Source organism: Rhizobium sp. AN5, assembly GCF_900215255.1.
Classification (GTDB): Bacteria; Pseudomonadota; Alphaproteobacteria; order Rhizobiales; family Rhizobiaceae; genus Agrobacterium; species Agrobacterium tumefaciens.
The window spans coordinates 2,387,672-2,501,595 of record NZ_OCMJ01000004.1; the positions used below are offsets into that span (position 1 = coordinate 2,387,672).

The following is a 113,924-nucleotide window of genomic DNA, read 5'->3' on the forward strand; positions in this document are numbered from 1 at the left end:
AAAACCCTTTTCCCGAAACAGACGTCGCCCGCCACTCCATCTGGGACATGCTGGTAACGCGGGATATCGACGCCTTCCTCACCGCCGACTGGTCGAAAGTCGCGGATGATTTCGTAAAGGACGGCTTTCTCGGCATCAATGCCAACCGGGATGCAAACCCGGACAACTGGCGCCTGTCCTTCCCCTCGCTTCACGCCTATCGCGACGAATGGCTGCGACAGGCGCAGGATTTCCAGACCCAGCAATTCGCTGAAGACCCGCGCAATGCGATCTTCACCACCACCACGCTGGAAGAAATCGAAGTGGAAGGGGAGACCGCGCTGGTTCGCAAGAAGTTCGACGGCGGGCTTCGCAAGGCCGACGGCAGCTTCGACGTCATGAAATGGCAGACGCTCTATTATTGCCGACTGCATGAGGGCCGCTGGAAAATCAGCGGTTTCACCGGATACATGCCCAATCCCATGCCGTGATCCAGCGGACCTGCCAGATCGTGTTGAACGCCGGGCCGAAAGCCCGGCGTTGTTTTTTCGTCTGGAAGACGAAGACCGCTGAAAACCGATAGCGTCACAGAAAACCGGGCATGGTGAGACAGATTTCATGGCCCGGTTCCCGCCCTTTATTGTATCAGTTTGAGGACAGAAAGATCGACACGCCGTTCGAGCGATGTGCCGCTTTCATCGAACAGATGGCAATCCGACGCCTTGATACCGGTGACGATGGTTTCATCGACGACAACAGGCGCAGAACCGGAAAGAAGCGCGCAATAATTTTCACCCGTGGGCGCGACGCCATAAGCGATCGTATTCACACCCAGCCGCTCGATAACGCTGGGCGCGACCTTGATATTCAGGTCGGCCGTTTCGAGACCGGTGTGTTCCGGGCGAATGCCGAGCGTCAGTTGCGTGCCTTCAAGACCGGCGCGCGGCTCCACCGGCACGGTGATTGTCTGGCCCTCATACTCCACGGTCACACCATCGGCGCTGACGGATTTACAGGTGACCTTCAGGAAATTCATTTTCGGATTGCCGATGAAACCGGCGACGAACAGGTTTGCGGGCTTGTGGTAAAGTTCCAGCGGCGCGCCGACCTGGGAGATTTCACCCGCATTCAGCACCACGATGCGGTCGGCCATGGTCATGGCTTCCACCTGGTCATGCGTTACGTAGATCATCGTCGCCTTCAGCGTCCGATGCAGATTGGTGAGCTCAATACGCATGTCGGCGCGAAGTGCAGCGTCAAGGTTGGAGAGCGGCTCGTCGAACAGGAAGATCTTCGGCTCGCGAACGATGGCGCGGCCGATCGCTACACGCTGGCGCTGGCCACCGGACAACATGCCGGGACGCTGCTGCAGGCGCTGGTCGAGTTGCAGGATCTTGGCGACGGCCTCGACCTTTTCCTTGATCTTGCCCTCTTCCATCTTTTCGACGCGGAGGGGAAAAGCGATGTTTTCAAAAACCGTCATATGCGGATAGAGCGCATAGGACTGGAACACCATGGCGATGCCGCGTCTAACCGGCGGCAAGTCATTGACCTTCACGCCGTTGATGACGATGTCGCCGGCGGAAATATCCTCAAGGCCGGCGATCATGCGCAGCAATGTGGATTTACCGCATCCCGAGGGGCCGACAAAAACGACGAACTCGCCATCCCTGATGTCGAGCTGAACGCCCTTGATGACTTCGAAATGTCCATAGTTCTTGCGGACGTTGTTGAGATAAAGCTGACCCAAAACTTGCCTCTCCCGTCACCAGCCGACATCAGGCTGCGTTCAGAGACGTTCCGCGACACGGGAAAATCGCGCCTTATCGGAACCGTTGAAACACACGAGAAGCTCCTGCCGTCATAGCGGCGGGTATTCTCGCAACGAATTATGAGGTTGCGGGCGACCTGCGCCCGCAACCGTATAAATGTGGATTACTTGTACTGCTCGAGAGCGGCAGAGGCCTTCTTTGCGGCATCTTCCGGTGTCGCCTTGCCGGTAACGACAGACTGCACCATCTCAATCATCGTGTCCTGGAAGCCCTTGTAGTCAGTGAAGAGCGGCTCGGGACCGCCATAGGCGATACCGTCGATCAGCGGCTTCCAGAAGGGGTCCTTGGCGATGAACTCATCAACCTTCGGCGACGGACGAAGCGGGGTCAGGCCAGCACCGCCCTGCAGTTCGTATTCGCCCTGCGGGCCGGGAGAAGTGATGAACTTGGCGAATTCGGTCGCCTTTTCTTCGACACCGGTTCCCTTGAAGATCGCGAGGCTGTCGGTGATGAGCAGCGTGCCGGGACCCTTGGCTTCAGGGCCGAGCGGCAGGGTTGCGATACCCCAGTTGATCTTGGTTTCCTGCAGGCGGGTTGCAGCACCCGATCCCGCCTGGATCATGCCAACCTTGCCATCGAGGAAGATGGCGCGGATTTCGTTCTGCTCGTAGGCCGTCGGACCTTCGACGGAGTAAGGCGTGATGTCCTTGTAGGCCTTCAGAGCTGCAAGAACCTGCGGGCTGTCGACGGTGATCTTGTCGCCGTCGATGACCTTGCCGTTATTGGTGTAAACCCAGTGCATGAACTGGTGCATGGTGTTGTCGAAGGTCTTGGCGGGCAGACCATAACCGGCGACGCCGGTCTTTTCCTTGATCTGCTTGGCAAAGGCGATCTCTTCAGCCCAGGTCTTCGGCGGCACTTCGGGATCGAGACCGGCCTGCTTGAAGAGGTCCTTGTTCCAATAGAGCGCCTTGGTCGAGAAGGCGACCGGCACGCCCCACTGCGTATCCTCGAAGGTAACCGTGTCGACGATGTTAGGGTAATAGGTCTTCTTCTCGTCTTCCGTCATCGGCACCGGAACGATGAGGTCGTTCTGGGCGAACTGCTTCAGCGTGCGCGAACCGACATAGGCCATGGCGACCGGAGTGCCGGCGGCAGCGAGCGTGGTTGCCTTGTCCTGGCACTGCGCCCAGCCGACGACTTCAGGAACGACCTTGTATCCGGCATTCTTGCCTTCCCATTCCTTGATGTATTTTTCATGGATGGGGTCCATCTTGTCGCCGCAATAGATCCAGCTGATCTCCTTGTCGGCGGCGTGTGCCGCCACCGTGCCAAGGGCAGTGGAACCGGCAAATGCGAAGGCGCAAAGCGCCAATCCGTAATGTTTCAGTGCCATAGATAGTCTCCCGTTTTCTGGTGGTCGTTCCTATTGTTGATTATTTCACCGCGCCGGCGGTAAGCCCGCTGACGAGATAGCGTTGCATGAAGAAGATGACGACCATGGCCGGCGCAATGCCGACGAAGCTGGCCGCCATCAACTCATTCCAGACGACTTCCTGACGACCGAAATAGGCAAACAGGCCGATGGGCAGCGGCATATATTCGGTCTTGGAATTGAAGGTGAGCGCGAAGATGAACTGCTGCGCATAAGCACCGATGAAGGTGGTGATGGACACGACGGCGACGCCAGGCATCGCAAGCGGCAGGATCACCCGGCGGAAGGTATAGAAATAGCTCGCGCCATCAACATAGGCCGCCTCTTCCAGTTCGCGCGGAATACGCAGCATGTAGGTCCGCAAAAGCCAGATGGCGGTGGGGATCAAAAAGGCGGCGCCGGGAATGATCATCGCCAGATAGGTGTTCAGCACGCCCATATTGCGCATCAGCCGGTAAAGCGGGATCAGAAGCACCGCACCGGAGAACATGTTGATCGCCAGAAACGCGCCGAGCAATTGCCCGCGACCGCGAAACTGGAAACGCGCAAAAGCATAGGACGCCGGCACAACCAGAAGCAGAACGATGATCGTCGATATCGTTGAGATGAAGAAGGAGTTGAAGACGTAGCGGGCAAAGCCGGGAACGCTGACCCACATTGTCCGATAAGCTTCGAAGGAGCCGTTTTCCGGCCAAAACTTATACGGTGACGAAAAAAGCAGGCTGAGCGGTTTCAGCGAAACAAGAAACCCTTCCACAAACGGCGCCAGCACGAAGGTCAGGAATACGGCGATGCCGCAATAAATCCCGACGATCTCATACCACCTGTAACGGTTGATCATCGCATTTTTGTCGGTCATCGGCTGGTCTCCTGCGAGATACGGCTGGTGATGCGGAAGTAGAAGTAGGTGAATATGGACAGGAAGATGCAGATCAGCACCGCACGCGCTGCGCCCTCACCGTATTTGTAGGAACCGATCGCCGTCTTGTAGGTGTCGATGATCATGGTCGTCGTCTGGCCCGTCGGTCCGCCCTGTGTCAGGATCCAGATGATGTCGAAGGAATTGAAGGTCGAAATCAGCGAGATCATCGACATGGTGATCATGGCCGGCAGCATCAGCGGCAACGTGATGCGGCGGAAGCGGTAGGTGCGGCTGGCGCCGTCGGTCCAGGCTGCCTCGTAAAGATCCTGCGGAATGGCCTGAATTGCCGCCAGCAGATAAAGCGTCACCATCGGCACGCCGATCCATACGTCGGTGATGATGGTCGCCCAGAAAGCCGTGCTGCCATAGGCGAGGAAAGCGACTGGACCATCCACCAGGCCAAGATTCTGGAGAACACCGGAAATCATGCCGAACTGGCCGTTATACATCCAGCCCCACATGAAGATGCCGATAGCCATCGGCACGATCCATGGCGGCATCGTCAGGATGCGAAACAGGGCCCGACCGGGAACGGCCGAATTCAGCAACACCGCACCGAAGGTGCCGATGATCATCTTTATCGAGACGGAAAAGAACGTCCAGATAAAGGTCCGCGTGATGACCCCGGCGAAAGTCTCGTTGAAGATCTTCTCGTAATTGATGAAACCCACCCAGTTCGTCGTCTTTTTCAACGACGCGTCCGTGAAGGACAGGATGAATGTATCGACGAGCGGATAAGCAACAATAACAGTGATGTATAGAAGCGCCGGCAAAAGAAGAAGCCAGGCAAAGATGACCGCGCTGCGTTTCGCATCCATCGCAGCGCCCCCTTAAGCCGATTTCACAGCGGGCGACTTCAACTGCCCGTGGAGCGCCAGATCATATTCCTCCCACACCGGCTTGAGATCGACCACCTTGCGGCCATGGCGCGCTTCGTCCATGGCGAGCGCCAGAATACCGGCCTCGATCGCATCGAGCGCGGAAACCGGCAGGGGCGTCCCCTTGACGACATGGTTGATCACGTCCTCGGCCATCTGCTCATCCGCGCCATAATGCTGGGAGAGCACGGTTGCCGCCGAATAGGTCTTGGCAACGGTCTTTTCGTTGGTGCGGGCATTGTGCACGTTCAGGAAGCCGCGCACGAAATCGCCCTCCGCCATGCCCTTGGCGCCGATGACGCAGAAACGGCGGAAATCGTCGGGAACGTTCAGATTGGTATGGAAGGCGAGCGATGCGCCATTTTCATATTCGACGATCGCGGTCTGGTAGTCGATGATATCGCCGTCGCTGTCGAAAACCTTGTCGGAACCCATCCAGCCGCTCGGCTTGCGATGGTAGACTTCCATGTCGTTGATGCCGTCATTATGCGGAGCATTTGCAGGCGTGAAGCTCTTGCGCCCGCCAAAGCTCGACACGAAACGCGGCCGGGCACCTACCACGCCATTATAGAGATCGAGGTCGTGGCAGCATTTTTCCAGCATGAAGGAGCCGGAATAGTTCTCGTAACGCCGCCAGTCGCGCATGAAGAACGCGCCATGATAGGGCGGGATATGTTCCGAAGCCTCGATGGAGACGACGTCACCCAGCTTGCCTTCGGCCTGCGCGGCACGCAGATCGCGGTAAAGCGGCGAGTAACGCAGGACCAGACCGACCAGCAGCCGCTCATGTCCATGCTTGTTGAGCAACCGGGCGAGTTCGAGGCTTTCCTCGATGCTGACGACGATGGGTTTTTCGGAGAAGATGGTGCAACCGGCTTCAAGCCCGATGCGGATATGCTCCAGATGCATATGGTTCGGTGAGCCAATCATCAAAAGGTCGAATGTCTCGCCGGCGATCAGCGCCTCGGGGCTTTCATAGGCCTTGCCAGCCGAAATGCCCTTTTCCTCAAGACCCGGCAGACCGGCCGGGGCAGGATCGACATAACCGACGATCTCGAAATCCTTGTCGATCTCGTGAAAAACGTAGCCCAGATAACCGAGACGGAATCCGAGTCCGATAATTCCCACCTTCATGAACTTTGTTCCCTGTTCACTCGTAATTCATTTTCGCAGAAGCAACCATTTCTGTGCTGGTTATTCTGATATCTGCGATAATTTTCCGCCACGATGAAATTAATTTTCATAACGGTCAAGTTAAATTCGATCTCGCAAATCCTCGTGAGGACCGGAGACCGATTTCCCCAGCGGAGACAGGCGCAAGATAGAGCGCCGCCAGCCACCGATACAAAAACAATACCAAAAAAATGCCAATCGTCTATAGCAATTCCAATTGCCGGAAATTTTTTTTGGTTAATGCGAAAATTTCAAGCAAGAGGCCTTATTATTCGGCAAATGATCGAAAAAACCACCGATCAATCGTACAAATCCACTAATGGTTCTATTTTGGTATTGCCGATTGTGACGCATATGGTATAGCCGGAATTCGCCACATCGATTGTGACAGAGGTTATGGATGAACGGGGCAGCGCTTAATCTGGACGACCTGCAATCGGGAGGCGGCGGCCCGCTTTACCTGAAACTGCGTCAGACGATTGAAGACGCCATCAATGGCGGCCGCCTCAAACATGGCGATGCCCTGCCGCCCGAGCGCGACATTGCCGAAAGTGCCTGCGTCAGCCGCGTCACGGTGCGCAAGGCTGTGGACGATCTCGTGCGCGACGGACTTCTCGTCCGCAGGCATGGCTCGGGCACCTTTGTCGTCAAACCCATCACCCGTATGCAGCAGCCGTTGACCAAGCTTACCTCGTTTACGGAGGATATGCGCCGCCGGGGAATGGTGGCGAGCACGCGCTGGCTTGAGAGAGGCCTGTTTTACCCCACCGGTGACGAGATGATGGCTCTCGGCCTTTCCCAATCCGCCATGGTTGCCCGGTTGACGCGACTGCGCCTTGCCAACGACCAGCCGATCGCGCTCGAAGTCACGAGCCTGCCGGGCGATATTCTGCCGGACCCGCAGCTGGTGGAAAACTCGCTTTATCAGGAGCTTGCGAAAAGCGATATTCGCCCCGTTCGCGCTATCCAGCGCATCTCCGCGCGCAACCTTACGGATGAGGAGACGCTGCTGCTTGGGGTTCCACCGGGGTCTGCTGCACTTTCCGTGCAGCGCATGGCCTATCTCGAAAGCGGGCGCCTCATGGAAATATCGCGTGCCCTTTATCGCAGCGACGCCTACGACCTCGTCGCCGAACTGACGATGACCTCCGACTGAAACACATCGACCAAGGACAGAAAACGATGACAACCCTGATGCGCCAGGAAATCAACGAGATTCCCGATGCCGTCGCCCGTCTGCTGGACAATACCAGTGCCGACTTCCGGCAGGCCGGAGACAAGCTGAAAGCCCGTGACCCGGCCGTTATCGTCACCATTGCGCGCGGATCGTCCGATCACGCCGCGCATTTCCTGAAATATGCGATCGAGTTACAGACGGGGCTTCCAGTCGCCTCGCTCGGCCCTTCGCTCGCCTCGATCTACCAGACGAAACTGCGGCTGGAACGGGCGGCAGCCTTCGCCGTATCGCAATCGGGCAAAAGCCCTGACATCGTCGCGTTGGCGGAGAGCGCCCGCAAGGGCGGAGCGCTTACCTTCTCCCTCGTGAACACCCTGCCCTCCCCCCTTGGAGACGCAGCCAATCACGCCATCGACATCCAGGCGGGACCGGAAAAGGCGGTTGCCGCAACCAAGTCCTTCGTCAACTCCATTGTCGCCGGTCTGGCCATCCTTGCCGAATGGACGGAAGACAGCCTGCTCGCGAAGGCCGTCAGCACCCTGCCGCAGAACTTCGCCAAAGCGATCGCACTTGACTGGAGCCATATTGGCGAGGCTGTGAAGGGTGAGGATTCACTTTATATGCTGGGCCGAGGGCCCGCCCTTGCGATTGCTGCGGAAGCCGCACTTAAGTGCAAGGAAACCTGCGAGCTGCACGCGGAGGCCTATTCGTCTGCAGAAGTCATGCACGGTCCGGTTTCGCTGGTCGCACCGAAATTTCCGGTGATCGCCTTTGCCGCGCGCGACCGCGCCGAGACCTCCGTTACGGATATTGCCGCAAGCCTTGCCCATAAAGGCGCCAATGTTTTCGTCACATCCGCCAAGGGTAGCCCGGCCAAGCCCTTGCCCTTCGTGGAAACCAACCATCCCCTGACCGATGCATTGCTGCTTATCGCGCCGTTTTACGGCTTCATCGAGCAATTGTCGCGCGCAAGAGGCTTCAACCCGGATGCTCCCGTGGCATTGAAGAAGGTGACTGAAACCCAATGAGCGGCATAAAGGCATTTGTCGGCGCCCGCATTTTCGATGGCGCCGAATGGCATGATGACAAGGTGCTCCTGATCCGCGACGGGCGCGTTGCCGCTGTCCTGGACAGCGTGCCCGCCGACGCCGAAGTGATCGATGTGGAGGGGTTGTTGATCGCGCCGGGCTTCATCGACCTTCAGGTCAATGGCGGTGGCGGCGTCATGTTCAACAACCAGCCGGATGTGGCTGGCATTGCCCGCATCTGCTCCGCCCACGCCCAGTTCGGCACGACGGCTTTGATGGTTACGCTCATCACCGACCGGTCGGACGTGACTTCCAGGGCGGCGCAGGCGGGCATTGCCGCGGGCAAGGAGCATGTGCCCGGTTTCCTCGGCCTGCATTTTGAGGGGCCGCATCTTTCCGTCGCCCGCAAGGGCACGCATGATCCGGCGCTGATCCGCAAGATGGAGACAGACGACCTCGCGGTCCTGACCGGCTGCAAGGCGGAACTCCCCTTCGTGCTGACAACCATTGCCCCGGAAAATGTTACTGTCGAGCAGGTTGCAGCACTCAGCGACGCCGGCATCGTCGTCAGCCTCGGCCATACCGACACCGGTCTCGATGTTGCGACGGCCTATGCTGATGCAGGTGCATCCATGGTGACGCATCTCTTCAATGCCATGAGCCCGCTTGGCCACCGCGAGCCGGGGCTGGTTGGGGCCGCACTTTCGAACGGCAAGCTGCATTGCGGGCTTATAGCCGACGGATTCCATGTCGATCCGGCCGCAATCGGCATTGCGCTGCGCGCCAAGAATGGCCCGGCCCGCATCTTCCTTGTCACCGACGCCATGTCCACCATCGGCACGGATGATGACGGTTTCGAACTGAACGGCCGGCGCGTCTATCGCAACGGTGGACGGCTAACGCTGGCCGACGGCACGCTGGCGGGAGCGGATATAGACATGCTCTCCTGCATCCGCTTCATGCGTGAGAAGATGGAAATGCCGCTGGAAGAAGCTTTGCGAATGGCATCCGCCTATCCGGCGCAGGCAATCGGCGCCGCCGGCAAGGGAAAACTCCTGCCCGGTTTCGATGCTGATTTCGTGATGCTGACACCAGACCTCCAGATGCATTCAACATGGATTGGTGGAGAAAAAATCTACGATGCCACACGTTCCGGAGTCTGAACCATGATCGTTTGTTTCGATATTGGCGGAACGACCATCAAGGGCGCGATTGCTCATGCCCCGGACGATATTCGCCCCGTCCCACGCATACCAACGCCCAAAACCAGCTTCGAAGACTTCGCCGCCGGCCTGAAATCCGTCATCGACAACAGCGGCGGCACACCCGACTGCGTATCACTGTCGATCGCGGGCGTCATCGATCTTGATACGGGAAAGGCGACAGTCGCCAATATTCCAAGCATTCACCGCAGAACGTTAAAAGACGACCTGGAAAAAGCCCTGAACCTTCCCGTTATCGTTTCGAACGATGCGGATTGTTTCGTGATCGCCGAATCGGAAATCGGCTCCGGACAAGGACATCGCGTCGTCTTCGGCGTTATCCTTGGAACAGGTGTCGGCGGCGGGCTGGTGATTGACGGCAAGCTCATCAACAGCGACGGCGGTTTTGCCGGCGAATGGGGACATGGGCCAGTGGCCGCGACGTTGGCCGGCAATCCACCGGTATCGCTGCCGCGATTCGAATGCGGCTGCGGCCTTACCGGCTGTGTCGACGCGATCGGCAGCGCGCGCGGCATGGAAAAGTTGCATCTACATCTTCACGGGCAGGATATGACCAGTGAGGATATTATTGCCGCCTGGCAGGCAGGTGATGCGCAAGCCGCAAGAACCATCGATGTACTCATTGATATTCTCGCCTCGCCGCTGGCGATGGTGATCAATGTCACCGGCGCAACCATCGTGCCCGTCGGCGGCGGGCTTTCGAATTCAAGGGAACTTGTGACAGCTCTGGACGAGGCCGTCAGGGGCCGCATTCTCAGGCGCTTCGACAGGCCCCTCGTCGTGCCTGCCATTTGCCGGATCGAGCCGGGTCTGATCGGTTCCGCCGTTATCGGGCTGAAATATGCCAAGGAAATCGTGAACGCGGCTTAAGCCGCGTCACACCGTCTCGATCTTTTCCCGACGAAAGCCCAAACCCACCAGCCGGCCGGTCAGATGGGCAAAAAGTGGAAACCGCATGATCGCCCGAACGATGGCGGGTGGGCCTTTCGGCTTTTCCGCCGTTTCCGTCTGCTCTTTCTTGCGACCGACACGCATCATCCGCTGCAAGAACTGCGTGGCCTTGGTTGGAAAGGATCGCCGTTTCTCTATGGCGGCAAGGTCGTCATCGGCAATGGCCCGGCCGGATGTGAATACCGGCACCAGAACATTGGCCGCAGCAACCGCATCCTGAATGGCAAGATTGATGCCGACACCGCCAACGGGCGACATGGCATGGGCCGCATCGCCGATGCAGATCAGGCCGGGTTTCCACCAGCGCTTCAACCGGTCGATACGGACGGTGAGCAGATGCACGTTATCCCAGCTCGTAATTTCGTCGAGCCTCTCGCGCGGGAAAGGGCAGATCTCCGCAACCCGGTTCCTGAAGGCTTCAAGTCCCTCAATCTTCATGTCAGCAAAAAAGCCCTTGCGCACCACGTACCCGCATTGCCAGTAGTCACCGCGGTTGATCATCACGAAACCCTGCCGCGAACCCGCATGGCCCATGGTGTCGGCCGGATCACCCGGCTGTTTCGAAAGGCGCATCCACAGCACCTCGGTCGGGATGCCGAAGCGCTGTACTTCAAGCCCCGCCGCCTCGCGGACGATGGAGTTGCGGCCATCCGCGCCCACCACAAGATCAGCGGCGATCTCGATTGCGCCTTCCGGCGTATTGACCATGAGGCCACCAACACGCCCGTCGCGCTCGATCAGGCCGGTTACCGGCGCATTCATCAGCAGCCGGAAATTCTCATATTGCCCGGCCTTGCCGACGATGAAATTGAGAAAATCCCATTGCGGCATGAAGGCAATGAAACGATGATGGACCGGCAGCCGCGAAAAATCCGCGATCGTGATACGCTCGCCGCCGATGACTGCGTTCAGCCGTGGCGCACGCGTATGCGGGAGGCTCAGGAACTCCTCGGCGAAACCCAACTGCTCCATCAGTTCAAGCGTGGAGGGGTGGATGGTGTCGCCGCGAAAATCGCGCAGAAAATCTCCGTGTTTCTCGACAACCGTTACGTCTATACCGCTGCGGGCAAGCAAAAGGCCGAGCATCAGGCCGGCCGGCCCGCCACCGGCCACGACGACGGACGTGCGGATGTGCTGAACGGCCCTGCCGTCATTCTCCGGCACGACTTTCGCTTCTTCCATCACCGTCTCCCTGTCCGTTAAACGTCTCTATCGTGCATCCGCCGCCGGCAGGTTCGCATTTTTCGGCTGTGGCCAGCCATGTGCATCGAAACGGAAAAGCATTTCGGAGCGGGCAAAGATAAAGGCGAAGGCCATGGCCGTCCACATGCCAAGCAACAGCCCGGCGGCCACATCGCTTGGATAATGCGCGCCGACGATGACGCGCGAAACACCAATGACAAGCGCAAGCAGCAGGAACGCCCAGCGGAAGCGCGGCATCAGCATGGCGAAAACACCGAAAAACGCCCCGGCAGCCGTCGAATGGCCTGACGGAAAGCTCTCATAAAGATTGTCACCGGTAAAAGGCGTGAGGCTGTAGGCACCCATTTCCAGAAAAAGCTCCGGCCGCGCCCGCCCGATCAGGAATTTCAGCGTGTGGACCAATACGCTCGCCGTTCCGATCGTCAGAAAGAAGTAAGCGAGAAGCCGCCATGCCGTTCTCAGCCGGCCGGCATAGGTCCGCGCCTGCAGGACCCGCGCGCCGACATAGGCGAGTATGGCAAGAGCGCCGGTGGAATAAAGCATCCAGCTGAACGTACCGAAATCGGTAATGGAGCGATTGAAGGAAACTATCCTTCCCGGCAGGGCCTGAGCATGTTCCGAAAGGCGTGGGTCTAAAGGAATAAAGACCAGAACCAGCACAAGGCTTGCCGCAAAAATCCAACCGCTGGAAACCAGAAAACGTCGCATCAATATTCTCTCATCGTTTTTCTTGCATATGGCTTTGCCATCCGCAAAAACAATAGCCCGGCTGTGTCCTTGTTATGACGGGTTTTCACGAGTAGAGGCTAGTGCATGTCGCCAGAAACCATGCATCGGTTTCGGGCAACCGGAAACGACCGACGGACGGAAGATGACAGATACCAGTGAAATGCCACGCAGGCTGACGATATTAGGTTCGACGGGTTCGATCGGTACGAACACACTGGATGTCGTCCGTCAGCTGGGTGGTCGCAGACAATTCGAGATTATGGCGCTCACCGGCGCTGGGAACATCGATCTTCTGGCGCAACAGGCGCGTGAGTTCGGCGCGCAGCTTGCGGTAACCGCCGAGGATGGCAAATACGAAGCGCTGAAAGCGGCCCTTGCCGGCACCGGCATTGATGTTGCGGCGGGCAAATCCGGCCTCGAAGAAGCGGCCTCGATGGAGGCCGGCTGGGTAATGGCAGCGATTGCCGGAACACCTGGTCTTGCCCCGACACTGACAGCCGCACGGCGCGGCGCAGACATAGCGCTTGCCAACAAGGAATGCCTTGTTTCGGCAGGCGATGTTTTCCTGCGCACGGTCAAACAGGGCGGCGGCAGGTTGATCCCGGTCGATAGCGAACATAGCGCGATCTTCCAGTGCCTGACGGGCGATCACAAACAGGCCGTGGAGCGCATCGTACTCACCGCATCCGGCGGACCGTTCCGCACCTGGTCGCGTGAGCAGATGGCCAATGTCACGGCAGATATCGCCCGTGCCCATCCCAACTGGTCGATGGGGTTGAAGGTATCGATCGGCAGCGCCTCCATGTTCAACAAGGGTCTGGAAATGATCGAGGCGAAATATCTCTTCGATCTCAGGCCCGAGCAGGTCGAAGTGATCGTTCATCCGCAATCGATCATACATTCGATGGTTGGTTATACCGATGGCTCCTACATCGCTCAGCTCGGCTCGCCCGATATGCGAACCGCCATCTCCTATGCCCTCACCTACCCTGAGCGCGGCAATCTTAATGTCGAACGCCTGGATTTTGCCAAGCTGGCGCAACTCGATTTCGAAGCGCCTGATGAAACCCGGTTTCCAGCACTCCGACTGGCGCGCGCGGCGCTGGAGCGCGGAGGCTTGCAGGGCGCGGCCCTGAATGCCGCCGAAGAAACCGCCTTTCACGCCTTCGTCGAAGGCGGCATCGGTTTTCTCGATATGGCCGAAATCGTCGAAACGGTCATGGACCGCATGCATGACGGCCGATCAGCCAACAGCATCGAAGACGTATTTTCGGCGGACGGGGAAGCCCGCAATCACGCGCGGGAACTGATCGCCAGCAAAGAAAAGGCCGCGTAAACGCGGCCTGATTTTCTCTTGTTTGAACTGCGGCCTTAAGCCACCGCGCGCGCCAGCGCACAATGCGACCAGAGCTGGTGCAACGCGCCAACGAGCTGTTCGATGTCGGCATCGGTGTGCAGCGGTGTCGGCGTGATGCGCAGACGCTCGGTCTTGCGCGGCACGGTTGGATAATTGATCGGCTGCACATAGACGCCGTGATTGTCGAGCAGGATATCCGAAATCCATTTGCACTTGGCGGCATCGCCCACCATGACCGGTACGATATGGCTGGGATTGTCCATATGCGGAATGCCGCGTGCATCCAGAAGCCCCCGCAGCTTGCGCACCCGGTCCTGATGGCGGGCGCGCTCAAAGGGGCTTGCCTTCAAATGCTGGATCGAGGCGATTGCGCCGGCAGCGAGCGACGGCGGCAGGGCCGTCGTGAAGATGAAACCGGAGGCGAAAGAACGGATAAAATCACAGACCGCCGTGGACCCGGCAATATAACCGCCCATCACGCCGAAAGCCTTGCCGAGTGTTCCCTCGATGATCGTCAGGCGATCCATCAGGCCTTCGCGCTCGGCAATGCCGCCGCCGCGCGGTCCGTACATGCCAACAGCGTGGACTTCGTCGAGATAGGTCATGGCGCCATAACGATCGGCAAGATCGCAGATTTCCTTGATAGGCGCGATATCGCCATCCATCGAATAGACGGATTCAAAGGCGATGAGCTTCGGCGCGCTTGGATCGGCTGCCTTGAGCTTTGCCTCGAGATCTTCGAGATCATTGTGCTTCCAGATCACCCGCTCGCAACGGCCGTAACGGATGCCTTCGATCATCGAGGCATGGTTGAGCGCATCGGAGAAAATGATGAGGCCCGGAATTTTCTGGCCAAGTGTGCCAAGTGTCGCCCAGTTGGAAACGTAACCCGACGTGAAGATCAGCGCCGATTCCTTGCCGTGCAGATCGGCAAGTTCCTGTTCCAGCAGGACGTGATGATGGTTGGTCCCAGAAATGTTCCGGGTGCCTCCCGCACCCGCGCCACAGTGATCAATGGCGGCTTTCATGGCTTCGATGACTTTAGGGTTCTGGCCCATGCCCAGATAATCGTTGGAACACCAGACGGTTACGTCCTTGCGCTCGCCATTGGCGTTGTACCGTGTCGCGCGGGGAAAATTGCCCTGCTGGCGTTCGATATCCGCAAAAACGCGATAGCGTCCCTCAGAATGCAGGCTCTGCAGTTCCGTCGTAAAAAATGCCTCGAAGTCCATGCCATGCTCCAGAATTGACCAGATCGTTTTCTGCCTCGACACCGGGACCGTCAACCCTTGCGAGCTGCTTTAACCACGTCTGCGTCAATTCGCCGTTGTTTTGAACCATTCCAATAAACCGTTTATAGACGCCGATGAAAAGTACAAAATTGATTCACATCAAAAAACCCGGAAATTTGGAACCTTTTTCAAACGGCGCCGTTGTTTGGGACGCAATCGATTTACGCGCGGAAGAACGCCTGAAAGAGGAGGCTTCCCTAAACGGTATCGAATTGTTAGTTATCTGTGGCGGTCGGAGGTAGCAGTCGCCGCAGATAAATATGGGACGCCTACCGAGCCGAAGAGCTCATTGTAACGTTGGAGAGAGTTTCATGAAAAAGGCAATCATATTTGCGCTGGTCGGCCTGTCGCTTGCAAGCTGCACGCAGACTGAAAAGGGTGCTTCGATCGGTGCCGTTTCCGGTGCGGTCCTGGGCGGCGCTATCACGGGCAACGTTCGTGGCGCGGCAGTGGGCGCGGCGATCGGTGGCGTTGGCGGCGCATTGATCGGCAATGCATCCGAACCGGGCTATTGCTATTATCGCGACCAGTACGGTCAGCGTTACACGGCGCGTTGCCGTTAATAGCTGCACGAGATACCGTTGCACAGAAGCCCCGGTCATCCGGGGCTTTTTGCGTTAAGGCGGGCAAAACACAGTCCGAAGGGTCCTCAACGCCGTTTATTTATGATTAAACTGCACTGTTAACGGACAGGAAACGGGTCAGAGCCATAATAAATGCTCAACCATAAAGCAGCTTATGCGAAGAACACGGACTAACCCGAAGACAGGTATTGCGTATCGGAAAGCTGGCACCGCTCTTGCGGTTGCCCTTACGTTCGCCCTGTACCCGGCGTTTACTCGCGATGCCTTTGCTTTCAAGCTGTTCGGCGTGCGTCTCTGGGGTTCGGAAGAACCGGAGATCGAAGTTATAAATCCCGTCAAATATGCCGTGACGCTGAATGCCGCCGACGCAGACAAATCTCTAAAGGGCAGCCTGGAAAACAGCTCGCTTCTTCTGGCTGACAAGGACAAACCGGCCTCCGGCGATCTCGGCCTTCTGATCAAGGCGCGTGATGACAGGGACAGGCTGATCGCAGCGCTTTACGAAAACGCCCGATATGGCGGCATCGTCAAGGTCATGGTCGCTGGCAAGGATGTGGACGATCTGCCGCCCAATCCGGTGTTCGATCACTCCGCTCCGGTGCCCGTGGTCATCACCGTCACCCCCGGCCCGGTCTTCACGCTCGGCAATATCAGGCTCGAGGGCGATGTGACGGGCCGCAACCTTGAAGAATACGGTCTGGTCACCGGCGGCGATGCCGGATCTCTGGCAATCATCCGCGCCGGCAACAAGCTGATCGATGATCTGAAAGCCGAAGGCCGCCCGCTTGCGAAGCTGACGAAACGCGAGGCCGTTGCAAACCACGCGACGAACACGGTCGACATTACCATGGCTGCCGAAGGTGGCCCCGTGGCACCCCTCGGCGCGGTTACCGTCACCGGCGAAAAAACCGTCGACGGCGACTTCATCCGCCGTTATTCGCGCCTCAATGGCGGCGAACCCTACTCCCCGGAAAAACTGCGCAAGGCCGCAGACCGGCTGCGCCAACTCGGCGTCTTTTCCAGCCTGACAATCAAGGAAGCAGGAACGCTGTCACGCGATGGCTCCATTCCGCTCACCATCGAGGTGTCAGAGGGAAAGCACCGTTATTTCGGCGTCGGCGCACAATATTCCACCACGGAAGGCATTGGCCTCCAGGGGTATTGGGGCCACAGGAACCTGTTCGGGCAGGCGGAATCGCTGCGGATCGAGGGTTCGGTTTCACGCATCGCCGAAGCATCGAGCGTCGAAGGCATGGACTATTCGGCGGGCATCACCTTCACAAAGCCCGGCATGTTCAACCCGCGCACAACATTCAAGACGAGCCTGATCGCCAAGACCGAACATCCCGATACCTATGAGGCGAAGACCATAACGGGAGCCGCCGGTTTCAGTTATGAGCTGAACGACACCGATACCGCAGCAGCCGGTCTCGAGGTGCAATGGGCCGATACCGAAGACGCATTCGGCAAGAACAAATATCTGACCACCTCCATACCGCTGGAATTCGTTCGCGATACGCGCGACGACAAGCTCAATCCCACGGAAGGCTTTCGTGCATCGGTGGCCGCCAAGCCCAGCTATGAAGCGCTGAACGGCACTTTCTTTTCCTCCTTTGAAGGCTCAATTTCGGGTTATAAAGGGCTCGGCGCCGAAGATCGCTTGATCATGGCCGGAAAGCTCTCCGGCGGCGTGCTCGTCGGCGGCAGCAATCTGCAGGACATACCGACCACAAGGCGCTTTTATGCCGGCGGCGGCGGATCGGTGCGCGGCTATAGCTACCAGGAAATATCGCCCTATAATGCAGCCGGTGATGCAACTGGCGGCCGCTCTTACGTGGTTGGCTCCATCGAAGCCCGTATCAAGGTCACCGATACGATCGGCATCGTGCCCTTCATCGATGCGGGTGTGGTATCCGACAGCGTGACCCCTGATTTCTCCGATATCCGGGCTGGCGCCGGTATTGGTTTGCGTTACGCAACGCCCTTCGGGCCTTTGCGTCTTGATGTCGCCATGCCGCTTGAAAAATATGATGGTGGCAACAATTTCGGCATTTATGCTGGCATCGGCCAGTCTTTTTAAACGCCGCCATCGAACACCCTAGCAACAGAGTGTAGATTACGCTTGATGAAAACGTTGATTCGATTGCTGAAATGGCTGGGCTACGCTGCTCTTTGCGGCGTGGTGCTGGTGTTGCTTGCGGTTCTGTTCGTCGGTCTTACCCCGATGGGCGCAAAAATTGCCGCAAAGCAGATTTCATCGCTCGTTTCCACGCCCGACCAGACAATCGAAATCTCTCCACCCAGCGGTCTTTTGACCGGTCGCCTGCGGCTCGACAATGTCACCCTTTCGGATCGGCAGGGACCTTACGCCCGCGTGAACCAGATCGCCGTTGACTGGTCGCCGCTCTCGCTTCTTGCCGGAACCTTCCACGCCGACCGGGTGTCGGCCGGATCGATTGATGTCGATCGCAAACCGCTTCCCGCTGAGCAAACATCGACCAAAAGCTCCGGCAGTTCGTCCCTGCCGATTGAAATCGGCATCGACAGTTTCAATTTCCCCGATATTAGCCTCGGACAATCCCTTCTTGGCCGCGACTTCGAACTGACCGCCGAGGGCAATCTCAAGGCCGCGCAGGACGATATCAGGCTATCGCTGACCGCCCACCGGCAGAGCACTCCGGACGCTGCCATCAATGCAGACATCGCGTTTCTGCCGAATGAAAATGTCTTGAAGCTGAAAGCGGAGATGAAAGAGCCCGAGGGCGGGCTTCTCGCCACGCTGCTCTCGCTTCCGGGCACACCCGCCGTGGCGATCGATGTGAACGGTGAAGGTCCGCTTTCTGACTGGACCGGCACTCTGCGCGGCAACGTCGCCGGCAACCCCGTGCTCAACGTTACCGGCCACCATCTACTTGCAGACGACGGCACGCGGCGTATCGAGGTCGCAGGCGGCGGCCAGCCCGATCTGCTTCTGCCCCCCGCTTTCCGACAGCTTTTTGCCGGCGAGACGAAACTTGATGCAAACGCCACGCTCTCACCACAGGGCCGCATCGAAATCGGCAGCAGCACGCTGGAAACCGGCACATTGCTGCTGACGGCCTCGGGCACCGTGGATCCGAACGGCCAGAACGATCTTAGCGCCAACCTCATCGGCACCGCCGGGCCAGTGGATTTCCGCTGGCCGCTGAACAATGGCGAGATCCAGGCCCTCATCAATGGCCTTGATCTTTCCCTGAAAGGCAACGCTGATGCCGCTCATCTCAACACCACGGCATCGTTACGCAGCCTTTCCCTGCCGCAGGGTAGGCTTGATGATGTCAAGCTGACGGCCAGGAGCGGCAATCTCAACATTGCCGATCGCAGCGGCACCATCGACACCGTTCTCTCCGTCGCACAATCGTCCTTCGTCAGCCCGGATATCGACCGGCTGGTGCGTGCGCCGGTCACCATCAAGGCACCGCTCAGCCTGACCTCGTCGGCTATCGGTTTTGACGGCGCGACGCTGGAGAGCGCCAGTGTCGGCGGAACGCTAAACGGCAGTTTCGACCTCGCCAACAATCGCCTGACATCCAGCGTGCAGCTCTTCGCGTTGCCCGCCACCCTGCCGCCAGCGCTGGCGGAAAAATTCGATACCACCATCGCTTTGCAGGGCGATATCGACGTGATCATTGGCGGGCGCACAAGCGTTCAGAACCTCGTGGTCAAATCCGGAACAATTGAAGCGACAGGTGATGTCAGTCTCGAAAACGATGCGTTGAGCGCCAATCTGACGGGCAAGTTTCCCGCTCTCGAAAAACTGACGCCACAGGCAAAGGGCGTTGCCGATTTTGCAATTGAAGCCAGCGGCGCGCTTGCCGCGCCCGACTTCAATGTCACCTTAAGCTCCGAAAGTGCCACTCTTGCCGGACGGAAGCTTGAAGCCCTGAAGGTCAATGCCGCAGGCAAGGCCGATCCGGCCGCACCGCAGGCAAAACTGACCGCCAGCGGCAGCCTCGACCGGCAGAAGATCGACGCCAACGCCAATGTGGTGCAGACAGAAAACGGCACGGCAATACCCGAGCTTCATGTGGCAGTGGGTCGCAACATCTTGAACGGCAAGCTGCAATTCTCGCAACAATTCCTGCCATCTGGCAATCTGTCGTTCAATTTCCCGGACTTGGCCCTGCTGGCGGCACTTGCCGCGCAACAGGCAGATGGCGATATTGCCGGCGACATCGTACTCAGTAACGATAACGGCCGGATTGCCGCGACGATAAAGGCGAATGGCGGCAGTATCCGCCAGGGCACAACAGTTATTTCGAAGCTCGCTGCCGATATCTCCATTGACGACCTTCAGGCGCTCGCCATCAACGGCAAGGTCAGCGCCGACAGCGTCAATGCCGGCACCGCGGCGATTTCGGGGCTGAATGCGACCATTGGCCATTCCGGCACGACCACCAACTTCGATGTCAACGGACGCTACGACAATGCGCCGCTCGTGGTAAAAGGCAGTGCCAATACCGCAGGATCGCCGATGACCGTGCGGCTCGATGCCTTCTCGGCCGCCCCCAAGGGCATTGCCGTACGGCTCGAAAAGCCGAGTACAATTGCGATCGAGAACGGCACGGCCCGCATCTCCGATCTGACTATCATCACCGGCGACGGGCGCGTCGAGGTAAACGGCACGGCGGGTTCGACACTCGACATCAACGCCAATATCCGCTCGCTTCCCGCGAACCTCGCAAATGCCTTCGCCACCGGGCTGGATGCGGCGGGGAGTATATCCGGGACAGTGAGCGCCAAGGGCACGGCTTCGGACCCGGCGGTCGATTACAATCTGAACTGGACGAATGCCGAGGTTGCCCAGACGCGTGCGGCAGGGCTTGCAGCGCTCGGCATCAAGGCAAACGGCCGTTTCGCCGGCGGCACCCTGCAGATCGATACGAATGTAACCGGTCAGGGCGGCATGTCGCTTTCGGGCGGCGGCTCCCTCGGCATTGCCGGTAACCGTCCGCTTTCCATGGCCTTTTCCGGGAGGTTGCCCTTCTCCGCCGTTGCCGCACAAACCGCAGCACAAGGCCTCGATGTGGACGGCACCGCCGCCATCGATGTGAAGATTTCCGGCAGCGCTTCCGCGCCTGTCGTTACCGGTAGCATCACCACCGATAGTACGCGCCTGACCGATGTGCGCCGTAACCTCACGGTCAACGGGCTGGCAGCAACTGTTACCTTCGATCGTGATCGCGCCGTTATCTCCCGGCTGACGGGAAAGCTTGCGGGCGGCGGAACGATCTCAGGAACCGGTAGCGTCGGTATAACGGGAGGTTCGGGCTTTCCAGCCGACATCACGATCACGCTGGACCGCGCCGGTTACAATGATGGCACGCTGGTGACGACCGTCGTGAGCGGCACGCTGACGCTGAAAGGTCCACTTCTGAATTCGCCCGTGCTTGGGGGCAGGCTGACACTGGACAGAAGCGCCATTACCATTCCGGAGAAGCTTCCGGCCTCGCTGACGGAAATCGATGTCAAGCATAAGAACGCCCCACCACAGGTGCGCGCGCAGGCAAAGGCGCTGGGCGGTGATCAGGGTGGCAGCGGCAGTTCATCCACTATCAATCTTGATCTTCAGGTGAACGCACCAAGCGGCATCTTCGTGCGCGGACGCGGCATCGACGCAGAACTGACCGGCAATCTGACCATTCGCGGTACGGCAGCTGTTCCCGTCATCTCCGGCGGCTTTGAAATGCGCCGTGGACGGCTCGAAATTCTCACCCGCCGTCTCGATTTCAATACGGGCAAGATAACCTTCGGCGGCGGCCTCGTGCCGGTTCTGGATATGGAGGCGCAGTCCACCGCTGGTTCCGCCACCATCACGGTTGCGGTTTCCGGCAATGCCAACGACCCGACATTCGCCTTCTCCTCAACCCCGGCTCTGCCGCAGGATGAGGTTATGGCACAGCTGATCTTCGGCCAATCCATGTCCAAGCTCTCTGCCTTGCAGATCGCGCGGCTGGCGGATGCGGCAGCCCAGCTTGCCGGCGGGCGCTCCACCTCGTTGTTCGACAAGCTCCGAAGCAATCTCGGTGTCGACGATCTCGACATCTCGACGGATTCCGAAGGCCAGGCCCGCGTTTCCGCCGGCAAATATCTCAACGAGCGAACCTATCTCGAACTGCAGCAAAGCGGCGATTCCGGCGCAAAGGCCATCATCAACCTCGATGTCGGGCGCGGCGTGAAGCTGCGCGGTGAAGCGGGCGGTAATGGCGAAGGTGCAGCCGGTATATTTTACGAGAAAGAATATTGAAGTCTTCGCATTTAGGTTTGCGAAACCATCTCATGCTACGAATCTTCCATTGAAGGCGGAAAATATTGTTTCCGGCTGTTCAGGCACCAGGCAGAACGCCAAATTCGCATATGCAAGTGTCGGTGCACTTGCGCTGGCCTCCACAGCGAGCATTGGGAAGAATTCTGATGGCAATGATAAACTCTACCAACTTTGGCGGCGAGACGCTCGAAATCATCGCATTCCGCCTGCATGATCAGGAATTCTGCGTGAAGACGACGACTATCCGCGAAATTCGCGGCTGGGCGCCTTCAACGCCCATTCCCCACGCGCCGAAAGACGTCATCGGCGTCATGAACCTGCGCGGTTCGGTAATTCCGATCATCGATCTCGCACACAAACTCGGAATGAAAAGCACCGTCGCAAATGAAAGAAGCGCCATCGTGGTGGCCGAAGTGCACAACATGGTCATCGGCATGCTCGTCGACCGCGTTTCGGACATTCTGACGATCCCGGCAAATCAGGTCCAGCCGGTTCCGGAAATCTCGGCCTCTTTCGACAAGTCCTATTCCGAAGGCATCATTGCCAACGAACATGGCATGATCTGCTTCCTGAACCTTGCAAAGATGTTCAAGGGAACCGAAGCGGAAGATCTCGCCGCCTGATCGTTGCAATTCCTTTGCATGACGGCCGGTTCGCGTTCTGAGGCACCCTAAGAACAAAGGCTCAAATACGAGACTATTGACCATTGAACCAAACCGCCGGAGCACCTGCCCGGCGGTTTTTGTTTTCATGACCGTCTCTTTTATTAAATAAGAACATTTTAATATTATAGATATCTAATATTAAAAGCCGACGAACAGTACCGCGCCTACATCACATCACGCGGGGTCCGATACCTGAGGCTGACAAGTCGCAAGTGCCTGCATTGCTGCCTTTGGCGGCAGAACCTGTTCGTTGTTCAACATGATACGGCGCCGACCACACCTCCTGTGCGGCAGCGCGCGCCGAGGCCGCTATTTGGGGGACGTTAATGCTGGGGTTAGGGAAAAGCGCAGACAATCGAAATATGCTCGATGCGATATCCAGATCGCAGGCGGTCATAGAATTCGATCTTAAAGGCAATATTCTTACGGCAAACAGCAATTTCTGCGTGACGCTGGGCTATGATCTCACAGAGATCGTCGGCAAGCATCATCGTATCTTCTGCGACCGGGAATTTGTCGCATCGCACGCATACCAGGAATTCTGGGAATCTCTTGCGCGCGGCGAATTTCAGGGCAAGGAATATCGCCGTATCCGCAAGGATGGATCGACCATATGGATCGAGGCCTCCTACAACCCCGTCTTCCGGTCGGGCAAACCTTATAAGGTCATCAAGATAGCGACCGACATCACAGCCAAGAAGATCAAGGCCGTAGAAGATGCTGGCAAACTCGAGGCGCTTTCACGCTCCCAGGCCACCATCGAATTTTTGCCGGATGGCACGATCATTACCGCCAATCCGAATTTCTGCGCCACTGTCAACTACGACCTCAAGGAAATCGAAGGCCGGCACCACCGTATGTTCTGCGATCCGGCCTATGCCGCATCGCCAGCCTATGCCAATTTCTGGCCGCGGCTGGCATCCGGAGAATTCATCTCGGACGAATTTGTTCGTTATGGAAAGAACGGCAAGGAGATATGGATCCAGGCCGCTTACAACCCGGTACTGGATGAGACAGGCAAGGTGGTGAAGGTTGTGAAATTCGCAACCGACGTGACGCCGCGCATGAGCGCCATCACCCTTCTCGCCGATGCCTTGCAGGCACTGGCCGAGGGTGATCTGGTGCAGCGCCTCGATAGCAGCTTCGTGCCCAGCATGGAGAAATTGCGCCAGGACTTCAACGACGTGGTCGGCAAACTTCAGTCCACCATGCAGACGATCGCTCACAATGCCTCGACAATCGCATCCGGCTCGGGTGAAATCCGCATAGCCGCCGATCAACTCTCGCAGCGAACCGAACAGCAGGCGGCCTCGCTGGAAGAAACCGCAGCGGCGCTGGAGCAAATCACCACCACCGTGACCGATGCCAGCCAGCGCGCCGGCGAGGCCGGGAAACTGGTGTTGCGCACCAGAGAACATGCCGAACATTCCGGTGAAGTCGTTCAGCAGGCAATTTCCGCCATGGACGCGATTTCGCGCTCCTCCGGTGAAATCACCAACATCATCGGCGTCATTGACGACATCGCATTCCAGACCAATCTTCTGGCGCTGAATGCGGGCGTGGAAGCTGCCCGTGCCGGCGAAGCGGGCAAGGGTTTCGCGGTGGTCGCCCAAGAGGTGCGGGAACTCGCGCAACGATCCGCCGTTGCTGCCAAGGAAATCAAGTCCCTCATTAACACCTCCCGCGAACAGGTTGCCAATGGCGTCGATCTGGTTGGCAGAACAGGCGGCGCGCTGCGGGATATTCAATCGCAAATGGGCGAAATCGATGCCAACGTCTCGGCCATCGTCGAAGCCTCGCGCGAACAGGCCAACGGTCTGAGAGAAATCAACCAGGCCGTCAACGTCATGGATCAGGCGACCCAGAAAAACGCCGCCATGGTGGAAGAAACCACTGCCGCCAGCCACGGCCTCGCCAATGAAGCGGACAACCTGCACGAATTGCTACGGCAGTTCAGAATATCGCGCGAAGGACAGATATCATCCGCCCAGCCGATCGATAAAAGACCCGCTGCAATAACGAGGCTGACAGCACCACAGCCGCGATACGCAACGGTGAGGTCTCACGGAAATGCTGCGCCCGAATGGGCGGAGTTTTAGTATGCTTCGAAGCCCGGATGCCAATGCCGGCCGGCAGCCGGCATTATAAAATAACGCGGTCCGCACGGGTGAAGATTTCGAAGTCTTCACCCCGCACCAGCGCAACAAGCGTGATGCCCGCACTCTCGGCGGTTTCGATGGCAAGCGCGGTAGGAGCCGAAATTGCTGCCATAACCGGACTACCAAGGATCGCTGTCTTCTGAACCATCTCCACCGACAGGCGACTGGTGACAGCAACAATGCCTGTCTTGGCGGAAATACCGGCATTCACAACAGCACCGGCCAACTTGTCGAGCGCATTGTGGCGACCGACATCTTCTCGCACCGCAAGCAAACCATCTTGAGGACTATAAAAACCCGCACCGTGAACGGCTCTCGTTTCGCGGTTGAGGCTTTGTGCGTCGCTCAGTGCTTTCACCGCGGCAACGATATCATCACCGTGGATCGACATTCTCACGCCGCTCAGATCGGGGACGACGCGAACCGCCTGTTCTATGGATTCGATCCCGCACAGACCGCAACCGACCGGACCTGCCATATGCCGCCGTCTCGCCCGCAGGGCATCGGCCTCGGCATCCATCAAATCCACCTGAACATCATAGCCCTGCCCGGCTTCAATGACCTCTATCGCCCGAATTTCGGTGCGTGACGATATGATGCCCTCTGTCAGGCTGAAGCCGACGGCAAAATCGATAAGATCAGCTGGGCTGGCCATCATCACGGCATGGGTGCTGCCACCGTAAGAAAAGGCAACCGGCACCTCCTCCGGCACGGCGCGCTCACCCGTGCTGAGGGCGCCCTGCCGCAGCGCGGATCTTGCGACCCTTCGATAACTTGCTTCTATCGACACGGCGATCATCCCTCCATGACAAGAAACATGCCTTCTCGCCTTCTCCCGACCGGCAACAACGATGTTCCTTTTCACCCTCATGTCTAGCCTATCGCCCTGAAAATCGGAATCGATTTCCGCAAACGTAATGAGCGGACCGAGACGCTTTTACTGGAACGAGAACTCAGCTTTTTCTGCGTGCTTAAGAAAACAGGCAGTGGCCAAAAACAAAAAAGCGACCGAAACGGCCGCTTTCTGTTTTGGGTATTGTGTGGACAGTCATTCTTTCGAACCCGCCCGGTGCTTTCAAGCGGCGACGAGAACCTCATGCAGGTTCGTCAGTTCGTAGAGATGCTTTTCAAGCTTGGTCAGATGCTCGTGGTGATGATTGCCTTCCTGGATTTCGGCCTTGGCCAAATCGATGCGCTTCTGCAGCGTGTCAGGGGACATATCGTCAGCCGAAACAGCGGATTCGGCGAGAAGCGTGCAACCTGTCGGAAGAATATCGGCAAAACCACCGAAAACGACGTATTTATGGGTTTCGCCAGAGGCGAATTTCACCGTCACCAAGCCCGGCTTGATCGTCGTCATGGTGGGCGCGTGATTGGCCAGAACCGTCATCTCACCCAGCGTAGCCGGAATGACGACTTCCGTAACCGTTTCGGAAACGAGCAGACGTTCCGGGGAAACGAGATCGAATTTGAAACTGTCAGCCATGGCTATTCACTTCTTTTTAATTACGCGGGCGTCACGGACTTGTTTATTAAAACGCCGGCAAAGCCGTTCCGGTTTCACCGTCATCGTGGGCAAGGCGCGTGGTCGAACCACGCGCCCGCCAATTCATAATCAGGCAGCTTCAGCAGTCAGCTTCTTTGCCTTTTCGATGGCTTCTTCCATCGAACCGACCATGTAGAAAGCTGCTTCCGGCAGGCTGTCGTATTCGCCGTTGACCAGGCCCTTGAAGCCCTTGATCGTATCTTCGAGCGCGACGAGCTTGCCCGGAGAACCGGTGAAGACTTCAGCAACGAAGAACGGCTGCGACAGGAAGCGCTCGATCTTACGGGCGCGGGCGACCGTCAGCTTGTCTTCTTCCGACAGTTCGTCCATGCCGAGGATGGCGATGATGTCCTGAAGGGACTTGTAGCGCTGCAGGGTCGACTGAACCTTACGGGCAACCTCGTAGTGTTCTTCACCGACGATCATCGGGTCGAGCATACGCGAGGTGGAGTCGAGCGGGTCAACAGCCGGGTAAATACCCTTTTCTGCGATCGAACGCGACAGAACCGTCGTTGCGTCAAGGTGCGCGAACGAAGTGGCCGGCGCAGGGTCGGTCAAGTCGTCGGCGGGAACGTAAATCGCCTGAACCGAGGTGATCGAACCCTTGTTCGTGGTGGTGATGCGTTCCTGCATCTGACCCATGTCGGTTGCGAGCGTTGGCTGATAGCCCACAGCCGAAGGAATACGGCCGAGAAGAGCCGACACTTCCGAACCAGCCTGCGTGAAGCGGAAGATGTTGTCCACGAAGAACAGAACGTCCTGGCCTTCGTCGCGGAAGTTTTCAGCGATCGTCAGACCGGTCAGAGCGACGCGAGCGCGGGCGCCCGGCGGTTCGTTCATCTGGCCGTAAACGAGAGCTGCCTTGGAACCTTCACCGCCGCCAAGCTTGTTGACGTTCGACTCGATCATTTCGTGATAAAGGTCGTTACCTTCGCGGGTACGCTCACCCACGCCGGCGAATACCGAGTAACCACCGTGCGCCTTGGCAACGTTGTTGATCAGTTCCATGATGAGAACCGTCTTGCCAACGCCAGCGCCGCCGAACAGGCCGATCTTGCCGCCCTTGGCGTAAGGAGCCAGAAGGTCAACGACCTTGATGCCGGTAACGAGGATCTGGCCTTCCGTCGACTGCTCGACGTAAGACGGCGCGTCCTGGTGGATGGCGCGCTTCTTGGCCGTTACGATCGGACCGGCTTCGTCAACCGGCTCGCCGATGACGTTCATGATGCGGCCGAGCGTTTCCAGACCGACCGGAACCTCGATCGGAGCGCCCGTATCAGCGACGACCTGACCACGGACGAGACCTTCGGTCGAGTCCATGGCGATCGTGCGTACGACGTTTTCGCCGAGATGCTGAGCGACTTCGAGAACGAGGCGGTTGCCGTTGTTATCGGTTTCGAGCGCGTTGAGGATCGGAGGCAGTTCGCCTTCGAACGCCACGTCGACAACAGCGCCGATAACCTGGGTAACCTTGCCCGCGCCGTTCACCGCTGCGGTTTTCTTGGGGGTAGCTGCCTTAGCCATTATCCTTACCCTCTTTCCTTACCTCAGAGCGCTTCCGCGCCCGAAATGATTTCAATGAGTTCCTTGGTGATCTGAGCCTGACGCTGACGGTTGTAGGAAAGCGTCAGCTTGTTGATCATATCACCGGCATTGCGCGTTGCGTTGTCCATCGCGCTCATCTTGGCGCCCATTTCACCGGCAACGTTTTCGAGCAGAGCCCGGAAAACCTGAACCGAAATGTTGCGCGGAATAAGGTCTTCCAGAATAGAAGCCGCATCAGGCTCATATTCGTAGACGGCGCTCTGCGTTGCCTCAACCTCTTCCACAACAGGGACTGCGGCAGGAATAAGCTGCAGACCGGTCGGGATCTGGCTGATGACGGACTTGAATTCCGAGTAGATCAGCGTGCAGACGTCAAATTCACCGGCATTGAACAGGGAGATCACCTTCTTGGCGATCTGGTCGGCGTTTTCGAAACCGACCTTCTTCACTTCGCGCAGTTCGATACGCTCGATGATATTAGCTGCGAATTCGCGACGAAGGCTGTCGTAACCCTTCTTGCCGACCGTGATGATCTTGACCGTTTTGCCTTCGGAAATCAGCTTGCGGGCTTGATCGCGGGCAAAACGGGAAATCTGCGAGTTGAAACCGCCGCAAAGACCACGTTCAGCCGTGCAGACAACGAGCAGATGCACGTTGTCCTTGCCGGTGCCGGTCATCAGCGCCGGAGCGACGTCCGCCTCGACCGCCTTGGCGATGTTGGCAAGAACGGCGCCCATGCGCTGCGAATAAGGCCGGGCGGCCTCCGCAGCTTCCTGGGCGCGCCGAAGCTTCGCCGCGGCGACCATTTTCATCGCCTTGGTAATCTTCTGCGTCGCCTTTACGGAGGCAATGCGGTTTTTCAGATCCTTTAGTGAAGGCATCCGTTATCCGTCCGAGTAAAAGAGCCCTAATTACGAGAAAGACTTCGCGAAGCTATCAAGAGCGCCCTTGAGCTTGCTCTTGGTATCGTCGCTGATTGCCTTTTCCGTGCGGATGGTGTCGAGGATCGCCTTGCCTTCCGAGCGGAGGTAGGAGAGCAGACCCTGCTCGAACTTGCCGACCTGTGCGACCGGGATCTTGTCGAGATAACCGTTGACACCGGCGAAGATCACCGCGACCTGCTCTTCCGTCTTGAGCGGAGAGAACTGCGGCTGCTTCAGAAGCTCGGTCAGGCGGGCACCGCGGTTAAGCAGGCGCTGCGTGGAAGCGTCAAGGTCCGAGCCGAACTGGGCGAAGGCGGCCATTTCGCGATACTGGGCAAGTTCACCCTTGATCGAACCGGCGACCTGCTTCATCGCCTTGATCTGGGCGGCGGAGCCAACGCGCGAAACCGACAGACCGACGTTAACGGCCGGACGGATACCCTGGTAGAACAGGTCGGTTTCAAGGAAGATCTGGCCGTCGGTGATCGAGATCACGTTGGTCGGAATGAAGGCCGAAACGTCGTTACCCTGGGTTTCGATGACAGGCAGAGCCGTCAGAGAACCGGCACCCATTTCGTCGGAGAGCTTTGCAGCGCGCTCCAGAAGACGGGAGTGAAGGTAGAAAACGTCGCCCGGATAAGCTTCGCGGCCCGGAGGACGGCGCAGCAGAAGCGACATCTGACGGTAAGCAACGGCCTGCTTGGAAAGGTCGTCATAACCGATGAGGGCGTGCTTGCCGTTATCACGGAAGTATTCGCCCATGGCGCAACCGGCAAACGGTGCCAGGTACTGCATCGGAGCCGGGTCGGAAGCCGTGGCAGCAACGATGATCGAATACTGCAGGGCGCCGCGCTCTTCCAGAACCTTTACGAACTGGGCAACGGTCGAACGCTTCTGGCCGATAGCAACGTAGACGCAATAAAGCTTGTCACCTTCCGGACCATTGTCGTGAATGGCCTTCTGGTTCAGGATCGCGTCGAGAATGATCGCGGTCTTGCCGGTCTGGCGGTCGCCGATGACGAGCTCGCGCTGGCCGCGACCAACCGGGATGAGGGCGTCGATAGCCTTGAGGCCGGTCGACATCGGCTCATGGACCGACTTACGCGGAATGATGCCGGGAGCCTTGACGTCCACGCGCGAACGCTTGGCGGCGTTGATCGGGCCTTTACCGTCGATCGGGTTGCCAAGGGCGTCAACGACGCGGCCCAGCAGTTCAGGGCCGACCGGAACGTCAACGATAGCGCCAGTCCGCTTTACGGTGTCGCCTTCCTTGATGGCACGGTCAGAACCGAAGATAACCACACCGACGTTGTCGGCTTCGAGGTTGAGCGCCATGCCGCGAACGCCGCCAGGAAACTCGACCATTTCGCCGGCCTGAACATTGTCGAGACCATAGACGCGGGCGATACCGTCACCGACGGAAAGCACCTGACCGACTTCCGAGACTTCCGCCTCGTTGCCGAAATTTTTGATTTGATCTTTCAGAATTGCGGAAATTTCCGCGGCGCGGATATCCATCAGCCAACCTCTTTCAGTGCAAGCTTAAGGGTGGAAAGTTTGGTGCGAAGAGACGTATCGATCTGGCGAGAACCAACCTTGACGATCAGACCACCGAGGATCGACGGATCAACGGTAACGGAAACCGTCACATCCTTGCCGGTAACGCTCTTCAGCGCCGCCTTCAGTTCAGTTTCTTGCGCTTCGTCGAGCGCATGTGCCGAGGTGACCTCGGCGGTAATTTCGCCGCGATGGGCAGCAGCAATGGAGCGATAGGCGCGGATCATGCCGGGAACGGCAAACAGACGGCGGTTATTCGCAACGACCTTGAGGAAATTGACAGCAAGACCGGCAATACCGGCCTTCTCGCAGATTGCGGTGATTGCCTTGAACTGATCCTCGGCGGAAAACACCGGGCTCGCAACCAGACGCTTCAAATCGTCACTTTCATCGAGAAGTGCGCCGAACCTGTCCAGATCGGCTCCAACTGCCTCGACCGCACCCGCTTCCAAAGCAAGCTCGAAAAGCGACGATGCATACCTTTCGGCTACACCGGATGTTCCATGGGAGGTATCTGCCACGGGCACTTTTTCCCTGCTAATCGTCCAAGAACATCAGCGAGGGGGATCCTCCGCATCAAATTCTTGAAATCGTTTCAATTTCCCCGAAAAAGACCGGAATTCCCCCCTGCCTTTTCCCAATTTCGCGGTCCGTCTAGCATAGGACGCCGGGACTCGCAACACGCGTAATAGCGGAAAGCGCCGTTTGGGCAAGGGGGAATGCGTTTAAATTTTCCGATTCCGCCCAGGATGCGCCGCAGGTGCGGCACAAAAGCCAAAAAGCCCGTCTCAGACCAGTCCGAACACGTAGCTCAACGACAGTGCAGACAACAGAAGGTGTACAACCAGAAGTATGAAATTCCGCACTGTTGCGCCTCCATCCGAGAGAATGGAGAGAATGCCGCCGAACACGCTGAGACCGAAAGCCGCACCGAAGGCGAGATAGACCATGGGCTGCGCCAGAAGCAGGGCGGAAGCACCGAGGCCGAGATAAAAACCGGCAAGTGACGACCGCACAAGCGCGTAACCATCCCGGCGCTCGCCGATCGCCTGCAGACCGAAGGCACGCAGGGTAACGCCTGGTGCAAACATGAAAAAGAGGCCGATCACGACCGACACCACCGCAGCGCCGAAGGCCAGCTGCTCGCCGAATTCGCCGGGAAAATAAAACTCCATCTTGTTCCCCAAATCATTTTTGCCTGCTGCGTTATGACACGGTCATGACAGCGGGAAAACGTCCCCATTGATAAAGTTCAAAGGAAACTTTGCGGATCGATATCGAGCTGCACATGCACGCTGCCCCGTTCCTTCGGGCCATTGGCCAGAAGCGTTCGAAGGAAGGATTGCATGTCGGAATTGCGCCGCCCATGCACCAACAGGCGAAAACGGTGCCGGCCACGGATCAGCGCCAGCGGCGCTTCCGCCGGGCCGAGCAGCATGATGCCCGTAACCTGCGGTGCTGCCGCCCTTAAACCCCGCGCATGGGTTTCTGCCTCCGCACGCGTATCGGCGGAAACGATGATTGAGGCAAGCCGTCCGAAAGGCGGCAGAACGGCTTTTTCCCGCTCCACGATCTCCCTTTCGTAAAAGGCAGATGCATCGCCGGACACGATTGCCTGCATGACAGGGTGTTGCGGCTGGTAGGTTTGCAACAGGCCGTGGCTTTTCAGCCCGGTTCGCCCGGCGCGACCGGTCACCTGCGAGAGCAGCTGGAACGTTCGCTCCGCCGCGCGCGGATCGCCATTGGCAAGCCCGAGATCGGCGTCGACAATACCGACAAGCGTCATAAGGGGGAAGTTGTGCCCCTTGGCAACCAGCTGCGTGCCGATGACGATGTCCGCCTCTCCCTTGACGATCGCCTCCAGCTCCAGACGCAGCCGCTTGACGCCCATCAGGTCGGAGGAGAGCACGATGGTGCGGGCCTCGGGGAAATGTTTCTCCACCTCCTCGGCGATCCGCTCCACCCCCGGGCCGCAGGCCACCAGATGATCGAAGGTACCGCATTCCGGGCAATGGTCCGGCGTCGGCTCGTTGTGACCGCACTGGTGGCATTGCAGTTGATTGCGGAACCGGTGCTCCACCAGCCAGCTCGAACATTGCGGGCACTGGAAACGGTGACCGCAGACCCGGCAGAGCGTTAGCGGCGCGTAACCGCGACGATTGAGAAAAAGCAGGGACTGCTCGCCCTTTTCGATGGTTTTGCCGATGCCACGCAGGAGAACCGGCGAAAGGAACCCTCCCCTTTCCGGCGGATGGCGACGCATATCGACCAGATGCAGATCGGGCATCGCCGCATCGCCGAAGCGCGTATGTAGATGGATGGTGTTATAGCGGCCAGAACTGCCGTTGACCTGGCTTTCCACTGACGGCGTGGCGGAGACCAGCACCACCGGGAATTCCGCGATCCGGGCTCTGACGACCGCCATGTCGCGGGCATTGTAAAAGACGCGGTCTTCCTGCTTGTAGGCCGGGTCATGCTCCTCATCGACGATGATGAGGCCGAGATTATCGAAGGGCAGGAACAGCGCCGAGCGCGCGCCGGCCACCACCTTCACCTCACCCGTCACTGCCTGTCGCCAGACCTTTTCGCGCATGCGCGGCGACAGGTCAGAATGCCATTCCGCCGGCTTAGCGCCGAAGCGGTCGTGAAAGCGATCCAGGAAGGCCGCCGTCAGCGCGATTTCCGGCAACAGGATGAGGACCTGCTTGCCTTGTCTCAGCGTTTCCGCCACCGCCTCGAAATAGACCTCGGTTTTGCCGGAGCCGGTCACACCATCAATCAGTGAAACATGGAAACCACCCTTGCGCACATCCTCGAGAATTTCCGATGCCGCCTGTTTCTGCGGGCCTTCCAGTCTCGGCTCCGCATAGTCAGGATCAGGCTCGGCCACAACAGGCGGCGCGGGCAGAAAAACCGTCTCGAATACGCCCTGCTTGACCAGACCATCGACAACGCTGGTAGAAACACCGGCGGCGTGGGCAAGGCCGCTCTTCGTCCAGCCATGGCCCTCGGCCGCCAGTTCCATCACTCTCTCGCGGGCGGGAGTAAGCCGCTCCGGCCTGCCTTCGGTCAGCCGCAACCCCTCGATCATCGGTTCGGGATCGAAGGCGGCGGGCGCTCGAAGCGCCATGCGCGCCACAAGGCCGGGCGGAGAAAGCGTGTAGGCGGCAACCCAGTCGATGAAGCGCCGCATTTCCGCTTTCAGCGGCGGGCACTCGAAACTCCTGGTGATGGGCCGCAGCTTCTTCGGATCGACGCTCTTCTCTCCCGCATCGTCCCACACCACGCCGAAGACCTGCCGTGGTCCAAGCGGCACCTGAACGATGGAGCCGGTTTCCACCACCATATCGTCAGGCACGGCATAACTGTAGGGTCCCGGCGCCGGCATCGGCACGAGAACGGGCACCGTGCGCGTGAGCGACGGCGGGTCGAACAGAGCCCCAAACAGATCGGACGAATCTTTTGCCATGATGTGGCGAACATGCCCCGGCGGAATGAAAAAGGAAACCGCCCGGATGTAATGGCTGACCCCGGCAAAGTCCACGCCAGATGCAAAGCCCAGGCGCAAGCCTTAACCAAATACTGACCATAAGGGCATAGCGTTGGGAGAGGAATGGAGCGCCCCGTGACCGAAATTCTGACTTTTGCCACACCCGATCTCTTGAACGAGCGCCAGTCCTGGCTTGCCGCGATTGCCGGTGAACGCCGCCTTGCGGACAATACCGTCGAGGCCTATGAGCGCGACACTCGCCAGTTTTTGACATTCCTCACCGGTTACATCGGCAAGTCAGCTTCGATCACCGATATCGCCGATCTGCGCCCGGTCGATCTTCGCGCCTTTCTGGCCAGCCGTCGCAGGGAAGGCGCCGGCGCACGCTCGCTGGGGCGGCATCTGGCTGGCCTGCGCTCCTTTCTGCACTATCTGCAAAAGAAAGGTCTGGTGAATGCGGCCGGCGCCACCGCCATGCGCTCGCCGAAACAGCCGAAATCTCTGCCGAAACCGCTGACGGACCGGCAGGCGCTGAAAATCACCACCACCGAGGCGCAATTGAATGAAGAGCCGTGGATTGCCGCCCGTAACGCTGCGGTTCTCTCGCTTCTTTATGGCTGCGGTCTTCGCATCTCCGAGGCGCTCGGGCTGGCTCCGGCCGATTTCACGCCCGGCGCCCGCAGCCTGCGCATCACCGGCAAAGGCAACAAGACCCGGATGGTGCCCTTGCTGGCGGTGGTAACGGAAGCGGTTGAGGCCTACAAAAAGCTCTGCCCCTATCATCTGGCTGCCGACCAGCCGCTATTCCTCGGCGCGCGCGGCGGCAAGCTGCAACCTGCCATTATCCAGCGCGAGATGCAGAAGTTGCGTGGCGCTTTCGGCCTGCCGGAAAACGCGACACCGCATGCGCTGCGCCACTCCTTCGCCACCCATCTACTGGCCGGCGGCGGCGACCTGCGCACCATTCAGGAACTGCTCGGCCATGCCAGCCTCTCCACCACGCAGATCTACACCGGCGTCGATACCGCAAGATTGCTGGAAATCTACGATAATGCCCACCCGCGCGCATGAAGCAGGAAATGCTTAACCATAGTCATTAATCAGACGTCCAAGCCGCCGTTCTATAAGTGGACTAGAACCGGATGGTACCTATGCAAAGCCTGATAAAGCCACAAAATCTAACCGCCACCCTGATGGGAAAGACCGGCGACACCCTGCTCTGGTTGCTCGCCGCGCTGCACGTCACTGCTGTCGCAATCCTCTTCGCGACGTTGCTATCGTTGGGTGAGGCGCAAGCCGCCGAACAGGAGATAAGCTGCACGGGCAGCGATATTCTCGTGGAGATGCGCAAGAGCGACCCGCAGGGCTTCGCGAAGATCGAACAGGAAGCGGCAGCTATCCCGAACGGCAAGGGCAACTTCTGGCGCATCGAAAAAGCTGGAACGGCACCGTCCTTTCTTCTCGGCACCATGCATGTCACCGATCCACGTGTTCTTGGCATGCCAGCCGCCGCAACACCCGCGTTTGAAAAAGCCGCGACGGTCATCGTGGAATCGGACGAAATCGTCGATGACAAGAAAATTGCGGCATCGCTGCTGACAAGACCCGACCTCACCATGTTTCTGGACGGCAAGTCGATCACAGACATCCTGTCACCCGAAAATGTCGCACGCCTTGAAAAGGGTCTTAAGGAGCGCGGCATTCCGCTGAGTGCCGTTTCGCGCATGAAGCCATGGATGCTGTCGAGTTTCGTCGCCCTTCCCGCCTGCGAATTTGCCCGCAAGGCCACTGGCCTGTCTTTCCTGGATAAGAAGCTCGCTGAAGATGCGGTCGCGGACGGAAAGCATCTTGTCGGGCTGGAGACGATGGTGGAGCAGCTTGCGGCCATGTCTGAGCTGCCAATGGAATTTCATCTGCAGGCGCTGATCGAAACGCTCGAATTGGGCGACCGCATGGACGACATCATGACGACAATGACCGATCTTTATGTAAGCGGTGATATTGGCATGACCATGCCCATGCTGAAGAGCATCGACCCCAAGAAAGCGTCTGAAAATGACCAGGGCTATGCCGCCTTCGAGCAACGCATCATCACCGATCGCAACCACGTCATGGCGGAGCGATCGGCCCCTGAGCTTGCCAAAGGCAATGTCTTCATGGCCGTCGGCGCTTTGCACCTGCCGGGCGAAGAAGGCGTAATTGAACTCCTGCGTGCGCAGGGCTTTACCCTCACACGGGTCGACTGATCCACTCGTCTCCGGTCTTGACGGGGCGGACATTGGCGCAAAACGGCCGCATCGTCGCCGGCACGATGCGACGATGAAACGGCCCGACGACGAAAAGATAGAGACGCCCGAACAGGTTCTTGCGCCGGACGATAGTAGTGACCTTCACGATCTGCCGACCAGGCTCCTGTTCCAGATCGACGACGATACGGAAATCGAGATGGTTGTCGTCAAAGCCGAGCACGGTCCGGTCCGCAGTAGACGACAGCACGGGAAATCCGCCCGCCGAAGTACCCGCCGCCAGTTCGACCGTTCTGAGACCGAAAAGCGATACGAGACGGTTTCGAAGCGCCATAAGGCCGCTAATCCATGCCGGAGGATGATCGAGGAGAAGTCTGCTCACATCGAGTGAACTCGATGCGGCCGTCACCATCTCTCCTTCAAAGCAATCCCGCCAGTCCGCGCCCGGCAATATGTCTTCGCTATCCCGCATCCCAGAACCCATTGCCGCCTTGTGTGGCGAGGCTCATCATCATTTATTTCCAATCATCCGGGAACGTGACAAACCGCCGCTTATGGCAGTTCGAGCGGGTTTCGCTTCAGAAAATACGAAGAGACAGAGAGATAGAGCGTCTTCGCTTTTGGAAAAGCAGGAATGCTTTAGCCGTGCGTCATACGCTTCAGAACATTGGTGCGCCAGTAGAACTGGTGAACCAGAACTGCGGCGACGTGGCCGGCGATCAACACCCACATCAGCCCCTTGAACGGACCGGAATGCAATTCTCCTGCTACTCGCGCGCCGAAATAATAGGCCGCAATGCCCGACAATGGCAGGGCAAAAAACAGCGCGTAAAAGGTGAAATGCGCGACCTTCGCGGCGATTTGAGAAGCGCGCGGTTCATTGGCGGGATGCGGCGGCACCCCCTGGAAAAACCGCAGACAGAGGCGCAGAACCGCAAGGGACAGGACGGCAAAGCCGACATACGCGTGAATATTGGCAGAAGAGATCTGGTCCGGCGTCAGCGTTTCACCCCGGCGCATTAAACGATAGGCATGGGCCATGCCATCTGGAAACAGAAGGTTGAAAAAGATCAGAAGCGCCATCGTCCAGTGAAGGATACGCTGTGGAACGGAGAAGGAAACTTGAGTGGAGGACGCCATTTTATTGCCTTTTATCAAAAGGTTAGACAGGCTATGGCGCAACTATGCTGAACCCCGGCCTGCATTGCAAGCCGGGGTTCGCTTTATGGCTGAAATTTAATATTGGCTACAATCACATATGGATCGGCTTGAAGAAAGTCGCCAGCGCCGCTTCCTTCACCGCTTCCGACATGGTTGGATGCGCATGGCAGGTGCGGCCGAGATCTTCCGAGGAACCACCGAATTCCATCAGCACGGTGATCTCGTGGATCATTTCGCCAGCGCCGAAACCAACGATATGGCCGCCGAGAACCCGGTCGGTTTCCTTGTCAGCGAGGATCTTCACGAAACCATCAGTCACCTGCATGGCGCGGGCGCGGCCATTGGCGGTGAAGGGGAACTTGCCGACCTTGTAGGCGACGCCAGCGGCCTTCAGTTCTTCTTCCGTCTTGCCGACGGAAGCGACTTCCGGCTGCGTATAGACCACGGCCGGAATGACATCGTAGTTCACATGGCCGCGCTGGCCGGCGAGAATTTCCGCAAGAGCGACGCCCTCGTCTTCCGCCTTATGTGCCAGCATCGGCCCCTTCACCACGTCGCCGATGGCGTAGATGCCATCGACATTGGTCTTGAAGTGGCCGTCGATTTCGACACGGCCGCGGCTGTCGAGGACGACGCCGGCTTCCGCAAGGCCGAGACCCTCGGTGTAGGGCTTGCGGCCGGTGGAGATCAGCACAACGTTGGCTTCCAGCGTTTCAGCCGCGCCACCCTTGACCGGCTCGAACACCACCTTTGCGCCGGTTCCCGTCTTTTCAACGCCCGTCACCTTGGCACCGAGCTTGAAATCGAGACCCTGCTTGGCGAGCAGACGCTGAGCCTGCTTGGAGACTTCGCTGTCCATGCCGCCGAGAATGGTGTCGAGATATTCGACGACGGTGACCTTCGCGCCAAGACGCGACCAGACCGAACCAAGCTCGAGGCCGATAACACCGCCGCCCACAACGATGAGCTTTTCCGGAACCTTGGAGAGCGCAATCGCGCCGGTGGAGGAAACGATGACGCTTTCATCGATATCGACCTGGACGCCGGGGATGCCCGCAACATCAGAACCGGTGGCAATGACGATGTTCTTGGCTTCGATTTCTTGGCTCTCGCCCTTGTCGTTGGTGACGGAGACCTTGCCGGCGGATACAACCTTGCCCGTGCCCTGGAAGGCATCGATCTTGTTCTTCTTGAACAGGAAGGCAACGCCGTCGACATTGGCTTTCACCACGCTGTCCTTGTGCCCCATCATCTTCTCGAGGTTCAGCTTCGGAGCGGCGACTTCGATACCAAGCGTATCAACGCCATGGGCCACATGCGCGAAGGTTTCGGAAGCGTGAAGCAATGCCTTGGAAGGAATGCAGCCGACATTGAGGCAGGTGCCGCCATAGGTCGCGCGCTTTTCGATCACTGCGACCTTCAAGCCAAGCTGTGCCGCCTTGACCGCGCAAACATAACCGCCGGGACCCGTACCGATTACAACTACATCATATGCCATGTTTCTGTTCCTGATTGATTGCGGGCAGGATTTTGAACCGCCCTGCTTCCGTTTGACCTGAAACTCAGGCCGCTTTTTCCGTTGCGAGTTTTATACCGAGAGCGATGAAGACCACGCCACTGGTGCGGTCGATCCATTGGCTGGCGCGCTGAAAAGCTGCGCGCATGCGAGGCGTCGTCATGAACAGGCTGACGCCGACAAACCACAGGATAAGGCAGCTTGCCATGACGAGCCCATATCCGAACTTGATGCCAACAGGCGTATGCGCGTGAACCACCGCCGAAAAGATCGACAGGAAGAAAAACACCGGTTTGGGGTTGAGCGCGTTAGCGGCAAAACCGAGCGTGAAGGCCTTCAAGGCAGTCTGGCCGTTTCTGGCCCGAACGCCATCTTCGCCTTCCGCAGCCGGCAATTCGGTCTTGCCAGCGCGCAGCGCCTTGATGCCGATATAAATCAGATAGGCGACACCCAACCACTTGACGATGTTAAAGAGATAGATCGACTGGGAAATGATGAGACCAAGTCCAAGGATCGTATAGGTGACGTGGAACATCAGGGATGTGCCAACACCGAAGCTGGTGATGATGGCCTGCTTGCGCCCATGCACCATGGCCTGACGCATGACCATCGCCAGATCGGCGCCGGGAGAAACGATCGCGAAAAAGAAGATCGCCATCAGAGATGCAAGTTCGATCAGATACTGATGCATGGGAAAATCAACCTCTAAAACATCAACACGAAAAGCATCAGCCCAAGACCGAGCATCGAACCGAGCCAGACCAGCGAGCGGATATAGGGCACACCAGCGAGATAAAGTGGAATATAGACCACCCGGCAGATCAGCCAGATCAAAGCGCCGGTGAAGGCCAGCCCGGACGGATCGCCGGCCATGATGACACCGAAGGCGAGCGCAATGAAAGCGGGATAGGTCTCACGAAAATTCGCCGAGGCACGCGCGGCGCGTCCGGCAACCCTGCCCTCCGGCTTCTTTTCAGCATCCCGCGGACCGGCATTCCAGTCCAGCCCGAATTCCCGCGTTGCCGTCATTCCCTGCAGCGCAATGTGAACGGCCAGCAGCAGAACGCTGAGCCCGATCAGCGGCAAAAAGGGTGACGCGGCAAGAAATGTCGGCTGCACTTTCGCTCTCCTGATGGCATTTCAGCGGGATCGACTTGAAACCCCGCTGAAACGAAAAGCAAGACCGATCAGAGATCGAGAACCAGACGTTCCGGATCTTCGAGGCTTTCCTTGACGCGAACGAGGAAGGTCACGGCTTCCTTGCCGTCAACGATACGGTGATCGTAGGAGAGCGCAAGATACATCATCGGACGGATGACGACCTGACCGCCGATGGCGACCGGACGCTCCTGGATCTTGTGCATGCCGAGGATGCCCGACTGCGGCGCATTGAGGATCGGCGAGGACATCAGCGAGCCGTACACGCCGCCATTGGTGATGGTGAAGGTGCCGCCCTGCATGTCGGCCATGCCGAGCGAACCGTCGCGCGCTGCCTTGGCGAGGCGGCCGAGTTCCTTTTCGACACCAGCGATGGAGAGCTGGTCGGCATCGCGTATGACCGGAACGACGAGACCCTTGTCGGTGCCGACAGCCATGCCGACGTGACAATAGTTCTTGTAGATGATGTCCGTGCCGTCGATTTCAGCGTTGACGGCAGGCAGTTCCTTCAGCGCGTGGGTCACGGCCTTGGTGAAGAAGCCCATGAAGCCCAGCTTGACGCCGTGCTTCTTCTCGAAAACGTCCTTGTAGCGATTGCGCAGATCCATGACGGCGCTCATGTCCACCTCGTTATAGGTGGTCAGCATGGCGGCCGTGTTCTGTGCATCCTTGAGGCGACGTGCGATCGTCTGGCGCAGGCGGGTCATCTTGACGCGCTCTTCGCGAACCTGATCCTGCTCGGCCGAAACCGGACGGGGAGCAGCAGCAGCGACCGGAGCGGCGGCAGGTGCCGAAACACCCTTGGCAACAGCGGCGAGAACGTCGCCCTTCAGAACCTGGCCACGCTTGCCCGAACCGTCGACCTGATCGGCGGAAAGGTTGTTTTCAGCAAGCAGCTTGCCGGCGGCCGGTGCCGGCGGCATGGCGCTTCCAGCCGGAGCGGCGGCCACGGCTGCGGCAGGCGCCGGTGCAGCAGCAGGCGCAGCAGGCTTTGCCGCGGGTGCAGAAGTTGCAGCGCCGGCAGCACCTTCGGCGATCTGGCCGAGAAGGGCGTCGAGACCGACGGTTTCGCCGTTCTGCACGACGATTTCGGTCAGCACGCCGGAGGCGGGCGCCGGAACTTCGACGGTAACCTTGTCGGTTTCGAGTTCAACGAGAGGTTCGTCGGCCTTGACGGTATCGCCGACCTTCTTGAACCAGGTGCCGACGGTCGCTTCGCTGACGGATTCGCCGAGGGTTGGTACGCGGATTTCAGTGGCCATGATCTAGTTCCGTTATTCGGGTGTCTTTTTTGCGGGGCGATGCGGGAGAGTTCTCACTCTCCCAGCGCGTCTTCCAGGAACGCAGCAAGCTGCGCCAGATGCTTGGACATCAGGCCGGTCGCCGGAGAGGCGGCAGCCGGACGGCCCGTGTAACGGACCTTCTGGTACTTGGCGTCGATATGCGCCAGAACCCATTCAAGGTAAGGATCGATGAACGACCACGCACCCATGTTCTTCGGCTCTTCCTGGCACCAGACCATTTCCGCGTTACGGAAACGGGAAAGCTCGTTGATGAGCGCCTTGGCCGGGAACGGATAGAGCTGTTCGACACGCAGCAGGTAAATGTCGTCGATACCGCGCTTTTCACGCTCCTCCAGCAGATCGTAATAGACCTTGCCCGTGCACATAACGACGCGGCGGATCTTCGAATCCTTCTGCAGCTTGATCGGACCATCCTTGATGACCTCCGCATCGTCCCACAGGAGACGGTGGAAGGAGGATTCGCCTGCAAGCTCCGCGAGCGACGAGGTGGCACGCTTGTGACGCAGCAGGGACTTCGGCGTCATCAGGATCAGCGGCTTGCGGAAGTCACGCTTCATCTGGCGGCGCAGGATATGGAAGTAGTTAGCCGGCGTCGTGACGTTGGCAACCTGCATGTTGTCCTCGGCGCACATCTGCAACCAGCGTTCCAGACGGGCGGACGAATGTTCCGGACCCTGACCTTCATAACCATGCGGCAGAAGGCAGACGAGACCGGACATGCGCAGCCACTTGCGTTCACCCGAAGAGATGAACTGGTCGAACACCACCTGGGCGCCGTTGGCGAAGTCGCCAAACTGGGCTTCCCAGAGCGTCAGGGCGTTCGGGCGGGCAAGCGAATAGCCATATTCGAAACCGAGAACGGCTTCTTCCGAAAGCATCGAGTTGATGACTTCGTAGCGGGCCTGCGTCGGCGAAAGATTGGCAAGCGGGATGTAACGCTCTTCGGTTTCCTGATCATAGAGAACCGAGTGGCGCTGCGAGAAGGTGCCGCGTTCGCAATCCTGACCGGACAGACGGATCTTGTGGCCGTCTACGACCAGCGAACCGAAGGCCAGAGCCTCTGCCATCGCCCAGTCCAGCCCCTCGCCGGTCTCGACCATCTGAGCACGGTTTTCCATGAAGCGCTGGATTGTGCGGTGTGCGCTGAAGCCTCCCGGAATGGTCGACAGCTTCTTGCCGATTTCCTTCAACTGCTTCATCGGCACGCCGGTCTTGCCACGACGCTGCTCATCGGCATTGTCGGCAGCGCGAAGACCGGACCACTGACCATCCAGCCAGTCGGCCTTGTTCGGCTTGTAGGACTGGCCTGCCTCGAACTCCTGCTCGAGATGGGCGCGCCAATCGGCCTTGATCTTCTCGAAATCGCCTTCGGTGATCAGACCTTCCGCAATCAGGCGGTCGGCATAGATGCGGGCGACAGTCTTGTGGCCACGGATGACCTTGTACATCTTCGGCTGCGTGAACGCAGGCTCGTCGCCTTCGTTATGGCCGAAGCGACGGTAACAGAACATGTCGATGACGACAGGCTTGTGGAACTTCATGCGGTATTCGGTTGCAACCTTTGCCGCATAGACCACCGCTTCCGGATCATCACCGTTAACGTGGAAGATCGGCGCCTCGATCATCTTGGCAACGTCGGACGGATAGGGCGACGAGCGCGAGAAGGCCGGGTTCGTCGTGAAGCCGATCTGGTTGTTGATGATGAAGTGCATGGTACCGGCAACGCGGTGACCGCGCAGGCCGGAGAGGCCGAGAATTTCGGCAACCACGCCCTGACCCGCAAAAGCGGCATCGCCGTGCAACAGGAGCGGCAGCACCTTGGCGCGTTCCGACAGCGGAATGATGTCGCCGTCCCATGTCTTGGCAAGCTGGTCCTGCTTGGCGCGGGCCTTGCCCATGACGACAGGGTTGACGATTTCAAGGTGCGACGGGTTGGCCGTCAGCGAGAGGTGAACCTTGTTGCCGTCGAATTCGCGGTCAGAGGAGGCACCGAGATGGTACTTCACGTCACCGGAACCTTCGACGTCATCAGGCTTGAACGAACCGCCCTTGAACTCGTGGAACACGGCGCGGTGCGGCTTGCCCATCACGTTGGTCAGAACGTTCAGACGGCCGCGGTGAGCCATACCGAGCACGACTTCTTCCAGACCGTCCTGGCCGCCGCGCTTGATGATCTGCTCAAGTGCAGGGATCAGCGATTCACCGCCATCGAGGCCGAAACGCTTGGTGCCCTTGAAACGCACGTCGAGGAACTGCTCGTAGCCTTCGGCTTCGACGAGCTTGGACAGAATGGCCTTCTTGCCTTCCGGCGTGAAGTCCACACCCTTGTCCGGGCCTTCGATGCGTTCCTGGATCCAGCCCTTTTCTTCCGGGTTGGACATATGCATGAATTCGACGCCGAGCGTCGAGCAATAGGTGCGCTCGAGAATATCGACCATTTCGCGCACGGTCGCATATTCGAGACCGAGGACGTTATCGATGAAAATCTTGCGGTCGTAGTCGCTTTCCTCGAAGCCATAGGACTTCGGCGAAAGCTCGTTATAGTCCTCAACGGCGCTGGCAATGCCGAGCGGGTCGAGCTTGGCGTGCAGATGGCCACGCATGCGGTAGGCGCGGATCATCATGATGGCGCGGACGCTGTCACGAGTCGCCTGAAGCACTTCGGCCGGGCTGACAGCCTTGCCGGTATCGGCGCTCTTGGCCTCGGCTTTCGCCTGAACCTTCTTCTCGATGGCCTTCTCGACCGTAGCCCAGTTGCCATCAAGCGCGGATACCAGGTCGCCGTTTGCCGGGATCGGCCAGTTGGCGCGTTTCCAGGAGGCGCCCTTGGCTGCCTTCTTCACGTCTTCCGGATTGTCGGACAACGCCTTGAAGAAGCTCTGCCACTCCGGCGACACGGAAGAGGGATCCTCTTCGTACCGGGCATAGAGCTGCTCGATATAGGCTGCATTCGCGCCGTCCAGAAACGACGTGATCTGAAACTGCTCGTTCGCTTCTTGCCTTGCCATTGTGTTCTTGCGGACTTGTCCGTCCGCCTCCTCGATGCCGTTAGGGCCGTTTATCGGCCTGCCGCTTGATTATTGCTGTCTGCCGCCGGAGCGGTATGCCGTCTGTCTGTCGTTCTTTGCGGCTTCGGGCAGCGTGGCGTTAAAGCCGCACCGCCCGTTACCGGTCTCATGTGGTCTCAGCCCTTGAGGACTTCAACCAGCGTCTTGCCGAGGCGCGCCGGGGAAGGCGATACCTTGATGCCTGCAGCTTCCATTGCCGCGATCTTCGATTCCGCATCGCCCTTGCCGCCGGAAACGACAGCGCCGGCGTGGCCCATGGTGCGGCCCTTCGGAGCCGTACGGCCCGCGATAAAGCCAGCCATTGGCTTGCTGCGGCCCTTCTTGGCTTCGTCGATCAGGAACTGTGCCGCATCTTCTTCAGCCGAACCGCCGATTTCGCCGATCATGATGATCGACTGCGTGGCTTCGTCGGCCAGGAACATTTCCAGGACGTCGATGAACTCGGTGCCCTTGACCGGGTCGCCGCCGATGCCGACAGCCGTCGTCTGGCCGAGGCCTTCGTTGGATGTCTGGAATACGGCTTCATAGGTCAGCGTGCCGGAGCGCGAAACGATACCGACCGAACCCTTGCGGAAGATGGAGCCCGGCATGATGCCGATCTTGCATTCCTCAGGCGTCATGATGCCCGGGCAGTTGGGGCCGAGCAGGCGCGAGTTCGAACGGTCGAGGCGAGCCTTGACGCGCACCATGTCCATCACCGGAATACCTTCGGTGATGCAGGTGATGAACGGGATCTCAGCCTCGATGGCTTCGATGATGGCGTCGGCTGCACCTGCCGGCGGAACATAGATCACGGATGCGTCTGCACCGGTCTTTTCCTTGGCTTCGGCAACCGTTGCAAAGATCGGCAGGCTTTCGCCCTTGGAACCGGTCCAGGTTTCTCCACCCTTCTTCGGGTGAATACCACCGACCATCTGCGTGCCGTAATAAGCAAGCGCCTGTTCGGTGTGGAAGGTACCGGTCTTGCCGGTCAGACCCTGAACGAGGATCTTGGTGTCTTTATTAACGAGAATAGACATTATTTCCGGTCCCTCAATTAGCCGTTGATCGCCGCGACGATCTTCTTGGCTGCGTCGTCCAGGTCGTCAGCAGCCGTAATCGCAAGGCCCGATTCGTTCAGGAGCTTCTTGCCAAGTTCGACGTTGGTGCCTTCGAGGCGAACAACGAGCGGAACCTGCAAACCGACTTCCTTCACCGCGGCGATAACACCTTCGGCGATGACGTCGCACTTCATGATGCCGCCGAAGATGTTGACGAGGATGCCCTCGACCTTCGGGTCGGCCGTGATGATCTTGAAAGCTGCAGCAACCTTCTCCTTGCCGGCGCCGCCGCCGACGTCACAGAAGTTTGCCGGCTCCTTGCCGTAAAGCTTGATGATGTCCATCGTCGCCATGGCGAGACCGGCACCATTGACCATGCAGCCGATGTTACCATCGAGCGCAACGTAAGCGAGGTCCCACTTGGAGGCTTCGATTTCCTTGGCGTCTTCTTCGGTCTCGTCGCGCAGCGCCTTGACGTCGTCATGGCGGAACAGCGCGTTGCCGTCGAAGGACATCTTGGCGTCGAGAACGCGCAGATGACCATTTTCCATGACGATCAGCGGGTTAACCTCGAGGAGAGCCATGTCCTTCTCGTTGAAGGCCTTGTAGAGGATCGGGAACAGCGCCTTGGCGTCTTCCGCAGCAACACCCTCGAGCTCGAGCGCCTTGGAGATCGCGGCAACGTCGGCGTCGCTCACACCCGTTTCCGGGTCGATGGCGATGGTGTGGATCTTCTCGGGCGTGTCGTGGGCAACAGCTTCGATATCCATGCCGCCTTCGGTGGAAACCACGAAAGCAACGCGACCGACCGAGCGATCCACCAGCAGCGAGCAGTAAAGCTCGCGGGCGATATCCGCACCGTCTTCGATGTAAAGGCGGTTGACCTGCTTGCCGGCATCGCCCGTCTGCGCCGTTACCAGCGTGTTGCCGAGCATATCCTTGGAATGGGAAACGACTTCTTCGATCGTCTTTGCGAGACGAACGCCGCCCTTGGCGTCGGGGCCGAGTTCCTTGAATTTGCCCTTGCCGCGGCCGCCAGCGTGAATCTGGCTCTTGACGACATAGAGCGGGCCGGGAAGCTGCTTTGCGGCGGCTTCGGCTTCTTCAACCTTGAGGATGGCGACGCCTTCAGCGACCGGCGCACCATAGCCCTTCAGAAGAGCCTTGGCCTGATATTCGTGAATATTCATGGAATAATCCCTGTTTGGAGCCGCTTGAAGCGCCCTGCATCCTTATCTGACGCAGGGCGCTTCAAGCTGTTGAATCTACGCATCGTGCCTTGCTAAAATCCAATCCGGTTTTGCGCCGATGCGTCAGGCTATTACTTCAGCGACGGAGCGATGTTGATGCAGGCTTCGCAAAGACCGGCGACAGCGCCGACGGACTTCTGGAAGGCGGCTTCTTCGTCCTTGTTCAGCTCGATCTCGATGATGCGCTCGATACCACCGGCACCGATGATCGTGGGCACGCCGACATACATATCGTCTACACCGTACTGGCCCGACAGATGGGCAGCGGCGGGCAGAACGCGCTTCTTGTCCTTGAGGTAGGATTCAGCCATTTCGATCGCCGAAGCGGCTGGCGCGTAATAGGCCGAGCCGGTCTTCAGCAGGCCGACGATTTCCGCACCGCCGTCGCGGGTGCGCTGGATGATCTCTTCGAGACGCTCGGCGGTGAGCCAGCCCATCTTGACAAGATCGGTCAGCGGAATGCCGCCAACGGTGGAGTAACGCGCCAAAGGCACCATCGTATCGCCATGGCCGCCGAGAACGAATGCCGTTACGTCCTGAACCGAAACGTTGAACTCTTCGGCGAGGAACAGGCGGAAGCGAGCGCTGTCGAGAACGCCGGCCATGCCGACGACCTTGTTCTTCGGAAGACCGGAGAACTTCTGAAGCGCCCAGACCATGGCGTCCAGCGGGTTGGTGATGCAGATGACGAAAGCGTTCGGGGCATATTTCTTGATGCCGGCGCCGACCTGTTCCATGACCTTGAGATTGATGCCGAGAAGATCGTCGCGGCTCATGCCGGGCTTGCGGGCGACGCCTGCGGTGACGATGCAGACATCAGCACCTTCGATGGCAGCGTAGTCGGACGCGCCAGTGAGCTTGGCATTGAAACCTTCAACCGGGCCGGACTGGGCAATATCCAGACCTTTGCCCTGCGGGATGCCGTCGGCAATATCGAAGAGGACGATATCGCCCAGTTCCTTCAGGCTGGCGAGATGCGCCAGCGTGCCGCCGATCATGCCAGAACCAATAAGTGCAATCTTTTTGCGAGCCATCGAATGCTTCCTCTAGAGCTTCAATTCAATTTCACCACGCCACCGGCAGCCAAATTGTCGCACTTCGATTAGCCCCATTGGCCAAAATTGGCAACAGATTCTTTTGGTGTGAATATTTTCAATCGTTTAGATCATTATTTTCTTACGTAAACGTAAGAGAATGCGTCACGAAAGTGTCAAACTTTCTGCCGCTTTTCGTGGTGGAGCGCCAGATAATCTGCACTGCGCATCTCAAACAGGCGCGAGGCGGTGCGATCGAACTCGAAACCTTCGGTACCCTTGCGCTTGCCCAGCAGGTCTTCGGGCATGGCCGCAGCGGAGGCGAACAGGCGGACGCTGTGATCGTACAGCGCGTCTATGAGAATGATAAAACGCTTGGTTTCGTTCCGTTTGTCGGCATTGAGAAACGGTATGTGGTCGATGAAGACTGTATCGAAACGATTGGCTATCGCGAGAAAATCAGAAGCGCCGAGCGGCTTTTCGCAAAGGTCGGAGAAGGAAAAGCGGGCCACACGGCCGCTGGCGCGCGGCACCAGAATGGAGCGGCCCTTCATCGGTATTTCCGTCGGTGCGACAAGATGGCCGCCGGTCATGTGCCGCCAGGCCATATCCATCGCCTGATCCGCCGCACCGTCGAGTGGCGTCACATAAACCGGCAGGCTTTCCAGCTTTTCCATGCGGTAGTCGGTGGGACTGTCCAGCGTCACCACTTCCACATGCTTCTTCAGCAAATCGACGAAGGGCAGAAACAGACCGCGATTAAGCCCGTCCTTGTAAAGATTGTCGGGCACAACGTTGGAGGTCGTCACCAATGTGCAGCCATTGGCAAAAAGCTCGCTGAACAGCCGGGCGAGGATCATCGCATCGGCAATATCCGTGACGGTGAACTCATCGAAGCAAAGAAGCTCCGCTTCCGCCAGAAGCTGGGCTGCCACTGGCGGAATGGGATCGGCCTGCTTGGTTTCGCCATTCTTGAGCTTCTGCCGATGCGCGTGCACGCGATTATGGACATCAGCCATGAATTCGTGAAAATGGCAGCGCCGTTTGGAAGAGACAGGCGCCATCTCGTAGAACATGTCCATCAGCATCGTCTTGCCGCGGCCAACGCTGCCATGGACATACAATCCCTTGACGAAGGCGGCCGGGCCAGCCTTACGAGCGAACATCCAGCCAAGTGCGCTTTTTTTCCTGGCGGGTTTGCGCGCTTTCAAATCGGCAAGGATACGGTCGAGATGGGCAGCAACGCCGCGTTGTGCGGCATCCGCCTGCAAGGTGCCAGCTGCCGTCAATGCGTTGAGCTGTTCAACGACACTATGGTTGTAGTCAGGCAATGGCTTCATGGAAAAGCGCCCCGGTCGCGGACAGACGCCCGCGACGAATGGAATGGCTTGGAACAGGCAAGGCGATCCGGATGCACCGGAAATGCTCTATCGGCTCAGGCTCAGCGGCTGGCCGCTATTGGTCGTGCCGTCAAAGCGCGCATCGGCGCTCTTGTAGACGCGGCCGATCGTATCGCCGGAACGGTTCTTGAAGAGGACCATCTTGCCGGACACTTCCCAGGACCCCATCGCCGTGAGTTCGCCGGAGCAACCACGCGTGCCGCCACGAGAACCGCTGCCGAGATTGGTGAGCGTCAGGAACATGTCGCAATTGGCGCCGCCATTGGAAACGCGCCAGTTGCCAACCATGGATTCCTTGGTGACATCAAGCGCCGTTGTCGGCGGAGCGGCAGACGCCATATCAGTGCCGCCAGGCGTCGCAGAAGCGGGTGCCGACGGGAACTGACCGCCGGAAGCACCACCGGGTGGCGGCAGGGCGCCAGACTGAACGGAGGGAACCGGCTGTGCCTGCAACGGCGGCGTATAACCGGGATTGTTGCTGGTGTTGTTGTAATCGTAGGAGGTACGTTGGCAACCGGCCAGGCTCATTACAACCGCAAGACCCGTCACCACATATCTGAATTGCATATCAAGCTCCCGATTCTCTCGCTTCCGGAAAGACCATGATCAAACAAGAAGGCTGAATTATTACCAAAGCCTTATCTTGCGCAAGCGATGGCTGGGATAATTACCATTTCGGTCGATTTTTACCGAAATTTCCCGCGCCCGGTTGTAAAAAAGGGCCGCAGTCCAAACCGCGGCCCGATAGATTTTCTGTCCAAACGAATCGTCTTCAGACGCGACGCTCGACCATCATCTTCTTGATTTCCGCGATCGCCTTGGCCGGGTTGAGACCCTTCGGGCAAGCCTGCGCGCAGTTCATGATGGTGTGGCAGCGATAAAGACGGAACGGATCTTCGAGATCGTCAAGACGTTCGCCGGTTGCTTCGTCGCGGCTGTCAATCAGCCAGCGATAGGCCTGCAGCAGAACGGCGGGGCCGAGGTAACGGTCGCCGTTCCACCAGTAGCTGGGACAGGAAGTGGAGCAGCAGGCGCACAGAATGCACTCGTAGAGACCGTCGAGCTTCAGGCGGTCTTCATGGCTCTGCTTCCATTCCTTGGCAGGCGTCGGCGAAACCGTCTTCAGCCACGGCTCGATGGAGCGGTGCTGCGCGTAGAAGTTCGACAGATCCGGAACGAGGTCCTTCACCACTGGCATATGCGGCAGCGGATAGACCTTCACCGTTCCCTTGATCTCTTCCATGCCCTTGGTGCAGGCGAGCGTGTTGGTGCCGTCGATGTTCATGGCGCAGGAACCGCAAATGCCTTCACGGCAGGAGCGGCGCAGCGTCAGCGTCGGGTCGATATTGTTCTTGATGTACAAAAGCGCATCGAGAACCATCGGCCCGCAATCGTCGATATCGATATAATAGGTATCGATGCGCGGGTTCTGGCCGTCATCCGGGTTCCAGCGATAGATTCGGTATTCGCGAACGTTCTTGGCACCATCCGGCTTCGGCCAGACTTTGCCTTCGCTGATCTGGGAATTCTTGGGGAGAGCGAGTTCAACCATATCCAGTTCCTCAAATCAGTAGACGCGAGCCTTCGGCTCGATCTTTTTCGGATCGATGCCGTCGGCGATCAGGTCGGTGTGAACAGGGCGGTAGTCGAGCTTGACATCACCTTCGGGGCTGACCCAGGCAAGCGTGTGCTTGCGCCAGTTCACGTCGTCGCGACCGCCGAACGGACCATCGACGAAATCCTCACGGGCATGCGAACCGCGGCTTTCCTTGCGCGCTTCCGCGCCGTAGACCGTGGTGATCGCGTTGGCCATCAGATTGTGCAGCTCGAGCGTCTCCACCAGATCGGAGTTCCAGACCATTGAACGGTCGGTAACCTTGACGTCAGGCAGTTCCTTCCAGATGGCGGAAATGCGCTGGCAACCGCTTTCCAGCGATTCCTGTGTGCGGAATACGGCGGCATCGTCCTGCATGGCGCGCTGCATCTTGTCGCGCAGCACCGCCGTCGGCGTCGACCCGTTGGCATAACGCAGGCTGTCGAAGCGATCCATGATCTTGTCGCAGGCGGCAGTGTCGAGAGCCGGAACCGGCGCATCGCGGTCTATGACCTGGGCTGCACGGATGGCGGCAGCGCGGCCGAAGACCACAAGGTCGATCAGCGAGTTGGAGCCGAGGCGGTTCGCGCCGTGAACCGAGGCGCAACCGGCTTCGCCAACGGCCATCAGGCCGGGAGCGATGCGTTCCGGGTTCTCGGCGTTGGCGTTCAGCACTTCGCCCCAATAGTTGGTCGGAATGCCGCCCATATTGTAGTGAACGGTCGGCAGGACCGGGATCGGCTCGCGCGTCACGTCAACGCCGGCGAAAATCTTGGCACTTTCGGAAATGCCCGGAAGACGCTCGTGCAGGATCGCCGGATCAAGGTGATCGAGATGCAGGAAGATGTGGTCCTTGTTCTTGCCGACGCCACGACCCTCGCGGATTTCCATGGTCATGCAGCGAGACACCACGTCACGCGAAGCAAGGTCCTTCGCCGAAGGAGCATAACGCTCCATGAAGCGCTCGCCTTCGGAGTTGACGAGATAACCGCCCTCGCCGCGCGCGCCTTCGGTGATCAGGCAGCCTGCGCCGTAAATGCCGGTCGGGTGGAACTGAACGAATTCCATATCCTGAAGCGGCAGGCCGGCACGTGCGATCATACCGCCGCCGTCGCCGGTGCAGGTATGGGCAGACGTTGCCGAGAAATAGGCGCGGCCGTAACCACCGGTCGCCAGCACCACCATCTTGGCGGAGAAGCGATGGATTGTGCCGTCATCAAGGTTCCACGCAACGACGCCCGTGCAATGGCCATCTGCCGACATGATGAGATCGAGCGCGAAATATTCGATGAAGAATTCCGCATTGTTGCGCAGCGACTGGCCGTAAAGCGTGTGCAGAATGGCGTGGCCGGTACGGTCGGCAGCGGCACAGGTGCGCTGCACCGGCGGGCCTTCGCCGTAGTTCTGCATATGGCCGCCAAACGGGCGCTGGTAGATCTTGCCTTCGGCATTGCGCGAGAAGGGCACGCCATAATGCTCCAGCTCATAGACCGCTTTCGGCGCTTCCATGGCAAGATATTGCATCGCGTCGACGTCGCCCAGCCAGTCAGAGCCCTTTACGGTGTCGTAAAGGTGCCACTGCCAACAGTCAGGCGTCATGTTGGTGAGCGAAGCGGCGATGCCGCCCTGCGCCGCGACCGTGTGGGAGCGCGTCGGGAAAACCTTGGTGATGCAGGCCGTGCGGAACCCCTGTTCCGCCATGCCGAGCGTTGCGCGCAGACCCGCGCCGCCGGCACCCACCACGATCACGTCATAGGAGTGATCGACGTAGGTGTAAGCCTTGCCATTCTGGGAAGGTGAACTGATCGATGCCATGGCCGATTTATCCTGCGAATGCGATTTTCAGAATGGCGAAGATGCAAAGACCGCCAATGAGAACCGCGAAAAACGTATTGAGCATCAGAAGAACGAGCTTCGAAACCTCGCCGTGAACGTAGTCTTCGATGATGACCTGCATGCCGAGCTTCATGTGAATGAGGCCGGAAACCAGCACCAGACCCATGATGACCGCAACGAGCGGGTTGGAAAGCGCCGCCGCAACTTCCGGATAGGGAGCGCCGGCATATTTGATGAGAAAGACCACGAAGAAGATCAGCAAGGGTACGTTGGCGACGGCCGTCAGGCGCTGGCGCCAGAAATGGTCGGTGCCTTCCTTGGCGGAGCCGAGGCCACGAACCTTTCCGAGAGGTGTACGCATATCCATGACAGGCTATCTCCTTAGCGCACGATCAGGGCAATGACCCAGATCAGCGCGGTCAGACAGATCGACGCTACAAAGGTCGCCTTGGCGAGTTTCGTGTTGAAGTTCTTCTCGAAGCCATGGCCGAGATCCCACATGAAGTGGCGAAGGCCGCCCAGCATGTGGTGAACGAGAGCCCAGGTATATCCGATCAGGATAAGCTTGCCGATGATCGTACCCATTGCCCAGCTGACCCAGTCGTAATAGGCAGGGCCGGAAGCAAGTGCGATAAGCCACCAGGCGACAAGAAGCGTTCCGAAATAAAGCGCCGCACCCGTGATGCGGTGCACGATGGATGCGACCATCGTCGGAATCGGCTTGTAAATTTGAAGATGCGGCGACAGAGGCCGGTTATTTGTCACGTTCGCCATCAGAACCTCGCGGCGTTTTCCCGTGCACCCGTCAGATCGGGCGCCCCCAAGCAACAGCACATGACGAAAGAATGTGCATTGCACCAACCGCGACGTTTAATCACATGGGAGCATCACGACAAGCACATTTCATGACCGATTCCAATTTAATCGATTGGTTCACGAATTTTTTTTGGAATTTTTTTGCTCGAAAATAAAAAAACGAGCATTTCCAAGATTTACGCCTTCAAAATATTTACCTTTACGTAATTTCGAAATCATGTAATTTACTATTCGTTAACCGAAAAAATCCGGAGAATGAGGCTCATGTTACAGCGTCGAATCGCAGCTCTGGCGGTGATGACTGCAGGCATTATTTTCACGGCACTGCCTCCTAGCGCGGCAGGTGATTTTTACAGTCGCCACCATTATCAGCATCGTCAGTCGCAGTTGAGCTTCTCCACGGACGGACTGCCCTCCACCCTTTCCGGCGGCACTTATGTGGGTGGAATATCCGCCTTGAGGGTCCGCGGGAACGGCAATTATTTCGCGATCAATGGTGGGCTTTCGCGACAAGGCGCAACCGTCAATATGGGCGCGCAGCTGGCACCGAAGGCGAAAATCATCAACGTCCGCGCCGAAACGGCAGGCGACGCCTGCGATTATCAGCACGGCGTCTGCATCATCAGGCCCTGATATAATCAGACAAAACGCCAGACGGTGGTCTTTTTGACTTCACTGTCTTCCAGAGCCCGCGTTACCGACACCTGATAGGTCGCCTCGGCGTAAAGACGTTGTTTGGGCAGATAGGCCCGCCCCGGATCGCCGATGAGTACGGTCACGCCTCTATCCGCCAGTTCCAGAAACCACGGCACGAGGAGATCTGCAAAGGCGCGATCATAAAACACGTCGCCCGCCAGCAGAACATCCGCCTCAACCGGCGTCCCAACCAGATTGCGGCCGGTAAAATCGATGGCCACACCATTGAGAGCCGCATTCAGCCGAATGGCCGTTTCCGTCCAGGGATCGATATCGGCGGCTAAAACAGCCGCGGCGCCCGCCTTTGCGGCGGCAATGGCGACCAGTCCGGAACCGCTGGCGAAATCCAGCACACGTTTGCCGGAGACATTTTCAGGATGATCGAGAATGTAGCGGGCAAGCCCCTGTCCGCCAGCCCAGGCGAAGGCCCAGAATGGCGGCGGCAGGCCGATCTCTTCCAGCTCCTCCTCCGTCTTCAGCCACAGCTCATGGGCTTCGGTCGCAAGATGAAGGCGCAATTCCGGCACATGTGGTGGATGCATGATGCCGGTATTGTCGAGAATGAAGCGTTCGGGATCGGTCCTCACCGAAAGCTCAGTCCGGAGATTTCGGTGGATTGGAAAGGCCACCCATGCGGCAGACTTCGAGATATTCCTCTTCCGTCACCGGCTGCACCGAAAGCCGCATGGAGGTGACCAGCGACATCTTTTCGAGTTTCGGATTGGCCTTCACATCCTTCAGCGAAACCGGTTTCGGCATGTCGCAAACGGCGCGGATATCCACGCAATCCCACTTCAGATCGCCCTCTGCGGTCGAATCCGGGTGCGAAAGGGCGCAGACTTCGACGATGCCGACGACATCAAGCCCTTCATTCGAGTGGTAGAAAAAACCCTTGTCGCCGATTTTCATGGCGCGCATGTTGTTGCGGGCCTGATAATTGCGCACGCCAGTCCATTCTTCGCCGGCCTCGCCCTTGGCCTTCTGCATTTCCCAGGACCATTTGAACGGCTCAGACTTGTAAAGCCAGTAATTCGCCATGGCCGGTCACGCCCCCGGATTGTTGAAGACCCAGTTATAGGGCTTCACATCCACGCTTTCGAACAGGCCGGCCTTTGCATAGGGATCGGCATCGGCAAGGGCCTTAGCCGCGTCGATATCGGTAGCTTCCACGATGACAAGGCTGCCATTCGGCTTGCCTTCGGCATCCAGAAACGGTCCAGCAATCTTCAGCGTGCCTTCGGCGTTCAACTTGTTCAGGTGCTCCAGATGAGCCGGGCGCGTGTCCATGCGCACGTTCAGATGGCCGGGCTTGTCTTTGCAGATAAAGGCAAACAGCATTTTCGTCTCCTCGCTGGCGCATGTCTCCCAAAAGTGTAAGCGGTTTTGGAACCAGGACATGCGTAAAAACTATTCGAAGGCCACACTCATTCAGTGGTGATGGGCCGTGTCATCAATTGTTGCATGGCGCTCGCCACGTCCAGATTGCCGTCGATGATGGCCGCAACCGCCTCGGTCACCGGCATGTCGACAGCGTGATGTTCGCCGAGCCGGGCGGCAACGGCTGCCGCAAAGGCGCCCTCCACCAGCCCGCCGGACATGTCCTTGCCTTCGCCCCGGCCAAGCGCGATGCCGAAACGCAGGTTTCGCGACTGGTGGCTTGTGGCGGTCAGCACGAGATCGCCAAGGCCGGAAAGACCGCGCACCGTATCGGCCTTGCCGCCCATGGCGACGACCAGACGCGACATCTCGGCAAGCCCCCGCGAAATCAACGCCGCCCGTGCGGAATCGCCGAGGCCCGCACCTTCAACGATGCCGGCGGCAATGGCGAGCACATTCTTCAGCGCGCCGCCAAGCTGCACGCCCGTGCGGTCGGTCGAGGCATAAAGCCTGAAGGTTCTGCCGGAAATCGTGGTCGCCAGCCGCTCGGCGATGACAGCGTCTTCCGCCGCTATCGCCATCGCCGTCGGCAGTCCGCGCGCGATATCGGCCGCAAAACCCGGACCGGAGAGAACGGCGATTGGATGATGCGGCAGTTCCGCTTCCAGAAGTTCCGTCAGCAGCCGGCCGGACACCCGGTCGATGCCCTTGGCGCAGGTAACGATGATACAATCATTAGCCAGATAAGGACCGTAATGGCGCGCCGCATCGGCATGGGCCTGAGAGGGCATGGCAAACAACACGATGCCTGCATCGGCCAGTACATCCGGCTCAACGGAAAATTCCAGCGCGTCCGGCAGGTCGACACCCGGCAGGACAGCCTCGTGAATACGATCAGCCCTAAGATCGGCCATCAGGGACGCATCACGGCCGAGCAGGGTCACGTCATGCCGGTTCTCCAGCGCGATGACGACGGCGAGCGCGGTTCCGAAGGCGCCAGCGCCGATGACGACGATTTTCTCCCGCTGCATCAGGCCTTGGCTCCCCTTTTGCCGAAACCGATCAATGTCTCCGCGCTGCCATCAAGCGGCCAGCGCGAGCGCGGCGCGATCTCCAGCGCATCGGGTTCCCGGCCGCACGCCATTCGCTCCAGCCCGGCCCAGGCAATCATCGCGGCATTGTCGGTGCAGAGCCGGTGCGGCGGTGCGACAAAGCGGAACCCGTGGGCATCACAAAGTGCCTGGAGGGTTTGGCGGATTTCCGTATTGGCGGCAACGCCGCCGGCCACGACCAAAGCGGGCTCCGTCTCGAGATGCGGAAACTCTTCCTTAAAGCGGGCAAGGCCACGGCCGATACGGTCCTTGAGCGTGCGTGACACCGCCTTCTGGAAGGAGGCGCAGATATCGGCAATATCCTGATCCGAAAGCGGAGCTATCGCGGTTGCCGCCTGCCGCACTGCCGTCTTCAGACCGGAGAAGGAAAAATCGAGTCTCGTCTCGCCGACCATCGGGCGCGGCAGTGCAAAACGGTCAGGGTTGCCTTTCGCTGCTGCCTTTTCAACCGCAGGCCCGCCGGGATAGGGCAATCCCAGAAGCTTCGCAGTCTTGTCGAAGGCTTCCCCAAGCGCGTCATCAATGGTGGTGCCCCAGCGCTCGTATTCACCCACACCGCGAACCAGCACGAGCTGGGTGTGGCCGCCGGAGACCAACAGCATCAGATAGGGGAAGGAAAGACCGTCGGTCAGACGCGCCGTCAGCGCATGGCCTTCGAGATGGTTGATGGCGTAAAGCGGCTTGTCTGCAGCCATCGCAATCGCCTTGCCGGTCATCAGGCCCACCAGCAGACCGCCAATGAGGCCGGGACCGGATGTGGCCGCGATGGCATCGACATCAGCAAGGGTGACACCCGCCTGTTCCAGCGCTTCTTCCACCAGCGTGTCCAGCGCCTCGACATGGGCGCGGGCAGCAATTTCGGGCACCACGCCGCCATAGGCGCTGTGTTCCTCAAGCTGCGACAAAACGACGTCGGACACGATCTCGCCACGTCCGTCCGCATGCCGAACCACAATGGATGCAGCGGTTTCGTCACAGCTTGTCTCTATGCCGAGGATACGAAGAAAGGGGGTCATCAATTCTGTTCGTTCATTGCGATCATGCGCTGAGTTAGTCTAAGACAACTCCGGTAACAATGGATAGACGCGGATGCAAACAAAACCTTTCCGAATCGGCACGCGCGGCAGCCCTCTGGCGCTCGCACAGGCTTACGAGACGCGTAACCGGCTGATGTCGGCACACGGTCTGCCGGAAGATATGTTCGAAATCGTCGTGCTTTCCACCAAGGGTGACCGGATAACAGACCGCGCTTTGTCGGAGATCGGCGGCAAGGGCCTGTTCACGGAAGAACTGGAGAGCCAACTTCTTTCCGGCGAGCTCGATATTGCCGTGCATTCCTCCAAGGACATGCCGACCGTTTTGCCGAAGGGCCTTTATCTTTCCGCTTTCCTGCCGCGCGAGGATATGCGCGACGCCTTCATTGGCCGCACCGCACCGAAGCTTCTGGAACTACCGCAGGGCGCCGTTGTCGGCTCCGCATCCTTGCGCCGCCAAGCGCTGATCCGCCGCCTGCGTCCGGACCTGAGCGTCATCATCTTTCGCGGCCAGGTCGAAACCCGGCTGCGCAAACTGGAGGAAGGCCAGGCGGATGCCACGCTTCTCGCCTTTGCCGGCCTGAAACGGCTGGGCATGGAGAACGTCCCGACGGACATTCTCGACCCGAAGGATTTTCCGCCAGCCCCCGCGCAGGGCGCGATCTGCGTCGAGAGTCGTATTGGCGACACACGCATGGACGAGTTGCTCTCACCTATCAACGACATACCCACCTACGATGCCGTTACCTGCGAGCGCGCCTTTCTGGCCGCCCTCGATGGTTCCTGTCGCACCCCGATTGCAGGCTTTGCTACCTGCCACGGCGAGGAACTTCATTTCTACGGCCTGATCCTCACACCGGACGGACAGACGAGCCACAGCGTCGAGATTTCCGGGGCTCGAAAGGATGCCGAGGACTTGGGTCGCAAGGCCGGTGAAGACGTGCGCGCCAGGGCAGGCAGCAACTTCTTCGACGGCTGGAGCTGAGCCGATGCGGATCGTCGTCACCCGGCCGCTTCGTTCGGGCGAAAAGACGGCCGCAAAGCTTGAAGCCCTCGGTCACAAGCCGGTGCTTCTTCCGCTGTTTCATCCCGTCCATCACGGCGAGCGCGCCATATCAGCGCTATCGGAGCCGCTCTCGGCCATCGCCGTGACCAGCGCCGAGGCCGTTCGGGCGCTTAGAGATTTCCGCCACCGACTTGCGCCCCATCTTTCGAAACCGCTTTTCGCTGTCGGCGAGGCGACCGCGGAAGCGGCGAGGGAAATCGGCTTCCAAAACGTCCTCACCGGATCCGGCGATGCGGTGGCTCTCGCCGGGCTTGTCGCGGAGCATCGCCCCCTAACGGAGAGCACAGATCCATTGCTCTATCTTGCCGGCACGCCGCGAGGCGCCGTGTTCGAGGACGGCATTGCCGCTGCGGGAATTTCTTTCCGGACCGTCGATTGTTACGAAATGCAGCCGTCAGATCTTTCAGACGATATGCTCGAAACAGCACTTGTGAAGACAGCCGCCGATGTGGTCCTGCTCTATTCGTCGGAAGCCGCACGGGCCTTTTTCCGCCACGCATCGTCGGAAAAATATGTGGCGGCGCTGACCACCACGCAATTCGTCTGCATCAGCCGCAATGTGCTTTCACTGGTTCCGGAAATCTTCCGCGCGAACGCCGCAGCCGCCGAAGGGGCAAACGAGGCAGCCATGTTTGAACTTCTCCAGCGAAAGTCTGGAACCTAATTCAGGCTCGCCTCTTTCCTTTGCCGCCGTCACTGACTAGGTTTAGACTATTGCAGGCAGAAATGAGGTTGTCATGGTATCGGGAAAGCCGCCACGCCACTCCAAGTCCAACGCCGAACCGGTCACCATCGACCTGGACGCAAAAGACGTGAAAGCAATTTCCGCCGACGTGGATGCTGCGAAGACTGATGACAAGACCGGCGAGACGACACCGGCAGCAGCTCAGCCAAACGTTCCTCACAAGCCAGAAGCGGCCGAAACGTCCAGCCCGGCTCCCGTCTGGGAACAGACGCATAAAACACCCATGGAGCCTGCACCGAACGTTCACAAGGCGGAACCGGCAACCGGCAAGCCCCAGGTGGAAAAACCTGCGGACAAACAGCCCGAGACAGCGTCGCCAAAAGCCGAAGCGAAACCGGTGACCAACGCGACTGACGCAAGCGCCGCATCCGCTTCCGCGGCGGGCGCAAAGCCTGCGACTTTTGCTTCCACATCCTCGTCCGCAGCATCCGGAAGCGCGACTACTGGTGCAAAGCCATCGACAGGCGCGTCATCATCCGGACCGGCCAAGCCATCCACGCCACAGCAACCCGAGCGCAAACAGGCGGCAACCTCCGGTGCGATCGCGGCGGGTATCGTGGGTGGCCTCGTGGCGCTCGCAGCTGCCGGCAGCATGCAATATGCCGGCATTTTGCCCTCGTTTAATGTGAGCAAGACCGGAAGCGATGAGATTGCCGCATTGAGAACCGAGCTAGGGAGCCTGCGTCAGCAGCTTGCCAATGTTCCAGCGGCAGGAGGGGATACCTCAGCGCTGGAACAGCGCATCGCCGCTCTTGAGGGCGCAAAGGGCGAAGCCCCGCAGGTGGACGCACTTTCGGAAAAAATAACCGCGCTGGAATCCGCGCTCACGTCAGAGCGTTCCGCGCAGGCCTCAGCAACGGCGGAGCTGACACGCCGCCTGACTGACGCGGAAACCAAGATCAATGAACCGCGCGACGATATCGAAGTCGCCCGCGCCATTGCGTCGGCTGCACTGAAAGCCGCGATCGATCGCGGTGGGCCGTTCCTCACTGAACTTGACACATTGTCTAAGGTAACCCCGGACGATCCGGCAATCGCATCCTTGCAGTCCTTTGCCGCAACCGGCGTGCCGTCGCGCTCGGAGCTGATGCAGAAATTCCCCGACGTCGCCAATACGATGCTCTCGGCGATCAATCGGCCCGACCCCAATCAGGGCATCATGGAACGTCTAACGGAAAGCGCCTTGTCGCTGGTGAAGGTCCGCCCCGTCGGAAACATCGAAGGCGAGACCCCCGACGCCATGATCGCGCGCATGGAAAACAAGTTGCGCAACGGAGACCTGCAGGGTGCGGCACTTGAATGGAATGGGCTTCCCGAGGCCGCCAAGACAGCATCCGCCGACTATAAAAAATCTCTGGATGCGCGCATCGAGGTCGAAAACCTGGTGGGAGGCACGTTAAACCGCGCCATCACCAGCACCGGCAAGCAGGGGTAAGGCATGACCAGAATTCTGACTTTCGTCCTCATCGTTCTGGCGCTCGGTTTCGGTTTCTCCTGGCTGGCGGATAGGCCCGGTGTCCTTTCCATCGTCTGGCAGGGCCAGCTGATCGAAATGAGCCTGATGGTCGCCGCTTCCATCGTTGCCGCACTGGTTGCGGCCGTCATGCTGGTCTGGTGGGTCGTCAATACCATATGGACATCGCCGAATGCGGCACGGCGCTATTTTCGCGCCCGCAAGCGCGACCGCGGTTATCAGGCGCTCTCCACCGGCCTCATCGCCGCCGGCGCCGGCAACGCCATTCTGGCCCGCAAGATGACGGCCCGCACGCAGGGGCTTCTCAGTGCTGATCAGGAGCCGCTGATCCACCTGCTCGATGCGCAGGCCGATCTCATCGAAGGCAAATATGACGAGGCGCGGCGCAAATTCGAAGCGATGGCCCGCGATCCCGAAACCCGCGAACTTGGCCTTCGCGGCCTTTATATCGAGGCGCGCCGACAGGGAGCCCATGAAGCGGCCCAGCAATATGCCGAGGACGCAGCCGAAAAAGCCCCTTACCTGCCCTGGGCAGCACAGGCGACGCTGGAAACCCGCTGCCGCAACGGCGAGTGGGATGACGCGATCCGCCTGCTCGACCAGCAAAAAGCAGCAGGCGTCATCCAACGCGGCGAGGCTGAGCGGCTGAAAGCTGTGCTTCTTACCGCAAAGGCCGGTGAAAAACTGGAGAGCGACCCGGTGGGTGCGCGCGAAGACGCAAAACAAGCCCTCAAGCTTGCAAAAAGCCTTGTGCCCGCAGCATTGATCGCAGCAAAATCCTATCTGCGCGAAGACAATCTGCGCAAGGCCGCAGCGGTTCTGGAACCGGTATGGAAGAACGATCCCCATTCGCAGATCGCCGATCTCTATGTTCGGGCGCGCAGCGGCGATACGGCCATCGATCGCCTTAAACGTGCCGAACGGCTTGAGAGCCTGAAACCCAACAACATCGAATCCCTGTTTGCCGTGGCTCAGGCAGCTCTCGACGCCAAGGAATTTGCCAAGGCGAGGACCAAGGCGGAAGCTGCCGCCCGGATCGAGCCGCGTGAAAGCATCTTCCTGCTGATGGCCGACATCGAGGAAGCCGAAACCGGCGATCAGGGACGGGTGCGTTACTGGATGGCGCAGGCGCTGCGCGCACCGCGTGATCCCGTCTGGGTGGCAGATGGTGTCACTTCGGAAAAATGGCTTCCGGTTTCGCCCGTGACAGGCCGTCTCGACGCGTTCGAGTGGAAAGCGCCTTTTGGCCAGCTTGAAGGACCCGTCGAAGACCTGACAATCGAAAATGCGATTGCGGCAGCACCGGCAAGGGCCGAACAGGCTCCGACCCCGATCGTTGTTGAAGTGGCACCTCAGCCCATTGTTGTGACAAAACCCGCGCCAATCGAGATCAAGCCGGACGTATCTGCCCCGAAGGAGAAAAAGCCGGCAACAAATGAAGTGCCGGTGGAAGCCAGGCCAGCGGATGCGAGGACGGAACCGGTGCCATTTTTCGGTGGTGCACCGGATGATCCTGGCGTCAAGAAACCCGGCGTGGAAGCCGAACCCAAAACCCGGCTAAAACTCTTCTGACAGGCTATCGATGTTCAACCAGATCCAGTCGTTTATTCAAAACCTCGTTGGCCAGCATGCGGATGAATTCAGCCCCGATGATCTGAGGGTCGCGGTGGCCGCCCTCTGTTTTCAGGTGATGGAAGCGGACGGCACGGTCTCCAAAAGCGAGCGTGATCGCCTTCGTGAGATCCTCCACTACTATTATCATCTCGATGCCGGTAAGCTGGACGCGCTTCTTGCCGCCGGCCAGGAGGCCGGCAAGGAAGCCGTCGACTATTACCGTTTCACCACCGATATCCGCCGCCATCTCGATGAAGAGCAGCGCGTGGAGCTTATTGGCATACTCTGGGATATTGTTTACGCTGACGGCGAACGAAGCGAGATGGAAGACCATGTGATTTGGCGTGTAGCCGATCTCCTGGGTGTTTCTGTCCGCGACAGGGTTCTGCAACGTCAGCAGGCCGCCACCAGGTCCGGACCCGCTGAAGAAAGCGAAAACGAAGACGATGCTGTTTGACCCCTCCAGGCAACAGAGAAAACAACCTTCGCTGCTCGTCGTCCTGCATCAGGAACGTTCCACGCCCGGCCGCGTCGGCCAGATGCTGGTGGAAAAAGGCTATCGGCTGGATATAAGGCGCCCCGCGCTTGGAGACGATCTGCCGCAAACGCTGGAGAAACATGCGGGCGCCATCATCTTCGGCGGCCCGATGAGCGCCAACGACCCGCATGACTACATCAAAGCCGAAATTGACTGGCTGAAAGTGCCGCTGAAGGAAAACAAACCCTTTCTCGGCATCTGCCTCGGCGCACAAATGCTATCCAAACATCTGGGTGGTAAAGTGGAGGCCGACCGTGAAGGCAAGGTGGAGATCGGCTGGTATCCGCTTCATGCGACCGAACACGGGCGATTGCTGATGCCGCATTGGCCGAAGATGGTCTATCATTTCCACCGCGAAGGGTTCGATCTGCCGCGGGGAGCGGAGCTTCTGGCATCCGGTGAAACCTATCCCAACCAGGCTTACAGATACGGAAAAAACGCCTGGGGCCTGCAATTTCACGCAGAACTGACCCGCGCGATGATGCACAGCTGGGTGGTGCGTGGCGCACAGCGCTTCGGCATGCCCAATGCGCAGGTCGGCAGCCAGCATCTGGAGGGGCGCATGTTGTTCGACACACCGCTCCGGTCCTGGCTTGGCAATTTCCTTGATCTGGTTTTCGAAGGCAAACCGCAGCGCTGAGGCGCGTCAGCGTCAGCGTGGTGCGTCGAGATTGTCGATCCTGCGCAGCTTCGAAAAGCCGAGTGCCCAGATGACCGCAACTGCAAGCGTGCCCGCCCCGCCGATGACGACGGCTGGCACGGCACCGACGACATGGGCCATGGTGCCGGCACGGAACTCGCCCAGCTCGTTGGACGCCCCGACAAACACCATGTTCACCGCATTCACGCGCCCGCGAACCTCATCCGGCGTCCAGAGCGCAATCAGCGTTTCCCGCACATAGACCGATACCATGTCCGATGCGCCCATGACCACCAATGCGGCAATAGACACCCATGCGGTTTGAGAAAGTCCGAACACCACAGTGGAAATGCCGAAAAACCCGACACCGACGAACATCAGCAGGCCGGCATGGTGGCGGATGGGCCTGAACGCCAGAATGACCGCGACGGTTATGGCGCCGATACCGGGTGCCGCGCGCAGAAGCCCAAGCCCCCAAGGCCCGAGTGTCAGCACTTCCTTGGCGAAAATCGGCATCAGGGCGACAGCGCCGCCGAGCAACACGGCAAAAAGATCGAGCGAGATGGCCCCGAGAACGACTTTTTCCTGCGAGATGAATTTGAACCCAGCCAGCATGGTCTCGAGGCTGATCGCTTTCGCCGGACCCCGTTGCTCCGGTTTGCGGATCGTCACCGCCAGCATAGCGGACACGATGAACAGCACGAGCGCCACGCTATAGGCCACGGAAGCGCCGAGACCATAAAGCAGGCCACCGGCGACGGGACCGAGAATGGACGCCATCTGCCATGAAGAGGAGTTCCAGGCGATGGCGTTCGGCAAATCCTCGACAGGCACAAGATTGGGAGCCAGCGATTGCACCGCCGGCCCCATGAAAGCCCGCTCAATGCCGAACACGACGAGAATGGCAAAGACCGGCCAGGGAGAAAAGCTGTGTGCCAGTGTCAGGCCAAGCAGAGCCGCCGCGCAACCGGCCGCGATCAGGAGGCATACGGACATGATGCGCCGGCGATTGTGCCTGTCCGCCACCGTTCCAGTGACAAGGATCAAAAGCAACGATGGCAGAAACTGGAAAAGACCGATCAAGCCGAGATAAAAGGCATTGCCGGTGACCTCATACATCTGCCAGCCCACGGAAACGCTGACGATCTGGATTGCGAAGGCCGAAAAAAACCGGGCGCTGAAAAAACGGCGATAGGAACTATGCCGGAATGCACCGAAGCGGTTTTCGGCAGAAGGCAGGGACATCGGCTGGGTGCTCTCGAGACAATATGAGAAGTCTGCAATAGAGCGATACGACAAGAATCGCCAGCCCTATAGGCGCAACACTTGCCGGTTCACGAGCGAATGTCTAAATGTCTTGCAATCAAGATACGGAGATATTGATGCTTGCCCTGTTTCAGACCATCGATCTGGCTTTGAACCTCTATACGTGGGTGCTGATCGCCAGCGCCATTTTTTCCTGGCTTTACGCCTTCAACGTCATCAACTCCCGCAACCAGTTCGTGAACGCCATCGGCAGCTTTCTGGTCAACGTCACCGAGCCGGTTCTGCGCCCAATCCGTAGCATTCTGCCTAATCTCGGCGGCATCGATATTTCGCCGATCATCCTGCTGCTGATCATCTTCTTCATCCGCTCCTTCATGTGGAATACGCTCTATCCCATGGTCGCTTGAGCGACCTCTGGCAAAAACACGGCGATCACATACGCCTGTCCGTTCGCCTCACCCCGAACGGGGGACGCAATGCCATTGACGGCGTGGAGCAGGATGCTGACGGAAATGCCCATCTGAAGGCCCGCGTCAGCGCGGTGCCTGAGGGCGGCAAGGCGAACAAGGCCTTGGTTATTTTGCTGGCGAAAAAATTCGGCCTGCCCAAATCGTCCATCACCTTCATTTCAGGTGAAACAGCGCGTAAAAAAATCCTCCGGATCGATACCGACCCGGAGGATTTCGAAAAGCTTTTTAGAAAGCTGGACGTCTAAGGCAAAGGGCTGAAATCAGCCCTGCGTCTTGTAGCGCTCGATGGCTTCGACGATCAGCTTCTTGGCAACGTCGACATCCTGCCAACCGCCCATCTTCACCCACTTGCCGGGTTCCAGATCCTTGTAGTGCTCGAAGAAGTGCTCGATCTGCTTCAGCGTGATTTCCGGCAGGTCGGTGTAGTTGTGGACCTTGTCGTAACGGCGCGTCAGCTTCGGAACCGGAACGGCGAGGATCTTCTCGTCCTTGCCGCCGTCGTCTTCCATGATCATGACGCCGATGGGGCGCACATTGATCACGCAGCCGGGAACCAGCGGGCGGGTATTGCAGATAAGAACATCGATCGGGTCGCCATCGTCGGAAAGCGTATGCGGCACGAAGCCATAGTTACCCGGATAGGTCATCGGCGTGTAGAGGAAGCGATCGACGATCAGCGCACCGGCGTCCTTGTCCATCTCGTACTTGATCGGCTGGCCGCCAACCGGCACCTCGACAATAACATTCACGTCTTCCGGCGGATTCTTGCCAATGGAAATTGCATCGATACGCATTCGCTTCCCTCATTCGACGGGGTTGGATTTGGTTTTCGATACTGGGAAAGTCGCCGTATTGCAACATGGCTTTAGGCGGATAAGTCAGAATGCCGAATTTGAGGGCATCGGGATTGCGAATGGCCGACCGGAAAAATGAAACCGGCGTGAAATCACCCGGCTGCGTACTTAGTTCCAGACAAAACCGATCTTGCGCAGCGACCTGCCGCCGAAATCCTCCATGCCCTCGGCGATGTCCCGGCCGCCATGCGAACGGAAAAACCGATTGGCGACCTCGCTATCTTCGAGGCACCAGACCACAACACCGTTGCAGCCGAGCGAGGTCAGCAGCCGGCGGGCTTCCGTGAACAGCAGCGAGCCAAGCCCGATGCCCTGATATTCCGGCCGCAGATAAAGCTCGTAGATCTCGCCGTCATGCGGCAGCCCACGCGCACGGCTTAAGCCCAGCGTGGCATATCCGGCAACCACGCCCTTCACTTCCACCACCAGCATGGTTGCGGAACCCCGGGTCGCCTTCTTCCACCAGATTTCGCCGCGGCGCTCCAGCATCTGCGTCAGCGGTCGGTGCGGGATCAGCCCGGCATAGGCCTGTTGCCATGACAGACGGTGCGCTTCGGCTATTGCGCGCGCATCTTGCGGTTCGGCTCGGCGAACATCTATGGATAACGTTTTCATAACGCGATTCTGGCCCCGACCATGAAAACTTGCCAGCCATAAAGGTTAACGACAGCAAGCTTACCCACAGCCTATTCATGTGGACGACCGAGAAAAATTAACGCATCCTTAACCTTTGACACAAGAGTCTTTCGACTCATGCACAAATAAAACATGCGCATAAAAAAACCCGGCTCGCGGCCGGGTTTTTTTTAAATTCCTGACGGGAAGCCGCAATCAAACTGCGAGCTTCGCCTTTTCGAAACGCTTGCGATCGTTGGCGTCGAGGAACATCTTGCGCAGACGGATGGACTTCGGCGTCACTTCCATCAGCTCGTCGTCCTGGATCCAGGAAAGCGCGCGGTCGAGCGTCATGCGGATCGGCGGCGTCAGCTTTACGGCTTCATCCTTGCCGGCGGCGCGGATGTTGGTCAGCTGCTTGCCCTTCAGCACGTTCACTTCGAGATCGTTATCGCGAGAGTGAATGCCGATAATCATGCCGGCATAAACCTTCTCACCCGGCTCGATGATCATCGGGCCACGATCTTCCAGGTTGAACATGGCGTAGGCGACAGCTTCGCCCGAACCGTTCGACAAAAGAACGCCGTTAACGCGACCAGCAATCGCACCCTTGAACGGCTGATAGTCGTGGAACAGACGGTTCATGATCGCCGTACCGCGCGTGTCGGTCAAAAGTTCCGACTGGTAGCCGATCAGGCCGCGGGTCGGAGCGTAGAACTTCAGACGAACGCGATTACCGCCGGAGGGACGGAGCTCTGCCATTTCAGCCTTGCGCTCGGACATCTTCTGAACGACGACGCCGGAATGCTCTTCATCGACGTCGATCACGACTTCTTCGATCGGCTCCATCATGGCGCCGTTCTCATCCTTGTGCATGACAACGCGCGGACGCGAAACTGCAAGCTCGAAGCCTTCGCGACGCATCGTTTCGATGAGAACTGCCAGCTGCAATTCGCCACGGCCGGAAACGAAGAACGAGTCCTTGCCTTCAGCCTCTTCAATCTTCAGCGCGACGTTGCCTTCGGCTTCCTTGAACAGACGGTCGCGGATGACGCGGCTCGTGACCTTGTCGCCTTCGGTGCCGGCAAGCGGGCTGTCGTTGACGATGAAGGACATGGTAACGGTCGGCGGATCGATCGGCTGTGCGGTCATCGCCTCGGTGACGGAAGGGTCACAGAAGGTATCGGCAACAGTGCCCTTGGAAAGACCAGCGATGGCGACGATGTCACCCGCATGGGCCTCATCAATGGACGTGCGCTCAATGCCGCGGAATGCGAGGATCTTGGAAATACGACCGGTTTCGATCGTCTTGCCGTCCTGGCCAAGGACCTTCACGGCCTGGTTCGGCTTGATCGAACCGGAAGCGATACGGCCGGTGATGATACGGCCGAGGAAGGGGTTGGCTTCGAGGATCGTACCGATCAGACGGAACGGACCTTCTTCAACCGTAGGCTCCGGAACATGTTCGAGAACCAGATCGAGCAACGGTGCAAGACCCTGATCCTTCGGACCCTCGGGGTTGACGTTCATCCAGCCATCACGGCCGGAACCGTAGAGGATCGGGAAGTCGAGCTGCTCGTCGGTAGCATCGAGGTTTGCGAAAAGGTCGAACACTTCGTTGATGACTTCTTCATGGCGGCCATCCGGACGGTCGATCTTGTTGATCGCGACGATCGGGCGAAGACCAACCTTCAGCGCCTTGCTGACGACGAACTTCGTCTGCGGCATCGGGCCTTCGGAACTATCGACCAGAACGATCGCGCCATCCACCATCGACAGGATACGCTCAACTTCGCCGCCGAAATCGGCGTGGCCGGGGGTGTCGACGATGTTGATGCGAACGCCCTTCCACTCCACCGAAGTCGCCTTGGCAAGAATGGTGATGCCGCGTTCCTTTTCGAGATCGTTGCTATCCATCACGCGTTCCGCAACGCGCTGGTTGTCGCGGAACGAGCCGGACTGCTTCAGAAGCTCGTCAACGAGCGTCGTTTTTCCATGGTCAACGTGCGCGATAATCGCGATGTTGCGAATTGCCATTGTTCAAAATCTCTGAGGTTGGGCGCTACCGTCGGGAGATGCGCCAATTTAGTTTGGCGCGCTCATAACCTTTTTTTTGCAAATGCGAAAGGGGGGCATTGTCATATGCCCCCTGCGCTCAGGTTCTAGCTCAAGAATATGACAGTCTTTTATACGAGGCCGCGCTTCAAAAGCATGGCATCGGGACTTGGCATCTTGCCGCGAAAAGCGAGATAAGCCTCCTCCGGATCGATCGAGCCACCGACTGAATAGATATTCTCTTTCAGCTTGCGCGCCATCTCACCATCGAAGGGGTTGCCGGTTTCCTCGAAGGCAGAAAACGCGTCGGCGTCCAGCACCTCCGACCACATGTAGGAATAATAACCGGCCGAATAACCATCACCGGAAAACACATGCTGGAAGTGTGGCGTCGCATGCCGCATGACGATGGACTTCGGCATGTTCAGGGCGGAAAGCACCTCACCTTGCACGACCATGGGATCGCCGACGCTGTCACGGGTATGAAACGCCATATCGACGATGGCCGAAGAAGTGAATTCGACGGTGCTGAAACCGGCATTGAAGGTCTGTGCTGCCAGAACCTTGTCCAGCAACGCCTTTGGCATCGGTGCGCCGGTTTCATAATGCAGGGCATATTTCTCCAGAATTTCCGGCACGGTCAGCCAATGTTCGTAAAGCTGCGACGGCAACTCGACGAAATCACGCGACACACCCGTTCCGGAAACGGAAGGATAGGTGACATCAGACAACATGCCGTGCAGGGCGTGGCCGAATTCGTGAAACAGCGTGCGCGCATCATCGAGCGAAAGCAGCGCGGGTTTCCCCTCGGCCGGTTTTGCAAAATTGCAGACATTGTAGATGATCGGTAATTCACCGACAGTGCCGTTCTTCAAAGGCAGCTTGTGCTGCGACTGGAATGAACTCATCCACGCGCCGGAACGCTTGGACGGGCGGGCGAAATAATCGCCGAGGAACATGGCCTTCAGGTCGCCCTTGTCATCGCGGATTTCAAAAACCCGCACATCGGGATGATAGGCGGCTACACCCTTGATCTCGACGGCACGAATTGCAAAGAGCCGGTTGGCCACATCGAAACACGCATCGATGATCTTTTCCAATTGCAGATACGGCTTCAATTCAGTCTCGGAGAAGCTGAATTTCTGTGCCCGCAGCTTTTCGGCGTAATGGCGCCAGTCCCAGGGCATCACCTCGTGGTTCTTGCCCTCCGCGGCGATGATGGCGGCAAGTTCAGCCTCCTCCTCACCTGCGCGCAGCACGGCCTTTTCCCAGACCTGGCCCAGAAGACCGTTCACGGCATCCGGCGTTTTTGCCATCGTGTCGTCCAGCTTGTAGGCAGCAAAATTCTTGTAGCCGAGAAGCTGTGCCTTTTCCTCACGCAGTTCCAGCGTACGGCGGACGGTCGCGCGGTTGTCGGTATCGCCACCATTTTCGCCGCGAGCCACCCAGGCCTTGAAGGCCTGCTCGCGCAAGTCGCGGCGTTCCGAGAAGGTCAGGAATGGCTCGATGATGGAGCGGGAAAGGGTAACGGCGAATTTGCCGTCTTCGCCATGTTCGCGCGCGGCACCCGCCATGGCATCACGCAGAAAACCGGGAATGCCGGAAAGCTCGTCATCGGTGGAAAGCAGAAGTTTCCAGCTCTTTTCATCCGCCAGAACATTCTGCCCGAATTTGGCGCCGAGACCGGCAAGCTCTTCATTGATGGCCGCCAGACGCTCCTGACGGGCCTTCTGCAACTTTGCGCCTGAGCGCACGAAACCCTTCCAGTGCCGTTCGAGAACGCGTTTTTCCTCGCCGGTCAGGGAAAGCGCCTCGCGCGTTTCCCACAATGTGTCGATGCGTCTGAACAGCACCTCGTTCATGCCGATCTTAGAATAGTGCCGTGACATTTTCGGCGCGATTTCCCGCTCCAGTGCCTGAATGACGCCGTTGGTGTGGGCACCCGCCTTGTTCCAGAACAGCGCCGAAATGCGCGAAAGTTCGTCGCCGGCGATTTCAAGCGCGGTCACGGTATTTTGGAAGGTCGGCGCCTGCAGATTGCCGGCAATCGCATCGATTTCCTGTTCATGGGACAAAAGGGCGGCTTCAAAGGCCGGGGCAAAATCCTCATCCTTGACCGCATCGAATTTCGGCAGACCATTCTGACCGTTCCAGGTAACGAGTGCGGGATAGGGCGCGGTCGTGGATGGCATTTCATCTTCCTTGTACAATTCCGGTTTACGCCCATATGGGCATGCCTCCACCGCCAATTCAATATGCCGGAATTTGGTGTGGAAGACATGATCGTCAACACCGCCAAGTATTGACTGGCATGGCGATGGCATGTTTCGATTTACCGCAATAATATCCCATGATGGAGATATGTATTATGGAGATTTATTCTTTAAGGTCTGCCAATAGTTTCCTTTTCAGGGACAATCCCAAAAACAGCAGACCCGTGGGAAGCCCCGATTTCGGCAAGGCAGCCCCATCCGACGCGGCCACCGGCTTTGAAGAAACGATAGACCGCATCGATTTCACCCGTGTCAGCCCCCGGCAATTGCGGGAAATCGCGCAGGAATATTACGATACCGGAAAAATCAGCCACGATACCTGGCTTGAGCTTTCGTCCGAACTTCCGGCACAGACGCTGAATGCCAATGGCGAGGTGATTGACATTGCCGGCGTGACCGACGACACGGATTTCGACTTCGTGACGTATTTTTCTGACCGGATCGAGATTGCCCGTTCCATTGGCACGACGGATGAAGTGGAAAAAATGCAGGACGTGTTGTCTTTTTTTGCTTCGACGTGACGATGACAGGCAATGTTGTTGGACGTCCCGCAATCGAACTGACGAATACTTTACGCAATTTTCGATAATATGGTTTATGCGCCATTGCTTATCGTCCGAAACTTAGTAAGGCTGACTTACCAAAAGGCGAAGCATGGGCACACGCGAAAAAGATTCATTGGCATTTTTGCTGAACAGCGGCGCACGCCTGCTGAACAGTGCATTTGAGCGCCGTATCTCCGAAGCCGGACTGGGCCTTACCCCCGGTGAAGCAAGAGCATTGCTGACGGTTGCCGTTATCGATGGCAGTAAACAGGCTGACATCGCCGCCCGTCTCGGCATCGAACCCATGACGATCTGCGCCTATCTCGACAAGTTGCAGTCACTCAATCTGATAGAACGCCAGCAGGACCCGCAGGACAGGCGTTCCAAACGTATCGTCCTGACGAAAACCTCCGCCGACATGCTGGAAGCTGTCGGGCATGAAATCGACCAGCTCGTTCTTCAGGCCACGCAAGGGCTGAACGAAGAGGAAGTCGCGCTTTTCCGTAGCTTCCTGCAGACGCTTCGCAACAATCTGCAACCGGAACAGCAGGGCCAGAACGGCTGATCGCAATGTCGAAAACGATCATGTCCAGAAAGCGCACGGCGTTACTCGGAGCATTGCTGACAGCGCTGGCGCCCATCTCCATGTCGATTTACACGCCGGCCATGCCGGAACTGACACGCGTTTTCGCAACCACCGAGTCCGCCATAAAACTCAGCCTCTCGCTCTATTTTGCCGGTTTTGCCATCGCCCAATTGCTTGCCGGGCCGGCATCCGACGCCTTCGGGCGGCGCAAGGCGAGCCTCGTCTTCCTGTCGATCTTTCTGGGCGGTGGTGTGCTAGCCCTTTTGGCCCCAACCATCGAAGTGCTGCTGTTCGCGCGCCTCGTTCAGGGCATCGGCGCTTCCGTTGGCATGACCGTTGCGCGCGCCGTGGTGCGCGATCAGTTCACCGGCGCGGAAGCCTCCAGCATCATGAACCTCATCGGCATCATGCTGGCGATCGGCCCTGCGATGGGGCCGACGATCGGTGGTCTGTCGCTTGCGGCTTTTGGCTGGCAATCGGTGTTTTTCCTCATGGCCGGTCTCGGAGCTATCGCCATCCTTTCGGTCGTGCTTTTTCTGCGTGAAACGACGGTGCCTGACAAAACCAGGATCAGACCCCGACACCTTCTGTCGGCCTATGGCACATTGCTGAAGCAGCCGCGTTTTCTTCTGGCCGCCCTCGTGCTTGGCGGCTCCATCGGCGCACTTTATGCGCAAGCCACCATGCTGACCTTCATCCTCATCAACGAAGTCGGCATGTCCCCCACGGCCTTCGGTGTCGGCATGCTGATGCAAACAGGCGCCTATTTCTTCGGTTCGATTGCATTGCGTTACATCGCGCCGAGACTGGGCGACCGGCGTTCCGTCGTGCTTGGCCTATGTTTTTCCGGCACGGGCGGTCTTCTCATCATGCTGTCGGTTTTCCTCGTGCCGCCATCCTTCCTCTCCATCATGGTACCCGTCGCGGTGGCGACGGTCGGGATCGCGCTGTTGACGCCTTCGATGGTCACGGCGGCCCTTGCTCCCTTCCCGCATATCGCCGGCTCGGCATCGGCCATGATGGGCTTCATCCAGATGGGATCTGGTTTTGCAGGTGGGGCAATGGCTTCGCTCATCGGTTCGCCGCTGACCAGCTTCGGCATCATCATTCCGGTGATGGAATTCGTGGCCGTTGCCAGCTACATCGGCTTTCGCGCCGTTTCCAGAAGAGAGACATGAAAAAACCCGCAGGCGTTGCACCTGCGGGTTTTTCCAATTCATGCTTCAGCAGAATTACTTGCCGAGATTACGCTTCGCCAGGGTGCGCAGGCGCAGGGCATTGAGCTTGATGAAGCCAGCTGCATCCTTCTGGTCATAAGCACCGTGGTCGTCCTCGAACGTCACCAGCGCGTCGGAATAGAGCGACTTCGCGCTCTCGCGGCCGGTCACCATGACATTGCCCTTGTAGAGCTTCAGCGTCACTTCGCCTTCCACATGCTCCTGGCTCTTGTCGATCAGGGCCTGCAGCATCTCGCGCTCGGGCGAGAACCAGAAGCCGTAATAGATGAGTTCGGCGTAACGCGGCATCAGATCGTCCTTCAGATGCGCGGCACCCCGGTCGAGCGTGATGGATTCGATCGCACGATGCGCAGCCAGCAGGATGGTGCCGCCGGGCGTTTCGTAGACGCCGCGCGACTTCATGCCGACGAAGCGGTTCTCGACCAGATCGAGACGGCCGATGCCGTTTTCGCGACCATAATTGTTGAGCGTCGCCAGAAGCGTGGCAGGCGACATTTCCACGCCGTTGATGGAGCAGGCATCACCCTTGCGGAAACCGACCTTGATAACGGTTGCCTTGTCAGGCGCCGCTTCCGGGGAAATGGTGCGCATGTGCACATATTCCGGAGCTTCCTTAGCCGGGTCTTCCAGAACCTTGCCCTCGGACGAGGAGTGCAGCAGGTTGGCGTCGACGGAGAACGGCGCTTCGCCCTTCTTGTCCTTGGCCACGGGAATCTGGTTCTTTTCGGCAAATTCCAGAAGGTCGGTCCGGCTCTTGAAAGTCCAGTCGCGCCATGGGGCGATGATCTTGATATCCGGGTTCAGCGCATAGGCCGAAAGCTCGAAACGGACCTGGTCGTTGCCCTTGCCGGTGGCGCCATGCGCAATGGCATCGGCACCGGTCTTTTTGGCGATCTCGATCAGGTGCTTGGAAATCAGCGGACGGGCGATGGAAGTGCCGAGCAGATAGACACCTTCATAAACGGCATTGGCACGAAACATCGGAAAAACGAAATCACGCACGAACTCTTCGCGGACGTCCTCGACGAAGATTTCCTTGATGCCCAGCAACTCGGCCTTCTTGCGCGCCGGCTCAAGTTCTTCGCCCTGGCCGAGATCGGCAGTGAAGGTCACGACCTCAGCGCCGAGTTCCGTCTGAAGCCACTTCAGGATGATCGAGGTGTCGAGGCCGCCGGAATAGGCGAGAACGACTTTCTTAACGTCTTTCGGGAGTGCCATTATGATGTCCATCTGCATGATGACGGCATCGGGGTACCGCCATTTCTTTGGGATTTCGGCACTTTTACAGTGCAACCCGAAAACTGTGAAGCGATTTTCGGAAAAGATGCCCGACAAAACAACGAATAGGACGAAAGGGCAATAGGCATTTGCGAAAGGTCAGATCCCCGCAACAGCGCGTCATGACTGGAACGAACGAATTGTCACATGCATTATGCGATTTCGCGCTTTAACATGAAGCGGCGCGATCAACTTGAAGACCGTGAATGAAGCCACTCAGGGTTCAGGCAACGTTGCAAACGGCTGGAAACAGCACAAAACGACGCGAAAGGAAAACCTATGACGACCATCCACCCCGCATTCAAGGAAGATAATGTCGCCGTCATCACCGGCGCGGCCTCCGGTATCGGACTTGCCGCTGCCCGGAAATTCGCCGGTTTCGGTATGAGCGTCGTCCTCGTCGATCTCGACGGTGACAGGCTTGCCGCAGCGCATGCTGATATTCTGACCATCGCAAAGGACGGCGAAGCACAGATCGTCGCAATACCGACCGACGTGTCGAAACTCGATGAGCTTGAGGCGCTGGAACGCGCTGTCATCCAGCGTTTCGGGCGGGTTCACGTGTTGATGAACAATGCCGGCATCCAGCCGGGCAGCGCCATCTTCGGCGCTCAGGCCAACTGGGAAAAAGTCATCAACGTCAACCTGATGGGTGTCGTGAACGGCAGCCGGGTGTTTGGGCAGGGCATGGTTGCCCATGGCGAGGCCGCGCTCATCATTAATACTGGTTCGAAACAGGGCATTACCACCCCGCCGGGCGATCCGGCCTATAATGTCTCGAAGGCCGGCGTCAAAGCCTTCACGGAAGCGCTACAGCACGAGCTGCGCAATATTCCGAACAGCGCGGTTTCCGCCCATCTCCTGATTCCCGGCTTCGTCTTCACCGGCCTCACGGCAAATGGCAGGACGGAAAAACCAGCAGGGGCCTGGACCGGCGAGCAGACCGTTGATTTCATGGTCGAGAGCATCGCCAGGGGCGATTTCTACATTCTCTGCCCGGATGGCGAAGTGGATCGCCCGACGGACGAGAAACGCATTCTGTGGGCAGCTCAAGACATTGTCCAAAATCGTCCGCCACTGTCGCGCTGGCACACCGAATATTCCGCCGCCTTCACCAGCTTCCTCAAAAACTGATCTCCCGACGCCGCCGCACTTTGAAAGTTGCGGCGGCCATCCACTTTTGATCACCCCGGTTTTCGTACCAATGTCCCGGCGCGCAAAAACATTGGCAGAAACGCGAATTCGCGTTAAGCAACGGCAGTCTCCAGCTTTACGGGTGCCGCGATGGATTTCGTTCCGAGCCTGCCAACACTTGCCGCCTTCACCGTCGCCATCCTGCTTCTGGCGGTAACGCCCGGGCCTGACATGACGCTGTGGATCAGCCGGTCAATACGCGAGGGCCGGGCAGCGGGTTTCATGACCCTTGTGGGCACCAATCTCGGCATCACCGTGCATACGATGCTGGTCGCCTTCGGCGTCGCGGCCCTCATCGTCGCATCGCCGACAGCCTTCCTCATCCTGAAGACCGGCGGGGCCGCCTATCTTGTCTGGCTCGCCATTCAGGCGATCCGCAAGGGCTCGGATTTCGTAATGGTCAAGACCACGGGCGAAAAACAGCAATCCTCACTGAAATCCGCCTTGCTGAACGGTATTTGGGTCAATCTGCTCAATCCAAAGGTCATCATCTTTTTCATGACCTTCCTGCCGCAATTCGTCAGCGCATCCGATCCGCATGTCACCGGCAAGCTTATTTTCCTTGGGCTCTGGTCGATCATCGTAGCGCTGCCGATCGGCATCGGCATCGTCGTCGCCGCCGATGTGCTGTCGGCCTGGCTCCAGCGCAACAAGAGGGTTCTGCGCGGGCTGGATTATACGATCGCCGGTGTATTTTCGCTTTTCGCCGTCAAGATTTTCCTCACCCAGACGCGATGACGGACAAATAAAAAAAGGCGCCCGCAGGCGCCTTTCGGATAACTCGTCAGCCGATCAATAGCTCGTCGTCATCAAGCGTCTGGCCGCGTATCTTGCGGAACATGTCGATAAGATCTTCGACCTGAAGACCCTTGCGGCTTTCACCGGACACATCGAGCACGATTTCACCGGCGTGCAGCATGATCGTGCGGTCGCCATAGTCCAGCGCCTGACGCATGGAATGGGTAACCATCAGCGTCGTCAGCTTGCGCTCGGAAACCACCTTGCGGGTCAGCTCCATCACGAACTCCGCCATGCCGGGATCGAGTGCTGCCGTATGTTCGTCAAGCAGCAACACGTCCGAACCGGAAAGCGTTGCCATGACAAGCGAGACCGCCTGCCTTTGCCCGCCGGACAACAGATCCATGCGGTCCTTCAAACGATTTTCCAGACCGAGATTGAGCGAAGCGATACGCTCCCTGAAGAAATCCCGCCTGCCGCGCCCAAGCGCCGGCAACAAACCGCGACGCTTTCCGCGAGACGCTGCAAGCGCAAGGTTCTCCTCAATTGTGAGCGCGCCACAGCTGCCAGCCAATGGGTCCTGAAACACGCGCGCCACCCGCCCAGCCCGGCTGGCGGTCGTTTTGCGTGTGACATCGGCGCCACCAACCATCACCTTTCCGGCCGTCGGCAGGACATCGCCCGCGAGAACGCCGAGAAGCGTGGATTTGCCGGCACCGTTGGAGCCGATCACGGTAACGAAGGAACCATCCTCGATGGTAAGATCGATCTTGGCCAGCGCCTGCTTTTGCAGCGGTGTGCCACGCCCGAAGATGACCTGAATGTCGGAAAGGGAAATCACGATGTTGCTCCCCCGCGGCGCAGTCGAGGCAGGATCAATGCGATGGCTACCAATACCGCCGTAACGAAATTGAGATCGGAGGCCTTGAGACCCAGCACATCGCTCGACAAAGCGAGCTGGATGGCAAGGCGGTAGGCGATGGAGCCGAAAACACAGCCGATGAGCGCAATCAGAATGCCTCGCGAGCCAAACAGCGTTTCGCCGATGATGACGGCCGCAAGCCCGACGACGATGGTGCCGACACCGGCAGTCACATCGGCAAAGCCATTGGTCTGCGCAAAAAGCGCGCCGCCGAGCGCGACCAGTGCATTCGAAAGCGCCATGCCAAGATATATCTGGTTGCCGGTCTTCACCCCTTGGGCGCGTGCCATCCGCGCATTCGCGCCAGTCGCCCGCATGGCAAGCCCGGCGTCGCTCTCAAGGAAACGCCAGACGAGAATGACAGCGAGCAATACCAGAACGCCGATAAAGAGTGGCCGCACGAGATATTCGGAAAGACCGAGACCGTAGAATGGCGAGATCATCGTATCCTGATTGAGCAGCGCCACATTCGGTTTTCCCATCACCCGGAGATTCACCGAAAACAGCGCGATCATCGTCAGGATTGACGCCAGCAGGTTAAGTATCTTGAACCGGACATTCAGCGTTGCCGTAACGATGCCAGCACCGGCGCCGGCAACCATCGCAATCGCCGTCGCGACCCAGGCATTGAGGCCGGCGATGATCATCACGGCCGCAACGGCTGCGCCGAGCGGAAAGGAACCGTCAACGGTCAGATCAGGAAAATCAAGTACCCGGAAAGCGAGATAGACGCCGATCGCCACAAAGGCGAAGACCAGTCCCAGTTCCACGGCACCCCAGAAAGCGATTTGGCTCACGGTAATGTCCTTGTTATTGCCGCCGCGTCGGCGGATACGGGCACCGTTGCGTGCCGCGCAAAGCGGGCGGCGAGTGACCGCCGCCCGAAGTCCGGTTTAGTCGATGACCTTGGTGGCGCGCTTAGTCACGCTCTCGGGGAAGGTGACGCCAGCTTTTTCAGCAGCCTTCTTGTTGATCACCAGATCGGTGCCGACGGCAACGGTTGCCGGAATGTCGCCGGGCTTCTCACCCTTGAGAATGCGAACAACGACAGCGCCGGTCTGCTTGCCAACGTCGAAATAGTTGAAGCCGAGAGCCGCAACCGCACCGCGCGCAACGGAATCCGTATCGGCGGCATAAAGCGGAATCTTCGCCTCACTCGCAACGCCGGCTGCCGCCTCGAAAGCGGAAACGATGGTATTGTCGGTCGGCACGTAGATCACGTCGGCCTTGCCGACCAGTGCGCGCGTCGCGCCCTGCACTTCGGCGGATTTTGTGGCGACAGATTCAACGACCTTCAGGCCGGCCTTTTCGGCCTCAGCCTTCAGCGCTGCAAGCGTCGAGACGGAGTTGGCCTCGGCGGAGTTGTAGATAAAGCCGATGGACTTGGCGTCGGGCGAAATTTCCTTGATCAGCGCCAGATGCTCGGCAACCGGCAGCATGTCGGAAAGTCCGGTCACGTTGCGGCCGGGCTTTTGCATGTCCTTGACGAGCTGTGCGCCAACCGGATCGGAAACAGCCGTGAAGACGACCGGAATATCGCGCGTCGCCGCAACGACGGCCTGGGCGGACGGTGTGGAGATCGGCACGATGACATTGGGGGCTTCGCCCACGAACTGACGCGCGATCTGCGCTGCGGTGCCTGGATTGCCCTGCGCGGACTCGTAGAGGAACTTGAGGTTCTCGCCTTCCTTGTAACCGGCTTCGGCAAGCGCTGCCTTGACACCGTCACGTGCGGCGTCAAGCGCCGGATGTTCGACAATGGCGGTGACGGCAACGGTGACGTTTTCAGCCTTGGCCGGCAGAACCAGGGCGCTCGCGGCTGCGAGCGCCAGTATGAATGCACGCATAGGTATCCTCCAGTTGGTTTCTTATTGCCGTCTTATTAGAAACAAGACCGCCCGAAATCAATCAAAGAACCGTAACGAACCAAGCTTTCTGCCGCGATTGGCGTCGATTCAGTCGTCCGCACCGTGGTTGGCAATCATCATCGCCTCGAAAGCCAGCCTTTCGGTTTTGCGCATGCGCTCGGATTCCGATTTCAGCTGGCCGCAGGCAGCGAGAATATCGCGGCCGCGCGGCGTACGGATCGGCGAAGCGTAACCCGCCTGATTGATGAAATCCGCGAACTTCTCGATCTGCGCCCATTCGGAGCACTGGTAATTCGTGCCCGGCCACGGATTGAACGGAATGAGATTGATCTTGGCTGGAACGCCCCTCAGAAGCTGCACCAGCATCTTGGCGTCTTCCAGACTGTCGTTCACATCCTTCAGCATCACATATTCGAAGGTGATGCGGCGGGCGTTGGAGACACCCGGATAATTGCGGCAAGCCTCGATCAGCTCCTTCAGCGGGTATTTCTTGTTGATCGGCACCAGCATGTCGCGCAGATCGTCGCGCACCGCATGCAGTGAAATTGCCAGCATGACGCCGATCTCATCGCCCGTGCGGAAGATTTCCGGCACGACGCCCGAGGTGGACAGGGTCACGCGACGCTTGGAGAGCGACAGGCCGTCACCATCGGTGGCGATCAGAAGTGCGGTCTTCACATGTTCGAAATTGTAAAGCGGTTCGCCCATTCCCATCATCACGATGTTGGAGACCTTGCGGCCTTCACTCGGCACATAGGCGCCTACCGGCGTCGAACCGTCTGGAAAATCACCGAGCCGGTCGCGGGCGAGCAGAAGCTGGGAAAGAATTTCCTCGGCCGTCAGGTTCCGCACCAGACGCTGCGTGCCGGTGTGACAGAAGGAACACGTCAGCGAACAGCCCACCTGGCTCGAAATGCAAAGCGTGCCGCGTCCCTCTTCGGGAATATAGACCGTCTCGATCTCGACAGGACGTCCCGCACCGCGCGGCGGAAAACGCATCAGCCATTTGCGGGTGCCGTCGTTGGAAATCTGCTCCTCGACGATTTCCGGACGGGCAATGGTGAAGGCTGCTTTCAGCTTTTCCCTGAGTTCCTTGGCAACATTGGTCATGTTGTCGAAATCCGAGACGCCGCGCACATACAGCCAGTTCCACAACTGGCTGACACGCATCTTCACCTGCTTCTGCGGCACGCCGATCTCGGCCAGCGCCTCGCCCATTTCCTCACGCGTCATGCCGATCAGCGACGGCTTGCCGGACATGAGATCGCTATTGGCGATCAGGGGAGTTTTGACTGCCAGACCGGCAGGGGCATGCAATACGGACATCACGCTATCCCATCATCCAATGCATCGCACGACCGGCCTTTAGGAAAGGCGGAAAATCGTCTGCATGTCGAGAAAATCAAAGGCGGAGCACTTTTCGCGCATCCGCCTGTCAATGTTGCCGCGCCTTTAGCATCAAACAAGCAAAAACGCAAATGGCCGGTCGACGACCGGCCAATCACAAAGCTGACGAAGCGTCAGGATTATTTGCAGCTTTCGATCTGCTTGAAAGCAGCCGAAATGCCCGAAAGCGAATAGGAATAGGAAGTCGCGGTGCCGCGGCCGGAGACCGCCTTGACCGTCATCGACTTGCCGCCCTTCATCGCGGCAACGAGAGCGGGTTCTTCGGCAGCATTTTCAACCCAGGCAGCCTTGTCCTTGGTAAACATCACGAAGTTCTTGTTGTCGATCGTGACATTGACCTTGGAGCCCTGCTTCAGCGGGTAACCCACCATGGCCTGCGGCTCGTAGGAAATATTCTGGCCCGGACGCTGCGACACGATGAAGAAGATATCGCCGTGATCGACGCTCGCCGGTTCCTTGGAAGTGGGGATGGAAAGAACGTAGCAGACGGTGCTGTTGCCCGATTTGTACGAATAGGCGCCCCATGCATTGAACTGCTGGATGCGCGTGGGCGACTGTGCAGATGCTACGCCGACGCTGGTCAGCAAAATGGCCACTGCGGTTGCTACACTTCTTACAAACATAGAATTTCCTGCCGGGTTATTGTCTTCCATTGGCCCGAAGCAGCGGCGGGCTCCATGTTTATGGATCGGCCACGTTCAGGTGCGGATCGTCTTTTCTCATTGTGGTCAGGAAGCGGTTACCAAACCGTCAACAACACGTATAAAATGCCGAAAACGTCTTGCAGTGTTACAGATCGGCTACGCCCGCACCCTGAGAAGAAAGGCGTGGCACGCCCTCCCCGTCATGTCTATGACACACAAATTCAGGCAACAATTTGTCACCTGCCCGGCTCCGAAGAGCCTCGTCATCACAGACGTGTTATTCGGCCTCCTGCTGCCGTTTCAGCATGGCATCCGCCGCATCGTAATGCTCCATCTTGATGTGGGCGCGGATCATCGCAAGCGCGGCCGTAATGACCGCGATATCGTCGGTAAAGCCGACGACCGCCAGCATGTCGGGGATGGCATCAAACGGCATGATGAAATAGGCGAGCGCGGCCAGAATGATGCCCTTGGCACGCAACGGCGTATCCCGGTCGATCGCGCAATAATAGGCCGCTGCCGCATCGCGCGCGAAGGGCACCTTGGTCATCACACGCTTAAGCTTTGGCCAGAATTTGGCGCGCACGACGCGTTCGCGTTCGCCCTGGCTGCCCGTTTCCCCGGGCAAGAGAATTTCACCGATTTTCACATCATCCATGATCGACGGTCCTCCGGTCACGGTTATTATATGGGAGTTAAAGCCCGCCGTTCAATTCCCACGGCCCGTTGCCGCCTTTTGCATGGCCTCCGCGAGCAGGAAATCCCGCTCGGTCACGCCTTGCGAATCGTGGGTGGTGAGGCAGACCCTGACGCGCGAATAGACATTGGACCATTCTGGATGATGATTGAGCTTTTCTGCCACGAGTGCGGACTCGGCCATGAAACCGAAAGCCTCCGCAAAACTCGCAAACTTGAACGACCGGACGATTGCCGCCCCGTCCTCGCGCAAAGACCAGCCATCGAGTTTTAAAAGCGCCTGCCGGACGGCTTCCGGTTCAAGTCTGGGATATTTCATGCATCTTGCCTCCGCTTGACATGCGATCCGCTCTTTCGGAGAAACATTAACGCCTCAACGACCGGATCGACGCATATTCAATGAAACATACAGCCGTTCTTTTTGTCTGCATGGGCAATATCTGCCGCTCACCGCTTGCCGAAGGCATTTTGACAAACCTTGCCGAAACCGGAGGCCTGTCTCGCCAACTCACTGTCGATTCCGCCGGCACCGGCGGTTGGCACACCGGTAGTGCTCCGGATCGCAGATCCATCGCAATCGCCCGCAAGCATGGGATCGATATTTCCCAGCAGCGAGCACGGCAGGTCAGCCAGGCCGATTTCGAGACCTTCGATCTCATCCTTGCCATGGACGGAGGAAATCTCGCGAAACTGCTCCGAAAGGCGCCCGAAAACCGGAAGCACAAAATCCACCTGTTCCTGGACTACGCTTCGGGACGCCACGAAAACGTCCCCGATCCCTACTTCGGTGGCGACGACGGATTTCTGGCCGTCTACAACATGCTTTTTGCGGGATGCAGCTCGTTGCTCGAGAAGATGGCGCTGGACCGCGCTTCGTGAAGCGGGAACACCTCTTCCACGATGTAGGGTCCGCCACCCACCGATTCCTTGGACGACATCAGCACGAAACGACCGACCGTGAAGGCGGATGTGCGGAAATTGCCGCGTCCGGAAAGATACTGCACCACATCGTCCAGCCGTGAAGAGCGCAACCGCGCCAGCGTCACATGCGGCATGAACTTGCGCGGATCCGGCGGCAGGCCGATCCTCTGGCAGATCCTTTCGACCTCCGCCTGAAGCGCATTCATTTCCGGCGAGGGGGAAACCCCCGCCCAGATCGAATGCGGTTTCTTGGAGCCGAAGGAACCCATCCCGTTGAGACTGAGCTGGAATTCCGGTCTGTCGATCCGGTCCAGCCTGTCAACGACCTCATCGGCGGTTCTCCCGTCGATATCGCCGATAAAACGCAGGGTTATGTGATAATTCTCCACATCGATCCACCGGGCTCCCGGCAGACCACCGCGCAACAATGACAGGCTCATAGCCGCATTGCGCGGAATTTCGAGGGCGATAAACAGTCTCGGCATGGCGAGCTCCCCGAATCTCTTGGCAGAACAAGCATAGCGAATCATGCAATGCAGGCGGGCGCAAGTGCTTATTTTTTTTGCGCACCGATTGTCTTGATGAAGCTTTCAACAGCCGGCAAAGATTTCTCCACCATCATCGCCACACCCTGCGTATTGGGGTGCATCTTGTCCTCCAGCTTCAACTTATCATCCGTCACCACGCCATCCAGAAAGAACGGATAAAGCGGCAGGTTGTATTTTTCTGCAAGCTGCGGATAGATCGGGTTGAAACGCTTGGCGTAATCGTCACCCATGTTCGGCGGCGCCATAATGCCGACCAGCAACACCGCTATGTTGCGTTTCTGAAAGCCGGAAATGATGGCGTCGAGGTTCTTTTCCGTCTGTTCCGGCGCAATACCGCGCAATGCATCATTGGCGCCGAGTTCCAGAATGACCCCGTCCGTGCCATCGGGAACCGACCACTCCGCCCGCGCCAGACCGCCCGAGGAGGTATCGCCGGACACACCGGCATTGGTGACGGTAACATTGATGCCCTTGGCCTTTAATGCAGCTTCAAGCTGTGCCGTATAGCCATCGGTGGGGGGTAACTGGTAACCCGCCATGAGGCTGTCGCCGAGGCCAACCAGTTGCAATGTCCGCTCCTGCGCCATGGCCGCCGAGGCGGAAAAGGCGGCGGCGAAAATGACGATGAAGTGAAACAGGGCAGCTTTAAATCTCATCACGGCTTTCCTAACTTGGTTTGCATTGTCTGAAATACCGTCCGCATCGACACCGCCAGACTGTTTTCATCATATATAGGAACGAGAATTGTGACGAAAAGCATCATAGAGCTTAAGAAGGCCGACCTCACGCTCGGCAACGCCGCCGCCTCCGTTCACGTTCTCAAGAGCATCGATCTTGCCATTGGCGAAAGCGAGGCGGTGGGCATCGTCGGCCCTTCAGGTTCGGGAAAATCGACCCTTCTGATGGTGCTTGCCGGTCTCGAAAGGCTGGATAGCGGCGAGATCGTCATCGCCGGCACGGAATTGCATAAGCTCGGCGAGGATGCTCTCGCGGATTTCCGCGGCAAGAATATCGGCATCGTTTTCCAGTCTTTCCACCTCATCGCCAATATGACGGCGCTGGAAAACGTAGCCGTTCCGCTGGAACTGGCCAACGTGCCGAACCCCTTCGAGATCGCCAAACGGGAACTCGTTGCTGTCGGTCTCGGCGAACGCCTCAACCATTATCCCGGCCAGCTCTCCGGTGGCGAACAGCAGCGTGTTGCGATCGCCCGCGCGCTTGCACCCTCCCCCGCCGTGTTGATCGCAGACGAACCGACCGGCAATCTGGATGCGGATACGGGCCAGCAGATCGCCGATCTCCTTTTCTCAAAACAGGCCGAACGCGGCATGACGATGATCCTTGTCACCCATGATCCGTCACTGGCCGCCCGTTGCTCGCGACAGATCAAGGTGCGCTCCGGCGAGATAGAGGGTGACAGCGCCACTGCCCATATGGCCCGGGCGGTATCGGCATGATCGGCTCCATTCTCCCGTCTGTTGCCAACATCAAAAATGCATTGAGGCTCGCGCGGCGCGAAATTCGCGGCGGCCTGCGTGGCTTCTATATTTTCCTCGCCTGCATCGCGCTCGGAACCGGCGCCATTGCCGCCGTCAACTCCGTATCACGCGCCGTCACCAGCGCGATTGCGACGGAAGGCCAGTCGATACTGGCTGGCGATGTGCGCTTCGAGCTGCGCAACAGGGAGGCAACCGCAGAGGAACGGGCCTATCTCGATGGCCTCGGCAAAATCGCGGTTTCCACCGGGCTGCGCTCCATGGCGCGCCTTGCCGATGGTTCCGAACAGACACTGACGGAAGTAAAGGCCGTAGACGGCGCCTATCCGCTCTACGGCGCGTTCGTGGCAGATCCAAACCGGCCTCTGAGCGAGCTTCTGACTGCGAACGGCGATACCTATGGCGCCGTTGCCGCGCCGCTTCTCCTGGAGCGGCTGGGCATCAAGGTCGGCGACGATATCCTTCTCGGCAATGTGAAGCTGAAACTGACCGGCACGGTTGTCGACGAGCCGGATGCCCTGTCCGACGGCTTCGGTTTTGCCCCAAGGCTGATGGTCAGCCGCGATGCGCTTTTCGCCTCAGGTCTCGTTCAGAACGGAAGTCTGGTCGAACACGCCTACAAGATCATGCTGAACGATCCTGCAGCGCGGGCAACGATGACCGATGCGGCCAACAAGACGTTTCCCGATGCCGGCTGGTCCATCCGCACGAGTGACAGGGCAGCGCCATCGCTTACCGAAAACGTCAACCGCTTCTCGCAATTCCTGACGCTGGTGGGCCTGACCGCCCTCATCGTCGGCGGCGTCGGCGTTGCGAACGCCGTTCGCGCGTTCCTTGATTCCAAGCGCACCACGATCGCCTCGCTGAAATGCCTCGGCGCGCCGGCTTCCGTGGTCACCATGACCTATCTCTTCCAGATCGTGTTCATTGCCACCGTTGGCATCATCATCGGCCTCGCTGTGGGCGCCATCGCCCCGCTGATCGCCATGCGGTTTCTGGAGGGCGTGCTTCCTGTGCCGAAAGAGCTTGCCTTTTATCCGGCAGCACTTGGTCTTGCCGCCCTGTTCGGCATCTTGACGACACTTGCCTTCGCCATCGTGCCACTCGGCCAGGCGCGCGAAGTTCCCGCGACCGCCCTTTTTCGAGAGCAGGGGTTCGAGGAGGGCAGCTGGCCGTCCTGGCCTTATCTCGCAGTGACGGGCTTGTTGTTGGCTGCGCTGGCCATACTTGCCATCTTTTCGGCAGAAGAACGTTTCATCGCCTCGGTTTTCCTTGCCGCCATCGCATTCGCGTTTGTGGTGCTGCGACTGGTGGCGTCAGGCGTCAAGGCCATCGCCAAACGCAGCCCGCGCGTTCATTCCGCCGCCCTTCGCCTGGCGATCGGCAATATTCACCGGCCGGGTGCGCTCACCCCCTCCGTCGTTCTCTCCCTCGGCCTCGGGCTGACGCTGCTGGTGACCCTGACGCTGATCGACGGCAATCTGCGCCGCGAACTGACCGACAGCCTGCCGGAACGAGCGCCGAATTTCTTCTTCGTGGATATTCAGGGCACCGAGTTGCAGGGTTTCCGCGATCTTCTCAGGCAAGAAGCGCCTCAGGGAACGCTGACCGAGGTGCCGATGCTGCGCGGCCGCATTCTGGCTCTTAATGGCGAGGACGTGACGAAGATAGATGTGCCGCCATCCGGCCGCTGGCTGCTGCGCGGTGATCGGGGCATAACCTATTCGCAGGATGCTCCCGAAAACGCCAAGCTGACCGAAGGAACATGGTGGGGACCGGATTATAGCGGCGAGCCGCTGGTCTCTTTTGCGGCGAAAGAGGCGCAGGAACTGGGCCTCAAGATCGGCGACACCGTTACCGTCAACGTGCTCGGCCGCAGTATCACGGCAAAGATCGCCAATCTGCGCAATGTCGAATGGGAATCGCTGTCGATCAACTTCGTCATGGTGTTTTCGCCCAATACCTTCCGTGGCGCACCGCATGCCTGGCTTGCCACGCTCGCCGACCCCTCCGCATCCGCAAGCGAGGAGGGCCAGATATTGCGCGCCGTCACCAACGCCTACCCGACGATAACAAGCGTGCGCGTGAAGGACGCGCTCGACGTGGTCAACCGGCTGGTCGGCCAGCTTGCCACCGCAATTCGCGCCGCAGCGGCCGTTGCGCTCATAGCCTCCGTCCTCGTCCTTGCCGGCGCTCTTGCCGCCGGAAACCGTGCCCGCACCCATGATGCGGTCATCCTTAAAACGCTGGGGGGCACACGAAGCCTGCTTATCCGCGCCTTTTCCTATGAATATATGATGCTTGGTCTCGCCACCGCCGTTTTCGCGCTTTTCGCCGGCGGCGTCTCCGCATGGTTCGTGATTTCCCGCATCATGAAACTGCCCTCGAGTTTCCTGCCGGATGTGGCAATCGGCACAGTCGTCGTCGCCCTCGTCATGACGGTGGGCATAGGTCTTATCGGCACATGGCGAATTCTCGGGCAGAAGGCCGCTCCGGTTTTGCGGCAGGCGGGTGAATAATCTTCGGTTGTGCACCGCTTAACTTTAACGATTAATTCTTTGTAATGATCGCTGAAACGTGAGCGCTTTTCGCGCATATGGTGTCTTTTCGACTGCAAAAGGCCTTGTATCGGACACGTTCTGCCATCATATTCTTGGGCAGGCTTGCTGAAGCTCCGCAGCGGCGCCCGGGAGGTATCCCGACACCGTAGCAATTACGGAGCTCAAAAGAGGAAACAATGGCTGACTTCAATAACTACCAGAACCGCATGGCCCAGACCCGTGCACAGACTGGTGCGATGATCGATGAAGGTCTTCGCGCCTACATGCTCAAGGTTTACAACCTTATGGCGCTGGCTCTGGTCATAACCGGTGTTGCGGCGTTCGCTACCTTCACGCTCGCGACCACCAATCCGGCTTTTGCCCAGTTGCTCTATGCATCGCCGTTGCGCTGGGTTGTGATGCTTGCACCGCTCGGACTGGTGTTCTTTCTTAGCTTCCGTATCCAGAACATGAGCGTTTCTGCCGCGCAGATGACCTTCTGGGTCTATGCGGCGCTGATGGGCGTGTCCCTGTCTTCGATCTTCCTGGTCTATACCGGCCAGAGCGTCGTACAGACGTTCTTCGTGACCGCTGCCTCGTTCGGCGCGCTCTCGCTTTACGGTTACACCACGAAGAAAGACCTTTCAGGCATGGGTTCGTTCCTGATCATGGGTCTGTTCGGCCTGATCATCGCATCCATCGTCAACATCTTCCTCGCCTCTTCCGCGCTGCAGTTCGCGATCTCCGCGATTGGCGTGCTGATCTTCGCTGGCCTCACCGCCTATGACACGCAGAAGATCAAGGAAATGTATTTCGATGGCGACGAAGTTGCCGTGGCTGGCCGCAAGGCGATCATGGGTGCGCTGACGCTCTATCTCGACTTCATCAACCTGTTCATGTTCCTCCTGCAGTTCATGGGCAACCGTGACAAGTAAGGGCAGGAACCCAACTGGAAAACATGCAAAAGGCGGCCATTCGGCCGCCTTTTTATTTACCGAAATTCGAAACTTGATCGCCTCTCCACCCGCGTGTCCGCATGAAGCTGCGGCAGGGTAGTTTGTCCCGTCTCATCTCACTCGATGAGCTTCAGGACCTTGTCGAAAACCTTGAGAACCTGCGGCAGCTCGTGGCCACGTTTGAGAATGCGGCCATCCGTATTCACCACGCAATAGGCACCCTGTTTCGCCGCCAGCTTGGGGTTCTTTTCGATCCTGTAGAGCGGCATTTCACCAGAGCGTTTAAACACTGAAAATACCGCCTTTTCCCTCAAGTGGTCGATGGCATAGTCGCGCCACTCGCCCTCTCCCACCATGCGGCCATAGATGCGCAGGATCGCATCCAGCTCGCGCCGGTGGAATGTAATTGGCAGAGGGTATTTGTCTTTTTTGTACTCTCGGAGATCGACAACGGTGGAACTGTCGCGTGAAGCGGTCTGCACCTGCTGCACATCCGGTTGATCGGTCATCCAATACCTCCGATTCCACCCAAGTCGTCCGATTAATGTGAGCCGGAGAAGACAAAATTGCAAGTCTCGAACAGCCATTGAACATGAGATCGCAACTTTGGAGCAGGGTTTTACGGTCTTAGGACGGCAGCGAAACCCGGCGTCTGGGACGCAGAAAGACGCCCGCCGATGCCCATAAGGACGCTGCCTTATAAAAAGGTAACCATTTAGGCAGCCATTTTAGCATGGCCTGCCGTATTTCGGTCAAACCATGGCCCGAATTGAATGGAATAGTCCTATTGTCAATTGATGCCTAGGCACCAAGATGACCCGATCCGGTGCATTGACCCTTTACCCCCAGCCCCCAATGCCCGGATCGGATCTTCCATCGCCAGACAGGCGATCAGGGTGTTTCATTACCCAGTAAAATACTTGCGCCGACGATTGCCGCCGGATCGCCGCTGGCATTTGCCGTTTGCAACAGCACGGCGCAGCCGCCCTTTTTCACCTTTGCCACCACGCTTGCCGGAAGCTTCACCGTCATCGGTGAACCATCCCACATGCCAACCGTTTGCACGTCATAGACGCTGTGCCAGTAGGACATTTTCTTCCCCTGGTTTTCGCCCTTCTGCACGTCTACCGTCTGCTCGCGCGTGAAATAGGCGACCACGACATCGGCCTTGCCGCTGCCGGCGCCAATATCGATCTCCACCTCGTCACCGGCAAATTTGGACGCGACCGGCACGTTCAGCCCCTGGCCCTCGCGCTTGAAAGCATCCAGCCTGTCGTAAATCCCGCGGACATCCGCGCCCTTGACGTGGTCGCGACCGTTCAGGATGGCCTGCGGCGTATAGACACCGTTGCGGCCGAGAGCGCGCATGTAACCATATTGCCGCTCGGTATTTTCCTTCGATGCCAGGGAATCTGTCCAACCAAGATAATTCCAGTAGTCGACATGGTAGGAGAGGCCGACGACATCACCCTTCTGGATCATCTTGCGCAACGCTTCGTCCGCCGGCGGGCAGGACGCGCATCCCTGCGATGTAAACAACTCGACAACGCCCTTCACAGCCTCCTGCGCATGCGCGGATGTGACGAGGAACGTGCCGAGAAGACATATCGACAGGGGCAATTTCAGCGGCATTACAAGAACCTTTGTCCGGAGCAGATATCCAGACGAATTGATGCGATCAACCCAACCGGATGCAAACCGGAAAATAACGTCTATTCCACTTCAATAGAAAGTCACGAAGGGGTGAGTGGCAATCACAAAAAAAGAGGTGATGAAACGCAAAGACGCCGGGAAAAATCCCGGCGTCCTTTGTTGGTCTAAGCTTTGTCAGGCAACCAGATCGCGAAGAACGGTCTGCAGAATGCCGCCATTGTTCATGTAGATCACTTCATCCAGCGTATCGATGCGGCATAGAAGCGGAACTTCCTTCACCGAACCGTCGCTGTAGGTGATCTTGGCGATCTTCTTTTCGCGCGGCTTGATTTCACCTTCGAGACCATCGATCTCGACAACTTCATCACCCTTGAGATCAAGGCTCGCCCAGGTCGTGCCTTCCTCGAAGACGAAGGGAACGACGCCCATGCCGACGAGGTTGGAGCGGTGGATACGCTCGAAGGACTGTGCGATGACCGCCTTGACGCCGAGCAGGTTGGTGCCCTTCGCCGCCCAGTCGCGGGAAGAACCGTTGCCATATTCGACACCGGCGAAGATGACGAGCGGAACGCCCTCCGCCTTGTACTTCATGGCAGCGTCGTAGATCGACATCTCTTCCTTCGACGGATAGTGGATGGTGTAGCCACCTTCCTTGCCGTTCGGGCCGAGCATGTGGTTGCGGATGCGGATATTGGCGAAGGTGCCGCGCATCATGACTTCATGGTTGCCGCGACGCGTACCGTACTGGTTGAAGTCGGCAACACCCACGCCGTGCTCCGTCAGATAGGCGCCGGCGGGCGAAGCAGCCTTGATCGAACCGGCCGGGGAAATATGGTCGGTTGTGATCTTGTCGCCGAAGAGACCGAGAACGCGGGCGCCCTTGATGTTCGTAAGGCCCGTACCGGTCTTGCCCATGCCCACGAAGTAAGGCGGGTTCTGAACATAGGTCGACTTGTCGTCCCAGGCATAGGTCTGGCCCGGGGGAACCTGAACGGCCTGCCAGTTCGCGTCACCCTTGAAGACATCAGCGTACTTCGATTCGTAAAGTTCGCGGGTGACGTATTTCAGGATGAATTCCTGGATTTCCTGCGAAGTCGGCCAGATATCCTTGAGATAGACCGGATTGCCGTTCTGGTCGTCGCCGATCGGCTCCTTCGTCAGGTCCTTCTGGACCGTGCCGGCAAGCGCGTAGGCCACGACGAGCGGCGGCGAGGCGAGATAGTTCGCCTGAACATCAGGCGAGATACGGCCTTCGAAGTTGCGGTTGCCGGAGAGGACGCCGGCCGTGATCAGGCCCTTGTCGTTGATCGTCTTGGAGATCGGTGCGGGCAGCGGGCCGGAGTTGCCGATGCAGGTGGTGCAGCCGAAACCGACGAGGTTGAAGCCAATCGCATCGAGATCCTTCTGCAGACCCGACTTGTCGAGATATTCGGCAACGACCTGCGACCCCGGCGCCAGCGAGGTCTTCACCCACGGCTGGGACTTCAGACCCTTGGCAACCGCATTGCGGGCGAGAAGGCCGGCAGCGATGAGAACGGAAGGGTTGGACGTGTTGGTGCAGGAGGTGATGGCGGCAATCGCCACATCGCCATGGCCGAGATCGAAGTCCTCACCCTCAACCGCATAGCGGCTATGGAGTTGGCCGGGCTTCTTGTAGTCGTTCTCGAGAGCCGTCGCGAAATTCGGCGCAATGGTTTCGAGCGGCAGACGGCCTTCCGGACGCTTCGGACCGGCCATGGATGGCACGACGTCGCCGAGGTCGAGTTCAAGGGTGTCGGTGAAGACGAGGTCGGAACCGTCGCCGGTCCGCCACATGTCCTGTGCCTTCGAATAGGCTTCGACAAGCGCGATACGGTCCTTGGTGCGACCGGACATGGTCAGATAGTTGATGGTCTCGCCATCAACCGGGAAAAAGCCGCAGGTAGCGCCATATTCCGGACCCATATTGCCGATGGTGGCACGGTCGGCCAGCGTCATCGAATCGAGGCCGGGGCCGAAGAATTCGACGAACTTGGAAACCACGCCCTTCTTGCGCAGCATCTGCACGACGGTCAGCACGAGGTCGGTCGCAGTCACGCCTTCCTTCACCTTGCCGGTCAGCTTGAAGCCGATGACCTCAGGCAGGAGCATGGAGACCGGCTGGCCGAGCATCGCTGCTTCAGCCTCGATACCGCCAACGCCCCAGCCAAGAACGCCAAGACCGTTGATCATGGTGGTGTGGCTGTCGGTGCCGACGCAGGTATCCGGGTAAGCGATCGTTTCGCCGTCCTCTTCCTTGGTCCAGACGGTCTGGCCGAGATATTCGAGGTTGACCTGGTGACAGATGCCGGTACCGGGCGGAACCACGCGGAAGTTCTTGAACGCCTGCTGGCCCCACTTCAGGAAGCGGTAACGCTCGCCATTGCGCTCATATTCAAGCTCGACATTTCGGGCAAACGCAGTCGGCGTGCCGAATTCGTCAACGATAACAGAGTGGTCGATCACGAGGTCGACGGGAACGAGCGGATTGATCTTTTCCGGGTCGCCACCGAGCGACACCATGGCGTCGCGCATGGCGGCGAGATCGACCACAGCCGGAACGCCGGTGAAGTCCTGCATGAGAACGCGGGCGGGACGATAAGCGATTTCGTTTTCGGTCAGGCCCTTATTGTTCAGCCACTCTGCAACGGCCAGAATATGCTCCTTGGTGACGGACTGGCCGTCCTCGAAACGAAGCAGGTTTTCCAGAAGAACTTTCATGGAATAGGGGAGCTTGGAAACGCCCTTCAGGCCGTTTGCCTCAGCCTTGGGAAGGCTGAAATAGACGTAGTCCTTACCATCAACGGTAAGGACGGAACGACAATGAAAACTGTCGAGTGATTTGGGCATGGATAAAAACCCCGCTTACTCTGATAGCCAACACGTGCGTGCGGACACCTATGCACTCATGCACATCAGGATGCGGGTACGACCATTTCCGCTGTCCGCACGTGAAAATTGCTCCTCGCAATCGTCAAGTCCGGCGCAAGATGATGTTCACGCCGGCCGCTGGCGTGGTTGACACCCATATAGATAATTTCTCAGAAACGTGCCAGACCATTCAGGAAATCAAATCGATTTTTTTATGCGAGACGATGAAAATCTTATACGGAAACGCAGCATGGATTTGACGGCGGAAAATCTTGGCGTGCGACGCGGCGAAGATTTCATATTCATGAACATTTCCTTCAAGTTAAGCGACGGCGAAGCACTGGTGCTGACCGGCCGCAACGGCTCGGGAAAATCCACGCTTCTGCGCACTGTGGCCGGCCTGCTGCGCCCCGAGCAGGGCTGGGTAAAGATAGCCGGCAAAGGAATAGAAGCGGACATGCGTCCATCGGAGGCTTGCCATTATCTCGGCCATCGCAACGCAATGAAAACGGAACTGACGGTTTCGGAGAATCTGCGGTTCTGGAAAGACTTTCTCGGTGACTTCACCGGCGGCGCCGGTGTCGATATCGATGAGGCGGCAGACATCGTCGGCCTTGCGGGCATCACCCACCTGCCCTTCGGTTACCTGTCTGCGGGCCAGCAGCGACGTTTTGCTATGGCAAAGCTTTTGATCGCATGGCGGCCGGTGTGGATTCTCGACGAGCCGACAGCGGCGCTCGACAAAGCCGCGGACGGCATGTTCACGGATCTGGTCAAGAGCCACCTGAGGAGAGGCGGCATCGTCATGGCTGCGACCCATCAGCCGCTTGGGCTCGACAATGCGCGGGAATTGCAGATGACGGGCTTTGCAGGTGTGGAGGCTTGGGCATGAGGGCTATGCGCGCGGGGTATACCCCCCTCTGCCCTGCCGGGCATCTCCCCCACAAGGGGGGAGATCAGCAGGAGGCACTTTCGCCGCTCCATCCGAAAACTTCGAGACGGGCGAAATCTTGCTGCAGATCGATCTCCCTCCCTGTGGGGGAGATGCCCGGCAGGGCAGAGGGGGGTGAAGCCCCACGCACGGAGCACTCCCAATGACCGCCCTCTTCCTCCGCGACCTGAAACTCTCCATCCGCGCCGGCGGCGGCGCGCTGATCGGCGTCTTGTTCTTCATGACCGTTGTCGCCGTCATCCCCTTCGGTGTCGGGCCTGATCTCAATCTGCTTGCACGCATCGGCCCGGCCATCGTCTGGATCGGCGCGCTGCTCTCCACCCTCCTCGGCCTCGACAGGCTGTTTCAGGCAGAGCGGGATGACGGCTCGCTAGACCTCATACTCATGCAGGAAAACCCGCTTGTGCTGACCGTGCTCGTCAAATGCCTGGCACATTGGGTGGGAACGGGTCTGCCACTGGTCATCGCCTCGCCGCTCATTGGCCTGTTCATGAACATGGACGAAGTGGCGATCGGCGCGGTGATGCTCACACTCCTTGTCGGATCGCCCGCCATTACCTTCATCGGCGCGGTGGGTGCCGCTGTCGCCGTTGCCTTGCCGCGCGGCGGCCTTCTGGTCTCCATCCTTGTGCTGCCATTGGCCATTCCGGTTCTGATCTTCGGCGTCAGCGCGTCCTATGCGGCGGTGCAGGATCCGGCACCCTTTATGCCGCCCTTCCTCATTCTCTGCGCGATCACGTTATTTTCAGCCGTGACCGGCCCTTTCTTTGCCGCTTTGGCGTTGCGCAATGTTATGGATTGATGAAACCGCAATTGCCGATCTACGATTGACGGCGATCAATTGCGGGGCGGCCATTCTCGGGTTACACAAACGGCATGAACGAGCAGACTTTCACCATCACCAAATTCAGTGATCTCGCCAACCCCACGCGGTTTCTGGCGCTCTCGGCACGCATTCTGCCCTGGCTTGCGGTCCTGACGGCGTTGGTACTGGCCGCCGGTCTCTATCTGTCTTTCACGACAGAGGGCGACTACCAGCAGGGTTATACCGTGCGCATCATGTATGTGCATGTCCCCTCCGCCTGGCTTTCGATGATGTGTTATACGGTCATGGCGGTCTCAGCGATCGGCACGCTCGTCTGGCGTCATCCGGTTGCGGATGTCAGCCACAAGGCGGCCGCACCCATAGGCGCTGCCTTCACGCTGATTGCGCTTGTTACCGGCTCGCTCTGGGGTAAACCCATGTGGGGAACCTGGTGGGTATGGGACGCGCGGCTGACGTCCGTCTTCGTGCTTTTTCTGATGTATCTTGGCCTGATAGCGCTCAACCGCGCCATGGACGACCCTTCAAGAGCCGCCCGTGTCAGCGCCGTGCTCATCCTCGTTGGTTTTGTGAATATTCCCATCATCAAGTTTTCAGTTGAATGGTGGAACACGCTTCACCAGCCGGCAAGCGTCATCCGCATGGGCGGCTCGGCAATCGATGCGGAGTTTCTCTGGCCGCTTTTGACCATGGCGATCGGCTTTACGCTACTGTTCTTCACGTTGCACATCGCCGCAATGCGCAACGAAATCTGGCGCCGGCGCGTGGCAGCCCAGCGGCGGCTTGCCGCCCGCATGGCAAACCGGGAGGCATGAGAACATGACGCACGCCTTTTATATCGGCATGTCCTATGCGGCGACTGGCCTTGTCGTCCTCTGTCTCATCGCCTGGGTCATCTTGGATGGTCAGGCGCGCAAACGGGAACTGAAGGAATTGGAGGCATCCGGCGTGCGCCGCAGGGCAAAAGCCGGTTCCGCGAGTGAAACCCGATGACACAGGCCAGCCAGGACCAGAGCACCAAAGCCAAAAGCACGGAGCGCATACGATATGCCCTGGCGCTTCTGCCGCTTCTGCTTTTCGGCGGTTTTGCCATTATCGCCGGCAAGATGCTCTACGATCAGGACGTCAACGGGCTGGATATCAGCGCCATTCCATCGGCGCTCATCGGAACCAAGGCGCCCGCATTGTCGCTGCCGCCGCTGGAAGGCTCAAACCTCCCGGCCCTCAACGATGCCGCCGTCAAGGGTAAGCTGACGCTGGTCAACGTCTTCGCCTCCTGGTGCATTCCCTGCCGTCAGGAGCATCCCATTCTTCAGGAATTGGCGAAAGACAAACGCATCACCGTCGTCGGCATCAACTATAAGGACAAACCGGACAACGCGCTTCGTTTTCTCGGCGAACTCGGCAATCCCTTTGCCGCAATAGGCGTCGACCCGAACGGCAAGGCCGCGATTGACTGGGGTGTCTATGGTATCCCTGAAAGCTATCTGGTCGGCGCCGACGGCACGATCCTCTACAAAAAGGTCGGCCCCTTCGATGCCCGCAGCGTCGAGCGGGATTTATTGCCGGCGATCACCGCTGCGGCCGGAAAGTAGCCCGCGCGCCGAACGGTATTATACCTTGGAAATCACCCTTAGCGACGGCCCTTCGGCTGTCGCCTGCAAACCCATCCCTTCAAGCACAACCTGATCGCGGCCACCACGCTTTGCCGCATACAGGCTGTCGTCGGCGCGTTTGATCGCATCGTGAATCGAATGATCTCCTCTCGCGACAGCTGAAACGCCGAAGCTCGCCGTGACCTTGGTGGCCACGCCACGGCTACGCCAATCCAGCGACAGAAGGTTCAAACGCATGGCATTGGCAAGGTGACCGGCCGCGGCGGCGGTGTGGCCGGGCAGGAAAACCACGAATTCCTCGCCACCGAAACGCGCCACCAGAGCGTCGCCACGCGCGCTTTTCCGGAGAAGGTCTGAAAGGCCGATGAGAACGATATCGCCGGCGGCGTGGCCATAGTCATCGTTGATACGCTTAAAATGGTCTATGTCGCAGGCAATTACTGCGCCTATCGGTGTCCCGCTGCGAAAATCGGGAACGCGCCGGTCGAACCCACGGCGGTTCAGCACATCCGTCAGCGGATCGTGCTCAGCCGCTTGCAGGTGCCGGTCGACAGTCACGGAAATCTGGCTCGCGAGTACGGATAGCGCAAGCAGAAAGCCAAATATGCTCGCGGCAAGCTGCATGTAGAAAGCATAATCGGATTCGAAGAATTCGCTGAGTTCGATCATCGAACCGTTCGGCGTCATCACCAGCAACATGCCGATGCGCACCAGCGTTTCGAGCACCACGAGTGACGCAATCGCCACCATCAGCCTGTCTGCAAGCGCCAGGGGCCGCTTCCGCACGGTCCACACCGGGATGGCGAGCAGCAGGGCGCAGACAAGATCACCGATGACCAGCTCACGTTTCAGATCCGGTGTGATGAAGACATGGAACGAGACCAGCAAAACCGCCGCAGCCACGATCGACAGTCGCGCCGTCGTATAAAGCGGCCGTCCGAAATGAGTGAGCAGCGCATGGCCGTAGAGAAAAAAGGCAGAGAAAAACAACAGGTTCGAGACGATCGCCTGCACTTCGAAGGGCAAACCGCCAAGCACCAGAGGTGCGGCAAAACCAAACGCCGCCGAAAGATATCCGAAACCCCAATATCGCGCCGAAGCGTGGCCGGTCCTCTGCAGGAACAGGAATACCACACCGAATGTCAGCATGATGAAGGGGAGAAGATAGGCGAAATTATCTTGCACAGTGTTCTGCCGGACGAAAAGACGAGCCTTTGAGCCCGGACACTACCGCAATGCCCTTAAGAAAACTTGCATATAACGTAGGGTTTTCGTGCCTTTCCGACGCACGTACGGGCAGATATCTTCACATTGGCGGGAGCGCGTTCTGCCATTGCTTGATCGCTTCGACGGGCCAGACAAGCATCACTACGTTCAGCGTCAGATTATCGCGGATCAGCCAGCCGGTGAAGATTTCAAAGAAGATGGCGATCACAACCGTCAGCCACACCGGCACGCGGGCGGCGAAGAGGAAACCCAGCGCCATGAAAACGGTGTCCATCGCGGAGTTCAGGATGCTGTCGCCGGTGTAACCCAGCGCCATGGTCGCCGTGCGGTAACGATCGATGATGAGCGGCGAGTTTTCGAGAATTTCCCACGCTGCCTCTATCAAAACCGCAAAAGAAAGCCGCATGGAAAGGGGTTTCTTGCGAAACAGCAGCCAGGCGAGCCCGTAAAACAGGAAGCCGTGGATAATGTGTGAGGGCGTGTACCAGTCGGCAAGATGCTGGGAATTGCCCGGCGTGTTCACACCGGGTTCGAACAGCTTCACATAACCGCATTCGCAAATGGGAATGCGGCCCATGGCATAGAGGATGACGATCTGCAGGAGAAGAAGTCCGGCGGCGACACCGAACCATTTGAACGAGCCCGAACGGGAAGCCGGCATCTCTGCAACTGTCATTTTTCTTCCTTGTTCAGCGGTTCGAGCGAATGACGCATGACGAGCGGCATTTGCGCCATGGTGAAGATGATCGTGATCGGCATCGTGCCCCACACCTTGAACGCAACCCATGCGTCGGTAGAGAACATGCGCCAGACCACCTCGTTCAGCACGGCGAGAAAGAGGAAGAACACGCCCCAGCGCAGCGTCAGCTTGCGCCAGCCCTCATCGTTCAGCCTGAAGGCTGAATTGAAGACATAGCCAAGCAGCGACTGACCGAAAAACAGGCCGCCCAGCAGAATGACGCCGAACAGCGCATTGACGATGGTTGGCTTCATCTTGATGAAGGTATCGTTCTGCAGCCACAGCGTCAGCGCACCGAACACGAGAACCACGATGCCTGATATCAGCGGCATGATCGGCAGCTTGCGCGTCAGCATCCATGAGACGGAAAGCGCAATTGCGGTTGCAATCATAAACAGGCCGGTGGCGATGAAGATCGGCCCGCCGAACTCCGTCAGTACCGGAAAAGTGGAGGCCAGCCATTCGCCGCGGGAATTGGCGAAAAAGAACACCATAAGCGGACCAAGCTCGAGCACGAATTTCAGGAGCGGGCTGATTTCCGCCACCATCTTTTCGCTTTCCTTGGAATTGCTTTCAATATCCATACTCAAACTCCCGCAATGGCCTTGGCGAAATCTTCCGCCTCGAAGGGCTCCAGATCGTCCACGCCTTCACCCACACCAATGAAATACACCGGCAGCTTGTGTTTGGCGGCAATGGCCACGAGGATACCGCCACGCGCCGTGCCATCCAATTTTGTCATAATCAGGCCCGAAACACCCGCAACATTGCGGAATATCTCCACCTGGTTCAAGGCGTTCTGCCCGGTCGTCGCGTCCAGTGTCTGAAGCACGGTATGCGGCGCATCGGGATCGAGCTTGCCGAGCACGCGCACGATCTTTTCCAGCTCCGCCATCAGCTCCGTCTTGTTCTGCAAACGGCCGGCAGTATCAATGATGAGCACATCGCTTTTTTGCGCACGCGCCTGCTCATAGGCGTCGTAAGCCAGACCCGAGGCATCCGCACCGAGCTTGGTGCCGATGAATTGCGAGCCGGTACGGTCCGCCCAGATCTTGAGCTGCTCGATTGCCGCCGCACGGAACGTATCGCCGGCCGCGAGCATGACCTTGAGGCCAGAGCCCGAAAGCTTGGAGGCGAGCTTGCCGATGGTCGTGGTTTTGCCGGTGCCGTTCACGCCGACGACGAGAATGACATGCGGCTTGTGTGAAAGATCGAGTTCCAGCGGCTTGGCGACAGGTTTCAGGACCTTGGTGATCTCACCCGCCATGATGCGCGCCACGTCCTCGCCGCTGACATCCTTGCCGTAACGTTCCGAAGACAGGGCGCCGGTGATGCGCATAGCGGTCTCGACACCCAGATCAGACTGGATGAGAAGGTCTTCCAGTTCGTCGAGCGTATCCTCATCCAGCTTGCGCTTAGTGAACAGCGCCGAAATCTGGGTGGTCAATTGCGAAGAGGTGCGCGCAAGCCCGGCCCGCAGGCGCTGGAACCAGCTGAGCTTCGGCTGCGGCGCTTCGGCAACAGGCTCTTCGCGCTCGCTTGCCGCCGCAAAACCTTTCGGCAAGATCGGCGAAACGGCAGAGGGCTCGACGGCACCGGCAGCCTCCGCCTCATCGAGCAACGCATCCATCGCATCCGCATCGAGCACGGCATCGGCAGCTTCGGGCAAAACCTCGGCCTGTTCTTCGGCAGCGGCTTCGGCCTGCAACAGCGACAGCGGAACAACGCCGATGTCTCCGGCCTGCTCGGCGCCGGGCAAAAGCGGCGCGTCCTCTTCCTCTTGATCGTCGGAAAGGGCCGCATCGACATCCGGAGCAGGCCCACCGGCCGTCTCGATCTCCAGTTCGGAAACCGGGTCTTTCTCGACAATGGGATGTGCTTCGGCTTCGCTCAGCGCCTCATCGAAAGAGGCATTTTCTCTGGCGCGTTCAAGCGCGGAATCCTCTTGCGGCTTGCCGTCCGTCCCGGCCTTGTCCTTGCCGAAAGAAAAGACTTTTTTGATGAAGCCGAGGGCCATGGTCGTTCCCGTGTCTTTTCCTGTGCCGCTTCAGGCCGCATCCGCTGCCAGAAGCTTCATGTTCAGATGTTTGCCGTTGTGGCCGGTAATCTCAACCTGCGCAAGAGTGCGCGGGAGAAGATCGGGCGCCGCCACCAGCGTGAAATTGTCGGTATGCGCAAAACCGGTGTTTTCAACGAGGATCGTTTGCGTCGAACCGACCATGTTTTGCAGATGCACGAGCCTGAGTGCCTCGCCACGTTCACGAAGCCTCGCTGCCCGCTCCTTCACCAGCGCACGGTCGAGCTGCGGCATACGTGCAGCAGGCGTGCCGGCACGCGGGCTGTAGGGAAATACGTGCAGGCTGGAAATGCCGCATTCTTCCGCAAGCGTCGCGGCGTTTTCGAACATCTCCTCGGTCTCGGTCGGAAAACCGGCGATCATATCAGCACCGAATGCGATATCCGGCCGGAGCGACCGCACCTCGTGACAGAAACGGATGGCATCGGCCCGTAAATGACGGCGTTTCATGCGTTTCAGGATCATGTCGTCGCCATGCTGGAGGGACAGGTGCAGATGCGGCATGAAACGCGGTTCACCGGCAATCATATCCATCAGATGGTGGTCAGCCTCGATGCTGTCGATGGAGGATAGCCTGAGCCTTGATATCTCCGGCACCTGCTTCAGCAATGTCTTGGCGAGAAGCCCTAGCGAAGGTTCGCCCGGCAGGTCGGCACCGTAGCTGGTGGCATCCACGCCGGTCAGCACGATTTCGCAATAGCCGCTTTCCACCAGCCTGCGCGCCTGCTCGACCACAGCGCCCATCGGCACGGAGCGAGAATTGCCCCGCCCATAGGGAATGATGCAGAAGGTACAGCGATGATCGCAGCCGTTCTGCACCTGAATGAAGGCGCGCACATGCCCGTCAATGTGCTTGACCATCTGCGGCGCCGTCGCCTTGATGCTCATGATGTCGTTGACGCGCAGCTTTTCTTCCGCCGAAACGCCGAAATCCGGCAGCGCGCGATAGGAGGCGCTTTTCAGCTTTTCCTCATTGCCCAGCACCGCATCCACTTCGGGCATCTCGGCAAAGGTCTGTTTTTCAGTCTGGGCAGCACAGCCGGTCACGATGATGCGCGCATGCGGATTGTCGCGCCTTGCCCGGCGAATGGCCTGGCGCGCCTGGCGCACCGCCTCGCCCGTCACCGCGCAGGTATTGACAAGCACGGCATTGTTGAGCCCGGCCTTTTCGGCCTCCGCCCGCATCACTTCCGATTCATAGGTATTGAGACGGCAGCCGAAGGTTATGACCTCGACGCCGCTCATATGGCCCCCTGCTCAGCCACGGCATCGCGCGACCAGGCGCCGCTGATGGGATCGACCATGCCGGACCATTCCCATTCGGCCGGCCCGGTCATAATGACGTGGTTGTCCTCGCGCCACTCAATTGTCAGCGGCACACGCACGGGGCTGGAGGCGACATCGATGGTGACCTTCCTGCCGGTGCGGCCGGTGCGCGCAGCGGAAACGGCAGCGGCACATGCGGCAGAACCGCAGGCGAGCGTCAGACCGGCGCCGCGCTCCCAGGTGCGGGTGCGAAGCGCGCTATCGGAAATAACCTGCGCCAGCGTGATATTGGCCTTTTCAGGGAACATCGGGTGGTTTTCCAGAAGCGGACCAAAGCGTTCCAGATCAAACTCCATCGGATCGCGATCCACCCAGAAAATGGCGTGCGGGTTGCCCATGGACATGACGGCGGGCGAATGCAGGATTGGCGCGTCGATCGGCCCGATCTGCAACTCGATGCGGCTGGTATCGTGGAACTCTTCGGAAAGCGGAATGTCGCTCCAGCGAAAACGCGGCAGGCCCATATCAACGGAAATCATGCCGTCTTCATGCTCGACGGCGTTCAGGATGCCCGCCACCGTCTGGAAGGTGAAGGTGGTCTTGCCCGTTTCCGAAGACAGCGCCTGCACCACGCAGCGCGTGCCGTTGCCGCAGGCCTGCGCCTTCGTGCCGTCGCAATTGAGGATATCGATGAATGCATCGGTGCCGCCGACACGCGGATCGTGGATCGCCATGATCTGATCGAACTGCGTGGCGGGATCGGCATTGAGCGCGATGGCCGCCGCAGGCGTCACCATATCCCTGCGGCCGCGCATGTCGACAACGAGGATCTTGTTGCCAAGCCCGTTCATCTTCGCAAATTCGACCGTATCCGCCATCGTACTGAACCTGAAAACTACCTGAAACCGGAATAAAAACGGGCTTTGCCCGCACTTTCGCTCTATATGGCGGAAAGGACGGCAAATTACCAGACTGTTGCGGCGCAAACCGCTGAGCCGCTCAGGCGGAAGGTACGTCGAAGACTTCGCCGGGACGCATGGGCTGGAAGCGGCTCGCGTCTACCCCCTGCTCAGCAAGCGCTGCCTTCAGCGCGACAAGAGGAGCTTCGACCGCTTCATCTGTCAGTTGCACAGTGCCCCAATGGTGGCCGCAGACATGTGCCGCACCGCAGATCTTCATGCCTTCCACGGCTTCCGCCGGGTTCTGGTGCTGACCCTTCATGAACCAGCGCGGCTCATAGGCGCCGAAGGGCAGGTTGGCGAGACGGAACTCACCGTGTTTCTTGCGCGCGGCGTGATAATTGAGGCCGTCGTGAAAGCCGGTATCGCCGATATGATAAAGCTTGCCATAAGGCGTTTCGATGACAAAGGCCGCCCACAGCGCCATGCGCCGGTCGTTCAGCCCACGCGCCGACCAATGGTGGCACGGCTCGAAATGAATTTTGACCGAACCAATCTCAAGGACATCGCCCCAGTCCCCCACTTTGATGCGCGCTGCCTCGACGCCGGTGCGGATGATGGCGTCATTGCCAAGCGGCGTGATGAAAAGCGGCTTGTGCGCGACATGCAGGCGCTTCAGCGTTTCCATATCCAGATGGTCGTAGTGATTATGCGTCACCAGTACCAGATCGATCGGCGGCAAATCCTCAAAACGGATGCCGGGCGGGTTGACGCGTTTGGGACCGGCGAAGCTGAACGGGCTGGTACGCTGCGACCACACCGGATCGATGAGAATATTCAGCCCTGCCGTCTGGATGAGAAAGGAGGCGTGACCGACGAAGGTGACGCGAATGTCCTTGCCGTCGATGCGGGGCTCCGGCTTTGCGAACGGAAACGGGCTGGGGTAGTTTTCCGGCCACGTGGCGCGCTCGCCGTTGAAGCGCCATTTCAGGAGGCCCATGAAATTGCCGGGCGGCGAACCGCCGGGATTGAAGAAACGCACCCCGTCGAAATGATCGGAGACCGGGCCGCTATAATAGGCGCTGGCGTTAGAGCGGCGCGCAAACAGGCCGCCGCCCGCAAGAGCAAGCAGACCAAGTGCGGAAAAACGAAAGAAGTTTCGACGTTTCATGGGAAAGGTATAGGAAGCCAGGCGACGCCGTTCAAGCACCGCCATCGCAGCTTTCGTCTTATCACGTAAAGATGACAGGGCATGCTTTGCCGCATGAAAACCGGCACTCCCTTGACTTTCACGGCACTTTCCTGTTTATCGCGGCCAATCAGCTGGCAGTTTCACGACTCCAAGCCGCCGACCGGGACCCGCAAAGGTATAAAGAGATCCCGGAGGTCAACACCCGACAGCGCGATGCGCCCTCGGGTGCTTTTTGGCTTTGCGTCTTGTTTTTGGCAGCGAAAGCACCGACGTTTCGGAGACCCCGGAACGAAGAAGGAAGAAACGATGTTTGAAAACCTCCAGGACCGCCTTGGTTCCATTCTGAATGGACTGACCGGCCGTGGCGCGCTGACGGAAGCCGATGTTGCCGCCGCCCTGCGCGAGGTTCGCCGTGCGCTTCTGGAAGCGGACGTTGCGCTGGAAGTCGTGCGTTCCTTCACCGACAAGGTGCGTGAAAAGGCAGTCGGCGCAGCCGTTCTGAAATCCATCAAACCCGGCCAGATGGTCGTCAAGATCGTGCATGACGAACTTGTCGAAATGCTCGGCACCGAAGGTGTCTCGATCGACCTGCATGCGGCCGCCCCCGTCGTCATCATGATGGTGGGTCTGCAGGGTTCGGGCAAGACCACGACAACAGGCAAGATTGCCAAGCGCCTGACCGACCGCGACAAGAAGAAGGTGCTGATGGCATCTCTCGACACGCGCCGTCCGGCCGCACAGGAACAGCTTCGCCAGCTGGGCGTGCAGACCGGCGTCGATACGCTGCCGGTCATCGCCGGCCAGTCTCCGACAGATATCGCCGCACGCGCCGTGCAGGCCGCCAAGCTCGGCGGCCATGACGTCGTCATTCTCGATACCGCCGGCCGCACGCACATCGACGAACCCTTGATGCTGGAAATGGCCGACATCAAGAAGAAGTCCAACCCGCACGAAATTCTGCTGGTCGCGGATTCGCTGACCGGTCAGGACGCGGTCAACCTCGCGCGCAACTTCGATGAACGCGTCGGCATCACCGGCCTCGTGCTCACCCGTATGGATGGCGACGGGCGCGGTGGTGCGGCCCTCTCCATGCGCGCCGTCACCGGCAAGCCGATCAAGCTGATCGGTATCGGCGAGCGCATGAACGAACTCGACGAGTTCCATCCGCGCCGTATCGCCGACCGTATTCTCGGCATGGGCGACATTGTCTCGCTGGTCGAGAAGGCCGCCGAGAATATCGATGCCGAAAAAGCCCGCGCCATGGCCGAAAAGATGGCCAAGGGCAAGTTCGACCTCAACGATCTCTCCGACCAGCTTGCCCAGATGAAGAAGATGGGGGGCATGGGCGGTATCATGGGGCTGATGCCTGGCATGGCCGGCATGAAGGACAAGATGGCTTCCGCAGGCCTCAACGACAAGATGTTCGACCGCCAGATCGCCATCATCTCATCGATGACCAAGGCCGAACGCGCCAATCCCGATATCCTCAAGCACAGCCGCAAAAAGCGCATCGCCGCCGGTTCCGGCACCGATGCCGCCGAAATCAACAAGCTCTTGAAGATGCACCGTGGCATGGCCGACATGATGAAAGCCATGGGCGGCAAGGGCAAGGGCGGCATCATGAAGCAGATGATGGGCGGCCTTGCGGGCAAGATGGGGCTTGGTGGCATGATGGGCGGCGGCATGCCTGATCTGTCGAACATCGACCCGAAGCAGCTCGAAGCGCTTCAAAAACAGGCTGAAGCTTCCGGTCTTGGCAAGCCGGGCGCAATGCCCGGTCTTGGTGGTCTGCCCGGCGGGCTACCCGGTCTGGGCGGGACAAAGCTGCCGGGTCTTGGCGGCATGCCGGGCCTGCCCGGCTTCCCGAAAAAGAAGTGAGGGCGACGCCAGTGAACAACGCAGAAGTGAAAGCCCAGCTTTCCGAATACCGCCAGTCGATCGACAATATCGATGCCGCACTGGTTCACATTCTTGCCGAACGTTTCCGCTGTACCAAGGCGGTGGGCGTGCTGAAGGCAAAATACAATTTGCCGCCGGCGGACCCGGCGCGCGAGGAATACCAGATCGAACGCCTTCGCCGTCTGGCAAAGGATGCCAATCTGGATCCGGATTTCGCCGAGAAGTTTCTAAACTTCGTCATCAAGGAAGTCATCCGGCATCATGAAGCAATAGCCGCCGAACATGGCGGTAATGAAAAGACCGCCTGACCGGCGGACAAGCTATCTCAAGGAGTAAATAACATGGCACTTAAAATTCGTCTCGCACGCGGTGGTTCCAAGAAGCGCCCGTACTACCAGATCGTCGTTGCTGACGCCCGTTCGCCCCGCGACGGCCGTTTCCTCGAGAAGGTCGGTTCCTGGAACCCGATGCTCGCCAAGGACAACCCGCAGCGCATCGAGCTGAAGGCTGACCTCATCAAGGAATGGATCGCCAAGGGCGCACAGCCGACCGACCGCGTTCTGCGCTTCCTCGCAGAGGCAGGCCTTGCCGATCGCGCTGCTCGCAGCAACCCGGAAAAGGCACTGCCGGGCAAGCGCGCTCTGGAACGCGTTGCAGAAAAGAAGCAGAAGGCTGAAGACGCAGCTGCTGCCGCAGCAGAAGCTTCTGCTGCAGAATAATCTGCAATAGAATTTTAGAGAACGGGTGGCGTGGTTTTCCATGCCGCCCGTTTTTTGTTTATTTTGGTATCAACAAACTTTAGAGCGTCAGAACTATGCTCTAACGCGTTGGATCTGCGCATCGTGCCCTGTGAAAATCGATTCCGATTTTCACGCTGATGCTGTAAACCAGACGCAACCAACACCAGAAGACGGACGGCCCGATGGCAAAGCTGGAAAACCCGATACTCATGGCAAAGATCGGCGGCGCACAGGGATTGCGCGGCGAAGTCCGCGTCAGCACCTATACGGACGAACCGATGGCGCTCGGCGATTACGGCAATCTGGTCAGCGCCGATGGCCGCGTCTTCGAAATTCTGGAAGTGCGCGAGGGCAAGAATGTGGTTGTCGTCCGCTTCAGGGGTATCAACGACCGCAATGCGGCGGAAAGCTTGAACGGGCTCGAACTGTTCATAGAACGCGACAATCTGCCGGATGACGAGCTGGACGACGACGAATTTTATTATGCCGACCTCGAAGGGCTGGAAGCCGTCGATGCCGAAGGCAAAAGCTACGGCGCCGTCAGCGCCGTTTACAATTTCGGCGCAGGCGACCTCCTGGAGCTGAAAGGTGCGGGCCGCCGTCCCGCCCTCATCCCCTTTTCGGAAGCAGCCGTGCTTGAAATCGATCTGGAGGCGAGACGCATTCTCATCGATCCCATGGCCGCTGGCCTGATCGACAATCCGGACGACAAAGACGAAACCGGCGCATCGCCTTTCGGCAAGAAATAAGGCCATGACGTTCAAGGCTACCGTTCTGACGCTTTACCCGGAAATGTTTCCGGGGCATCTCGGATATTCGCTGGCGGGCAAGGCGCTGGAGCGCGAGCAATGGTCGCTTGAGGCCGTGCAGATCCGTGAATTCGCCACCGACAGGCACAGAAGCGTGGACGACACCCCGGCAGGCGGCGGCGCCGGCATGGTGCTGAAACCCGACATTCTGGCCGCAGCCATCGACCATGTTTCAGATGGAGATACGCGGCCGCGTCTGCTGATGAGCCCGCGCGGCAAGCCATTGTCGCAGGACCGAGTGCGCGAACTGGCGGCAGGCGACGGCGCGATCATCGTGTGTGGCCGCTTCGAAGGCGTCGACCAGCGGGTCATAGAGGCGCGCGGGTTGGAGGAAGTGTCGATCGGCGATTACATTCTCTCCGGCGGCGAGCCGGCCGCCCTGACGCTTCTGGACGCCATTGTCCGCATTCTGCCGGGCGTCATGGGCAACGATCTCTCAGGCGTGCATGAAAGCTTCGAGGGTGGGCTTCTGGAGCATCCGCATTACACCCGTCCGCAGGTCTGGGAAGGCCGCGACATCCCAGCCGTTCTCACCTCTGGCAATCACGCCGTCATCGACAAATGGCGGCACGAGCAGGCGCTGGCGTTGACGAAGCAAAGACGGCCGGACCTGCTGGAAAAGGCCAAGGTTCAAACCGAGACGAAATAATAGGCCGTCAGCACCAGCCCGACTGCAATGACCAGCCAACGGATGATCCATTGCGGCACCCGCCTTGCCGTGTGCACCCCCACATATCCGCCAAGCGCGGCCGCCGGGAACATGATGAGGGCGGCCCACCAGGAAACGACGCCGCCGCTGACGAAGATCGTAATGGCGATGATCGCGATCACCACCGAGAGCAGGTTCTTCAGGGCATTCAGATGATGATAGCTGCCACCCGAGGTCATTCCGAGGATGGCCAGCATCATGATGCCCATACCCGCCCCGAAAAAACCACCATAGATGGAGGCGAGCCCCTGAAAGAAGAGGCTCGGCACATTACCGGGTGAACGCTCGGCACTGGCCTTCGGCCGCAGCCACGGGCCGGCTGCAAAAACAAAGGTTGCGGCCAGAAGCAACCATGGCACAAGCTGGCGGAAGGAGGGGTTGTCGAGCGACAGCAGCAGAAGTGACCCCGCCAGCCCGCCGACGATGGAGACGGCCGACAGGAGTATCGCCTCGCGCCAGTGGGCGCGGATTTCAGGCCCGTAGGCGATCACGGAGGTGATGTAACCGGGAAACTGCACGATCGCCGACGTGGCATTGGCGACAATCGGCGGCAGGCCGGCAAGCGTCATCGCCCCGAAGGTCAAAAAAGTGCCGCCACCGGCGATCGCATTGACCACGCCAGATAGAAAGCCGGTCGCAAACAGCATCATGATAATAAGTACGGACATGGCCCCTCCCAAGGTTTTCATGCCATAACCGGGGAAAGACACCTTCGCAACAGCCCGCACGTCGCCCACAATTGATAAAATATTGTCATGAAGGGATGACAAATGGCGCTACCTCGTGTATGTGCCCGCGTGGAATTGGGGTTTTCCCCTTTAACCGCAAGCAAAGAATGGCGAACCCGCTCCTGCCGCACGGCATGGTCTGAAGGCATTGACCGACAGACGAAACGTTGAGCGCTCTGGCTGTTTCAGAAGAAATCAGAGGTTAACATGACCAATATCATTCAGCAGCTGGAAGCCGAACAGGCTGCCAAGATCGAAGCAAAGCGCACCCTGCCTGAGTTTTCTCCGGGCGACACGCTGCGCGTCAACGTGCGCGTTACCGAAGGTAACCGTACCCGCGTTCAGGCTTACGAAGGCGTTTGCATCGCCCGTTCCGGCGGCGGCCTTTCCGAGAGCTTCACTGTTCGCAAGATCTCCTACGGCGAAGGCGTCGAGCGCGTATTCCCGATCTACTCCCCGCTGGTCGAAGGCGTTGAAATCGTTCGCCGTGGTAAGGTTCGCCGCGCGAAGCTCTACTACCTGCGCGATCGTCGCGGCAAGGCTGCCCGTATCGTTGAAAACACCGGTACGCGCGCCCGCAAGCTGAACGAATCCGAGCGCCAGGCGATCGCCGAAGAAAAGGCACGTCTGGAAGCTGAAAAGGTAGCAGCAGCACAGGCTCTCGCCGCCGAAAAGGCAGCAGCTGAAGCCGCAGAAGCCAAGGCAGCGGAAGAAGCAGCAAAGGCTGCTGAAACCGCAGCGGAATAAGATTTCCATTTTGATGGATTTACGGAGAAGGCGGTCTTTGGACCGCCTTTTTTGTTGCATCGATGCGTCATAACAATCTGGTGGGCGACATAGCGTCACGTCCAGCCTTCGATCCCATCTCCGCATCGACAGATCAAGATCAAAGTCGTATTGCTACTTATCTCTTTGCCTAATTTATTTAGAACATTCTCTAATAGCATTGCCTAGTTTCACTTATTGTGCAATTTTCGCGCAGTTTTAGGTGTTGATATGTTTTTTTTTAATTCTTTTTTAACAAAAAATAAGCGCGCTTTCTTCGCTGTCGGCCTTGCCAGCGCACTCATGAATATTCTCAACCTTTCCGGCTCCCTTTTCATGCTGGAGGTTTATGACCGGATTCTGCCGAGCAAGAGTATTCCTTCTCTTGTCGCTCTCGTTGTTCTGCTGGTTATTCTCTATGCCTTTCTCGTGGGGTTCGATGCTCTGCGCGGTCGGATATTGGCGCGCATCTCGGACAATATGGACGACGCGCTCAATCAGAAGCTCTTCAGGGCATCGATCAGCGCACCACTTGCCGCCTACGGCAAGGTAGATGGGCTGCAGATCGTCGGCGATCTCGATCAGATACGTCAATTCCTGTCCGGGCCGGGACCAGCAGCTTTCTTTGATATTCCCTGGCTGCCCATCTATCTGCTGATCTGTTTTGCCTTGCATCCCTGGATCGGTTTTGCCGTGCTTGGCGGCGCCCTGGTCCTTGTCGTGTTGACGCTCATAACCAACTGGCTGACCGAAAGGGCGACCAAACAGGCCTACACCGTGCGCGGACAGAGAAATGCACTCGTCGGCAGCAGCCAGCGCAACATCGAGTCCATAAGAACCATGGGCATGATGAATGCGGTGACATCGATGTGGGACGATCTGCACTCCAAGTATCGCGCCGTCACACTCTCGACGTCGGACACGGCGGGTATGCTCGCCGCGATTTCCCGAACATTCCGTCTTTTGTTACAGTCGGGTGTGATGGCAATCGGCGCCCTGCTGGTTATCGGGGGGCATGCGTCAGCGGGTAGCATCATCGCAGGCTCCATCCTCTCGGCCAAGGCGCTAGGCCCTGTCGAACATGCAATTGCAAACTGGCGCAGCTTCATGACTGCGCGACAGGGCTGGAAACGCATCAACGAGTTTCTCGAACTCGTACCGGAACCCGCACAGCCGCTTTCCCTGCCGCCACCGAAATATACGGTTGCCATCGATCGCGTGACCGGCGGTCCGCCCAATGGTGCGCGTGATACCGTGGCCGATATTTCCTTCACGTTGAACGCGGGCGATGGCCTTGGCATCATTGGGCCGAGCGCTTCCGGTAAATCCACGCTGGCACGTTTGATAACCGGTATCTGGTCCTATGAGCGCGGCTCCGTGCGCTTCGACGGGGCCGCACTGAACCAGTGGGATTTCGAGGTTCTCGGTAAATCCATCGGGTACATGCCCCAGCAGGTGGAGCTGATGCCAGGCACGGTCGCGCAAAATATCGCGCGCTTCGACCGTGACGCAACGGCGGAAGCCATCGTTTCGGCAGCCAAGGCCGCTCAGGTTCATGATCTCATCCTGAACCTGCCCAACGGTTACGACACCTATATCGGCGACCGTGGAGAGGCGTTGTCAGGCGGGCAAAAACAGCGCATCGGCCTTGCTCGGGCGCTTTTCGGGGAGCCGTTCTTTGTCATCCTCGATGAGCCGAACTCCAATCTGGACAGCGAAGGCGAGGCAGCCTTGCGCAACGCCATTGGCGACATAAGGGCGCGGGGCGGCATCGTGGTCGTCATTGCCCATCGTCCGAGCGCCATCGAAAGCGTCAATCTCGTGATGGTGATGACCAACGGCCGCATGCTTCGCTTCGGCACCAAGGAAGAGGTGCTTGCGCAAATCCTGCGTCAAAATATTCGCCAGGTGCCGGAAACAGAAGAAGAAGTACGTAAGCTGGAAAGCCGGGTGGGTGAAAATGGTTGAGGGAGGAAAAACCGGCGTGACGAAAACATCTATCGTCAAACACTCAACCGCCGTAGTCGTTCTTGCTGCTGGCCTTCTTTTCGGCCTGGGTGGCTGGGCGGCTCTCGCGAAGCTTTCGGGGGCGGTCGTCGCCACGGGCCGGGTCGTTGTAGAAGGCAACTCCAAGAAAATTCAGCACCTTTCCGGCGGTATCGTCAGCCAGATCAATGTTGCGGAAGGTGACACGGTGAAGGCCGGTCAGGTTTTGCTGCAGCTGAGCGGCACGATCGTTCAGGCAAACCTGTCCATTGTCGAAAATACGCTCGCGCAGCTTTATGCACGCCGTGCGCGTCTGCGTGCCGAAATCTCCGACGCCACCTCTTTCACAACGCCGGAAGATCTGGCCGTCTTGACCAATTCGAAAGCTGCCAAAACGTTCATCGACAGTGAGCAGAACCTTTTCAACAGCCGTCGCAGTGCACTGATCGGCATGAAGAAGCAATTGGTAACGCGCAAGGATCAGCTAGCCGATGAAGCGCGGGGCATGGACGTGCAGATTGAGGCAACCAACAATGAACTTGCGATCGTAAGGGAAGACGTCTCAAAGACACAGGAGTTATATGCCAAGGGGCTGGTAACGCTTCAGCGCCTCAACCTTCTCAAGCGGCAGCTTTCCAATCTCGAAGGTCAGCAGGGCCAGTATATGGCCGCGCGTGCGCAGACGGTAGGCAAGCTGAGCGAAATGGACTTGCAGTCGCTTCAGCTTGACGAGGACCGCAAGTCCGAGGTCACAAAAGATCTGACGTCAATCGAAGCCACCGTTGCGGAATACGAGGAACGGCTTGCGGCAACACGCGACCAGCTCGACCGCCTCGATATTCGCTCGCCGATTGCGGGGCGTATCTACCAGCTGTCGGTACACAACATAAACGGCGTCATCCAGCCGGGCGAAGTGCTTATGCTGGTGGTGCCGGCAAAGGAAGATCTTGCAATCGACGCCAATGTTCTTCCAAACGACATAGATCAGATCTATGTCGGGCAGCCAGTGACCATTCGCTTCACGGCTTTCAATCAGAGCACGACGCCGGATGTAAGCGCTGAAGTCGCAGTCGTCGCCCCGGACTTGCAGACAGATTCCCGAAGCGGGGCGTCATATTACGCACTGCGCATCAAACCGAGCAAAACTGGAATGGACCATATACCAGGCGGACGGTTGTATCCGGGCATGCCGGCCGAAGTCTTCATACAGACAAGCGAAAGAAGCGTTCTTTCCTATTTTGTCAAACCGTTCCAGGACAGGCTTAGAAAGACGTTCCTGCAGGAATAAAAGACTTTCATTACATGTTTTCTTAGAAACGATTCGCAAATACACCAAAGGCGAGAATTTTTCCAAAAAAAACAATTTCTCATATTGTCTTGCCATTTATAATGTACTAATTATCACCCGCAATATTTATTAAATTTAATTTCGATACATCGAATTCTCAAAAATTTATAGGAGAGTAAAATGGCGTTAAAAGTAACTTTTGGTAATGGCGGTGCGGCATCGGTTTCGTCGCTCACCAGCCTGATCGATCAGGAAGCATATAAGCTCCTCACGGAATCGACAGCACAGGTCAAAAACGGCTCTACGCTCGATTCAGGCGCTGTCAGCGTTGGCGCTGTGGCGGTTGCCGGTACCGGTGCTGGTGGCACTGTCGATGTCGGCTACGACCCCAACGCAAACGGCTTCACATTTGACGTATCCTCGGCATGGAATTCGGTGAAGAACGCTCTCGCCCAGTCTGACACCTCTGAAAACCTTAAGTTCAAGGATTTCGTACAGGTAGACGTTCACCTCGGCGGCACCGGTTCGTCCACCGTTGAAGTTCTCAATGCCAAGCGCGGTAACATCACGACCGGCGCAGGCAACGACACGGTTACCGTATCTGTCGTTTCGAACGAAAAGACCTGGGTCAACAATTTCAACATAGACACCGGGGCAGGCAACGACACGATCACCGTCAAGGCCGGCGCTGCCTTCAATGACACGTCGGCTGCGGGCACGGGCGGTCTTGCCGCCAATACCGGCGCTGTGAATGGTGGTGCTGGTATCACCGACGGCAGCTACACCTCCGTCAAGATCGATGCCGGTGCGGGTAACGACTTTATCGACCTGAGCGGTGTAAAGCTCGCTTCGTCGCTGGTCACCGGTGGCAAGGGCATCGACCACATCATCGCAAGCGGTGGCGCCGATACCTTCGTCTTCAATCTGGGTGACATGGCGAAGA

At 58.6% G+C, this 113,924-nt stretch carries 108 protein-coding genes (2 of these 108 running past the window's edge); 45 read left to right on the plus strand and 63 right to left on the minus strand.

Going from position 1 to position 113,924, the window contains the following annotated elements; translation table 11 throughout:
• Positions 1-470: the 3' portion of a hypothetical protein gene (locus CRP02_RS24365; RefSeq protein ID WP_097172526.1), read on the plus strand. The gene continues 16 nt to the left of window position 1, outside the view; only the last 470 of its 486 coding nucleotides appear in the window; its start codon lies beyond the left edge, outside the window; the stop codon is at positions 468-470.
• Positions 471-616: 146 nt separating this feature from the next.
• On the opposite strand, the gene CRP02_RS24370 is transcribed toward CRP02_RS24365, so the two are convergent.
• The 5 genes from CRP02_RS24370 to CRP02_RS24390 all read right to left on the minus strand — a co-directional run bounded on the left by CRP02_RS24370 (position 617) and on the right by CRP02_RS24390 (position 6,120).
• Positions 617-1,729 (minus strand): ABC transporter ATP-binding protein, encoded by a 1,113-nt coding sequence (locus CRP02_RS24370; protein WP_003516776.1) that lies wholly within the window; start codon positions 1,727-1,729, stop codon positions 617-619.
• Between the two features lie 185 nt (positions 1,730-1,914).
• Positions 1,915-3,147, minus strand: a complete 1,233-nt coding sequence (locus CRP02_RS24375; protein WP_003504912.1) for an ABC transporter substrate-binding protein — start codon at positions 3,145-3,147, stop codon at positions 1,915-1,917.
• A gap of 40 nt (positions 3,148-3,187) precedes the next feature.
• The gene (locus tag CRP02_RS24380; RefSeq protein ID WP_097172527.1) at positions 3,188-4,045 is read right to left on the minus strand and encodes a carbohydrate ABC transporter permease; all 858 of its coding nucleotides are present in this window, start codon (positions 4,043-4,045) and stop codon (positions 3,188-3,190) included.
• A complete protein-coding gene (locus CRP02_RS24385) occupies positions 4,042-4,926 on the minus strand; it encodes a carbohydrate ABC transporter permease (protein WP_003516771.1) in 885 nt (294 codons plus the stop codon). Before CRP02_RS24385 ends, CRP02_RS24380 begins: the two co-directional genes overlap by 4 nt.
• A 12-nt stretch (positions 4,927-4,938) precedes the next feature.
• Positions 4,939-6,120: a Gfo/Idh/MocA family protein gene (locus tag CRP02_RS24390; RefSeq protein ID WP_097172528.1), complete on the minus strand. Its 1,182-nt coding sequence runs from the start codon at positions 6,118-6,120 to the stop codon at positions 4,939-4,941.
• Positions 6,121-6,559: 439 nt separating this feature from the next.
• Between CRP02_RS24390 and CRP02_RS24400 the strand changes: the two genes are divergently transcribed.
• Genes CRP02_RS24400 through CRP02_RS24415 form a run of 4 tightly spaced genes read left to right on the plus strand, consistent with a single transcriptional unit; the run spans position 6,560 to position 10,457 of the window.
• Positions 6,560-7,315 carry a GntR family transcriptional regulator gene (locus CRP02_RS24400; RefSeq protein ID WP_097172529.1) on the plus strand — a complete coding sequence of 252 codons (756 nt, stop codon included), beginning with the start codon at positions 6,560-6,562 and terminating at the stop codon, positions 7,313-7,315.
• Positions 7,316-7,341: 26 nt separating this feature from the next.
• A complete protein-coding gene (locus tag CRP02_RS24405; protein ID WP_003516766.1) occupies positions 7,342-8,364 on the plus strand; it encodes an SIS domain-containing protein in 1,023 nt (340 codons plus the stop codon).
• On the plus strand, positions 8,361-9,527 hold the full coding sequence (gene nagA, locus CRP02_RS24410; protein WP_097172530.1) for an N-acetylglucosamine-6-phosphate deacetylase: 1,167 nt from the start codon (positions 8,361-8,363) through the stop codon (positions 9,525-9,527). The genes CRP02_RS24405 and nagA overlap by 4 nt, the downstream gene beginning before the upstream one ends.
• Before the next feature lie 3 nt (positions 9,528-9,530).
• On the plus strand, positions 9,531-10,457 hold the full coding sequence (locus CRP02_RS24415; protein WP_065703396.1) for an ROK family protein: 927 nt from the start codon (positions 9,531-9,533) through the stop codon (positions 10,455-10,457).
• A 6-nt stretch (positions 10,458-10,463) separates the two neighbouring features.
• Here CRP02_RS24415 and CRP02_RS24420 read toward each other — a convergent pair whose 3' ends face one another.
• Both CRP02_RS24420 and CRP02_RS24425 read right to left on the minus strand, forming a co-directional pair.
• Positions 10,464-11,720 (minus strand): FAD-dependent oxidoreductase, encoded by a 1,257-nt coding sequence (locus tag CRP02_RS24420; protein ID WP_097172531.1) that lies wholly within the window; start codon positions 11,718-11,720, stop codon positions 10,464-10,466.
• A 27-nt stretch (positions 11,721-11,747) separates the two neighbouring features.
• Entirely contained in the window at positions 11,748-12,449 is a 702-nt protein-coding gene (locus CRP02_RS24425) for a phosphatase PAP2 family protein (RefSeq protein WP_097100916.1), read from the minus strand.
• Positions 12,450-12,612: 163 nt separating this feature from the next.
• On the opposite strand from CRP02_RS24425, the gene dxr reads away from it, so the two are divergent.
• Positions 12,613-13,806, plus strand: coding sequence for a 1-deoxy-D-xylulose-5-phosphate reductoisomerase (gene dxr / locus CRP02_RS24430; RefSeq protein WP_097172532.1), 1,194 nt, complete (start codon positions 12,613-12,615; stop codon positions 13,804-13,806).
• A gap of 35 nt (positions 13,807-13,841) precedes the next feature.
• Here the strand turns inward: dxr and hemA are convergent, their stop codons facing one another.
• Positions 13,842-15,059: a 5-aminolevulinate synthase gene (gene hemA / locus CRP02_RS24435; protein WP_003516756.1), complete on the minus strand. Its 1,218-nt coding sequence runs from the start codon at positions 15,057-15,059 to the stop codon at positions 13,842-13,844.
• A gap of 371 nt (positions 15,060-15,430) precedes the next feature.
• Here hemA and CRP02_RS24440 point away from each other — a divergent pair, with 371 nt between their 5' ends.
• The 5 genes from CRP02_RS24440 to CRP02_RS24460 all read left to right on the plus strand — a co-directional run bounded on the left by CRP02_RS24440 (position 15,431) and on the right by CRP02_RS24460 (position 24,774).
• A complete protein-coding gene (locus CRP02_RS24440) occupies positions 15,431-15,682 on the plus strand; it encodes a YMGG-like glycine zipper-containing protein (RefSeq protein WP_003492347.1) in 252 nt (83 codons plus the stop codon).
• Positions 15,683-15,857: 175 nt separating this feature from the next.
• On the plus strand, positions 15,858-17,783 hold the full coding sequence (locus CRP02_RS24445; RefSeq protein ID WP_097172533.1) for an autotransporter assembly complex protein TamA: 1,926 nt from the start codon (positions 15,858-15,860) through the stop codon (positions 17,781-17,783).
• 45 nt (positions 17,784-17,828) lie between these two features.
• A complete protein-coding gene (locus CRP02_RS24450) occupies positions 17,829-21,989 on the plus strand; it encodes a translocation/assembly module TamB domain-containing protein (RefSeq protein ID WP_097172534.1) in 4,161 nt (1,386 codons plus the stop codon).
• Positions 21,990-22,156: 167 nt separating this feature from the next.
• Entirely contained in the window at positions 22,157-22,633 is a 477-nt protein-coding gene (locus CRP02_RS24455) for a chemotaxis protein CheW (RefSeq protein WP_003504949.1), read from the plus strand.
• A 368-nt stretch (positions 22,634-23,001) separates the two neighbouring features.
• Positions 23,002-24,774, plus strand: a complete 1,773-nt coding sequence (locus CRP02_RS24460) for a methyl-accepting chemotaxis protein (RefSeq protein WP_097100921.1) — start codon at positions 23,002-23,004, stop codon at positions 24,772-24,774.
• A 43-nt stretch (positions 24,775-24,817) separates the two neighbouring features.
• Here CRP02_RS24460 and fdhD read toward each other — a convergent pair whose 3' ends face one another.
• The 8 genes from fdhD to CRP02_RS24500 form a co-directional block, all read right to left on the minus strand.
• Positions 24,818-25,633 (minus strand): formate dehydrogenase accessory sulfurtransferase FdhD, encoded by an 816-nt coding sequence (gene fdhD, locus CRP02_RS24465; RefSeq protein WP_097172535.1) that lies wholly within the window; start codon positions 25,631-25,633, stop codon positions 24,818-24,820.
• A 276-nt stretch (positions 25,634-25,909) separates the two neighbouring features.
• Positions 25,910-26,320, minus strand: coding sequence for a F0F1 ATP synthase subunit epsilon (locus CRP02_RS24470; RefSeq protein ID WP_003516751.1), 411 nt, complete (start codon positions 26,318-26,320; stop codon positions 25,910-25,912).
• 129 nt (positions 26,321-26,449) lie between these two features.
• Positions 26,450-27,904 (minus strand): F0F1 ATP synthase subunit beta, encoded by a 1,455-nt coding sequence (gene atpD, locus CRP02_RS24475; protein ID WP_003516750.1) that lies wholly within the window; start codon positions 27,902-27,904, stop codon positions 26,450-26,452.
• Between the two features lie 23 nt (positions 27,905-27,927).
• Entirely contained in the window at positions 27,928-28,806 is an 879-nt protein-coding gene (locus CRP02_RS24480) for a F0F1 ATP synthase subunit gamma (RefSeq protein WP_003516748.1), read from the minus strand.
• Between the two features lie 30 nt (positions 28,807-28,836).
• Positions 28,837-30,366 (minus strand): F0F1 ATP synthase subunit alpha, encoded by a 1,530-nt coding sequence (gene atpA, locus CRP02_RS24485; protein ID WP_097100923.1) that lies wholly within the window; start codon positions 30,364-30,366, stop codon positions 28,837-28,839.
• Positions 30,366-30,932, minus strand: coding sequence for a F0F1 ATP synthase subunit delta (locus CRP02_RS24490; protein ID WP_026330904.1), 567 nt, complete (start codon positions 30,930-30,932; stop codon positions 30,366-30,368). Before CRP02_RS24490 ends, atpA begins: the two co-directional genes overlap by 1 nt.
• Positions 30,933-31,193: 261 nt before the next feature.
• Positions 31,194-31,580, minus strand: coding sequence for a phage infection protein (locus CRP02_RS24495; protein WP_097172536.1), 387 nt, complete (start codon positions 31,578-31,580; stop codon positions 31,194-31,196).
• 77 nt (positions 31,581-31,657) lie between these two features.
• The gene (locus CRP02_RS24500; RefSeq protein WP_097172916.1) at positions 31,658-33,874 is read right to left on the minus strand and encodes a primosomal protein N'; all 2,217 of its coding nucleotides are present in this window, start codon (positions 33,872-33,874) and stop codon (positions 31,658-31,660) included.
• A gap of 144 nt (positions 33,875-34,018) precedes the next feature.
• On the opposite strand from CRP02_RS24500, the gene CRP02_RS24505 reads away from it, so the two are divergent.
• Together CRP02_RS24505 and CRP02_RS24510 are read left to right on the plus strand one after the other, a co-directional pair.
• Positions 34,019-34,966: a tyrosine recombinase XerC gene (locus CRP02_RS24505; RefSeq protein WP_097172537.1), complete on the plus strand. Its 948-nt coding sequence runs from the start codon at positions 34,019-34,021 to the stop codon at positions 34,964-34,966.
• Positions 34,967-35,046: 80 nt separating this feature from the next.
• Positions 35,047-36,141, plus strand: coding sequence for a TraB/GumN family protein (locus CRP02_RS24510; protein WP_013636881.1), 1,095 nt, complete (start codon positions 35,047-35,049; stop codon positions 36,139-36,141).
• Here the strand turns inward: CRP02_RS24510 and CRP02_RS24515 are convergent.
• The 16 genes from CRP02_RS24515 to sdhC form a co-directional block, all read right to left on the minus strand.
• Positions 36,125-36,613, minus strand: coding sequence for a DUF2867 domain-containing protein (locus CRP02_RS24515; protein ID WP_097172917.1), 489 nt, complete (start codon positions 36,611-36,613; stop codon positions 36,125-36,127). The two genes, CRP02_RS24510 and CRP02_RS24515, sit on opposite strands and share 17 nt — an antisense overlap.
• Before the next feature lie 167 nt (positions 36,614-36,780).
• Positions 36,781-37,281, minus strand: a complete 501-nt coding sequence (locus tag CRP02_RS24520) for a cytochrome b (protein WP_013636883.1) — start codon at positions 37,279-37,281, stop codon at positions 36,781-36,783.
• A gap of 112 nt (positions 37,282-37,393) precedes the next feature.
• Positions 37,394-38,800: a dihydrolipoyl dehydrogenase gene (gene lpdA, locus CRP02_RS24525; protein ID WP_019566054.1), complete on the minus strand. Its 1,407-nt coding sequence runs from the start codon at positions 38,798-38,800 to the stop codon at positions 37,394-37,396.
• A 64-nt stretch (positions 38,801-38,864) separates the two neighbouring features.
• A complete protein-coding gene (locus tag CRP02_RS24530) occupies positions 38,865-39,509 on the minus strand; it encodes a LysE family translocator (RefSeq protein ID WP_097172538.1) in 645 nt (214 codons plus the stop codon).
• 14 nt (positions 39,510-39,523) lie between these two features.
• A complete protein-coding gene (locus tag CRP02_RS24535; RefSeq protein WP_097172539.1) occupies positions 39,524-39,937 on the minus strand; it encodes an MAPEG family protein in 414 nt (137 codons plus the stop codon).
• Positions 39,938-40,005: 68 nt separating this feature from the next.
• The gene (odhB, locus tag CRP02_RS24540; RefSeq protein WP_019566052.1) at positions 40,006-41,238 is read right to left on the minus strand and encodes a 2-oxoglutarate dehydrogenase complex dihydrolipoyllysine-residue succinyltransferase; all 1,233 of its coding nucleotides are present in this window, start codon (positions 41,236-41,238) and stop codon (positions 40,006-40,008) included.
• A gap of 53 nt (positions 41,239-41,291) precedes the next feature.
• Entirely contained in the window at positions 41,292-44,288 is a 2,997-nt protein-coding gene (locus tag CRP02_RS24545; protein WP_097172540.1) for a 2-oxoglutarate dehydrogenase E1 component, read from the minus strand.
• 176 nt (positions 44,289-44,464) lie between these two features.
• On the minus strand, positions 44,465-45,367 hold the full coding sequence (sucD, locus tag CRP02_RS24550) for a succinate--CoA ligase subunit alpha (RefSeq protein ID WP_097172541.1): 903 nt from the start codon (positions 45,365-45,367) through the stop codon (positions 44,465-44,467).
• 17 nt (positions 45,368-45,384) lie between these two features.
• Entirely contained in the window at positions 45,385-46,578 is a 1,194-nt protein-coding gene (sucC, locus tag CRP02_RS24555) for an ADP-forming succinate--CoA ligase subunit beta (protein ID WP_097172542.1), read from the minus strand.
• Positions 46,579-46,709: 131 nt separating this feature from the next.
• Positions 46,710-47,672, minus strand: a complete 963-nt coding sequence (mdh, locus tag CRP02_RS24560) for a malate dehydrogenase (protein WP_003516723.1) — start codon at positions 47,670-47,672, stop codon at positions 46,710-46,712.
• Positions 47,673-47,848: 176 nt separating this feature from the next.
• Positions 47,849-49,012 (minus strand): cell division protein ZapE, encoded by a 1,164-nt coding sequence (gene zapE, locus CRP02_RS24565; protein WP_097172543.1) that lies wholly within the window; start codon positions 49,010-49,012, stop codon positions 47,849-47,851.
• 87 nt (positions 49,013-49,099) lie between these two features.
• Complete coding sequence (locus CRP02_RS24570) at positions 49,100-49,639, minus strand: protease inhibitor Inh/omp19 family protein (protein WP_097172544.1); 540 nt, start codon at positions 49,637-49,639, stop codon at positions 49,100-49,102.
• Positions 49,640-49,844: 205 nt separating this feature from the next.
• The gene (locus CRP02_RS24575) at positions 49,845-50,624 is read right to left on the minus strand and encodes a succinate dehydrogenase iron-sulfur subunit (protein ID WP_003516718.1); all 780 of its coding nucleotides are present in this window, start codon (positions 50,622-50,624) and stop codon (positions 49,845-49,847) included.
• Between the two features lie 15 nt (positions 50,625-50,639).
• On the minus strand, positions 50,640-52,481 hold the full coding sequence (sdhA, locus tag CRP02_RS24580) for a succinate dehydrogenase flavoprotein subunit (RefSeq protein WP_097172545.1): 1,842 nt from the start codon (positions 52,479-52,481) through the stop codon (positions 50,640-50,642).
• A gap of 7 nt (positions 52,482-52,488) precedes the next feature.
• Entirely contained in the window at positions 52,489-52,869 is a 381-nt protein-coding gene (sdhD, locus tag CRP02_RS24585; RefSeq protein ID WP_003516716.1) for a succinate dehydrogenase, hydrophobic membrane anchor protein, read from the minus strand.
• 14 nt (positions 52,870-52,883) lie between these two features.
• On the minus strand, positions 52,884-53,276 hold the full coding sequence (gene sdhC, locus CRP02_RS24590) for a succinate dehydrogenase, cytochrome b556 subunit (protein ID WP_013636889.1): 393 nt from the start codon (positions 53,274-53,276) through the stop codon (positions 52,884-52,886).
• Positions 53,277-53,582: 306 nt separating this feature from the next.
• Here sdhC and CRP02_RS24595 point away from each other — a divergent pair, with 306 nt between their 5' ends.
• A complete protein-coding gene (locus tag CRP02_RS24595; RefSeq protein ID WP_097172546.1) occupies positions 53,583-53,951 on the plus strand; it encodes a hypothetical protein in 369 nt (122 codons plus the stop codon).
• A gap of 5 nt (positions 53,952-53,956) precedes the next feature.
• Here CRP02_RS24595 and CRP02_RS24600 read toward each other — a convergent pair whose 3' ends face one another.
• From CRP02_RS24600 to tsaD, 5 genes are all read right to left on the minus strand, one after another.
• A complete protein-coding gene (locus CRP02_RS24600; protein ID WP_097172547.1) occupies positions 53,957-54,601 on the minus strand; it encodes a class I SAM-dependent methyltransferase in 645 nt (214 codons plus the stop codon).
• Positions 54,602-54,608: 7 nt separating this feature from the next.
• Positions 54,609-55,052 (minus strand): EVE domain-containing protein, encoded by a 444-nt coding sequence (locus tag CRP02_RS24605; protein ID WP_003516712.1) that lies wholly within the window; start codon positions 55,050-55,052, stop codon positions 54,609-54,611.
• 6 nt (positions 55,053-55,058) lie between these two features.
• On the minus strand, positions 55,059-55,352 hold the full coding sequence (locus tag CRP02_RS24610) for a YciI-like protein (RefSeq protein ID WP_097172548.1): 294 nt from the start codon (positions 55,350-55,352) through the stop codon (positions 55,059-55,061).
• Positions 55,353-55,438: 86 nt separating this feature from the next.
• Positions 55,439-56,422: an NAD(P)H-dependent glycerol-3-phosphate dehydrogenase gene (locus CRP02_RS24615; protein WP_013636892.1), complete on the minus strand. Its 984-nt coding sequence runs from the start codon at positions 56,420-56,422 to the stop codon at positions 55,439-55,441.
• Complete coding sequence (tsaD, locus tag CRP02_RS24620; protein ID WP_097172549.1) at positions 56,422-57,519, minus strand: tRNA (adenosine(37)-N6)-threonylcarbamoyltransferase complex transferase subunit TsaD; 1,098 nt, start codon at positions 57,517-57,519, stop codon at positions 56,422-56,424. The genes CRP02_RS24615 and tsaD overlap by 1 nt, the downstream gene beginning before the upstream one ends.
• Positions 57,520-57,592: 73 nt before the next feature.
• On the opposite strand from tsaD, the gene hemC reads away from it, so the two are divergent.
• From hemC to CRP02_RS24650, 6 genes are all read left to right on the plus strand, one after another.
• Positions 57,593-58,522, plus strand: coding sequence for a hydroxymethylbilane synthase (gene hemC / locus CRP02_RS24625; RefSeq protein WP_097172550.1), 930 nt, complete (start codon positions 57,593-57,595; stop codon positions 58,520-58,522).
• Between the two features lie 4 nt (positions 58,523-58,526).
• A complete protein-coding gene (locus CRP02_RS24630) occupies positions 58,527-59,267 on the plus strand; it encodes a uroporphyrinogen-III synthase (RefSeq protein WP_097172551.1) in 741 nt (246 codons plus the stop codon).
• Positions 59,268-59,340: 73 nt separating this feature from the next.
• A complete protein-coding gene (locus CRP02_RS24635; RefSeq protein WP_097172552.1) occupies positions 59,341-60,783 on the plus strand; it encodes a COG4223 family protein in 1,443 nt (480 codons plus the stop codon).
• A gap of 3 nt (positions 60,784-60,786) precedes the next feature.
• Positions 60,787-62,394, plus strand: a complete 1,608-nt coding sequence (locus CRP02_RS24640) for a heme biosynthesis protein HemY (protein ID WP_097172553.1) — start codon at positions 60,787-60,789, stop codon at positions 62,392-62,394.
• 10 nt (positions 62,395-62,404) lie between these two features.
• Complete coding sequence (locus CRP02_RS24645; protein WP_097172554.1) at positions 62,405-62,893, plus strand: TerB family tellurite resistance protein; 489 nt, start codon at positions 62,405-62,407, stop codon at positions 62,891-62,893.
• Positions 62,883-63,614, plus strand: a complete 732-nt coding sequence (locus CRP02_RS24650; protein ID WP_065659935.1) for a glutamine amidotransferase — start codon at positions 62,883-62,885, stop codon at positions 63,612-63,614. Before CRP02_RS24645 ends, CRP02_RS24650 begins: the two co-directional genes overlap by 11 nt.
• 12 nt (positions 63,615-63,626) lie before the next feature.
• Here the strand turns inward: CRP02_RS24650 and CRP02_RS24655 are convergent, their stop codons facing one another.
• A complete protein-coding gene (locus CRP02_RS24655; RefSeq protein ID WP_097100942.1) occupies positions 63,627-64,859 on the minus strand; it encodes an MFS transporter in 1,233 nt (410 codons plus the stop codon).
• Positions 64,860-64,996: 137 nt separating this feature from the next.
• Between CRP02_RS24655 and CRP02_RS24660 the strand changes: the two genes are divergently transcribed.
• Both CRP02_RS24660 and CRP02_RS24665 read left to right on the plus strand, forming a co-directional pair.
• The gene (locus CRP02_RS24660; RefSeq protein ID WP_003516688.1) at positions 64,997-65,287 is read left to right on the plus strand and encodes a YggT family protein; all 291 of its coding nucleotides are present in this window, start codon (positions 64,997-64,999) and stop codon (positions 65,285-65,287) included.
• Entirely contained in the window at positions 65,284-65,595 is a 312-nt protein-coding gene (locus tag CRP02_RS24665; RefSeq protein ID WP_097172555.1) for a DUF167 domain-containing protein, read from the plus strand. Before CRP02_RS24660 ends, CRP02_RS24665 begins: the two co-directional genes overlap by 4 nt.
• Before the next feature lie 15 nt (positions 65,596-65,610).
• Here CRP02_RS24665 and ppa read toward each other — a convergent pair whose 3' ends face one another.
• From ppa to CRP02_RS24685, 4 genes are all read right to left on the minus strand, one after another.
• Positions 65,611-66,144 (minus strand): inorganic diphosphatase, encoded by a 534-nt coding sequence (ppa, locus tag CRP02_RS24670; protein WP_003516686.1) that lies wholly within the window; start codon positions 66,142-66,144, stop codon positions 65,611-65,613.
• A 168-nt stretch (positions 66,145-66,312) separates the two neighbouring features.
• Positions 66,313-66,819 (minus strand): GNAT family N-acetyltransferase, encoded by a 507-nt coding sequence (locus CRP02_RS24675; RefSeq protein WP_003516685.1) that lies wholly within the window; start codon positions 66,817-66,819, stop codon positions 66,313-66,315.
• A gap of 216 nt (positions 66,820-67,035) precedes the next feature.
• Positions 67,036-68,856 carry a translational GTPase TypA gene (typA, locus tag CRP02_RS24680; protein ID WP_097100944.1) on the minus strand — a complete coding sequence of 607 codons (1,821 nt, stop codon included), beginning with the start codon at positions 68,854-68,856 and terminating at the stop codon, positions 67,036-67,038.
• A gap of 149 nt (positions 68,857-69,005) precedes the next feature.
• Entirely contained in the window at positions 69,006-71,066 is a 2,061-nt protein-coding gene (locus tag CRP02_RS24685) for a M3 family metallopeptidase (RefSeq protein WP_097172556.1), read from the minus strand.
• A gap of 176 nt (positions 71,067-71,242) precedes the next feature.
• Here CRP02_RS24685 and CRP02_RS24690 point away from each other — a divergent pair, with 176 nt between their 5' ends.
• The 3 genes from CRP02_RS24690 (at position 71,243) to CRP02_RS24700 (ending at position 73,456) form a co-directional block, all read left to right on the plus strand.
• Positions 71,243-71,668: a hypothetical protein gene (locus tag CRP02_RS24690; RefSeq protein ID WP_097172557.1), complete on the plus strand. Its 426-nt coding sequence runs from the start codon at positions 71,243-71,245 to the stop codon at positions 71,666-71,668.
• Positions 71,669-71,801: 133 nt separating this feature from the next.
• Entirely contained in the window at positions 71,802-72,257 is a 456-nt protein-coding gene (locus CRP02_RS24695; protein WP_003516681.1) for a MarR family winged helix-turn-helix transcriptional regulator, read from the plus strand.
• Between the two features lie 20 nt (positions 72,258-72,277).
• Positions 72,278-73,456 (plus strand): multidrug effflux MFS transporter, encoded by a 1,179-nt coding sequence (locus CRP02_RS24700; RefSeq protein ID WP_097172918.1) that lies wholly within the window; start codon positions 72,278-72,280, stop codon positions 73,454-73,456.
• A 54-nt stretch (positions 73,457-73,510) separates the two neighbouring features.
• Here CRP02_RS24700 and CRP02_RS24705 read toward each other — a convergent pair whose 3' ends face one another.
• Positions 73,511-74,734, minus strand: a complete 1,224-nt coding sequence (locus tag CRP02_RS24705; protein WP_003516677.1) for an argininosuccinate synthase — start codon at positions 74,732-74,734, stop codon at positions 73,511-73,513.
• Positions 74,735-75,073: 339 nt separating this feature from the next.
• Between CRP02_RS24705 and CRP02_RS24710 the strand changes: the two genes are divergently transcribed.
• Both CRP02_RS24710 and CRP02_RS24715 read left to right on the plus strand, forming a co-directional pair.
• On the plus strand, positions 75,074-75,928 hold the full coding sequence (locus CRP02_RS24710) for an SDR family NAD(P)-dependent oxidoreductase (protein WP_097100947.1): 855 nt from the start codon (positions 75,074-75,076) through the stop codon (positions 75,926-75,928).
• Positions 75,929-76,078: 150 nt separating this feature from the next.
• Positions 76,079-76,726 carry a LysE family translocator gene (locus CRP02_RS24715; protein WP_097172558.1) on the plus strand — a complete coding sequence of 216 codons (648 nt, stop codon included), beginning with the start codon at positions 76,079-76,081 and terminating at the stop codon, positions 76,724-76,726.
• 46 nt (positions 76,727-76,772) lie between these two features.
• On the opposite strand, the gene CRP02_RS24720 is transcribed toward CRP02_RS24715, so the two are convergent.
• From CRP02_RS24720 to CRP02_RS24750, 7 genes are all read right to left on the minus strand, one after another.
• Positions 76,773-77,567, minus strand: a complete 795-nt coding sequence (locus CRP02_RS24720; protein ID WP_097172559.1) for an ABC transporter ATP-binding protein — start codon at positions 77,565-77,567, stop codon at positions 76,773-76,775.
• Positions 77,564-78,445: an ABC transporter permease gene (locus CRP02_RS24725; RefSeq protein ID WP_003516669.1), complete on the minus strand. Its 882-nt coding sequence runs from the start codon at positions 78,443-78,445 to the stop codon at positions 77,564-77,566. Before CRP02_RS24725 ends, CRP02_RS24720 begins: the two co-directional genes overlap by 4 nt.
• Positions 78,446-78,541: 96 nt before the next feature.
• A complete protein-coding gene (locus tag CRP02_RS24730; RefSeq protein ID WP_097100948.1) occupies positions 78,542-79,495 on the minus strand; it encodes an ABC transporter substrate-binding protein in 954 nt (317 codons plus the stop codon).
• 108 nt (positions 79,496-79,603) lie between these two features.
• Entirely contained in the window at positions 79,604-80,776 is a 1,173-nt protein-coding gene (rlmN, locus tag CRP02_RS24735; protein ID WP_075807724.1) for a 23S rRNA (adenine(2503)-C(2))-methyltransferase RlmN, read from the minus strand.
• 266 nt (positions 80,777-81,042) lie between these two features.
• Positions 81,043-81,546 (minus strand): invasion associated locus B family protein, encoded by a 504-nt coding sequence (locus CRP02_RS24740; RefSeq protein WP_003516662.1) that lies wholly within the window; start codon positions 81,544-81,546, stop codon positions 81,043-81,045.
• A gap of 298 nt (positions 81,547-81,844) precedes the next feature.
• Positions 81,845-82,225: a YkvA family protein gene (locus CRP02_RS24745; RefSeq protein WP_003516660.1), complete on the minus strand. Its 381-nt coding sequence runs from the start codon at positions 82,223-82,225 to the stop codon at positions 81,845-81,847.
• 51 nt (positions 82,226-82,276) lie between these two features.
• On the minus strand, positions 82,277-82,582 hold the full coding sequence (locus CRP02_RS24750; protein WP_097100949.1) for a 4a-hydroxytetrahydrobiopterin dehydratase: 306 nt from the start codon (positions 82,580-82,582) through the stop codon (positions 82,277-82,279).
• A gap of 80 nt (positions 82,583-82,662) precedes the next feature.
• On the opposite strand from CRP02_RS24750, the gene CRP02_RS24755 reads away from it, so the two are divergent.
• Complete coding sequence (locus CRP02_RS24755; protein WP_097172560.1) at positions 82,663-83,142, plus strand: low molecular weight protein-tyrosine-phosphatase; 480 nt, start codon at positions 82,663-82,665, stop codon at positions 83,140-83,142.
• Here the strand turns inward: CRP02_RS24755 and thpR are convergent.
• Together thpR and CRP02_RS24765 are read right to left on the minus strand one after the other, a co-directional pair.
• Positions 83,076-83,669 carry an RNA 2',3'-cyclic phosphodiesterase gene (thpR, locus tag CRP02_RS24760; RefSeq protein WP_003516655.1) on the minus strand — a complete coding sequence of 198 codons (594 nt, stop codon included), beginning with the start codon at positions 83,667-83,669 and terminating at the stop codon, positions 83,076-83,078. The two genes, CRP02_RS24755 and thpR, sit on opposite strands and share 67 nt — an antisense overlap.
• Before the next feature lie 68 nt (positions 83,670-83,737).
• Positions 83,738-84,388 (minus strand): arylesterase, encoded by a 651-nt coding sequence (locus tag CRP02_RS24765; protein WP_025594574.1) that lies wholly within the window; start codon positions 84,386-84,388, stop codon positions 83,738-83,740.
• A gap of 90 nt (positions 84,389-84,478) precedes the next feature.
• On the opposite strand from CRP02_RS24765, the gene CRP02_RS24770 reads away from it, so the two are divergent.
• The 3 genes from CRP02_RS24770 (at position 84,479) to CRP02_RS24780 (ending at position 88,703) form a co-directional block, all read left to right on the plus strand.
• Positions 84,479-85,189, plus strand: a complete 711-nt coding sequence (locus tag CRP02_RS24770) for an ABC transporter ATP-binding protein (protein WP_003516652.1) — start codon at positions 84,479-84,481, stop codon at positions 85,187-85,189.
• Positions 85,186-87,747, plus strand: coding sequence for an ABC transporter permease (locus CRP02_RS24775; protein ID WP_097172561.1), 2,562 nt, complete (start codon positions 85,186-85,188; stop codon positions 87,745-87,747). The genes CRP02_RS24770 and CRP02_RS24775 overlap by 4 nt, the downstream gene beginning before the upstream one ends.
• 218 nt (positions 87,748-87,965) lie before the next feature.
• Positions 87,966-88,703, plus strand: coding sequence for a Bax inhibitor-1 family protein (locus CRP02_RS24780; RefSeq protein WP_013636912.1), 738 nt, complete (start codon positions 87,966-87,968; stop codon positions 88,701-88,703).
• Between the two features lie 137 nt (positions 88,704-88,840).
• On the opposite strand, the gene CRP02_RS24785 is transcribed toward CRP02_RS24780, so the two are convergent.
• From CRP02_RS24785 to acnA, 3 genes are all read right to left on the minus strand, one after another.
• Positions 88,841-89,233: a DUF2794 domain-containing protein gene (locus tag CRP02_RS24785; RefSeq protein ID WP_097172562.1), complete on the minus strand. Its 393-nt coding sequence runs from the start codon at positions 89,231-89,233 to the stop codon at positions 88,841-88,843.
• A 382-nt stretch (positions 89,234-89,615) separates the two neighbouring features.
• Entirely contained in the window at positions 89,616-90,356 is a 741-nt protein-coding gene (locus CRP02_RS24790; protein WP_003516643.1) for a DUF1223 domain-containing protein, read from the minus strand.
• A 195-nt stretch (positions 90,357-90,551) separates the two neighbouring features.
• Positions 90,552-93,245, minus strand: a complete 2,694-nt coding sequence (gene acnA / locus CRP02_RS24795; protein WP_097100952.1) for an aconitate hydratase AcnA — start codon at positions 93,243-93,245, stop codon at positions 90,552-90,554.
• 271 nt (positions 93,246-93,516) lie between these two features.
• On the opposite strand from acnA, the gene ccmA reads away from it, so the two are divergent.
• From ccmA to CRP02_RS24820, 5 genes are all read left to right on the plus strand, one after another.
• On the plus strand, positions 93,517-94,158 hold the full coding sequence (gene ccmA / locus CRP02_RS24800) for a heme ABC exporter ATP-binding protein CcmA (protein ID WP_065705171.1): 642 nt from the start codon (positions 93,517-93,519) through the stop codon (positions 94,156-94,158).
• A 202-nt stretch (positions 94,159-94,360) separates the two neighbouring features.
• Positions 94,361-95,020: a heme exporter protein CcmB gene (gene ccmB, locus CRP02_RS24805; RefSeq protein ID WP_097100953.1), complete on the plus strand. Its 660-nt coding sequence runs from the start codon at positions 94,361-94,363 to the stop codon at positions 95,018-95,020.
• Positions 95,021-95,094: 74 nt separating this feature from the next.
• The gene (locus tag CRP02_RS24810) at positions 95,095-95,856 is read left to right on the plus strand and encodes a heme ABC transporter permease (RefSeq protein WP_097172563.1); all 762 of its coding nucleotides are present in this window, start codon (positions 95,095-95,097) and stop codon (positions 95,854-95,856) included.
• Between the two features lie 4 nt (positions 95,857-95,860).
• The gene (gene ccmD, locus CRP02_RS24815) at positions 95,861-96,034 is read left to right on the plus strand and encodes a heme exporter protein CcmD (protein ID WP_097100955.1); all 174 of its coding nucleotides are present in this window, start codon (positions 95,861-95,863) and stop codon (positions 96,032-96,034) included.
• On the plus strand, positions 96,031-96,636 hold the full coding sequence (locus tag CRP02_RS24820) for a DsbE family thiol:disulfide interchange protein (protein ID WP_097172564.1): 606 nt from the start codon (positions 96,031-96,033) through the stop codon (positions 96,634-96,636). The genes ccmD and CRP02_RS24820 overlap by 4 nt, the downstream gene beginning before the upstream one ends.
• Positions 96,637-96,654: 18 nt before the next feature.
• Here CRP02_RS24820 and CRP02_RS24825 read toward each other — a convergent pair whose 3' ends face one another.
• The 7 genes from CRP02_RS24825 to CRP02_RS24855 form a co-directional block, all read right to left on the minus strand.
• On the minus strand, positions 96,655-97,842 hold the full coding sequence (locus CRP02_RS24825; protein WP_179784123.1) for a GGDEF domain-containing protein: 1,188 nt from the start codon (positions 97,840-97,842) through the stop codon (positions 96,655-96,657).
• A gap of 121 nt (positions 97,843-97,963) precedes the next feature.
• Positions 97,964-98,560, minus strand: a complete 597-nt coding sequence (locus CRP02_RS24830; protein ID WP_097172565.1) for a DUF2585 domain-containing protein — start codon at positions 98,558-98,560, stop codon at positions 97,964-97,966.
• Positions 98,557-99,207, minus strand: coding sequence for a septation protein A (locus tag CRP02_RS24835; RefSeq protein WP_097172566.1), 651 nt, complete (start codon positions 99,205-99,207; stop codon positions 98,557-98,559). The genes CRP02_RS24830 and CRP02_RS24835 overlap by 4 nt, the downstream gene beginning before the upstream one ends.
• Before the next feature lie 2 nt (positions 99,208-99,209).
• On the minus strand, positions 99,210-100,640 hold the full coding sequence (gene ftsY, locus CRP02_RS24840; protein ID WP_097100957.1) for a signal recognition particle-docking protein FtsY: 1,431 nt from the start codon (positions 100,638-100,640) through the stop codon (positions 99,210-99,212).
• 30 nt (positions 100,641-100,670) lie between these two features.
• Complete coding sequence (gene mtaB / locus CRP02_RS24845; RefSeq protein WP_097172567.1) at positions 100,671-101,945, minus strand: tRNA (N(6)-L-threonylcarbamoyladenosine(37)-C(2))-methylthiotransferase MtaB; 1,275 nt, start codon at positions 101,943-101,945, stop codon at positions 100,671-100,673.
• Positions 101,942-102,844: a diaminopimelate epimerase gene (gene dapF / locus CRP02_RS24850; protein WP_097172568.1), complete on the minus strand. Its 903-nt coding sequence runs from the start codon at positions 102,842-102,844 to the stop codon at positions 101,942-101,944. Before dapF ends, mtaB begins: the two co-directional genes overlap by 4 nt.
• Before the next feature lie 121 nt (positions 102,845-102,965).
• Complete coding sequence (locus tag CRP02_RS24855) at positions 102,966-104,081, minus strand: MBL fold metallo-hydrolase (protein ID WP_179784124.1); 1,116 nt, start codon at positions 104,079-104,081, stop codon at positions 102,966-102,968.
• A gap of 282 nt (positions 104,082-104,363) precedes the next feature.
• Here CRP02_RS24855 and ffh point away from each other — a divergent pair, with 282 nt between their 5' ends.
• The 5 genes from ffh (at position 104,364) to trmD (ending at position 108,154) form a co-directional block, all read left to right on the plus strand.
• Complete coding sequence (ffh, locus tag CRP02_RS24865) at positions 104,364-105,935, plus strand: signal recognition particle protein (RefSeq protein ID WP_045020209.1); 1,572 nt, start codon at positions 104,364-104,366, stop codon at positions 105,933-105,935.
• An 11-nt stretch (positions 105,936-105,946) separates the two neighbouring features.
• Positions 105,947-106,264 (plus strand): chorismate mutase, encoded by a 318-nt coding sequence (locus CRP02_RS24870; RefSeq protein WP_013636924.1) that lies wholly within the window; start codon positions 105,947-105,949, stop codon positions 106,262-106,264.
• A gap of 33 nt (positions 106,265-106,297) precedes the next feature.
• Entirely contained in the window at positions 106,298-106,675 is a 378-nt protein-coding gene (gene rpsP, locus CRP02_RS24875) for a 30S ribosomal protein S16 (protein ID WP_003516612.1), read from the plus strand.
• A 203-nt stretch (positions 106,676-106,878) separates the two neighbouring features.
• A complete protein-coding gene (gene rimM / locus CRP02_RS24880; RefSeq protein WP_097172569.1) occupies positions 106,879-107,445 on the plus strand; it encodes a ribosome maturation factor RimM in 567 nt (188 codons plus the stop codon).
• Between the two features lie 4 nt (positions 107,446-107,449).
• Positions 107,450-108,154 (plus strand): tRNA (guanosine(37)-N1)-methyltransferase TrmD, encoded by a 705-nt coding sequence (gene trmD / locus CRP02_RS24885; RefSeq protein ID WP_097100962.1) that lies wholly within the window; start codon positions 107,450-107,452, stop codon positions 108,152-108,154.
• Here the strand turns inward: trmD and CRP02_RS24890 are convergent.
• Positions 108,136-108,882, minus strand: a complete 747-nt coding sequence (locus CRP02_RS24890) for a sulfite exporter TauE/SafE family protein (protein ID WP_097172570.1) — start codon at positions 108,880-108,882, stop codon at positions 108,136-108,138. The two genes, trmD and CRP02_RS24890, sit on opposite strands and share 19 nt — an antisense overlap.
• A gap of 267 nt (positions 108,883-109,149) precedes the next feature.
• Between CRP02_RS24890 and rplS the strand changes: the two genes are divergently transcribed.
• The 4 genes from rplS to CRP02_RS24910 form a co-directional block, all read left to right on the plus strand.
• A complete protein-coding gene (gene rplS, locus CRP02_RS24895) occupies positions 109,150-109,689 on the plus strand; it encodes a 50S ribosomal protein L19 (protein WP_097100964.1) in 540 nt (179 codons plus the stop codon).
• A 249-nt stretch (positions 109,690-109,938) separates the two neighbouring features.
• Complete coding sequence (locus CRP02_RS24900) at positions 109,939-111,675, plus strand: type I secretion system permease/ATPase (protein WP_097172571.1); 1,737 nt, start codon at positions 109,939-109,941, stop codon at positions 111,673-111,675.
• The gene (locus CRP02_RS24905; RefSeq protein ID WP_097172572.1) at positions 111,668-112,981 is read left to right on the plus strand and encodes an HlyD family type I secretion periplasmic adaptor subunit; all 1,314 of its coding nucleotides are present in this window, start codon (positions 111,668-111,670) and stop codon (positions 112,979-112,981) included. The genes CRP02_RS24900 and CRP02_RS24905 overlap by 8 nt, the downstream gene beginning before the upstream one ends.
• A 180-nt stretch (positions 112,982-113,161) precedes the next feature.
• A protein-coding gene (locus CRP02_RS24910; RefSeq protein WP_097172573.1) for a rhizobiocin crosses the window boundary here: on the plus strand, positions 113,162-113,924 show its 5' portion. Its footprint extends 200 nt past the window's final position; the window shows 763 of its 963 coding nt (coding positions 1-763); it begins with the start codon at positions 113,162-113,164; its stop codon lies off the right edge, out of view.

What these genes read in the sequence shown, in the direction of transcription:
- CRP02_RS24630 (WP_097172551.1), top strand. Translation starts at nt 58,527, where the DNA reads ATGCGGATCGTCGTCACCCGGCCGCTTCGTTCGGGCGAAAAGACGGCC.
- rplS (WP_097100964.1), top strand. Translation starts at nt 109,150, where the DNA reads ATGACCAATATCATTCAGCAGCTGGAAGCCGAACAGGCTGCCAAGATC.
- rimM (WP_097172569.1), top strand. Translation starts at nt 106,879, where the DNA reads ATGGCAAAGCTGGAAAACCCGATACTCATGGCAAAGATCGGCGGCGCA.
- CRP02_RS24705 (WP_003516677.1), bottom strand. Translation starts at nt 74,734, where the DNA reads ATGGCACTCCCGAAAGACGTTAAGAAAGTCGTTCTCGCCTATTCCGGC.
- CRP02_RS24515 (WP_097172917.1), bottom strand. Translation starts at nt 36,613, where the DNA reads ATGCGGGATAGCGAAGACATATTGCCGGGCGCGGACTGGCGGGATTGC.
- CRP02_RS24520 (WP_013636883.1), bottom strand. Translation starts at nt 37,281, where the DNA reads ATGGCGTCCTCCACTCAAGTTTCCTTCTCCGTTCCACAGCGTATCCTT.
- CRP02_RS24460 (WP_097100921.1), top strand. Translation starts at nt 23,002, where the DNA reads ATGCTGGGGTTAGGGAAAAGCGCAGACAATCGAAATATGCTCGATGCG.
- sucD (WP_097172541.1), bottom strand. Translation starts at nt 45,367, where the DNA reads ATGTCTATTCTCGTTAATAAAGACACCAAGATCCTCGTTCAGGGTCTG.
- CRP02_RS24780 (WP_013636912.1), top strand. Translation starts at nt 87,966, where the DNA reads ATGGCTGACTTCAATAACTACCAGAACCGCATGGCCCAGACCCGTGCA.
- CRP02_RS24510 (WP_013636881.1), top strand. Translation starts at nt 35,047, where the DNA reads ATGCAAAGCCTGATAAAGCCACAAAATCTAACCGCCACCCTGATGGGA.
- CRP02_RS24830 (WP_097172565.1), bottom strand. Translation starts at nt 98,560, where the DNA reads ATGACAGTTGCAGAGATGCCGGCTTCCCGTTCGGGCTCGTTCAAATGG.
- CRP02_RS24660 (WP_003516688.1), top strand. Translation starts at nt 64,997, where the DNA reads ATGCTTGCCCTGTTTCAGACCATCGATCTGGCTTTGAACCTCTATACG.
- rpsP (WP_003516612.1), top strand. Translation starts at nt 106,298, where the DNA reads ATGGCACTTAAAATTCGTCTCGCACGCGGTGGTTCCAAGAAGCGCCCG.
- ppa (WP_003516686.1), bottom strand. Translation starts at nt 66,144, where the DNA reads ATGCGTATCGATGCAATTTCCATTGGCAAGAATCCGCCGGAAGACGTG.
- CRP02_RS24755 (WP_097172560.1), top strand. Translation starts at nt 82,663, where the DNA reads ATGAAACATACAGCCGTTCTTTTTGTCTGCATGGGCAATATCTGCCGC.
- CRP02_RS24385 (WP_003516771.1), bottom strand. Translation starts at nt 4,926, where the DNA reads ATGGATGCGAAACGCAGCGCGGTCATCTTTGCCTGGCTTCTTCTTTTG.
- CRP02_RS24685 (WP_097172556.1), bottom strand. Translation starts at nt 71,066, where the DNA reads ATGCCATCCACGACCGCGCCCTATCCCGCACTCGTTACCTGGAACGGT.
- CRP02_RS24645 (WP_097172554.1), top strand. Translation starts at nt 62,405, where the DNA reads ATGTTCAACCAGATCCAGTCGTTTATTCAAAACCTCGTTGGCCAGCAT.
- atpD (WP_003516750.1), bottom strand. Translation starts at nt 27,904, where the DNA reads ATGGCTAAGGCAGCTACCCCCAAGAAAACCGCAGCGGTGAACGGCGCG.
- atpA (WP_097100923.1), bottom strand. Translation starts at nt 30,366, where the DNA reads ATGGATATCCGCGCCGCGGAAATTTCCGCAATTCTGAAAGATCAAATC.
- CRP02_RS24715 (WP_097172558.1), top strand. Translation starts at nt 76,079, where the DNA reads ATGGATTTCGTTCCGAGCCTGCCAACACTTGCCGCCTTCACCGTCGCC.
- CRP02_RS24545 (WP_097172540.1), bottom strand. Translation starts at nt 44,288, where the DNA reads ATGGCAAGGCAAGAAGCGAACGAGCAGTTTCAGATCACGTCGTTTCTG.
- CRP02_RS24775 (WP_097172561.1), top strand. Translation starts at nt 85,186, where the DNA reads ATGATCGGCTCCATTCTCCCGTCTGTTGCCAACATCAAAAATGCATTG.
- CRP02_RS24700 (WP_097172918.1), top strand. Translation starts at nt 72,278, where the DNA reads ATGTCCAGAAAGCGCACGGCGTTACTCGGAGCATTGCTGACAGCGCTG.
- CRP02_RS24570 (WP_097172544.1), bottom strand. Translation starts at nt 49,639, where the DNA reads ATGCAATTCAGATATGTGGTGACGGGTCTTGCGGTTGTAATGAGCCTG.
- CRP02_RS24495 (WP_097172536.1), bottom strand. Translation starts at nt 31,580, where the DNA reads ATGGAGTTTTATTTTCCCGGCGAATTCGGCGAGCAGCTGGCCTTCGGC.
- CRP02_RS24655 (WP_097100942.1), bottom strand. Translation starts at nt 64,859, where the DNA reads ATGTCCCTGCCTTCTGCCGAAAACCGCTTCGGTGCATTCCGGCATAGT.
- ccmA (WP_065705171.1), top strand. Translation starts at nt 93,517, where the DNA reads ATGGATTTGACGGCGGAAAATCTTGGCGTGCGACGCGGCGAAGATTTC.
- CRP02_RS24740 (WP_003516662.1), bottom strand. Translation starts at nt 81,546, where the DNA reads ATGTTTGTAAGAAGTGTAGCAACCGCAGTGGCCATTTTGCTGACCAGC.
- ccmD (WP_097100955.1), top strand. Translation starts at nt 95,861, where the DNA reads ATGACGCACGCCTTTTATATCGGCATGTCCTATGCGGCGACTGGCCTT.
- CRP02_RS24575 (WP_003516718.1), bottom strand. Translation starts at nt 50,624, where the DNA reads ATGGTTGAACTCGCTCTCCCCAAGAATTCCCAGATCAGCGAAGGCAAA.
- CRP02_RS24640 (WP_097172553.1), top strand. Translation starts at nt 60,787, where the DNA reads ATGACCAGAATTCTGACTTTCGTCCTCATCGTTCTGGCGCTCGGTTTC.
- sdhC (WP_013636889.1), bottom strand. Translation starts at nt 53,276, where the DNA reads ATGGCGAACGTGACAAATAACCGGCCTCTGTCGCCGCATCTTCAAATT.
- CRP02_RS24650 (WP_065659935.1), top strand. Translation starts at nt 62,883, where the DNA reads ATGCTGTTTGACCCCTCCAGGCAACAGAGAAAACAACCTTCGCTGCTC.
- thpR (WP_003516655.1), bottom strand. Translation starts at nt 83,669, where the DNA reads ATGCCGAGACTGTTTATCGCCCTCGAAATTCCGCGCAATGCGGCTATG.
- CRP02_RS24375 (WP_003504912.1), bottom strand. Translation starts at nt 3,147, where the DNA reads ATGGCACTGAAACATTACGGATTGGCGCTTTGCGCCTTCGCATTTGCC.
- CRP02_RS24635 (WP_097172552.1), top strand. Translation starts at nt 59,341, where the DNA reads ATGGTATCGGGAAAGCCGCCACGCCACTCCAAGTCCAACGCCGAACCG.
- CRP02_RS24450 (WP_097172534.1), top strand. Translation starts at nt 17,829, where the DNA reads ATGAAAACGTTGATTCGATTGCTGAAATGGCTGGGCTACGCTGCTCTT.
- CRP02_RS24835 (WP_097172566.1), bottom strand. Translation starts at nt 99,207, where the DNA reads ATGGATATTGAAAGCAATTCCAAGGAAAGCGAAAAGATGGTGGCGGAA.
- CRP02_RS24500 (WP_097172916.1), bottom strand. Translation starts at nt 33,874, where the DNA reads ATGGCAAAAGATTCGTCCGATCTGTTTGGGGCTCTGTTCGACCCGCCG.
- mdh (WP_003516723.1), bottom strand. Translation starts at nt 47,672, where the DNA reads ATGGCTCGCAAAAAGATTGCACTTATTGGTTCTGGCATGATCGGCGGC.
- ccmB (WP_097100953.1), top strand. Translation starts at nt 94,361, where the DNA reads ATGACCGCCCTCTTCCTCCGCGACCTGAAACTCTCCATCCGCGCCGGC.
- CRP02_RS24730 (WP_097100948.1), bottom strand. Translation starts at nt 79,495, where the DNA reads ATGCGTGCATTCATACTGGCGCTCGCAGCCGCGAGCGCCCTGGTTCTG.
- odhB (WP_019566052.1), bottom strand. Translation starts at nt 41,238, where the DNA reads ATGGCCACTGAAATCCGCGTACCAACCCTCGGCGAATCCGTCAGCGAA.
- CRP02_RS24710 (WP_097100947.1), top strand. Translation starts at nt 75,074, where the DNA reads ATGACGACCATCCACCCCGCATTCAAGGAAGATAATGTCGCCGTCATC.
- typA (WP_097100944.1), bottom strand. Translation starts at nt 68,856, where the DNA reads ATGGCAATTCGCAACATCGCGATTATCGCGCACGTTGACCATGGAAAA.
- mtaB (WP_097172567.1), bottom strand. Translation starts at nt 101,945, where the DNA reads ATGAGCGGCGTCGAGGTCATAACCTTCGGCTGCCGTCTCAATACCTAT.
- CRP02_RS24750 (WP_097100949.1), bottom strand. Translation starts at nt 82,582, where the DNA reads ATGAAATATCCCAGACTTGAACCGGAAGCCGTCCGGCAGGCGCTTTTA.
- CRP02_RS24595 (WP_097172546.1), top strand. Translation starts at nt 53,583, where the DNA reads ATGTTACAGCGTCGAATCGCAGCTCTGGCGGTGATGACTGCAGGCATT.
- CRP02_RS24390 (WP_097172528.1), bottom strand. Translation starts at nt 6,120, where the DNA reads ATGAAGGTGGGAATTATCGGACTCGGATTCCGTCTCGGTTATCTGGGC.
- CRP02_RS24690 (WP_097172557.1), top strand. Translation starts at nt 71,243, where the DNA reads ATGGAGATTTATTCTTTAAGGTCTGCCAATAGTTTCCTTTTCAGGGAC.
- trmD (WP_097100962.1), top strand. Translation starts at nt 107,450, where the DNA reads ATGACGTTCAAGGCTACCGTTCTGACGCTTTACCCGGAAATGTTTCCG.
- CRP02_RS24810 (WP_097172563.1), top strand. Translation starts at nt 95,095, where the DNA reads ATGAACGAGCAGACTTTCACCATCACCAAATTCAGTGATCTCGCCAAC.
- CRP02_RS24400 (WP_097172529.1), top strand. Translation starts at nt 6,560, where the DNA reads ATGAACGGGGCAGCGCTTAATCTGGACGACCTGCAATCGGGAGGCGGC.
- tsaD (WP_097172549.1), bottom strand. Translation starts at nt 57,519, where the DNA reads ATGACCCCCTTTCTTCGTATCCTCGGCATAGAGACAAGCTGTGACGAA.
- CRP02_RS24900 (WP_097172571.1), top strand. Translation starts at nt 109,939, where the DNA reads ATGTTTTTTTTTAATTCTTTTTTAACAAAAAATAAGCGCGCTTTCTTC.
- CRP02_RS24425 (WP_097100916.1), bottom strand. Translation starts at nt 12,449, where the DNA reads ATGCGACGTTTTCTGGTTTCCAGCGGTTGGATTTTTGCGGCAAGCCTT.
- acnA (WP_097100952.1), bottom strand. Translation starts at nt 93,245, where the DNA reads ATGCCCAAATCACTCGACAGTTTTCATTGTCGTTCCGTCCTTACCGTT.
- CRP02_RS24905 (WP_097172572.1), top strand. Translation starts at nt 111,668, where the DNA reads ATGGTTGAGGGAGGAAAAACCGGCGTGACGAAAACATCTATCGTCAAA.
- CRP02_RS24745 (WP_003516660.1), bottom strand. Translation starts at nt 82,225, where the DNA reads ATGGATGATGTGAAAATCGGTGAAATTCTCTTGCCCGGGGAAACGGGC.
- sdhA (WP_097172545.1), bottom strand. Translation starts at nt 52,481, where the DNA reads ATGGCATCGATCAGTTCACCTTCCCAGAATGGCAAGGCTTACACCTAC.
- CRP02_RS24855 (WP_179784124.1), bottom strand. Translation starts at nt 104,081, where the DNA reads ATGGCGGTGCTTGAACGGCGTCGCCTGGCTTCCTATACCTTTCCCATG.
- CRP02_RS24765 (WP_025594574.1), bottom strand. Translation starts at nt 84,388, where the DNA reads ATGAGATTTAAAGCTGCCCTGTTTCACTTCATCGTCATTTTCGCCGCC.
- CRP02_RS24405 (WP_003516766.1), top strand. Translation starts at nt 7,342, where the DNA reads ATGACAACCCTGATGCGCCAGGAAATCAACGAGATTCCCGATGCCGTC.
- zapE (WP_097172543.1), bottom strand. Translation starts at nt 49,012, where the DNA reads ATGAAGCCATTGCCTGACTACAACCATAGTGTCGTTGAACAGCTCAAC.
- CRP02_RS24415 (WP_065703396.1), top strand. Translation starts at nt 9,531, where the DNA reads ATGATCGTTTGTTTCGATATTGGCGGAACGACCATCAAGGGCGCGATT.
- CRP02_RS24615 (WP_013636892.1), bottom strand. Translation starts at nt 56,422, where the DNA reads ATGCAGCGGGAGAAAATCGTCGTCATCGGCGCTGGCGCCTTCGGAACC.
- CRP02_RS24675 (WP_003516685.1), bottom strand. Translation starts at nt 66,819, where the DNA reads ATGAAAACGTTATCCATAGATGTTCGCCGAGCCGAACCGCAAGATGCG.
- CRP02_RS24695 (WP_003516681.1), top strand. Translation starts at nt 71,802, where the DNA reads ATGGGCACACGCGAAAAAGATTCATTGGCATTTTTGCTGAACAGCGGC.
- CRP02_RS24420 (WP_097172531.1), bottom strand. Translation starts at nt 11,720, where the DNA reads ATGGAAGAAGCGAAAGTCGTGCCGGAGAATGACGGCAGGGCCGTTCAG.
- CRP02_RS24445 (WP_097172533.1), top strand. Translation starts at nt 15,858, where the DNA reads ATGCGAAGAACACGGACTAACCCGAAGACAGGTATTGCGTATCGGAAA.
- hemC (WP_097172550.1), top strand. Translation starts at nt 57,593, where the DNA reads ATGCAAACAAAACCTTTCCGAATCGGCACGCGCGGCAGCCCTCTGGCG.
- CRP02_RS24505 (WP_097172537.1), top strand. Translation starts at nt 34,019, where the DNA reads ATGGAGCGCCCCGTGACCGAAATTCTGACTTTTGCCACACCCGATCTC.
- dxr (WP_097172532.1), top strand. Translation starts at nt 12,613, where the DNA reads ATGACAGATACCAGTGAAATGCCACGCAGGCTGACGATATTAGGTTCG.
- ftsY (WP_097100957.1), bottom strand. Translation starts at nt 100,640, where the DNA reads ATGGCCCTCGGCTTCATCAAAAAAGTCTTTTCTTTCGGCAAGGACAAG.
- rlmN (WP_075807724.1), bottom strand. Translation starts at nt 80,776, where the DNA reads ATGTCCGGCAAGCCGTCGCTGATCGGCATGACGCGTGAGGAAATGGGC.
- CRP02_RS24455 (WP_003504949.1), top strand. Translation starts at nt 22,157, where the DNA reads ATGGCAATGATAAACTCTACCAACTTTGGCGGCGAGACGCTCGAAATC.
- CRP02_RS24790 (WP_003516643.1), bottom strand. Translation starts at nt 90,356, where the DNA reads ATGCCGCTGAAATTGCCCCTGTCGATATGTCTTCTCGGCACGTTCCTC.
- CRP02_RS24480 (WP_003516748.1), bottom strand. Translation starts at nt 28,806, where the DNA reads ATGCCTTCACTAAAGGATCTGAAAAACCGCATTGCCTCCGTAAAGGCG.
- CRP02_RS24380 (WP_097172527.1), bottom strand. Translation starts at nt 4,045, where the DNA reads ATGACCGACAAAAATGCGATGATCAACCGTTACAGGTGGTATGAGATC.
- CRP02_RS24440 (WP_003492347.1), top strand. Translation starts at nt 15,431, where the DNA reads ATGAAAAAGGCAATCATATTTGCGCTGGTCGGCCTGTCGCTTGCAAGC.
- CRP02_RS24890 (WP_097172570.1), bottom strand. Translation starts at nt 108,882, where the DNA reads ATGTCCGTACTTATTATCATGATGCTGTTTGCGACCGGCTTTCTATCT.
- fdhD (WP_097172535.1), bottom strand. Translation starts at nt 25,633, where the DNA reads ATGATCGCCGTGTCGATAGAAGCAAGTTATCGAAGGGTCGCAAGATCC.
- sdhD (WP_003516716.1), bottom strand. Translation starts at nt 52,869, where the DNA reads ATGGATATGCGTACACCTCTCGGAAAGGTTCGTGGCCTCGGCTCCGCC.
- nagA (WP_097172530.1), top strand. Translation starts at nt 8,361, where the DNA reads ATGAGCGGCATAAAGGCATTTGTCGGCGCCCGCATTTTCGATGGCGCC.
- sucC (WP_097172542.1), bottom strand. Translation starts at nt 46,578, where the DNA reads ATGAATATTCACGAATATCAGGCCAAGGCTCTTCTGAAGGGCTATGGT.
- CRP02_RS24530 (WP_097172538.1), bottom strand. Translation starts at nt 39,509, where the DNA reads ATGCATCAGTATCTGATCGAACTTGCATCTCTGATGGCGATCTTCTTT.
- CRP02_RS24820 (WP_097172564.1), top strand. Translation starts at nt 96,031, where the DNA reads ATGACACAGGCCAGCCAGGACCAGAGCACCAAAGCCAAAAGCACGGAG.
- CRP02_RS24470 (WP_003516751.1), bottom strand. Translation starts at nt 26,320, where the DNA reads ATGGCTGACAGTTTCAAATTCGATCTCGTTTCCCCGGAACGTCTGCTC.
- ffh (WP_045020209.1), top strand. Translation starts at nt 104,364, where the DNA reads ATGTTTGAAAACCTCCAGGACCGCCTTGGTTCCATTCTGAATGGACTG.
- CRP02_RS24605 (WP_003516712.1), bottom strand. Translation starts at nt 55,052, where the DNA reads ATGGCGAATTACTGGCTTTACAAGTCTGAGCCGTTCAAATGGTCCTGG.
- CRP02_RS24785 (WP_097172562.1), bottom strand. Translation starts at nt 89,233, where the DNA reads ATGACCGATCAACCGGATGTGCAGCAGGTGCAGACCGCTTCACGCGAC.
- CRP02_RS24610 (WP_097172548.1), bottom strand. Translation starts at nt 55,352, where the DNA reads ATGCTGTTTGCCTTTATCTGCAAAGACAAGCCCGGCCATCTGAACGTG.
- hemA (WP_003516756.1), bottom strand. Translation starts at nt 15,059, where the DNA reads ATGGACTTCGAGGCATTTTTTACGACGGAACTGCAGAGCCTGCATTCT.
- lpdA (WP_019566054.1), bottom strand. Translation starts at nt 38,800, where the DNA reads ATGGCATATGATGTAGTTGTAATCGGTACGGGTCCCGGCGGTTATGTT.
- dapF (WP_097172568.1), bottom strand. Translation starts at nt 102,844, where the DNA reads ATGGCGGATACGGTCGAATTTGCGAAGATGAACGGGCTTGGCAACAAG.